Annotated in this window: 109 protein-coding genes, 2 tRNA genes and 2 pseudogenes (2 of these 113 only partly in view); 45 read left to right on the top strand and 68 right to left on the bottom strand. The window is 58.1% G+C overall.

From position 1 onward, the window contains the following. The 4 genes from ACR0IY_RS14150 to coxB all read right to left on the bottom strand — a co-directional run. Positions 1 to 231, bottom strand: the beginning of a protein-coding gene (locus ACR0IY_RS14150; protein ID WP_480674339.1) for a cytochrome c oxidase assembly protein. Its footprint begins 345 nt before the window's first position; the window shows 231 of its 576 coding nt (coding positions 1-231); the start codon lies at positions 229 to 231; its stop codon lies off the left edge, out of view. Then, a complete protein-coding gene (locus tag ACR0IY_RS14145) occupies positions 231 to 392 on the bottom strand; it encodes a hypothetical protein (protein ID WP_170744440.1) in 162 nt (53 codons plus the stop codon). Before ACR0IY_RS14145 ends, ACR0IY_RS14150 begins: the two co-directional genes overlap by 1 nt. After that, positions 389 to 1,345, bottom strand: a complete 957-nt coding sequence (gene cyoE, locus ACR0IY_RS14140) for a heme o synthase (RefSeq protein WP_480674337.1) — start codon at positions 1,343 to 1,345, stop codon at positions 389 to 391. The genes ACR0IY_RS14145 and cyoE overlap by 4 nt, the downstream gene beginning before the upstream one ends. An 83-nt stretch (positions 1,346 to 1,428) precedes the next feature. Beyond that, entirely contained in the window at positions 1,429 to 2,340 is a 912-nt protein-coding gene (gene coxB, locus ACR0IY_RS14135; RefSeq protein ID WP_480674335.1) for a cytochrome c oxidase subunit II, read from the bottom strand. A gap of 176 nt (positions 2,341 to 2,516) precedes the next feature. On the opposite strand from coxB, the gene tldD reads away from it, so the two are divergent. The 5 genes from tldD to ACR0IY_RS14110 all read left to right on the top strand — a co-directional run bounded on the left by tldD (position 2,517) and on the right by ACR0IY_RS14110 (position 9,513). Next, positions 2,517 to 3,938 carry a metalloprotease TldD gene (gene tldD, locus ACR0IY_RS14130; RefSeq protein WP_480674333.1) on the top strand — a complete coding sequence of 474 codons (1,422 nt, stop codon included), beginning with the start codon at positions 2,517 to 2,519 and terminating at the stop codon, positions 3,936 to 3,938. Positions 3,939 to 4,177: 239 nt separating this feature from the next. Further along, a complete protein-coding gene (gene dprA, locus ACR0IY_RS14125) occupies positions 4,178 to 5,308 on the top strand; it encodes a DNA-processing protein DprA (RefSeq protein ID WP_480674331.1) in 1,131 nt (376 codons plus the stop codon). Between the two features lie 153 nt (positions 5,309 to 5,461). Then, positions 5,462 to 8,080, top strand: coding sequence for a type I DNA topoisomerase (gene topA / locus ACR0IY_RS14120; protein WP_480674329.1), 2,619 nt, complete (start codon positions 5,462 to 5,464; stop codon positions 8,078 to 8,080). Between the two features lie 102 nt (positions 8,081 to 8,182). Next, the gene (locus tag ACR0IY_RS14115) at positions 8,183 to 8,887 is read left to right on the top strand and encodes a CoA transferase subunit A (protein WP_480674327.1); all 705 of its coding nucleotides are present in this window, start codon (positions 8,183 to 8,185) and stop codon (positions 8,885 to 8,887) included. After that, on the top strand, positions 8,887 to 9,513 hold the full coding sequence (locus ACR0IY_RS14110) for a CoA transferase subunit B (protein ID WP_480674325.1): 627 nt from the start codon (positions 8,887 to 8,889) through the stop codon (positions 9,511 to 9,513). Before ACR0IY_RS14115 ends, ACR0IY_RS14110 begins: the two co-directional genes overlap by 1 nt. 42 nt (positions 9,514 to 9,555) lie before the next feature. Here ACR0IY_RS14110 and ACR0IY_RS14105 read toward each other — a convergent pair whose 3' ends face one another. After that, on the bottom strand, positions 9,556 to 10,422 hold the full coding sequence (locus ACR0IY_RS14105; RefSeq protein WP_480674323.1) for a lytic transglycosylase domain-containing protein: 867 nt from the start codon (positions 10,420 to 10,422) through the stop codon (positions 9,556 to 9,558). Positions 10,423 to 10,773: 351 nt separating this feature from the next. On the opposite strand from ACR0IY_RS14105, the gene ACR0IY_RS14100 reads away from it, so the two are divergent. From ACR0IY_RS14100 to pdeM, 15 genes are all read left to right on the top strand, one after another. Continuing rightward, complete coding sequence (locus tag ACR0IY_RS14100) at positions 10,774 to 10,977, top strand: Flp family type IVb pilin (RefSeq protein ID WP_480674321.1); 204 nt, start codon at positions 10,774 to 10,776, stop codon at positions 10,975 to 10,977. A gap of 82 nt (positions 10,978 to 11,059) precedes the next feature. Further along, positions 11,060 to 11,263, top strand: a complete 204-nt coding sequence (locus ACR0IY_RS14095) for a hypothetical protein (protein WP_480674319.1) — start codon at positions 11,060 to 11,062, stop codon at positions 11,261 to 11,263. 151 nt (positions 11,264 to 11,414) lie between these two features. After that, positions 11,415 to 12,290, top strand: a complete 876-nt coding sequence (cpaB, locus tag ACR0IY_RS14090; RefSeq protein WP_480674317.1) for a Flp pilus assembly protein CpaB — start codon at positions 11,415 to 11,417, stop codon at positions 12,288 to 12,290. 191 nt (positions 12,291 to 12,481) lie between these two features. Further along, a complete protein-coding gene (locus tag ACR0IY_RS14085; RefSeq protein ID WP_480674315.1) occupies positions 12,482 to 13,888 on the top strand; it encodes a type II and III secretion system protein family protein in 1,407 nt (468 codons plus the stop codon). Between the two features lie 17 nt (positions 13,889 to 13,905). Next, entirely contained in the window at positions 13,906 to 14,529 is a 624-nt protein-coding gene (locus tag ACR0IY_RS14080) for an OmpA family protein (RefSeq protein WP_480674313.1), read from the top strand. Positions 14,530 to 14,726: 197 nt separating this feature from the next. After that, positions 14,727 to 15,959 carry a CpaE/TadZ family protein gene (locus ACR0IY_RS14075; RefSeq protein ID WP_480674311.1) on the top strand — a complete coding sequence of 411 codons (1,233 nt, stop codon included), beginning with the start codon at positions 14,727 to 14,729 and terminating at the stop codon, positions 15,957 to 15,959. Positions 15,960 to 15,986: 27 nt separating this feature from the next. Further along, positions 15,987 to 17,429 carry a TadA family conjugal transfer-associated ATPase gene (locus ACR0IY_RS14070; RefSeq protein WP_480674309.1) on the top strand — a complete coding sequence of 481 codons (1,443 nt, stop codon included), beginning with the start codon at positions 15,987 to 15,989 and terminating at the stop codon, positions 17,427 to 17,429. A gap of 11 nt (positions 17,430 to 17,440) precedes the next feature. After that, positions 17,441 to 18,409 (top strand): type II secretion system F family protein, encoded by a 969-nt coding sequence (locus tag ACR0IY_RS14065; RefSeq protein ID WP_480674307.1) that lies wholly within the window; start codon positions 17,441 to 17,443, stop codon positions 18,407 to 18,409. Positions 18,410 to 18,419: 10 nt separating this feature from the next. Continuing rightward, positions 18,420 to 19,400 carry a type II secretion system F family protein gene (locus tag ACR0IY_RS14060; protein ID WP_480674305.1) on the top strand — a complete coding sequence of 327 codons (981 nt, stop codon included), beginning with the start codon at positions 18,420 to 18,422 and terminating at the stop codon, positions 19,398 to 19,400. 65 nt (positions 19,401 to 19,465) lie between these two features. After that, positions 19,466 to 19,990 carry a tetratricopeptide repeat protein gene (locus ACR0IY_RS14055; protein WP_480674303.1) on the top strand — a complete coding sequence of 175 codons (525 nt, stop codon included), beginning with the start codon at positions 19,466 to 19,468 and terminating at the stop codon, positions 19,988 to 19,990. Positions 19,991 to 20,020: 30 nt separating this feature from the next. Beyond that, positions 20,021 to 20,872 (top strand): tetratricopeptide repeat protein, encoded by an 852-nt coding sequence (locus ACR0IY_RS14050; protein WP_480674302.1) that lies wholly within the window; start codon positions 20,021 to 20,023, stop codon positions 20,870 to 20,872. Between the two features lie 3 nt (positions 20,873 to 20,875). Further along, the gene (locus tag ACR0IY_RS14045; RefSeq protein WP_480674300.1) at positions 20,876 to 21,421 is read left to right on the top strand and encodes a prepilin peptidase; all 546 of its coding nucleotides are present in this window, start codon (positions 20,876 to 20,878) and stop codon (positions 21,419 to 21,421) included. A gap of 118 nt (positions 21,422 to 21,539) precedes the next feature. Beyond that, positions 21,540 to 22,847: a P-loop NTPase family protein gene (locus tag ACR0IY_RS14040; protein ID WP_480674298.1), complete on the top strand. Its 1,308-nt coding sequence runs from the start codon at positions 21,540 to 21,542 to the stop codon at positions 22,845 to 22,847. Between the two features lie 40 nt (positions 22,848 to 22,887). Continuing rightward, entirely contained in the window at positions 22,888 to 25,302 is a 2,415-nt protein-coding gene (locus ACR0IY_RS14035; RefSeq protein ID WP_480674296.1) for a ligase-associated DNA damage response DEXH box helicase, read from the top strand. Between the two features lie 38 nt (positions 25,303 to 25,340). Further along, positions 25,341 to 26,003 carry a ligase-associated DNA damage response endonuclease PdeM gene (pdeM, locus tag ACR0IY_RS14030; protein WP_480674294.1) on the top strand — a complete coding sequence of 221 codons (663 nt, stop codon included), beginning with the start codon at positions 25,341 to 25,343 and terminating at the stop codon, positions 26,001 to 26,003. 6 nt (positions 26,004 to 26,009) lie between these two features. Here the strand turns inward: pdeM and ACR0IY_RS14025 are convergent, their stop codons facing one another. From ACR0IY_RS14025 to ybgC, 15 genes are all read right to left on the bottom strand, one after another. Continuing rightward, positions 26,010 to 26,756 carry a LytTR family DNA-binding domain-containing protein gene (locus ACR0IY_RS14025; protein WP_480674292.1) on the bottom strand — a complete coding sequence of 249 codons (747 nt, stop codon included), beginning with the start codon at positions 26,754 to 26,756 and terminating at the stop codon, positions 26,010 to 26,012. A gap of 206 nt (positions 26,757 to 26,962) precedes the next feature. Further along, entirely contained in the window at positions 26,963 to 27,853 is an 891-nt protein-coding gene (gene folD / locus ACR0IY_RS14020) for a bifunctional methylenetetrahydrofolate dehydrogenase/methenyltetrahydrofolate cyclohydrolase FolD (protein ID WP_480674291.1), read from the bottom strand. 52 nt (positions 27,854 to 27,905) lie between these two features. Beyond that, positions 27,906 to 28,211, bottom strand: a complete 306-nt coding sequence (locus tag ACR0IY_RS14015) for a chorismate mutase (RefSeq protein ID WP_480674289.1) — start codon at positions 28,209 to 28,211, stop codon at positions 27,906 to 27,908. A 58-nt stretch (positions 28,212 to 28,269) separates the two neighbouring features. Beyond that, on the bottom strand, positions 28,270 to 29,946 hold the full coding sequence (locus ACR0IY_RS14010) for a formate--tetrahydrofolate ligase (RefSeq protein WP_480674287.1): 1,677 nt from the start codon (positions 29,944 to 29,946) through the stop codon (positions 28,270 to 28,272). A gap of 144 nt (positions 29,947 to 30,090) precedes the next feature. Further along, the gene (locus ACR0IY_RS14005) at positions 30,091 to 30,687 is read right to left on the bottom strand and encodes an MOSC domain-containing protein (RefSeq protein WP_480674286.1); all 597 of its coding nucleotides are present in this window, start codon (positions 30,685 to 30,687) and stop codon (positions 30,091 to 30,093) included. Between the two features lie 71 nt (positions 30,688 to 30,758). Continuing rightward, entirely contained in the window at positions 30,759 to 31,430 is a 672-nt protein-coding gene (locus tag ACR0IY_RS14000) for a hypothetical protein (RefSeq protein ID WP_480674284.1), read from the bottom strand. A 140-nt stretch (positions 31,431 to 31,570) separates the two neighbouring features. After that, positions 31,571 to 33,487, bottom strand: a complete 1,917-nt coding sequence (ftsH, locus tag ACR0IY_RS13995) for an ATP-dependent zinc metalloprotease FtsH (protein ID WP_480674282.1) — start codon at positions 33,485 to 33,487, stop codon at positions 31,571 to 31,573. 76 nt (positions 33,488 to 33,563) lie between these two features. Continuing rightward, positions 33,564 to 34,823, bottom strand: a complete 1,260-nt coding sequence (tilS, locus tag ACR0IY_RS13990; RefSeq protein ID WP_480674280.1) for a tRNA lysidine(34) synthetase TilS — start codon at positions 34,821 to 34,823, stop codon at positions 33,564 to 33,566. Further along, positions 34,814 to 35,638 (bottom strand): tol-pal system protein YbgF, encoded by an 825-nt coding sequence (gene ybgF, locus ACR0IY_RS13985; protein ID WP_480674278.1) that lies wholly within the window; start codon positions 35,636 to 35,638, stop codon positions 34,814 to 34,816. The genes tilS and ybgF overlap by 10 nt, the downstream gene beginning before the upstream one ends. 4 nt (positions 35,639 to 35,642) lie before the next feature. After that, positions 35,643 to 36,152, bottom strand: a complete 510-nt coding sequence (gene pal / locus ACR0IY_RS13980; protein WP_480674276.1) for a peptidoglycan-associated lipoprotein Pal — start codon at positions 36,150 to 36,152, stop codon at positions 35,643 to 35,645. Positions 36,153 to 36,240: 88 nt separating this feature from the next. Beyond that, a complete protein-coding gene (gene tolB, locus ACR0IY_RS13975) occupies positions 36,241 to 37,560 on the bottom strand; it encodes a Tol-Pal system beta propeller repeat protein TolB (RefSeq protein WP_480674274.1) in 1,320 nt (439 codons plus the stop codon). Continuing rightward, positions 37,557 to 38,651 (bottom strand): energy transducer TonB, encoded by a 1,095-nt coding sequence (locus ACR0IY_RS13970; protein WP_480674272.1) that lies wholly within the window; start codon positions 38,649 to 38,651, stop codon positions 37,557 to 37,559. The genes tolB and ACR0IY_RS13970 overlap by 4 nt, the downstream gene beginning before the upstream one ends. Positions 38,652 to 38,660: 9 nt before the next feature. Next, complete coding sequence (gene tolR, locus ACR0IY_RS13965; RefSeq protein WP_480674271.1) at positions 38,661 to 39,137, bottom strand: protein TolR; 477 nt, start codon at positions 39,135 to 39,137, stop codon at positions 38,661 to 38,663. A 1-nt stretch (position 39,138) separates the two neighbouring features. Continuing rightward, positions 39,139 to 39,834, bottom strand: a complete 696-nt coding sequence (gene tolQ / locus ACR0IY_RS13960) for a protein TolQ (RefSeq protein WP_480674269.1) — start codon at positions 39,832 to 39,834, stop codon at positions 39,139 to 39,141. Between the two features lie 110 nt (positions 39,835 to 39,944). Next, complete coding sequence (gene ybgC / locus ACR0IY_RS13955) at positions 39,945 to 40,352, bottom strand: tol-pal system-associated acyl-CoA thioesterase (RefSeq protein WP_480674267.1); 408 nt, start codon at positions 40,350 to 40,352, stop codon at positions 39,945 to 39,947. Positions 40,353 to 40,539: 187 nt separating this feature from the next. Here ybgC and ACR0IY_RS13950 point away from each other — a divergent pair, with 187 nt between their 5' ends. Then, positions 40,540 to 42,246, top strand: coding sequence for a SulP family inorganic anion transporter (locus tag ACR0IY_RS13950; RefSeq protein ID WP_480674265.1), 1,707 nt, complete (start codon positions 40,540 to 40,542; stop codon positions 42,244 to 42,246). 3 nt (positions 42,247 to 42,249) lie between these two features. Here ACR0IY_RS13950 and ACR0IY_RS13945 read toward each other — a convergent pair whose 3' ends face one another. The 4 genes from ACR0IY_RS13945 to ruvC form a co-directional block, all read right to left on the bottom strand. Beyond that, positions 42,250 to 42,873: a hypothetical protein gene (locus ACR0IY_RS13945; protein WP_480674263.1), complete on the bottom strand. Its 624-nt coding sequence runs from the start codon at positions 42,871 to 42,873 to the stop codon at positions 42,250 to 42,252. 63 nt (positions 42,874 to 42,936) lie between these two features. Further along, positions 42,937 to 43,956, bottom strand: a complete 1,020-nt coding sequence (gene ruvB / locus ACR0IY_RS13940) for a Holliday junction branch migration DNA helicase RuvB (protein ID WP_480674261.1) — start codon at positions 43,954 to 43,956, stop codon at positions 42,937 to 42,939. A gap of 4 nt (positions 43,957 to 43,960) precedes the next feature. Continuing rightward, positions 43,961 to 44,638 carry a Holliday junction branch migration protein RuvA gene (gene ruvA / locus ACR0IY_RS13935; protein WP_480674259.1) on the bottom strand — a complete coding sequence of 226 codons (678 nt, stop codon included), beginning with the start codon at positions 44,636 to 44,638 and terminating at the stop codon, positions 43,961 to 43,963. Beyond that, entirely contained in the window at positions 44,635 to 45,132 is a 498-nt protein-coding gene (gene ruvC / locus ACR0IY_RS13930) for a crossover junction endodeoxyribonuclease RuvC (protein WP_480674257.1), read from the bottom strand. The genes ruvA and ruvC overlap by 4 nt, the downstream gene beginning before the upstream one ends. Positions 45,133 to 45,466: 334 nt before the next feature. Here ruvC and ACR0IY_RS13925 point away from each other — a divergent pair, with 334 nt between their 5' ends. Then, positions 45,467 to 45,679, top strand: a complete 213-nt coding sequence (locus ACR0IY_RS13925) for a DUF1127 domain-containing protein (RefSeq protein ID WP_480674255.1) — start codon at positions 45,467 to 45,469, stop codon at positions 45,677 to 45,679. 86 nt (positions 45,680 to 45,765) lie between these two features. On the opposite strand, the gene ACR0IY_RS13920 is transcribed toward ACR0IY_RS13925, so the two are convergent. The 4 genes from ACR0IY_RS13920 to ACR0IY_RS13905 all read right to left on the bottom strand — a co-directional run bounded on the left by ACR0IY_RS13920 (position 45,766) and on the right by ACR0IY_RS13905 (position 50,676). Beyond that, positions 45,766 to 46,125, bottom strand: coding sequence for a hypothetical protein (locus tag ACR0IY_RS13920; protein ID WP_480674253.1), 360 nt, complete (start codon positions 46,123 to 46,125; stop codon positions 45,766 to 45,768). A gap of 104 nt (positions 46,126 to 46,229) precedes the next feature. Next, a complete protein-coding gene (locus ACR0IY_RS13915) occupies positions 46,230 to 47,102 on the bottom strand; it encodes a 50S ribosomal protein L11 methyltransferase (protein WP_480674251.1) in 873 nt (290 codons plus the stop codon). Positions 47,103 to 47,168: 66 nt separating this feature from the next. Continuing rightward, positions 47,169 to 48,401 (bottom strand): MFS transporter, encoded by a 1,233-nt coding sequence (locus ACR0IY_RS13910; RefSeq protein WP_480674249.1) that lies wholly within the window; start codon positions 48,399 to 48,401, stop codon positions 47,169 to 47,171. A 79-nt stretch (positions 48,402 to 48,480) separates the two neighbouring features. After that, the gene (locus tag ACR0IY_RS13905; RefSeq protein ID WP_480674247.1) at positions 48,481 to 50,676 is read right to left on the bottom strand and encodes a primosomal protein N'; all 2,196 of its coding nucleotides are present in this window, start codon (positions 50,674 to 50,676) and stop codon (positions 48,481 to 48,483) included. A gap of 88 nt (positions 50,677 to 50,764) precedes the next feature. On the opposite strand from ACR0IY_RS13905, the gene fsa reads away from it, so the two are divergent. The 4 genes from fsa to ACR0IY_RS13885 all read left to right on the top strand — a co-directional run bounded on the left by fsa (position 50,765) and on the right by ACR0IY_RS13885 (position 54,022). Then, positions 50,765 to 51,418 carry a fructose-6-phosphate aldolase gene (gene fsa, locus ACR0IY_RS13900; protein ID WP_480674245.1) on the top strand — a complete coding sequence of 218 codons (654 nt, stop codon included), beginning with the start codon at positions 50,765 to 50,767 and terminating at the stop codon, positions 51,416 to 51,418. A 197-nt stretch (positions 51,419 to 51,615) separates the two neighbouring features. Beyond that, a complete protein-coding gene (locus ACR0IY_RS13895; RefSeq protein WP_480674243.1) occupies positions 51,616 to 52,323 on the top strand; it encodes a DUF484 family protein in 708 nt (235 codons plus the stop codon). Beyond that, a complete protein-coding gene (locus tag ACR0IY_RS13890; RefSeq protein WP_480674241.1) occupies positions 52,320 to 53,240 on the top strand; it encodes a tyrosine recombinase XerC in 921 nt (306 codons plus the stop codon). Before ACR0IY_RS13895 ends, ACR0IY_RS13890 begins: the two co-directional genes overlap by 4 nt. Positions 53,241 to 53,326: 86 nt before the next feature. Further along, complete coding sequence (locus ACR0IY_RS13885) at positions 53,327 to 54,022, top strand: CDP-alcohol phosphatidyltransferase family protein (protein ID WP_480674239.1); 696 nt, start codon at positions 53,327 to 53,329, stop codon at positions 54,020 to 54,022. A gap of 3 nt (positions 54,023 to 54,025) precedes the next feature. On the opposite strand, the gene ACR0IY_RS13880 is transcribed toward ACR0IY_RS13885, so the two are convergent. From ACR0IY_RS13880 to ACR0IY_RS13835, 10 genes are all read right to left on the bottom strand, one after another. Next, complete coding sequence (locus tag ACR0IY_RS13880; protein WP_480674237.1) at positions 54,026 to 54,493, bottom strand: hypothetical protein; 468 nt, start codon at positions 54,491 to 54,493, stop codon at positions 54,026 to 54,028. 76 nt (positions 54,494 to 54,569) lie between these two features. Further along, positions 54,570 to 55,025 carry a methylated-DNA--[protein]-cysteine S-methyltransferase gene (locus tag ACR0IY_RS13875; RefSeq protein ID WP_480674235.1) on the bottom strand — a complete coding sequence of 152 codons (456 nt, stop codon included), beginning with the start codon at positions 55,023 to 55,025 and terminating at the stop codon, positions 54,570 to 54,572. An 81-nt stretch (positions 55,026 to 55,106) separates the two neighbouring features. Continuing rightward, positions 55,107 to 58,019: an isoleucine--tRNA ligase gene (gene ileS, locus ACR0IY_RS13870; RefSeq protein ID WP_480674233.1), complete on the bottom strand. Its 2,913-nt coding sequence runs from the start codon at positions 58,017 to 58,019 to the stop codon at positions 55,107 to 55,109. A 165-nt stretch (positions 58,020 to 58,184) separates the two neighbouring features. After that, positions 58,185 to 60,908 carry a DUF2339 domain-containing protein gene (locus ACR0IY_RS13865; protein ID WP_480674232.1) on the bottom strand — a complete coding sequence of 908 codons (2,724 nt, stop codon included), beginning with the start codon at positions 60,906 to 60,908 and terminating at the stop codon, positions 58,185 to 58,187. Between the two features lie 101 nt (positions 60,909 to 61,009). After that, on the bottom strand, positions 61,010 to 61,483 hold the full coding sequence (locus ACR0IY_RS13860) for a DUF2269 family protein (protein ID WP_480674231.1): 474 nt from the start codon (positions 61,481 to 61,483) through the stop codon (positions 61,010 to 61,012). Continuing rightward, positions 61,483 to 62,805, bottom strand: coding sequence for an SDR family oxidoreductase (locus tag ACR0IY_RS13855; RefSeq protein ID WP_480674229.1), 1,323 nt, complete (start codon positions 62,803 to 62,805; stop codon positions 61,483 to 61,485). The genes ACR0IY_RS13860 and ACR0IY_RS13855 overlap by 1 nt, the downstream gene beginning before the upstream one ends. Positions 62,806 to 62,882: 77 nt before the next feature. Continuing rightward, positions 62,883 to 63,593, bottom strand: a complete 711-nt coding sequence (locus ACR0IY_RS13850) for a VIT1/CCC1 transporter family protein (RefSeq protein ID WP_480674227.1) — start codon at positions 63,591 to 63,593, stop codon at positions 62,883 to 62,885. A gap of 54 nt (positions 63,594 to 63,647) precedes the next feature. Further along, entirely contained in the window at positions 63,648 to 64,637 is a 990-nt protein-coding gene (locus ACR0IY_RS13845) for a YcjF family protein (RefSeq protein ID WP_480674226.1), read from the bottom strand. After that, complete coding sequence (locus ACR0IY_RS13840; protein WP_480674224.1) at positions 64,630 to 65,085, bottom strand: N-acetyltransferase family protein; 456 nt, start codon at positions 65,083 to 65,085, stop codon at positions 64,630 to 64,632. Before ACR0IY_RS13840 ends, ACR0IY_RS13845 begins: the two co-directional genes overlap by 8 nt. Then, positions 65,082 to 66,494, bottom strand: coding sequence for a YcjX family GTP-binding protein (locus ACR0IY_RS13835; RefSeq protein ID WP_480674223.1), 1,413 nt, complete (start codon positions 66,492 to 66,494; stop codon positions 65,082 to 65,084). The genes ACR0IY_RS13840 and ACR0IY_RS13835 overlap by 4 nt, the downstream gene beginning before the upstream one ends. Before the next feature lie 107 nt (positions 66,495 to 66,601). Here ACR0IY_RS13835 and truA point away from each other — a divergent pair, with 107 nt between their 5' ends. Next, positions 66,602 to 67,369 carry a tRNA pseudouridine(38-40) synthase TruA gene (gene truA / locus ACR0IY_RS13830; protein ID WP_480674221.1) on the top strand — a complete coding sequence of 256 codons (768 nt, stop codon included), beginning with the start codon at positions 66,602 to 66,604 and terminating at the stop codon, positions 67,367 to 67,369. Here the strand turns inward: truA and ACR0IY_RS13825 are convergent. The 3 genes from ACR0IY_RS13825 to ACR0IY_RS13815 all read right to left on the bottom strand — a co-directional run bounded on the left by ACR0IY_RS13825 (position 67,366) and on the right by ACR0IY_RS13815 (position 69,804). Further along, entirely contained in the window at positions 67,366 to 68,292 is a 927-nt protein-coding gene (locus ACR0IY_RS13825) for a nickel/cobalt transporter (protein ID WP_480674219.1), read from the bottom strand. The two genes, truA and ACR0IY_RS13825, sit on opposite strands and share 4 nt — an antisense overlap. Beyond that, positions 68,277 to 68,912 carry a DUF1007 family protein gene (locus tag ACR0IY_RS13820; RefSeq protein WP_480674217.1) on the bottom strand — a complete coding sequence of 212 codons (636 nt, stop codon included), beginning with the start codon at positions 68,910 to 68,912 and terminating at the stop codon, positions 68,277 to 68,279. Before ACR0IY_RS13820 ends, ACR0IY_RS13825 begins: the two co-directional genes overlap by 16 nt. An 85-nt stretch (positions 68,913 to 68,997) precedes the next feature. Then, positions 68,998 to 69,804 (bottom strand): thioesterase family protein, encoded by an 807-nt coding sequence (locus ACR0IY_RS13815; protein WP_480674215.1) that lies wholly within the window; start codon positions 69,802 to 69,804, stop codon positions 68,998 to 69,000. Positions 69,805 to 69,941: 137 nt separating this feature from the next. Here ACR0IY_RS13815 and ACR0IY_RS13810 point away from each other — a divergent pair, with 137 nt between their 5' ends. Beyond that, the gene (locus ACR0IY_RS13810) at positions 69,942 to 70,877 is read left to right on the top strand and encodes a 2-hydroxyacid dehydrogenase (RefSeq protein WP_480674213.1); all 936 of its coding nucleotides are present in this window, start codon (positions 69,942 to 69,944) and stop codon (positions 70,875 to 70,877) included. 5 nt (positions 70,878 to 70,882) lie between these two features. Here the strand turns inward: ACR0IY_RS13810 and ACR0IY_RS13805 are convergent, their stop codons facing one another. Further along, entirely contained in the window at positions 70,883 to 71,239 is a 357-nt protein-coding gene (locus ACR0IY_RS13805; protein ID WP_480674211.1) for a hypothetical protein, read from the bottom strand. Positions 71,240 to 71,414: 175 nt separating this feature from the next. Here ACR0IY_RS13805 and ACR0IY_RS13800 point away from each other — a divergent pair, with 175 nt between their 5' ends. The 3 genes from ACR0IY_RS13800 (at position 71,415) to ACR0IY_RS13790 (ending at position 73,702) form a co-directional block, all read left to right on the top strand. Beyond that, the gene (locus ACR0IY_RS13800) at positions 71,415 to 72,248 is read left to right on the top strand and encodes a bifunctional allantoicase/(S)-ureidoglycine aminohydrolase (protein WP_480674209.1); all 834 of its coding nucleotides are present in this window, start codon (positions 71,415 to 71,417) and stop codon (positions 72,246 to 72,248) included. A gap of 89 nt (positions 72,249 to 72,337) precedes the next feature. Beyond that, positions 72,338 to 72,661: a hypothetical protein gene (locus ACR0IY_RS13795; protein WP_480674207.1), complete on the top strand. Its 324-nt coding sequence runs from the start codon at positions 72,338 to 72,340 to the stop codon at positions 72,659 to 72,661. 54 nt (positions 72,662 to 72,715) lie between these two features. Beyond that, positions 72,716 to 73,702 carry a type I glyceraldehyde-3-phosphate dehydrogenase gene (locus ACR0IY_RS13790; protein WP_480674205.1) on the top strand — a complete coding sequence of 329 codons (987 nt, stop codon included), beginning with the start codon at positions 72,716 to 72,718 and terminating at the stop codon, positions 73,700 to 73,702. A 35-nt stretch (positions 73,703 to 73,737) separates the two neighbouring features. Here the strand turns inward: ACR0IY_RS13790 and ACR0IY_RS13785 are convergent, their stop codons facing one another. Together ACR0IY_RS13785 and puuE are read right to left on the bottom strand one after the other, a co-directional pair. After that, complete coding sequence (locus ACR0IY_RS13785) at positions 73,738 to 74,226, bottom strand: ureidoglycolate lyase (protein WP_480674203.1); 489 nt, start codon at positions 74,224 to 74,226, stop codon at positions 73,738 to 73,740. After that, positions 74,223 to 75,641: an allantoinase PuuE gene (puuE, locus tag ACR0IY_RS13780; RefSeq protein ID WP_480674202.1), complete on the bottom strand. Its 1,419-nt coding sequence runs from the start codon at positions 75,639 to 75,641 to the stop codon at positions 74,223 to 74,225. Before puuE ends, ACR0IY_RS13785 begins: the two co-directional genes overlap by 4 nt. A gap of 161 nt (positions 75,642 to 75,802) precedes the next feature. On the opposite strand from puuE, the gene uraH reads away from it, so the two are divergent. Further along, the gene (gene uraH, locus ACR0IY_RS13775; protein ID WP_480674200.1) at positions 75,803 to 76,159 is read left to right on the top strand and encodes a hydroxyisourate hydrolase; all 357 of its coding nucleotides are present in this window, start codon (positions 75,803 to 75,805) and stop codon (positions 76,157 to 76,159) included. Positions 76,160 to 76,267: 108 nt separating this feature from the next. Here uraH and ACR0IY_RS13770 read toward each other — a convergent pair. Further along, a pseudogene (locus ACR0IY_RS13770) lies at positions 76,268 to 76,510 on the bottom strand (LysR substrate-binding domain-containing protein); the annotation flags it as partial. 1 nt (position 76,511) lies between these two features. Between ACR0IY_RS13770 and ACR0IY_RS13765 the strand changes: the two are divergent. The 3 genes and pseudogenes from ACR0IY_RS13765 to ACR0IY_RS13755 all read left to right on the top strand — a co-directional run. Continuing rightward, positions 76,512 to 76,679: pseudogene (locus tag ACR0IY_RS13765) on the top strand (urate hydroxylase PuuD); the annotation flags it as partial. A gap of 145 nt (positions 76,680 to 76,824) precedes the next feature. Further along, a complete protein-coding gene (locus ACR0IY_RS13760; RefSeq protein ID WP_480674198.1) occupies positions 76,825 to 78,630 on the top strand; it encodes an autotransporter assembly complex protein TamA in 1,806 nt (601 codons plus the stop codon). Next, on the top strand, positions 78,627 to 82,709 hold the full coding sequence (locus tag ACR0IY_RS13755) for a translocation/assembly module TamB domain-containing protein (protein WP_480674196.1): 4,083 nt from the start codon (positions 78,627 to 78,629) through the stop codon (positions 82,707 to 82,709). Before ACR0IY_RS13760 ends, ACR0IY_RS13755 begins: the two co-directional genes overlap by 4 nt. Before the next feature lie 5 nt (positions 82,710 to 82,714). On the opposite strand, the gene ACR0IY_RS13750 is transcribed toward ACR0IY_RS13755, so the two are convergent. The 7 genes from ACR0IY_RS13750 to ychF all read right to left on the bottom strand — a co-directional run bounded on the left by ACR0IY_RS13750 (position 82,715) and on the right by ychF (position 91,568). Then, on the bottom strand, positions 82,715 to 83,224 hold the full coding sequence (locus tag ACR0IY_RS13750; RefSeq protein ID WP_480674195.1) for a thioesterase family protein: 510 nt from the start codon (positions 83,222 to 83,224) through the stop codon (positions 82,715 to 82,717). Further along, positions 83,217 to 84,014: a cyclase family protein gene (locus tag ACR0IY_RS13745; RefSeq protein WP_480674193.1), complete on the bottom strand. Its 798-nt coding sequence runs from the start codon at positions 84,012 to 84,014 to the stop codon at positions 83,217 to 83,219. The genes ACR0IY_RS13750 and ACR0IY_RS13745 overlap by 8 nt, the downstream gene beginning before the upstream one ends. A 111-nt stretch (positions 84,015 to 84,125) precedes the next feature. Beyond that, positions 84,126 to 86,909, bottom strand: a complete 2,784-nt coding sequence (gene fdhF / locus ACR0IY_RS13740) for a formate dehydrogenase subunit alpha (RefSeq protein WP_480674192.1) — start codon at positions 86,907 to 86,909, stop codon at positions 84,126 to 84,128. Positions 86,910 to 86,922: 13 nt separating this feature from the next. Next, on the bottom strand, positions 86,923 to 88,626 hold the full coding sequence (locus ACR0IY_RS13735) for an NAD(P)H-dependent oxidoreductase subunit E (RefSeq protein ID WP_480674190.1): 1,704 nt from the start codon (positions 88,624 to 88,626) through the stop codon (positions 86,923 to 86,925). 85 nt (positions 88,627 to 88,711) lie between these two features. Continuing rightward, positions 88,712 to 89,593, bottom strand: coding sequence for a LysR family transcriptional regulator (locus tag ACR0IY_RS13730; protein ID WP_480674188.1), 882 nt, complete (start codon positions 89,591 to 89,593; stop codon positions 88,712 to 88,714). Positions 89,594 to 89,717: 124 nt separating this feature from the next. Further along, positions 89,718 to 90,458 carry a phytanoyl-CoA dioxygenase family protein gene (locus ACR0IY_RS13725; RefSeq protein WP_480674186.1) on the bottom strand — a complete coding sequence of 247 codons (741 nt, stop codon included), beginning with the start codon at positions 90,456 to 90,458 and terminating at the stop codon, positions 89,718 to 89,720. Between the two features lie 12 nt (positions 90,459 to 90,470). Beyond that, entirely contained in the window at positions 90,471 to 91,568 is a 1,098-nt protein-coding gene (ychF, locus tag ACR0IY_RS13720) for a redox-regulated ATPase YchF (RefSeq protein ID WP_480674184.1), read from the bottom strand. A 199-nt stretch (positions 91,569 to 91,767) separates the two neighbouring features. Between ychF and ACR0IY_RS13715 the strand changes: the two genes are divergently transcribed. The 7 genes from ACR0IY_RS13715 to ACR0IY_RS13685 all read left to right on the top strand — a co-directional run bounded on the left by ACR0IY_RS13715 (position 91,768) and on the right by ACR0IY_RS13685 (position 97,775). Further along, on the top strand, positions 91,768 to 92,256 hold the full coding sequence (locus ACR0IY_RS13715) for an acyloxyacyl hydrolase (protein ID WP_480674182.1): 489 nt from the start codon (positions 91,768 to 91,770) through the stop codon (positions 92,254 to 92,256). 79 nt (positions 92,257 to 92,335) lie between these two features. Beyond that, positions 92,336 to 93,127, top strand: a complete 792-nt coding sequence (gene trpA, locus ACR0IY_RS13710) for a tryptophan synthase subunit alpha (RefSeq protein WP_480674180.1) — start codon at positions 92,336 to 92,338, stop codon at positions 93,125 to 93,127. 134 nt (positions 93,128 to 93,261) lie between these two features. After that, a complete protein-coding gene (locus tag ACR0IY_RS13705; protein ID WP_480674178.1) occupies positions 93,262 to 94,428 on the top strand; it encodes an alpha-hydroxy acid oxidase in 1,167 nt (388 codons plus the stop codon). A 247-nt stretch (positions 94,429 to 94,675) separates the two neighbouring features. Then, positions 94,676 to 95,329 carry a 50S ribosomal protein L25/general stress protein Ctc gene (locus ACR0IY_RS13700; RefSeq protein WP_480674176.1) on the top strand — a complete coding sequence of 218 codons (654 nt, stop codon included), beginning with the start codon at positions 94,676 to 94,678 and terminating at the stop codon, positions 95,327 to 95,329. A gap of 135 nt (positions 95,330 to 95,464) precedes the next feature. Further along, a complete protein-coding gene (gene pth, locus ACR0IY_RS13695) occupies positions 95,465 to 96,145 on the top strand; it encodes an aminoacyl-tRNA hydrolase (RefSeq protein ID WP_480674174.1) in 681 nt (226 codons plus the stop codon). A gap of 82 nt (positions 96,146 to 96,227) precedes the next feature. Further along, the gene (locus tag ACR0IY_RS13690; protein ID WP_480674172.1) at positions 96,228 to 97,391 is read left to right on the top strand and encodes a serine hydrolase domain-containing protein; all 1,164 of its coding nucleotides are present in this window, start codon (positions 96,228 to 96,230) and stop codon (positions 97,389 to 97,391) included. Positions 97,392 to 97,400: 9 nt separating this feature from the next. Further along, positions 97,401 to 97,775, top strand: coding sequence for a DUF2237 family protein (locus ACR0IY_RS13685; RefSeq protein WP_480674171.1), 375 nt, complete (start codon positions 97,401 to 97,403; stop codon positions 97,773 to 97,775). A gap of 42 nt (positions 97,776 to 97,817) precedes the next feature. On the opposite strand, the gene ACR0IY_RS13680 is transcribed toward ACR0IY_RS13685, so the two are convergent. From ACR0IY_RS13680 to ACR0IY_RS13625, 12 genes are all read right to left on the bottom strand, one after another. After that, a complete protein-coding gene (locus ACR0IY_RS13680; protein ID WP_480674169.1) occupies positions 97,818 to 98,963 on the bottom strand; it encodes a slipin family protein in 1,146 nt (381 codons plus the stop codon). 398 nt (positions 98,964 to 99,361) lie between these two features. Beyond that, positions 99,362 to 99,435, bottom strand: a tRNA-Lys gene (locus ACR0IY_RS13675). Continuing rightward, positions 99,435 to 99,507: transfer RNA gene (locus ACR0IY_RS13670), tRNA-Gly, on the bottom strand. The genes ACR0IY_RS13675 and ACR0IY_RS13670 overlap by 1 nt, the downstream gene beginning before the upstream one ends. A 294-nt stretch (positions 99,508 to 99,801) precedes the next feature. Beyond that, complete coding sequence (gene trpB, locus ACR0IY_RS13665; RefSeq protein WP_480674167.1) at positions 99,802 to 101,049, bottom strand: tryptophan synthase subunit beta; 1,248 nt, start codon at positions 101,047 to 101,049, stop codon at positions 99,802 to 99,804. A 67-nt stretch (positions 101,050 to 101,116) separates the two neighbouring features. Then, positions 101,117 to 101,452 carry a hypothetical protein gene (locus tag ACR0IY_RS13660; RefSeq protein WP_480674165.1) on the bottom strand — a complete coding sequence of 112 codons (336 nt, stop codon included), beginning with the start codon at positions 101,450 to 101,452 and terminating at the stop codon, positions 101,117 to 101,119. A 47-nt stretch (positions 101,453 to 101,499) separates the two neighbouring features. Next, a complete protein-coding gene (locus tag ACR0IY_RS13655) occupies positions 101,500 to 102,144 on the bottom strand; it encodes a phosphoribosylanthranilate isomerase (RefSeq protein ID WP_480674163.1) in 645 nt (214 codons plus the stop codon). Between the two features lie 9 nt (positions 102,145 to 102,153). After that, positions 102,154 to 102,504, bottom strand: coding sequence for a lipopolysaccharide assembly protein LapA domain-containing protein (locus ACR0IY_RS13650; protein WP_480674555.1), 351 nt, complete (start codon positions 102,502 to 102,504; stop codon positions 102,154 to 102,156). 6 nt (positions 102,505 to 102,510) lie between these two features. Then, positions 102,511 to 102,795, bottom strand: a complete 285-nt coding sequence (gene ihfB, locus ACR0IY_RS13645; protein ID WP_037310872.1) for an integration host factor subunit beta — start codon at positions 102,793 to 102,795, stop codon at positions 102,511 to 102,513. A 271-nt stretch (positions 102,796 to 103,066) separates the two neighbouring features. Then, a complete protein-coding gene (rpsA, locus tag ACR0IY_RS13640) occupies positions 103,067 to 104,743 on the bottom strand; it encodes a 30S ribosomal protein S1 (RefSeq protein WP_480674161.1) in 1,677 nt (558 codons plus the stop codon). A 263-nt stretch (positions 104,744 to 105,006) separates the two neighbouring features. After that, a complete protein-coding gene (locus ACR0IY_RS13635) occupies positions 105,007 to 105,261 on the bottom strand; it encodes a DUF6525 family protein (protein ID WP_480674160.1) in 255 nt (84 codons plus the stop codon). Between the two features lie 200 nt (positions 105,262 to 105,461). Next, positions 105,462 to 107,147, bottom strand: coding sequence for a tryptophan halogenase family protein (locus ACR0IY_RS13630; protein ID WP_480674158.1), 1,686 nt, complete (start codon positions 107,145 to 107,147; stop codon positions 105,462 to 105,464). Positions 107,148 to 107,380: 233 nt separating this feature from the next. After that, positions 107,381 to 107,905: a type III secretion system chaperone gene (locus tag ACR0IY_RS13625; protein WP_480674156.1), complete on the bottom strand. Its 525-nt coding sequence runs from the start codon at positions 107,903 to 107,905 to the stop codon at positions 107,381 to 107,383. Between the two features lie 217 nt (positions 107,906 to 108,122). Between ACR0IY_RS13625 and ACR0IY_RS13620 the strand changes: the two genes are divergently transcribed. After that, positions 108,123 to 108,602 carry a YHS domain-containing (seleno)protein gene (locus tag ACR0IY_RS13620; protein WP_480674154.1) on the top strand — a complete coding sequence of 160 codons (480 nt, stop codon included), beginning with the start codon at positions 108,123 to 108,125 and terminating at the stop codon, positions 108,600 to 108,602. A 17-nt stretch (positions 108,603 to 108,619) separates the two neighbouring features. Here ACR0IY_RS13620 and cmk read toward each other — a convergent pair whose 3' ends face one another. Continuing rightward, positions 108,620 to 109,237, bottom strand: a complete 618-nt coding sequence (gene cmk / locus ACR0IY_RS13615; RefSeq protein ID WP_480674153.1) for a (d)CMP kinase — start codon at positions 109,235 to 109,237, stop codon at positions 108,620 to 108,622. A gap of 65 nt (positions 109,238 to 109,302) precedes the next feature. Here cmk and bchE point away from each other — a divergent pair, with 65 nt between their 5' ends. After that, complete coding sequence (gene bchE, locus ACR0IY_RS13610; protein ID WP_480674151.1) at positions 109,303 to 110,793, top strand: magnesium-protoporphyrin IX monomethyl ester anaerobic oxidative cyclase; 1,491 nt, start codon at positions 109,303 to 109,305, stop codon at positions 110,791 to 110,793. 14 nt (positions 110,794 to 110,807) lie between these two features. Here the strand turns inward: bchE and aroA are convergent, their stop codons facing one another. Next, positions 110,808 to 112,154, bottom strand: coding sequence for a 3-phosphoshikimate 1-carboxyvinyltransferase (gene aroA, locus ACR0IY_RS13605; RefSeq protein ID WP_480674149.1), 1,347 nt, complete (start codon positions 112,152 to 112,154; stop codon positions 110,808 to 110,810). 181 nt (positions 112,155 to 112,335) lie between these two features. Between aroA and ACR0IY_RS13600 the strand changes: the two genes are divergently transcribed. Then, a complete protein-coding gene (locus ACR0IY_RS13600) occupies positions 112,336 to 113,145 on the top strand; it encodes a hypothetical protein (protein ID WP_480674147.1) in 810 nt (269 codons plus the stop codon). 3 nt (positions 113,146 to 113,148) lie between these two features. Here ACR0IY_RS13600 and trmB read toward each other — a convergent pair whose 3' ends face one another. Together trmB and metK are read right to left on the bottom strand one after the other, a co-directional pair. Further along, entirely contained in the window at positions 113,149 to 113,856 is a 708-nt protein-coding gene (trmB, locus tag ACR0IY_RS13595) for a tRNA (guanine(46)-N(7))-methyltransferase TrmB (RefSeq protein WP_480674145.1), read from the bottom strand. 92 nt (positions 113,857 to 113,948) lie between these two features. After that, positions 113,949 to 114,181, bottom strand: partial view of a methionine adenosyltransferase gene (metK, locus tag ACR0IY_RS13590; RefSeq protein ID WP_480674143.1) — the 3' portion only. The gene runs 949 nt beyond the window's last position; only the last 233 of its 1,182 coding nucleotides appear in the window; its start codon lies beyond the right edge, outside the window — the gene reads right to left on this strand; it ends in the stop codon at positions 113,949 to 113,951.

Below are 114,181 nucleotides of genomic sequence, written 5' to 3'. Positions count from 1 at the left end.
GGGTTTGAATTCCCATGCCATGTCCTTGGCTTTGGAGGCGTCAAAACGGACGGTGACCGTACGATCAAGAATGTCCTCAGGCGCTTGTGCGGCCACACCAGTCGTACCGCCGAATCCAGTGACGCGACAGAACCAGTCGTAAAACGGAACAGCGGCCCACGCGAGGCTGCCCATCAGGACAACCACACCTACCGTCTGAGCGACGGTCTTCTGAGGGCCCGACAGCGCCATTAGTTCTGCACCTCTTGAGTCGCCATTCCGAAGTCCGTGCCCGAGACCTTAACGATCGTCAGACCAAAAATGATCACGATAAAGGCAGCCAGTGTCAGGCCCACCCCCAAATTGCGGCTGAACCGCCGCTGATGCAATTCGTGGCTTTTACGCAGGCTCATGACCAGCCTCCCAGCCCATAGGGTTTCAGCAGTGCCTCTGCCAGTATCGCGCCGAAGTGCAGGAAAAGGTAGAGCAATGACAGCTTGAAGAAAGAGCGCTCGACCTTGAAATTGTCGGCCTCTGCGTCGTCTTCAGTCCGGCGGGAAATCTGCCAGGCTCCGCGCAGGAACAACGCATTCATTACCACAGCAACGGTCAGGTAAACCGGGCCACCTATGTCCGAGAAAGCTGTTCCAACAGCCAGAATGGCCAGCAGTGCGGTGTAGACCAGAATATGCCAGCGCGTCGCGCGGCGACCGTGGGTAACGGTCAGCATCGGCACGCCCGCATCGTCGTAGTCCGAGCGCATGAACAGCGCCAGCGCCCAGAAATGCGGCGGCGTCCACATGAAGGTCAGGGCAAACATCAGCCACGGCTCAATAGACATCGAACCCGTTGCAGCCACCCATCCGATGACCGGAGGGAACGCTCCCGCTGCACCACCGATAACGATGTTCTGCGGCGTCGAGCGTTTCAGCCACATCGTGTAGATGACGACATAGAAAAAGATCGTGAAGGCCAGAAAGGCACCAGCGAACCAGTTCGTCGCCAGCCCCAGCATGATCACCGACATCCCGGACAGGGCCAGCCCAATGGCCAAGGCCTCGCCCTCTTCGACCTTGCCGGACGGAATCGGGCGGCCTTTGGTGCGCTTCATCACCTTGTCGATATCCGCGTCCCACCACATGTTGAGCGCACCGGACGCACCGCCGCCGATGGCGATGAATAGGATGGCACAAAAGCCGACAAACGGGTGCACCGGAACCGGGGCGGCCAGCAAACCGACCAGAGCGGTAAACACCACCAGCGACATCACGCGCGGCTTCAGCAAGGCGAAATAATCGCCAAAGCTGGCCTCGTCCGCGCGGGTCTGCGCGGCTACGGTGCTGGCATTGATGCTTGCGTCGCTCATGTTTGGTCCTTCAGGGGCGAAAGCTGCGCGGTGACCGCGCAGCCTGTCTTATTCAAAGCGCGGGATGGATCCCGCGTAGCGCATCAGTTCGAAGCAACCTGATAGGCGGCGGGCTGACCTGCATACTCGTCTAGAGCACCTTGCAGCCACTGCTCATAGGCCTCTTCGCTGACCACTTTAACCGTGATCGGCATGTAGGCGTGATCCTTGCCGCACAGCTCGGAACACTGGCCGAAATAGATGCCTTCCTTCTCGGCGCGGAACCACAGCTCGGCCAGACGACCGGGAACACCGTCCTGCTTTACGCCAAAGGACGGAATGGTCCACGAGTGGATCACGTCCGACGCGGTCACCTGCATCACAACGATTTTGCCAACTGGCACGACAACCGCCGTGTCCGTCGCCAGCAGCCATTCGTCCTCGCTGTAACCGGCGTCAGCCAGCTTGGCGCGCATCGCGTCGTCTAGCACAAACGGGGTCACATCTGCGTCCGCAGGGCGGGACCCTTCATCCAGCGTCGCTGGGTGACCCAGCAGATAGCTGTCGAATGCAAAGTCATGGTCAACGTATTCGTAGGTCCAGTACCACTGGTTGCCGACCACTTTGATCACTACATCACCCTCGGGAATTTCCTGCTGCTTGAACAGAACCGGCAGCGAGAAGGCCCCGATAAAGACCAGAATCAGGATCGGGCCCAGGGTCCAGGCGATCTCAACCGGTGTGTAATGCGAGAATCGCGCCGGGGTCGGGTTGACGCGCTTGTTGTAGCGCACGATGCAGTAAACCAGCAGGCCCGCGACCAGCAGACAGATCGCTGTGATGATGACCAGAATCATCCCGTCCAGCCGTTGAATTCCGTCCGCCAGGCTGGTGGCTGAAGGCTGGAAGCCCACGCCGCCGGCAACCGGCTTGCCAATAATTTCAAGCTCCTGAGCCATGGCGGGAAGGCTGGAGAGGGCTGTCATAAGCCCCGAAAGCATCAAAGCATTCTTCATTTTCTGTCCTGATCGTTTGATCTTTACGTCCCTGGCGAAAAGGCGTGAATCGGTCACACCTCACCCGTTGTCTTTGGCCGCGTTAAAAACCATATTCCTGCGGGTAGATAAAGCAAAATGCTTGCGTCAAACAGACGCTATTTTTGATCTGGATCAAACTCGAAAGGTCCCAACCGATGTCAAACGACCCGTTTCGCCCATTTGAACGCGCTCTTCCGCAGGACGAAGCACTTGCGGTTTTGCAGTCTGCCACGTTCGGGGCCGAAGACGGAGAACTGTTTGTCGAGCGTCGTAAATCCGAGTCATTGGTCTTTGATGACGGGCGGTTGAAGACGGCCTCGTATGATGCATCCGAGGGGTTCGGGTTACGCGCGGTACAAGGCGAAGTCGCCGGGTATGCGCATTCCACCGACGTTTCGATTCCCGCTTTGAAGCGCGCTGCTGAAACGGCGCGGTTAGCCGTTGGCGACGGCGGGGGAACTTTGGCGGATGCGCCGCGGGCTACCAATAAACGCCTGTACACGGATGAAGATCCGATCGAATCCGCCAGCTTTCCTGTGAAAATCGAAACCCTGCGCGAGATAGACGCTTTTGCCCGTGATTTGGACCCGCGTGTCGTACAGGTCAGCGCCACCATTGCCGCCGCCGTGCAGGAGGTCGAAATTCTGCGCCCCGACGGTGTGCACGTGCGTGACGTACGCCCGATGACCCGGCTGAACATCTCGGTCATCGTCGAACAGAACGGCCGCCGCGAGAGCGGTTCGGCTGGCGGTGGTGGCCGTGTCGGGCTCGACGGGTTGATCGACCCGGCTGACTGGAAGGACAAGGCGCGAGAGGCGCTGCGGATTGCTCTGGTCAACCTGGATGCGATCCCTGCCCCCGCCGGTGTGATGGAGGTCGCTCTGGGCCCCGGCTGGCCCGGTATTCTTCTGCACGAGGCCATCGGGCACGGGCTGGAGGGCGATTTTAACCGCAAAGGCAGCTCGGCCTTTGCCGGGCTGATGGGCCAGCAGATCGCGTCGAAGGGTGTGACTGTTGTGGATGACGGCACCATCGTAGACCGGCGGGGTTCGATTTCAGTGGATGATGAAGGCACGCCCAGTTCGCGCACCGTGCTGATCGAGGATGGCATCCTCACCGGCTATATGCAGGACCGCCAGAACGCACGTCTGATGGGTGTTGCCCCCACCGGCAACGGGCGGCGGCAGAGTTATGCACATAAGCCCATGCCGCGTATGACCAATACCGTCATGTTAAGCGGCGATGCCGATCCTGCTGCGTTGGTGGCTGACATCAAGGACGGCATCTGGGCCGTGGGCTTCGGCGGTGGTCAGGTAGACATCACCAACGGCAAGTTCGTGTTTTCCTGCACCGAAGCCTACCGCGTTGAAAACGGCAAGATCGGTGCTCCGGTCAAAGGCGCCACCTTGATCGGTGACGGACCTTCAGCACTTAAGCGTATTCGCGGGTTAGGGAACGACATGGAGCTGGATCCGGGCATGGGCACCTGCGGCAAGGATGGGCAATGGGTGCCGGTAGGGGTTGGTCAGCCCACGGTTCTGATGGATGGCCTGACCGTCGGAGGTTCAGCTGCCTAGGTGAGAATCAAACTCTTTCGTCGAAGCACAGAGTTAACGCCGGACTTTGACGAAAGAGTGTTTTCTGCCTCATCCCGTTTTTTTGGAAATCGCTTGATATGGTTTTTTGTTTTTTATTTTCAATTGTCTACAAGACTCCCAGATAACGAACCGCGAAATAATCCGAAAAATTTGTTGCGATTCAGAAGCTGTTAACCCCCGCAGTCGTAAACCAGTTCTGCAATCAGGCGGAGCATCGGATGACCGAAGAGCAGCTTTCTTCCAATCACCCCACACTCCCACCCACCACGGAAGAGGACCGGTTTTCCTGGCTTCGTCTGTTGCGCTCTCGCAAGGTGGGCCCGGCGACATTTCGTCGGTTGCTGCGGGAACATGGCTCGGCGCAGAACGCGCTGGCCGCGCTGCCGGAAATGGCACGCGCTGCCGGAATCGAAGGGTATGAAATTTGCCCGACCGGCGTGATTGAGGCGGAACTCAGGGCCGCAAAAGCGGCAAACGCGCGGCTTTTGTGCCTTGGGACCTCCGATTTCCCTGACGCTTTGAACGACCTTAACGATGCACCGCCGATGCTGTGGGCGATTGGCGACGTGACCCTGTTAAAACGCCGGTCGGTCGCGATGGTTGGCGCGCGCAACTGTTCCTCGCTTGGCGCACGAATGGCCAGAGGGTTGGCCACCGAACTTGGAAAACAGGGGTACGTTGTGGTTTCGGGGTTGGCGCGTGGTATCGACACGTCCGCCCATATGGCGGCGTTGGAAACTGGCACCGTTGCTGTGATGGCTGGCGGTGTTGACGTCATTTATCCAGCGGAAAATACCGATCTGGCACACGATATCGCCACATCTGGCCTCCGCCTGTCAGAACAACCTATGGGAATAACTCCGCAAGCGCGGCATTTCCCGCGCCGCAACCGGATCATCTCGGGGCTGGCACAAGCGGTGGTGGTGGTTGAGGCCGCTGCGAAGTCCGGCAGCCTGATTACAGCGCGGGACGCGCTGGATCAAGGGCGCGAGGTTCTGGCCGTGCCCGGTCACCCGTTTGATGCACGTGCCGCCGGGTGCAACATGTTAATCCGGGACGGAGCCACACTGGTGCGGTCCGTCGACGACGTGATCGAGGCGCTACCGCAGCAGCAAACAAATTTGATTGAGGCTGAGCCCCAGCCTGACGTGGCGCCAACCGCCTATCCAATGGGAGCCACGCTACATAATGAAATCCTGTCCCGGCTAGGGCCTTCGCCTATTGCCGAAGACCAGTTGATCAGGGATATTTCGGGCACTGCGGGTGAAATCGGCCCGGCGCTGATTGAACTTGAACTCGACGGGCGTATCCAACGCCAGCCCGGTGGTTTGCTGTCACTGACGGCCTGATCGGCAAGGCTCGACGAAAATTTGACGTTTATGGCGCTGAAATCACGGCCAATTATCGGGAATCAAAGGAACGCATTGACAATTCGCTCTTGCCCTCCCCATTTTGCACGATCATAGAAGGCGCCTAATCCGTCGAGCGAGGTTTCCCCTTAAATGCCTGTAGTTGTTGTAGAATCCCCGGCCAAAGCCAAAACAATCAACAAATATCTCGGCCCCGACTACACGGTTCTGGCGTCTTATGGCCATGTGCGCGATCTGCCCCCGAAGGATGGATCGGTTGATCCCGAGCACGAATTCTCAATGAAATGGGAGGTCGGCAACGACAGCCGCAAACATGTTAAGGCCATCGCCGACGCGCTGAAAGAGGACAACGCCCTGATCCTCGCGACCGACCCTGACCGCGAGGGCGAGGCGATCAGCTGGCACCTGCAGGAGGCGCTGACCAAACGACGCTCGATCAAGAAGGACACGCCGGTCAGCCGCGTCACCTTCAACGCGATTACGAAGGACGCGGTAACCGAAGCGATGCAGAACCCGCGTCAGGTCGACATGCCGCTGGTCGAGGCCTATCTGGCCCGCCGCGCGCTGGATTATCTGGTGGGTTTCAACCTGTCCCCGGTTTTGTGGCGTAAATTGCCCGGTGCCCGATCAGCAGGCCGGGTGCAATCAGTCTGCCTGCGCCTCATCGTCGAACGTGAGATGGAAATCGAGGCCTTCAAACCGGTAGAATACTGGTCGGTCAAGGCCGTATTCGAAACACCGCGCGGCCAGACCTATGAGGCGCGTCTGGTCACTTTGGCCGGCAAGAAACTGGACAAGCACGATCTGGCGAACGCAACGCAGGCAGAATTGGCGGTTCAGGCGATCACCAGCCGTGCGCTTAGCGTTATCTCAGTCGAAGCCAAGCCAGCTGCCCGTAACCCCAGCGCGCCGTTCATGACCTCGACCCTGCAGCAGGAGGCCAGCCGCAAGTTTGGTATGGGCGCGCGCCATGCGATGCAGGTAGCGCAGCGGCTGTATGAGGCTGGCTACATTACTTATATGCGGACAGACGGCATCGACATGGCCCCCGAAGCCGTGGCCGCCACACGGGACGCCATCGCGGATCGTTATGGCGCAGACTACGTGCCAGAAAGCCCGCGAATGTACAAGAACAAGGCCAAGAACGCGCAGGAAGCTCACGAGTGTATCCGCCCGACGGATATGTCACGCGACGCCAAAGCACTGAAAGTCACGGATGAGGATCAGCGCAAGCTGTATGACCTGATCTGGAAACGCACAATCGCTTGTCAGATGGCCGCCGCCCGGCTGGAGCGCACCGCGGTTGAAGTCGGCAGCGACGATGGTCAGGTCGGCCTGCGCGCCACGGGTCAGGTGGTTTTGTTCGACGGCTTCATGCGCGTTTACGAAGAAGGCCGCGATGACGTCGCTGATGAGGATGACAAGCGCCTGCCGCAGATTACGCAGGGCGATCCTGCCCCGTTTGCCAAAACCTCGCTGAAGGAACAGGTCACCAAAACGGACGACAAGGCCGCGATCCTGTCCGACAACGAAGCCGTTCTGGCCCTGCAACACCACACTCAACCGCCGCCGCGCTATACCGAGGCCACGCTGGTCAAGCGGATGGAGGAGCTGGGTATCGGTCGACCATCGACCTATGCCTCGATCGTGACCACGATTCAGGATCGGGAATATGTGCGCAAGGACAAGAACCGACTGATTCCCGAAGAAAAAGGCCGGATCGTTACTATCTTCCTGCTGAACTTCTTCCGGCAATATGTGGGGTACGAATTCACCGCCAACCTGGAAGAAGAGCTGGACGATGTCAGTGCCGGTGATCGAGACTATAAGGACCTGCTGGGCAAATTCTGGCGCGATTTCTCGGCCGCGATTGGAGAAACCTCCGAGCTGCGGATTTCCGAGGTTCTGGACAAGTTGGACGAAGCCCTTGCACCGCAGCTGTATCCCCCGCGCGAGGATGGGTCCGATCCGCGGATCTGTCCGAAATGCGGGACCGGCCAGTTGCACCTTAAGACTTCGCGCACGGGCGGTTTCGTCGGGTGCGGCAATTACCCGGAATGCACCTATACTCGTCCCATCGCCGGCGAAGGGGCCGAAGGCGAAGAACGTCTGCTGGGTGAGGATGCTGGCGATGAAATCTGGCTGAAATCCGGTCGGTTTGGGCCTTACGTCCAGCGCGGCGAAGCCACGCCCGAGAACAAGAAGCCCCCGCGCGCTTCGCTGCCTCGCGGCTGGAGCAAGGATGACATGGATCTGGACAAGGCGCTGACCCTGCTGTCTCTGCCCCGCCAGATCGGTGAGCACCCCGAGGGCGGCATGATCAGCTCGAATTTCGGGCGGTTTGGACCCTACCTGATGCATCAGTTGCCGGATGAGGCCAAACCGGTTTACGCCAATCTCAAGGACCCCAACGATGTGTTCGAGATCGGCATGAACCGGGCAGTCGAACTGCTGGCCGAAAAGCGCGCCAACCCTGGACGTGGCAGAAGGGCAGCAGCCAAGCCGTTGAAGGAATTGGGTGAACATCCCGATGGCGGCGCTATTCAGGTTCTGGATGGGCGGTACGGTCCTTATGTGAAGTGGGAAAAGGTCAACGCGACGCTGCCCAAGGACATCAAGCCCGAAGACGTGACGCTGGAAATGGCGGTGGAACTGGCCAACGAAAAGGCGTCCAAGAAGGGCACCAAAAAGAAAGCCGCGCCGAAAAAGAAGGCGGCTGCGAAGAAGACCACCAAGAAAGCGGCCACGTAAAAGGGGTTAGGTAGAAATACCACCCCCTGCCCGGTTTCATTGACTTCCCCGTGACGTGGCGGCACAACCTGCCCAACACCATGTCATTGGGGGAGTTTTTTTATGAAGAAAATCTATGCCAATGCCGCCGAAGCGCTCGATGGGGTGCTGACGGATGGCATGATGATAGCCGCAGGTGGCTTTGGCCTGTGCGGTATTCCCGAACTGCTGTTGGAGGCGATCAAGGACGCGGGTGCCCAGGACCTGACTTTTGCATCCAACAACGCAGGTGTGGACGATTTCGGCATCGGCATCCTGCTGCAGACCAAGCAGGTCAAAAAGATGATCAGCTCGTATGTCGGCGAAAATGCCGAGTTCATGCGCCAGTACCTGGCCGGTGAGTTGGAGCTGGAATTTAACCCTCAGGGTACTCTGGCCGAGCGGATGCGCGCCGGTGGCGCAGGTATCCCCGGTTTCTACACCAAAACCGGCGTCGGCACGGTGATCGCCGAGGGTAAGGAGCACAAAGACTTCAACGGTGAGACCTACATTCTGGAAGAAGGTATCTTTGCCGACCTCGCCATCGTCAAGGCCTGGAAGGCCGATGACACCGGCAACCTGATCTTCCGCAAGACCGCGCGCAACTTCAACGTGCCCGCCGCGACCTGCGGCAAAATCTGTATTGCTGAAGTTGAAGAGATCGTCCCACGCGGTTCCCTGGACCCGGATGCGATTCACCTGCCCGGCATTTATGTGCATCGCATCATTCAGGGCAGCCACGAAAAGCGCATCGAACAGCGCACCACCCGCAAGAAGGAGGACGCATAATGCCCTGGGATCGCAATCAGATGGCCGCCCGCGCGGCACAAGAGCTGGAAGACGGCATGTATGTGAACCTCGGCATCGGGATTCCGACGCTGGTGGCGAACTACGTGGGTGACAAGGACATCACCCTGCAATCCGAAAACGGCATGCTGGGTATGGGCCCTTTCCCGTTCGAAGGCGAAGAAGACCCCGACCTGATCAACGCAGGCAAACAGACGATCACCGAACTGTCCCGCACAGCCTATTTCGACAGCGCGACCTCGTTCGCCATGATCCGTGGCGGCAAAATCGCCGCTGCCGTTCTGGGCGCGATGGAAGTTGATGAAGAGGGCGATCTGGCCAACTGGATGATCCCCGGGGTGCTGGTTAAAGGCATGGGCGGTGCGATGGATCTGGTCGCTGGCGTGGGCCGCGTGATCGTGGTGATGGATCACACCAACAAGCATGGCAAATCCAAGCTGCTGAAGAAATGCACTCTGCCGCTGACCGGCAAGAAAGTTGTAAACCGCATCATCACCAATCTGGGCGTGCTGGATGTGGTCGAAGGCGGCCTTAAGATTATCGAGATCGCGGGAGGCGTGACCGAAGACGAAATTCGCGCTGCCACCGAAGCCAACATCGTTAACTAAGCCAGAAATAATGATAGGCCCACCAAAGCAGGTGGGCCTTTCCTAGTTCAGTGTCTGGAACACACATCCGTCAGTGATCAACTCGGGCGGCGTCGAGCATAAGGCCCGGGCGATCTGAAACGCCGCAAGAACTTTGGGTACGTAGTCCCGTGTTTCCGCATAGGGCGGTACGCCCTCATGTTTGCGCACCGCGCCCTCGCCCGCATTATACCCGGCCAGCACCAGAATCGGGTCGTTGCCGAACTCTTCCATCAACCAGTTCAAGTATTTCACACCGCCCGAGATATTCTGGGCCGGCTGAAAGCTGTCCTGAACCCCAAATCGTTTCGCAGTCGCGGGCATCAGTTGCATTAACCCTTGGGCACCGGCAGAACTGACCGCATCCGCACGACCTGCCGATTCCACCGAAATCACGGCCAGCACCAACGCGGGAGAGACATTTGTTCCCACGGTCGAACGTAGAATCTCGATCCCTTGCTGCTGCGCTATGTTCTGAAGGGTTTGTAGCCGCGGAGAAGCCACGTTGATCGCAGCCAAGGCTTTTATAGCGTCATTCAAACGCCCGGCTCGCGCCTCGGCCATCGCAGGTGAGATCGTGTCCCAAAATGCCTTGTATGATCCTACGGGTTTCTTCTGAGGCCCTGTCCCCGACACACTGGGTGGCACAACTTTGGTTCGCGCAATTATGTCCGGTATAACGATCTCGGCACCGGTACTGGGCGCAAACGGAGCCGCTGCATGTTCTTCAGGAGTAATCTGAACAGTAATCTTTGGACGTGCGCCTGGCTTTGGTGGCTTCACTCTCTTATAGACGCCCCTCGGCTCGATCTCGGTCGCGACCACGGGAGCAGCCCCAGACACCATCAACGCCAATACACAGACGCAAGTCATTGCATCCCGGAGATTCATTTTGCCCGCCTCATCTTTTTCTTTTGTTGGATTTGAACCCCGAATTCGACGGCAAAGCCAGAAAAACACGGTGAAATGGGGCAATTTCGCCTCATTTGGCGCAATTTTGCATCGACCGCATGAGTGACCACAAGTTAGATCAACTTTTTATCATTTTATTTTCAGGTACTTACGAGAAAAACTATCAAAAAGTTAAACGACAGCGCAAAAAAACTGTGTTTGGCCCAATTCCTGCCACGCCTACCCGTCAAACATAATGCCATACCGAGACGGTCGGGAGCGGACTGAGAGACGAAGCTCTGAAAGACGCCGAGGTTTAGATTACTTTTGATCCTTTAGGAGGGACGTAACATGATCAAGTTCATCAAGAACTTCCGTAAAGACGAAGACGGCGCCGTAACAGTAGACTGGGTCGTTCTGACCGCAGCCGTTGTGGGCCTGGCAGCAGTAGCATGGACACAAGTTAGCAGCGGTGTTGATGATCTGGCTGGCGACATCGACAGCGCCCTGACCGGCGTCGTTGTAACTGCACCGAACTCGGGCCCGACCCCGTAAGTTTGGTTAGAGTTTCGTAAGGGGGCTGCGCTCGAAAGAACGCGCCCCCTTTTTTTGTACCTTATTCTTAAGGATTCCCATGATGAGAGATTTTAAGAAGTTCATATCACGGGAAGATGGTGCGGTTACCGTCGACTGGGTTGTGTTGACTGCCGTCATCGTTGGCTTTGGCGCCATCATTTTGCTGAATTTGATCGATCCGATCAGACATGTTGACACCCAAACCGGTAACGCATTGTCCGCAATTGATGTCGTGGATCTGAATTTTGAATCTGGCGGCGATTAGACAGAGAACCCATTGGGCTGTCCGGAAAAGCACGGATGCCAAAAAATTCTCGGATTGTCCCCCATTTCGACACAATTCGCTTTTACGTACATAGCAATCGATGCTGCATGTCATGCGGCAGAAGTACTGAAATAAATAAGAGGGGGCGCGAATGCGTGCAGTATTTGGACTTGTCCTGATTGTCGGAGTAGCTTTGGCTGGCGGAGCCGTCTATTTGGCGCGCGACTACATCGTTCAGCATCAGGCTCAACTCGCCCGCGAACGCCAAGCCACGCAAGACGCTTTGGCCAACGTTAAGTCTGTCCCAACCGTTGGGGTCATCGTTTCGAATCGCTCTCTGAAATACGGAGAGCGCCTACTTGCCGAAGACGTTCGAATCGTAAACTGGCCCGAAGATGCTATTCCAGAAGGAACATTTCTGGATATGGCCGTACTGTTTCCTGAAAACGCCAAAGGTGACCGATTCGTTCTTCGCGCTATGGAAAAGGACGAGGCTCTGCTCGCCGTCAAAGTCACCAAACCTGGGGAGTCAGCTGGCCTGACGTCTCGCATTGAAAAAGGTAAACGTGCCTTTGCTATCAGCGTTGACGTCGCATCCGGCGTGTCAGGCTTCTTGCGCCCAGGCGATAGTGTGGATGTGTATTGGACAGGCAAAGTAACAGGTGGCTTTGAAGGCCGGGGCAACGAAATCACCCAGCTGATTCAAACCAATATCGAACTTATCGCCGTCGACCAGACTGCAGGGAGCGACCTGACAGGCGCGACAATTGCCAGAACGGTCACGGTCGCGGCTACACCGGAACAAATTGCTGCGCTGGCGCAGGCTCAAAACACCGGACGACTGTCCCTGGCTTTGGTTGGCGTTCAAGATGATACGGTGGCAACTGCAATCGAGATTGACCAGCAAAAACTACTCGGCCTCAAAGAGACCGCGCCCGCTCCGGTCAAAGTCGAAGAGAAAGTCTGCACCGTGAATACGCGACGTGGCGGAGAGATCGTAAAAACGGAAATACCCTGCACAAATTGACGTTAAATCAGGGATTTACCTATACAAGCCGCGCCCAGTGCGCGGCTTGTTTCGTTTGGGATGTTGCGCATTCCCCACATAAGGAAACTTCCAGAAACCCTTGATTATTGCAATAAATTCGTAATTCGCGCAGGGTAATTCATCATAGGGCACTAGACCCCAAACGAGGCGTGATCGGAGAGGCAGGTCACATGAAAATACGTTCCTGGATTAGCGCAACCCTACTTGGGTTGGCGCTTGTAACTGGTCCGGTCGGCACGACCGCCTGGGCTGAAACACTTCGCGTGGTCAAGAATGGAACAGCGGAAACGCTGGACGTTCCGATGAACCGCGCAATAGTTGTTGAGAGTGAAGAACCGTTCGCGGAACTCAGCATTGCAAATGCTGGCATCGCTGACATCTCCTCGCTTTCTGATCGCACTATTTATGTACTTGGTAAGGCTCCGGGCCTGACCACGCTGACCCTGTTTGACGGTGCTGGCAATCTGCTTGCGAACGTCCGGGTTCGCGTTTCGCCGGATGTCTCCGAGTTCAAAGAACGGTTGCGGCAGATTCTGCCGGCCGAACCCATCGAAGTGCGCACGGCAAATGATGGCATTGTACTTTCGGGTACAATTTCAAGCTCGGCCAAGCTGGCGCGGGCTCTGGAGCTGGCCGAACGCTACGCGCCAGAGCGTGTCTCGAATCTGATGTCAGTCGGTGGCGTACAGCAGGTTATGCTGAAAGTCCGGTTCGCCGAGATGAACCGGTCGGTTGCCAAAAGCCTGACCGCATCGCTTGGCTTCGGAGGCAGCGATGTGACCGGTGGTTTCAACACCTTGAACACGCAAGGTGCTCTGAACAACGCTTTGAACAACAATATCCCGCTTCAGCAGACCAACACGGGCGCGATCCTGTTTGGTTTTGGCGCCGGATCGACACAGGTTCGCCTGCTGTTAGAAGCGCTTGAGGCCAAAGGTCTTGCACGCAGTCTGGCAGAACCCAATCTGTCAGCCCTTTCGGGTCAGGAAGCTGAGTTCCTTGCCGGTGGCGAAGTTCCCATCCCCGTCCCCGCGGATGACGGCAATATTGCCATTGAATACAGGGCCTTCGGTGTACAGATGCTGTTCACCCCGCGCGTTGTAGACGGTGACCTTATCAACCTTGAAATGGGAACATCCGTATCGACCATCGACAACAGCTCGGATTTCACCATTGCCGGTAACAACGTGCCGACCTTCATCACTCGCCTGACCAAGACGACTGTTGAATTGCGAGATGGTGAAAGCTTTGCGATCGCAGGATTGATTCAGGATAACTTTGCTGACCTGAACAACCAGATTCCATGGCTGGGCGACGTTCCGGTGCTTGGGTCTCTTTTCCGCAGCGCGCAGTACCAACGCGAACAGACTGAGCTGGTCGTCATCGTAACGGCACATCTCGTGTCCCCGACACGTGGCGAAGCACTTGCACTGCCGACCGACCGGGTCAAACCGCCCAGCGAATTCGATCTGTTCATCAACGGCAAAACTGCACGCACCGTTCGCGCAGGCACCGGTGGAGCAGCGGAAGTCGCCAAGCAGGATTTCGGTAGCTCATACGGCTACGTCCTAGAATGATTAGGAGGATAGGACCAATGCAAAAGTGGATGCTAGCACTGGGTATTTCGGTCGCTGTCACCGCGTGTACGCGTGAGGCCGGATACGAAGTCGACCAAGGCGCCTTCGGCAATGCGACCCTGAACAACGTACAGGTCATGAACGGAGAATTGACCTATGCCCAAATCCTCGGCCAAAGATTCGCGGCCGAAGTACCGGTACAGATCAACTTTGCCTTTAACAGCTCTCAGTTGGATGAGTCCGCACGCAGAATTCTTCTGCGCCAGGCTGACTGGATCAAACAATTCCCAGAAGCGCGGTTCCGTGTTTACGGGCATACCGATGCAGTTGGCTCAACCGCGTACAACAAAGCTCTGGGTCAGCGGCGTGCAAATGCTGCCGTCGCCTTCCTGACGCAGCAGGGCATCTCGCGTTCCCGTCTGGAAGCGGTTGTTTCCTTCGGTAAATCACGGCCTCTCATCGATACTCCGAACAGAGATCGCCGTAACCGTCGTACGGTAACTGAGGTGTCAGGCTTTGTGGATCGCAAAGGTCAACTTCTGGACGGCAAGTACGCCGAAGTGATCTATCGCGAGTACGTCGAGAGTGCGACACGAGAAAGCTATATCGAGTCCACAGCTACGGGCGACGAAAGTGAATAATAACCAGAAATGGGCGACATCGTCGCCCATTTCCCAACAATTGGTTCTTTTGCGCCAAAATCTTGCCTAAGTTCCAAGCCACATTTTCAACAATTAGGTGACTAGCGGCCGAGTTTGGCCGTACCGGGGCAAGATCAAACCTAGCAGAGCTTTCGAGTTCGGTAGGTTGATCGGCCCTCACGATAAGGATTGTGTGAATGACGAGCGCATCGCCTGAAGACAATAATACTGCCATCCTGGCCTGTACCATCAGTCGTGATGTGCAGAATTTTGATTTGCTGATCGAAGATATGGAAGCCGCGTTAGGCGAACGCTGGGGCGATCTGGGCTTTGCAGAAGCGCTTGCTTTTTTCAGCCAACCGGACGCCGATTCTCTGGAATTCGTTGCACTGGCGATTGATGGAGAAGATGAAGACAACCTGTCTCTGATGGGTGAGATCATCACACGCGCCAAGGAAAAGAATATCAAGGTCGTTCTGATTGCCGAAGACGTCACACCGGCGTCTCTGCATCAGTTGCTGCGCAAGGGTGCGGATGAGTTCGTTCCCTACCCTCTTCCCGAAGGAGAGTTGCAGGAAGCCATTGATCGGATGAACAAACCTGACCCGGTCGCAGTTCAACAAACCGCAGTCCCGCTGACGCAGGGCGAATCGAAAGAAGGTGCACTTTTTGTTGTGCATGGTCTTGCCGGAGGTGTGGGTTCAACCACTTTGGCGGTAAATCTGGCATGGGAACTGGCGACCGTTTCCAGCAAAGAGGCACCCTCTGTTTGTCTGCTAGATCTGGACCTGCAGTTCGGCACCGTTTCGACCTATCTGGATCTTCCGCGCCGAGAGACCGTCTTTGAGATGCTGTCAGACACGGCATCGATGGATGACGAAGTGTTCTCGCAGGCTTTGCAGACTTATGAAGACAAAATGCAGGTTTTGACTGCACCGTCGGATATGGTCCCGCTGGACCTGATTACCCCGGAAGATATTGAACGTGTCGTAGACACAGCCCGCCGTCATTTCGACTATGTGATCGTGGACATGCCTTCGACGCTGGTTCAGTGGTCCGAAAATATCCTTCAGGCCGCACATGTTTATTTCGCGCTGATCGAACTCGACATGCGTTCGGCCCAGAACGCACTGCGTCTTAAGCGTGCTCTGCAAGCCGAAGAGCTGCCGTTCAACAAATTGCGCTTTGCACTGAACCGTGCGCCTAAATTTACGGACCTGAACGGAAAGAGCCGGGTTAAGCGGATGGGTGAAAGCCTGGGCATTTCGATTGACCTGCAACTGCCGGATGGTGGGAAGCCCGTTATGCAAAGCGGTGATCATGGTCTGCCGCTGGCAAATTCCGCAGCCAAGAACCCGCTGCGGCGGGAAATCGCAAAACTCGCGAAATCGCTTCACAGCTTGGGAAGCAGCGACGCAGAAGCCGCGTAATACGTTCCAAAAAGGGAGGGAGCCGCCGTGTTTTCTAGATACAAGAAACAGCCCGAAGCGCAGCCGGTTCAACCCCCGGCACAGGCCCAGGCAGAAGCGCCTAAGCCTGCTGAACAATCCGCGACGGCCAATGCCGTCGCCCGGCGACCAATTAAGAAGAAGGCCGCTGAACCAGTCGGATCTGACCGCGAACGCAAACGCAAAGAGCGCCTCAGCGAAATCAAGGTCGAGTTACACCGAGAGTTGCTAGAAAACCTGAACCTCGCAGCGCTCGAAAATGCTGGTGAAGCCGAATTGCGCGCTGAAATCAGCGCAATTTCCAGTGAGATATTGGAATCTCGCAATATCGTTCTGAATCGCGAAGATCGTTCTCAGCTGAACAAAGAACTGTATGATGAAGTGACCGGCCTTGGTCCGCTTGAGACGTTGCTACAGGACGATTCGGTCAACGATATTCTGGTCAACGGCCCACAACAGATTTTCGTGGAACGTCACGGCAAGCTGGAAATCAGCGACATCACATTCAAGGACGAAAAGCACCTGATGCGGATCATCGACAAGATCGTTTCCGCCGTGGGTCGTCGTGTTGATGAATCCAATCCCTATGTTGACGCGCGTCTGGCCGATGGATCCCGTTTCAACGCGATGGTTCCACCGATCGCCGTCGATGGCTCGCTGGTTTCAATTCGTAAATTTAAAAAAGACAAGCTGGGAATCGATGACCTGGTGAATTTCGGTGCCTTCACCGAAGAAATGGCCGCCTATCTACAAGCAGCCGTGTCCACCCGGCTGAATATTATCGTATCCGGCGGTACCGGTTCGGGTAAAACTACCACTCTGAACGCCCTGTCCAGCTTTATCGACGACGCCGAGCGCATCCTGACCATCGAGGATACAGCCGAACTTCAACTGCAGCAGACTCATGTTGGCCGGATGGAAAGCCGTCCGCCAAACGTGGAAGGCAAAGGTGAAGTCAGCCCGCGTGACTGTCTGAAGAACGCCCTGCGTATGCGCCCTGACCGCATTATCGTGGGCGAGACTCGCGGCGCCGAAGTGATCGACATGCTGCAGGCCATGAACACCGGCCACGATGGTTCGATGACCACGATCCACGCCAACTCGGCCCGTGACGGGATTTCCCGACTTGAGAACATGATCGCGATGGCAGGTATCGAGATGCCGATCAAGGCCGTCCGAAGCCAGATTTCAAGCGCTGTAAACCTGATCGTACAGGCCAGCCGTTTGCAAGACGGGTCGCGGCGCATGACCTCGATCACCGAGATTACCGGCATGGAAGGTGACGTGATCTCCATGCAAGAAATCTTTCGTTTTCAACGTGTTGGACTGACTCCCGACAACAAGATCATCGGTCATTTCACCGCCACTGGCGTGCGCAGCCACTATTCCGAGCGCTTCCGCCTGTGGGGCTTTGACTTGCCCGCGTCGATCTACGAACCAACGACAATGTAGGAGATCTGATCATGCAACTGCCTGTTGAGGCACTCATATATGTCGTGATCTTCGTCGCGGTGTTCTTTCTGGTCGAGGGCATCTACCTGGTGGCGTTCGGCAAGTCTATCAGCCTGAACAGCCGGGTGAATCGTCGTCTCGACATGCTCGATAAAGGGGTCGGGCGTGAACAGGTTCTTGAGCAGCTGCGCAAGGAAATGCAGCAGCACATGAAATCGCAGAGCATACCGCTCTATTCGCTGCTGGCTGACAAGGCGCAAAAGGCGGCAATCGCGTTCAGCCCCCGGCAATTGATCATGATCATGGTCCTGGTGTCAGCCTTTGCTTTTGCAGGCCTTAGTATCGGCACCGCAACCGAAGTAGTCCTTCGGGTGGCGCTGTCGGTGGCGATCGGGGTCGGTGGCGTTTACACTTGGGTAAGCCGCAAAGCGAATAAACGCATGGCCCTTCTGGAAGAACAACTGCCTGACGCGGTTGAACTTATGGTCCGGTCCCTGCGCGTTGGTAACCCCTTTGTCTCGTCTATCCAGATAGTTGCGGATGAAGTGCAAGACCCGCTGGCTACTGAATTCGGCGTAATCGCTGATGAATGCGCTTATGGTCGCGACGTGAGCGAAGCCATGAAAGATCTGGCAGAACGACTGGATATGCAGGACCTGCGGTTTTTGTCCGTCGCCGTTGGTATCCAACAGCAATCAGGCGGTAACCTTGCCGAGATCCTGGCCGGTCTTGCTCAGGTAATCCGTGCCCGATTCCGCTTGTTCCGCAGGGTCAAGGCTATCACCGCCGAGGCACAATGGTCGGGCAAATTTTTGTCAGGTTTCCCGCTGTTCTGCCTGGTCTTCATTCTGGTCTCAGACCCCGGATATTATGACGAAGTGCTAGATCATCCCTGGTTCATTCCGGCGTGTTTCTTTGTCGGAATCATGCTGACGCTGAACATCATCGTCATGAAAATTCTGACCAACATCAAGGTTTGAGGACACCGCTATGGAAATCATGACCCAAGTCAATGAAATGCTGAAACAGCACCTGGGCGAGTTCGGGCCGGTTATTGTCCTTGGTGTGCTGGGATTATTCATGATCCTGGTGACAATTCCCATAATGATGAACCAGCGTGAGGATCCGCTGAAGAAACTGCAACGGTCGAATTCCGCGCCGAAGCAAAACAAAAAAGACAAAAAGGATAAGCTGCGTAATTCCAGCCGCAACGAGCAGCTTGAAAAGTTTGCAACATTTCTGGAACCCCAGAACGAAGAAGAGCTGTCCGCCATGCAGCTCAAGCTGCGTCAAGCCGGGTATCACTCGAAGGATTCGGTGCGCTTCTTCCACTTTGCTCAATTTGCACTGGGAATCGTTGGCATCTTGATCGGCGTTTTGTTGGTGACTGTGCTTGCTGGCGACCAGGAGTTTACCAGCACGCAGATGGGGGTCCGGGTTCTGATACCAGCAGCAGCGGGGTACTACCTGCCACGCTATTGGATCACGCGCCGTGTAGAAGAACGCAAAGAGGCAATCACTGCCGGTTTCCCTGATACGCTGGACCTCATGCTGGTTTGCGTCGAGGCCGGTCAATCTCTGGATCAGGCAATTGTACGGGTGGCAGCTGAGATGAAAGCCTCCTACCCGGAAATTGCGCAGGAGTTCGAAGTCGTCGCTTATGAATTGAAAGCCGGCAAAGAAAAAGACACTGTCCTGCGTGATTTCGGAACGCGTTGCGGCGTGCAAGACGTTAGTGCATTTGTGACCGTCATGATCCAATCGGCAACATTTGGTACATCAATCGCTGAAGCGTTGCGGGTTTACGCCGGTGAGATGCGCGACAAACGCGTAATGCGCGCGGAAGAGGCCGCGAATAAGTTGCCAACTAAAATGACACTTGCCACAATGATGCTTACGGTACCGCCGTTGCTGGTCATTCTGGTCGGGCCTTCGGCAAACAACCTCGCAAAATTTTCAGGCGGTGGCTAAAAAACTAAATGTTCTTGATTGTCAGGCGCGTCCGATCCGGGATACCCCAAGCATTTAAGGCCGCCATGGTTTTCGCCATGGTGGCCTCTTGCACTGATACGGGGTTGTCAGGCGATCTCGATGCTCCGGGAATCGATCCGAAAGGTCAGAGCGTCGACGAAATCACGGTCGGAAATCGGCTGATGGCGGCCGGAGAGTACGAACTGGCATTGGATTCATTTAGCCGCGCCGCGCTGGACCAGGGAATGACGACAGAGATTCTGACTTCAATGGGCACAGCAAACCTTGGTCTCAGGCGCCTTGGGCAGGCCGAAGATTTGCTGCGTCGCGCTGTTGATAACAACCCTGACTGGCCTGCCCCATGGAACAATCTTGGTGTCCTGCTGGTCGAAAAAGGCGAATACCCCGAAGCGGCAAATGTATTCCAACGTGCGTATGCGTTGGACAATGGCGAAAGTGACGCAATCCGGGACAATCTGCGCTTAGCGCTCGCAAAAATGGAAAATCCTGTTAATACTGTCGAAGAAGAACAAGAATATACGCTGGAGCAGCTAGGCGACGGACAATTCAGGCTTCGCAAGCTCCCGTAATATAGGCAAGAGCAGTATAGGGACGCGAAAATGCGCCAACATTTCTTGATTCCGTCTATCGTGATGTGCGGGCTGGTTCTTTCGGCCTGCGAAAAAGAGACCGAAGAAGAAAAGGTCGAACGCACGTTTCAGGAAATAAACGTCATCGATGAAACCAACCTGAACGAGGTTCTGCTGACCGCCGCTGATCCAAACGAGGCGGTGACTTACTTCCAAGGTGCAACTTCCAAGAACCCAGATCGGATTGACCTGCAGCGGGGTCTGGCGATTTCTCTGGCGCGCGCAAAACGAACAACCGAGGCGGCCTCAGCTTGGAAAAAAGTGACCTCGATGAAAGGCGTCACAAACACAGACAGGGTCGAATACGCGGACGCCTTGGTTCGCTCCGGGAACTGGAGCCAGGCCAAGTCAGTTCTGGATTCAATTCCGCCGACATTCGAAACCTTCAAAAGATACCGGCTTGAGGCCGTGGTGGCCGATTCCAGAAAGGATTGGAAGCGCGCGGATCATTTCTATGAAACCGCGGTGGGTCTGACCACGCGGCCCGGCAGCGTCATGAACAACTGGGGTTATTCCAAACTGACTCGCGGCCAATATGCCGAAGCTGAACGTCTGTTTACCGATGCAATCCGTCAGGACAATTCCCTGTTCACCGCCAAGAACAATCTGGTGCTGGCCCGGGCTGCCCAGGGCAACTACAGCATGCCGGTTGTTCCCATGTCCCAGATTGAACGGGCCATGTTGCTGAACACGATGGCGATCTCTGCGGTTAAGCAGGGCGATGTCGCTACGGCTAAAAACCTCTTCCGCGAAGCGATTGCCACGCATCCTCAGCATTATGACGAAGCCGTCCGTTCGCTGCGCGCCCTTGAGGAAGCCTGATCGATGAACATCCCCGCGCTTGCTGCGTTGTGGTTCCTTCCGTTCGTTCTGCCCATCTGTTTTTATGTGGCATATACGGATCTAAAGGACATGCTGATCAAGAACCACGCCGTTGTCGCGTTGTTTCTGGTCTTTGTCGTTCTCGGCTTGTTTGTTTTACCCCCGTGGTCGACCGAATGGACCCAGGGCGGGATTGGTCCGCTACAGGTTTCGCTGCCCCCGTATATCTGGCAGTTGCTGCATGTGTTGATTGTCCTGATATTGGGCATTCTGTTCAACGCAGCGGGCATAATGGGGGCCGGCGATGCTAAGTTTCTGGCCGCGGCTGCACCCTTTGTATGGCCCGGTGATTACACGTTGATGATGTTCATTCTCGCGTCAACCACCGTTGCGGCCTTTGTCACTCATAGACTGGCCCGAAACACACCGCTGCGCAGCATCGCGCCGAATTGGGAAAGCTGGAACCGGACCAAACAATTTCCAATGGGTTTCTCGTTAGGCGGCAGCCTGGCTATCTATCTGATCATGGGCACTGTTTACGGCTCGTAAACTATCATTAACCCGCCTTGTCCCTGCCTTGGTGCTGACACAAATCACCGCCAAATTTTTCCGTAACCAGCCCTTTTCGGGGCTCTTTGCGTGATTACTGGATAGGCGGGCAACGCTCATGAATATGCAGACAACCTCGGTAATGGCCCCCCCTGCCCCCAAGGGTTTGGGCGAAATGAAATTGCCCATCATCATGATGCGCGACATCATGTTGAAAACAATCTTCCGCAAGAACGTGGACACCGTGAGCGAGATCGCTCAGGCCATCTGTCTACCCGGTTCCGTCACGCAGGAGCTGATTGACATGGCCCGCGAGCAAAAGCTGCTCGAAGCCACCGGTACGCTCAACGCCAACAGCGGCAATGAGATGGGCTACCAGCTGACCGATGCCGGAAAGGCGCGCGCTTTGGATGCGCTGAGCCAATCAGAGTATTTCGGAGCCATGCCCGTACCACTGGATGTTTACCGCGAACAGGTCAAACGCCAATCGATCCGCAACATTCAGGTTACCCGCGACCAACTTGTCGGAGCGATGGGCCATCTTGTTCTCCCCGACAGCCTGCTGGACCATCTGGGCCCGGCGGTCAGTGCCGGTCGGTCAATCCTGATGTATGGCCCTCCGGGCAACGGTAAGTCGTCGATTTCGAACGGAATCAGGGACGCGCTGGGGGACAATGTCTATGTGCCCTATGCTATAGAATATGCCGGTCAGGTGATTACCGTATATGACCCAATCGTTCACACCGCGATCGAACAGGCACCCGATGATCCAAATAGCCTGCGCCGCCGCAAGCGGTTCGACTCGCGCTATGTTCAGTGCGAGCGGCCAACGGTTGTGACGGGTGGTGAATTGTCACTCAGCATGCTGGATCTGGTCTACAACCCTACAGCGCGGACGTATCAGGCCCCCTTGCAGCTGAAATCAACCGGCGGCATCTTCATTGTGGATGACCTTGGACGTCAGCAGGAACCGCCGCAAGCTCTGATCAACCGCTGGATTGTTCCGCTGGAAGAAAGCAAGGACATCCTCGGTCTGCAATCGGGTGAGAAATTCGAAGTGCCGTTCGACACGCTGGTTATCTTCTCGACCAACTTCCACCCAAATGAGATTTTCGACCAAGCGGCCCTGCGCCGGATCTTCTTCAAGATCAAGATCGACGGCCCGAACCAAGAGAATTTCCTTAAAATCTTCGCAATGGTGGCCCGCAAACGCGGCATGCCACTGGACGAAGCCGCACTGGTACACCTGTTAAAGGTCAAATACCCAACCATCAGCAATACCTATGCGAACTATCAGCCGATCTTCCTGATCGATCAGATGATCTCGATCTGCGAATTCGAAGGCATCCCCTATCAGATGAGCCCCGACCTGATCGACCGCGCATGGTCCAACATGTTTGTAAAAGACGAGAAAATCGTCAAATAACGCCGTGCCAATTTCCTGACGGGCCGGGTAATCTGCGCACATGACGCAGATTCCCGCCCGCATTACAGATTGGTTTGCCGCCAAGGGCTGGTCCATCCACCCCCATCAGCAAGACATGTTCGACCGGGCCTCGGACCCCGCGACATTGCTGATCGCTCCGACCGGGGGTGGCAAGACAATGGCTGGGTTCCTGCCCACTCTGGCCGAGCTGTCACAACACGACCACACAGGCCTGCACACCATTTACGTTTCGCCATTAAAGGCACTGGCCGCCGACATTCGCCGCAACCTGCGCGGCCCGGCGGACGAGATCGGCCTGCCCATCCGCATCGAGGACCGCACCGGTGACACCTCGGCCACGCAGAAAAAGCGTCAGCGGGTGGACCCACCGCATATTCTGCTGACCACACCCGAAAGCCTTGCCCTGCTGACATCGTATGAGGACGCACCACGTATGTTTGCCGGTGTCCGACGGGTGATCGTTGACGAAATCCACGCGTTGGCTGAAAGCAAGCGTGGGGATCAGTTGATGCTGGCACTCGCTCGGCTGCAATCCCTGTGCCCTGATCTGCGCCGGGTCGGGCTTTCGGCCACGGTCGAGGACCCCGAAGCCATCGCACGTTTTCTGGCCCGGCACCCCGATCCCTGCCAGATCGTAAAGGCCGACCCCGGCCCTGACCCGGATATCCGCATGCTGGAAACACAGGAGATTCCCCCATGGTCAGGTGGGGGTGCGGCTTACGCGATCCCAGCGGTGCTAGACCAGATCAAGCAGCACAAGACCACGGTGATCTTTCACAACACACGCGCCCAGGCCGAAATTTTCTTTCACAACCTTTGGCTCGCCAACGAGGACGGTCTGCCCATTGGTATCCACCACGGCAGTCTTGACCGTCAGCAGCGCGAACGGGTCGAGGCTGCCATGGTACGCGGAGACCTGCGTGCCATTGTCTGCACCGGCAGTCTGGATCTGGGCATTGACTGGGGGGACGTTGATCTGGTGATCCAGATTGGTGCCCCCAAAAACGTCAAACGTCTGGTTCAACGGATCGGTCGGGCAAACCACCGCTACAACGCGCCCTCCAAGGCCCTGCTGGTGCCCGCTAACAGGTTTGAGGTCGTGGAGTGCGTCGCTGCGCTTGAGGCCGCCAAGGCCCATGAATTGGACGGTGAGCCGCGCGGCCCCGGCCCCCGCGACGTGTTGTGTCAGCATATCCTGATTGCAGCCGCAGCAGGCCCGTTCGACGCAAACGTTTTGTTTACGGAAATGACCGCGGCCGGGCCTTACGCTCAGCTAAGCCGGATGGAATTCGATGCCTGCCTGGAGTTCTGCGCAACCGGCGGCTACGCCCTGCGCGCCTATGACCGCTGGCAGCGGTTGCAGCAGCGCCCGGATGGACGGTGGCAATTGCGTGACCCCCGTGCAGCCCAGCGTATCCGCATGAATCTGGGCACCATTCAGGACACGGACACATTGAAAGTTCGCCTTAAACGCAATCGTGGTGGCAAACCGTTGGGCGAGGTCGAAGAAGGTTTTGCGGCCTCTCTCACCCCCGGAGACACTTTTTTGATCGGTGGCCAGATCGTGCGCTATGAGGGGCTGCGCGAAATGGTCGTTGAGGTCAGCCGCCGCGCGGATCGCAAGCCCAAGGTCGCTGTGTTCTCAGGTACGAAATTCGCCACCTCGACGCAGCTCAGCGACCGTATCCTGCGGATGTTTGCGCAGCCCGATTGGCCACAACTGCCTGAACATACGGCCGACTGGCTTGCGCTTCAACGCGACATGTCCCGCCTGCCCCAACGCGACCGGCTGTTGATCGAAAGCTTTCCCAATGACGGGCGTGAGCATCTGTGTGTCTACGGTTTCGCCGGACGGAACGCGCAGCAAACGCTGGGGTTGCTGTTGACCAAGCGGATGGAGGAAACCGGGCTCGCCCCGCTGGGTTTCGTGGCCACTGACTATGCAACACTGATCTGGGGGCTGGACGCGGTAACGGACCCGCGCCCGCTGTTTCAGCTGGGAGCCTTGCGCGACGGGCTCGAGACGTGGCTGGCTGGCAACGCGGTAATGAAGCGGACATTCCGCGCCTCGGCCACGATTGCCGGGCTGATCGAACGCAACACCGGGGGTCAACGCAAGAGCGGGCGGCAGGCGACATTCTCTTCGGATATCCTTTATGACACGCTACTGAAGTATGACCGTGACCACCTGCTGATGCAGATCACACGCGAAGAGGCCATGCGCGGTCTGGTCGATTTTGGGCGGATCGAGGCGATGATTGCCCGTATCGGAGACCGCATTGATCTGCTGAGGCTGGATCGTGTCTCGCCCCTTGCTGCGCCGCTGTTTCTTGAGGTCGGCAAGGTTCCGGTCAAAGGCGCCGCCGAGGAACGTCTTTTGGCCGAAGAAAGCGCACGTTTGTTGCAGGCCGCAGGGTTGCAACCCCACCAATAGCGCTTGCACCCTGAACTAAAACGCGCAAAGAACGTATCATGAACGAAGTGACGTTTTCATTTGCCGGACAATCTTTGTCTGCTCTGGGATCAGGGGCATTGTGGTGGCCCGAGCAAAACCTGCTCTGCGTGTCCGACCTGCATCTGGGCAAGTCCGAACGCATCGCACGCCGGGGCGGTCCAACCCTGCCACCTTACGACAGTCAGGATACCCTGACACGCCTTGCCGCTGATATCGACCGAACCAATCCCGGTACTGTAATCTGCCTTGGTGACAGTTTTGACGACCTGGACGCATCAATGGCGATGGATTCATCAGAGAAGCAGGCTATCACGACCCTGCAAGCCGGCAGGCGATGGATCTGGATTGAGGGTAACCATGATCCCGGCCCGATTGATCTGGGTGGCACGCATCTGTCCGAATGCAAATTTGGCCCCCTGAACTTTCGACATATCGCTCAACCTGAAGCCCAATCCGAGGTCTCAGGCCACTATCATCCGAAAGCCCGATTTAAAGCCCGCGGTCGCGCAATCACAAGGCCTGCATTTCTGGTGGATCAAGCGCGGCTGATCCTGCCAGCCTATGGTACGTATACCGGTGGGCTCCGCAGCTCTGATCACGTTTTGAACGGCTTGATGAGCGATCGGGCTATCGCCATTCTAACTGGTCTACAGCCCCAGATCATTCCGATGCCAAGGTAACCTCGGTTAGACTATCCCATCGCGCTCTAGCATGGGTTTGTACTTTCGGCTGACAGGCACCAGATCGTCGTTCTTCAGACGCAGAAAGACCCTCCCTCCCGTCCTTTGGACCCCGACTATCGCATCATCAGCGACCCAATGAGACCGGTGCGTGCAATGACCCGGCATTGGCTCCATTTCTGCGATCGCGTCTGTAAATCGTGATCGGATGGTGAATGTGCCTTCGGAGGTTACAACGTCAACAAAGTGATCCCGGACGATCAGGCGGTAGACCTCTCCGCCGAATGTTGGCGGCAACCGCTTTGCGAGGCGTGGCAATATCGCAACCACCTCATCCTTCGTTGGCTCTGCCTGATCATGGCCTCGCACCAAAAGCAACCCGGTTGCGAACAGCGCACCATATGGTGCCACCGACAACAGGTTCGGGGCTTGTTGCCCTCCGACAGTGCACATGAGGTAGGACATTAGCCAAACCGAAGGAACAAATAGCGCAAGAATGAATGCAGCCAATGCCAGATCGCGCCAGGATATATGCGAATCTGCTAAAACTGTCCGGGCCATTTTTCTGGCAATCCACGTCACGCACAACGCCAAGCCCACAACACCGAGCCAAAACACCAGGCGCTGAGAAAATGTCAGATAGAGGGCCGGAAAGGGTTGGAAGGCACAAGCCAACAATGGTGGAAAGGTAAGCCCTGCAATCGCTCTGCGCAGTGTGATTTCGGCCAGGATTGGGCGAAGGTCGAATTTCATACCAACTCAAAAACGGTCTGCGGAGCCCAGCCTCAACCTCCGACGACCGATTAATGCACTTCGTAACCGGCTGGAATTATTTGTTTATCATCGAAGGCACGCGCATTCCAACCCCATCCCGGCAAACTTAATGCGAGATTAATGAAACAAAAGGGCCGAAGAGTTTCTACCCTTCGGCCCACAATACAAGTGCTTTTCAGCGGTAATCAGGCTGTCAGTCCTTCGGGTTCCGGCAGGCCGTTTGCGCGGCAGCAAGCCGTCAAAGTGTTGGCCAGCAAGCATGCGATGGTCATCGGCCCGACCCCACCCGGCACCGGGGTGATCGCTCCGGCGCGTTCGGCAGCGCTGGCATAGTCCACATCACCTACCAGCTTGTTCTTGCCGTCACGCTCGATCCGGTTGATGCCCACGTCGATGACGGTTGCGCCTTCCTTGATCCAGTCGCCCGGCACCATCTCGGGCCGGCCTACGGCAGCCACAACGATATCGGCGCGTCGCACAACGTCCGGCAGGTCCTTGGTGCGGCTATGCGCGATAGTCACGGTGCAGCTATCGCCCAACAGCAATTGTGCCATCGGTTTTCCCACGATATTCGACCGGCCAATCACAACCGCATCCATACCCGACAGCGAACCATGATGATCACGCAGCATCATCAGGCAGCCCAGCGGAGTGCAAGGCACCATCGACTTCTGACCAGTCCCCAACAGACCCACGTTCGAGATGTGAAAGCCATCAACATCCTTGGCCGGATCGATCGAGTTGATCACCAGATCCTCATTCAGATGTTTGGGCAACGGTAGCTGGACCAGAATGCCATGCACGGCGGGATCATTGTTCAACTTATCGATCAGCGCCAGCAGGTCTTTTTCCGAAGTGTCGGCATCCAGCTTGTGCTCGTACGAGTTCATGCCGACTTCGACAGTCATCTTACCTTTCGAGCGGACATAGACCTGGCTTGCAGGGTCTTCACCCACCAGAACCACCGCAAGACCGGGGGTGATGCCGTTTTCCTCTTTCAGCTTTGCAACCTGATCGGCAACCTGCCCGCGCACCTTGGCGGCAAAGGCCTTCCCATCGATAACCTGCGCTACCATCTTTTGATCCCTTCTATCAAAAACGGATCGGGCGCATGGGGCGCCCGGTCATTCAGTCTGGGCCGAGTACACGCTCTTCGCGGGCAATCGACCAGTCAATCAAAATGCGCCACAACTGTTCGGCAAGTTCGGGGTCCATTCCCAGTTCGGCAGAACTTGCACGCACGCGCTGCACCACTTCTTCGACACGGTCCGGGATTCGAGCAGGTAAGCCCTCGCCCGGCTTCAGCTCAGACGCGCGGTCTATGTAGCTTACCCGCGTTACCAACAATTCGATCAGTTGGCGGTCCAGCTTGTCGATCTGAGGCCGCAGTTCCTGCATCGAATGGCAGTCTTGCGGCGGTGTCAGAGTGGGCATCGTGATCTCCTCATGGCCCGGGGGATTCCCCGGACCACGAGATGTCCTATTCGGCGGCTTAGAACAAGCCCTCGATCTCACCTGCGTCATTGAGGCAGATGGTTTCCGCAGCCGGTTTGCGCGGCAGACCCGGCATGGTCATGATCTCACCGCAGACAACCACGATGAAGCCGGCACCTGCAGACAGGCGAACTTCGCGTACCGGAACCGAGTGGCCGGTCGGCGCGCCACGCAGGGTCGGATCGGTCGAGAACGAGTACTGGGTTTTCGCCATGCAAACCGGCAGATTGCCGTAGCCGGCCTCTTCCCATTCGCGCAGCTGGTTGCGGATCTTGTTGTCGGCCAGCACTTCATCGGCGCGGTAGATACGCTTGGCGATGGTTTCGATTTTCTCGAACAGCGGCATTTCGTCGGGATAGATCGGCGCGAAGTTCGCCGCACCGTTCTCGACGATTTCCACAACTTTCTCAGCCAGAGGCGCAGAGCCGTCCGAACCCAGTTCCCAGTGACGCGACAGGATCGCTTCGACGCCATGCTCTGAGCAATAGTCTTTCACGGCCTGCACTTCGTCATCCGTATCGGTGACAAAGTGGTTGATGGCGACCACAACCGGCACACCAAAAGACTTCACGTTTTCGATGTGGCGACCAAGGTTGGCACAGCCAGATTTCACCGCGTCAACGTTTTCAGCACCCAGATCAGCCTTGGCAACGCCGCCGTTCATCTTCATCGCGCGCACTGTGGCAACCAGAACCACAGCCGAAGGCGCGATCCCCGCCTTGCGGCACTTGATGTTCATGAATTTCTCTGCACCAAGATCGGCACCAAAGCCAGCCTCGGTGACGACGTAGTCAGCCACTTTCAGGGCGGTCTTGGTCGCGATGACCGAGTTACAGCCGTGCGCGATGTTGGCGAACGGGCCGCCGTGGACAAATGCCGGGTTGTTTTCCAGCGTCTGCACCAGGTTCGGCTGCATGGCATCTTTCAGCAGAACAGTCATCGCGCCTTCGGCCTTGATGTCGCGGCAGTAGACCGGAGTTTTATCACGGCGGTAGGCAACGATGATATCACCCAGACGCTTCTCGAGGTCTTTCAGGTCGTTGGCCAGGCACAGGATCGCCATAACTTCTGATGCCACGGTGATGTCAAAACCAGCTTCGCGCGGGAAACCGTTCGAAACGCCGCCCAGCGAGGCAGTGATCTGACGCAGAGCGCGGTCGTTCATGTCGACCACACGACGCCATGCAACGCGACGGATGTCGATGTCGCATTCGTTGCCCCAGTAGATGTGGTTGTCGATCATCGCCGACAGAAGCGAGTGGGCCGAAGTGATTGCGTGGAAGTCGCCGGTGAAGTGCAGGTTCATCTCCTCCATCGGAACAACCTGCGCGTAACCGCCACCCGCTGCGCCGCCCTTCATACCAAAGTTCGGGCCAAGCGAGGCTTCGCGGATACAAATCATCGCGTTTTTACCGATACGGTTCAGACCATCGCCCAGACCCACGGTGGTGGTGGTTTTACCTTCGCCCGCTGGGGTCGGGTTGATCGCGGTGACAAGGATCAGCTTGCCATCTTCGCGATCCTGAACCGAGTTGATGAAATCCTGGCTGACCTTCGCCTTGTCGTGACCGTAGGGCAGCAGATCGTCGCTGGAGATACCCAGCTTGGCACCGATTTCCTGAATCGGTTTCTTGTTCGCTTCGCGGGCGATTTCGATGTCGGATTTGTAGCTCATTGGCCAGAGTCCTTGGTTGAATTCCGTGCAAAACCGACGCCGCGCGCCGGTGCTGCGCAACACATACCGTTGTGCACAAAACGAATGGCTATGAATTCCGACATAATTGTGCCTTGAAACGTCGTTGCGTCACTTCGGCCGTTTCTAATCGGAAACGGTTGTCCTTTTTGGTACCCAGTGCCGTTGATCCGGCACAAACAGAGCCATCTGATCGCCCAACCGCAGCGTACCGGGACGCTCCACCCAAGCCGTTACACCCCGCCGGCCCTTGGCCGCAGGTTTGAAGGATGCACCGTGGCCCGGCAGGTCGGCTTCGATCTCACGGCCCGGCAGGACACAGGGGCGGTTCTCCATATCCACAGTAACTGTGAGGCCATCGGACACCTGCAACCGCGATGATGGAGGGATGTGGGTGAAGTCGGGTATGCCTCGCACCACAATGCTGGCCCCCAGATACGAGGGATCGAGGTAATCCAGACCCATCTCCTTGGCGATGGCATCCACTTCCTCGGCAGACAGAATGGTGAGCTGCCGTACATTTCGGATCTCGGTGCCTTCGGGGTAGACATTGCCTACTCGCACACAGGATTCGCGATTGCTTCCTTCGTGACGGGCGCCCCTGTCGCCTGCAAAACCAAGATCCAGTGCATCAACGGAATGGGCCTTTAGAGACTCACCAGCAGGCACATGTCCCAGCCAGACGACATTCCCCGCGTATTCTGTTTTCTTTAAAACCGGCATGTCTATGACACCCTTGCCTTGCGGATATGCTACGACACCGTCAAAGCAGATACGGATCACCAATGCTAGATTTAAGTTGCGGCAATCGCTGTGTTGCGGCGTTCGTACAAGCACACGGCCAAGATTGCCACGACGACAAATCCAAGTTCCATGACTTCTTCCGTCACCGACAAACCGAAATCCACCGATGGTGGGAGCTCGATTCCAAATGGAGCAAGTTTGCGACCTGCACCATCAATCATCTTTGACGTGCCAGCTAACCCCACGGCCAGAACGGTCGCCCAGGCCCAGGCGACACCTTGCCGCAATCCCGATAATACATCGCGCCAATTGCGTCTGACCAGTCGAACAACCACAACCAGGATCAATATGATAACGGCCAGGCCAATCAGCTTTTCCTCAATCGGGGCATCCCCGCTGTAGAGCCGCGCTTTCAGGATTCCCTGACTGAGGAATCTCTTGTCGAAATCAAGCTCTCGTGCGCTGAACAGCAAAAAGAGCACCGGCACGTGCCACCTGTGCATCAAGGATTGCACTGGTGCCAGCCAAACAAAGGTGATGGCGGCAAAAACCCACAAAACAGCAGACGCGATTTCCACCGCACCACTTTCTGTTTTCAGTTCGTTCAGATCCTCAGCAAACAACAATGTGTAAATTACACTGATCACCGCGACGAGTGCCGCAATCCAGAACGGGACAAAGTCAAACCCGGTTGATCTGCCTGCTAGTCGAGTTTCGCTCACCTGCTCTACCTATCTCATGTATCTTTGGCGGTTTCGTAACAGCAGTTGGAATACAAGCCAACTCAATTCAAGCCCATAACATGTGGCAAGGCCGGGGTATTCCCCCGGCCCTGCTTTATGTCCAAATCTTTAGAACAACGTTAGCCTGTTGGCTCAGGCTCCATCCCACCTTCGGGCGGAGACTTCTTGACCTTGGTCTTCGGAATGGCCGTCACGCTGGGTGCGTTGCCTTCATCTGGCTTGTCACCTTCGTCGTCACCTTCGCTGGGCGAGTCGCCATTCATCACGCGCTTGATCTCGTCCCCGGTTAGGGTTTCATATTCCAGAAGTCCCTGCGCCAGACGCTCCCATTCCTCGTTCTGATCTGTCAGAATCTGATGCGCGCGCTCATAGCCTTGCTGAATCAGGCGCTTGACCTCTTCCTCGATCAGTTCCTTCGTGTGGGCCGAAACCGAGAAGCCTGCGGTGTTACCCTGATAGCCTTCGTGCGCTTCAGCATAGTCGATATTGCCGACCTTGTCGGACATGCCCCAGCGCATCACCATGGCACGCGCCAACTGGCTGGCCTGCATGATGTCACCGGCCGGACCGTTCGACACATGATCTTCACCGTATTTGATGACTTCAGCCGCCTTGCCCGCCATTGTCATGGCCAGCTTTTGCTCGCACTCATCGCGGTGATAGTTCAGCTGGTCCATCTCAGGCAGGCTGACAACCATACCCAGCGCACCACCGCGTGGAATAATCGTGGCCTTGTAGACAGGATCGCACAGCGGCAACGTCATGCCGACAACCGCATGGCCGGCCTCGTGATAGGCGGTCTTTTCCTTCTGGTCCTGCGTCAGCACCATCGAGCGCCGCTCAGCCCCCATCATCACCTTGTCCTTGGCGTTCTCAAAGTCCTCCATGGTGACAAAGCGACGGCCTACACGTGCCGCCATCAGCGCGGCTTCGTTCACAAGGTTCGCCAGATCAGCACCCGAAAAGCCCGGCGTACCACGCGCAATGATGCGCAGATCGACGTCAGGGCCCAAAGGTGTCTTGCGTGCGTGCACGCCCAGAATCTTCTCACGGCCTTTGATGTCAGGGTTGCCGACAGTCACGTTGCGGTCAAACCGGCCCGGACGGAGCAGTGCAGGGTCCAAAACGTCTTTCCGGTTGGTCGCAGCCAGAATGATCACACCTTCGTTGGCCTCAAACCCGTCCATCTCAACCAGCAACTGGTTGAGCGTCTGTTCACGTTCGTCATTACCGCCGCCGTAACCGGCACCACGATGGCGGCCCACGGCATCGATCTCGTCGATGAAGACGATACACGGCGCGTTTTTCTTGGCCTGCTCGAACATGTCACGAACACGAGATGCACCGACACCCACGAACATCTCAACGAAGTCCGAACCCGAGATAGTGAAGAACGGCACGCCCGCCTCACCCGCAATCGCGCGGGCCAGCAGCGTCTTACCAGTGCCCGGAGGGCCAACCAAAAGCGCGCCTTTCGGAATCTTGCCGCCCAAACGGCTGAATTTCTGCGGGTTGCGCAGGAATTCCACGATCTCTTCCAGCTCTTCCTTGGCTTCGTCGATGCCCGCGACGTCGTCAAATGTCACGCGACCGTGCTTTTCGGTCAGCATCTTGGCCTTGGACTTGCCAAAGCCCATCGCGCCGCCTTTACCGCCGCCCTGCATCCGGTTCATGAAATAGACCCAGACGCCGATCAGCAGCAGGAACGGCAGCAAGGTGATCAGGAACGACTGGAACCCGGATTGCTGCTGCTTCACCGCCTGAACGGGGATGTTTTCATCAATCAGCAGTTTGGTGACCTCGGCATCGCCGGGCTTGATGGTCACAAGGTTTGCCCCGCTTTGCGTGGTATAGCGAATCTGCTCACCATCCAGCGTGACATTCTTGACCTCACCGCTTTCCACGGCGCTGACAAAATCGGAATAGGTTCTTTCGTTGTTCTGAAGCGTTCCACCCTGTCCACTGAAGAAGTTGAACAGTGCAAGGATCAGCAAAAACAGAACGACCCAGAAGGCGATGTTACGAGCGTTGCCCAAGAAAAATCTCCCAAAAGATTTCGGCAGATGGGGGTCTGCCGGGTTGTCCTATAAAATAGAGATGATTCAAGCAGGTTCAATGCGATAAAAACGAAGAGTGAAACTCGGGGCATTGCGGGGCAAAATCAGCCACCCACCCATTGGAATAATCAACGAGTGGTGCAGAACACAGGTGATCCCCGACCCAAACCGCAGGCGAAGACAACAATGCCTGACGCGGTTTTCCCAATGCGCGCCAATCCGGGACCTGCGGCAAGCCGACCTCTCCCAACGCGCGCACCTCGGCACCCGGAGTTTCGGGCCCTGACAAAATCCAGCGGTTATCCCAAACCTTTTGCGGCGTGGCGGTTTCCGATGCCACTGCGTTTAGTTCCCTGCAAAACCACGTTTTATCGCCATTTGGGATCATCTGACAACCAGCCAGGGTCAGGCTGCGGCTTTCCTGGATGGCCGTCACGGCCTGATCCACCGCAGGCCCGCGCGGCGGATATCCCTGCCCGGCAATCCAGGCAATAACCCCGACAACCAGACGCCTTTTGATTTCTGTTGGAAGCAGTTCAAATCCGCTGCGGTTGATGCAGACATCCCCACGGTCAACAGCCGCTACTTTACGCGCGGATTCTTGCGTGAAACAAGCCAGCGCCTCACGCGCTTGTGCAAGATTTTCAGCCACTCGGGCCAGAGATTGTGCAGAAATCCCCAGTATATCGAGACCGGTAAGCGCCTCGCGTGCCTTGATACGGTCAAATCGGGTGTCCTGATTCGACGGATCCTCGACCCAGCTTTCGCCGATTTCTGACAGATATTCCCGCAGGGTATTCCGGGTGATCCCTAACATCGGGCGCATCAATGTCACTCCGTTGCGATCCCGCGCGTATGGCATGCCAGACAAGCCGGTTACCCCTGCCGACCGGCCCAGCCGCATCAACAGGGTTTCGGCCTGATCATCCGCTGTATGGCCCAGTGCAATCGCCGAAATACCATTGCGCCGCGCCCAGTCGGTCAACAGGCGATACCGCGCCTGACGGGCCTGATCCTGAAGGTTTCCCGAACCGTCCCAGCCCTGCCACACCAGAGTTTCATGCGGAATACCCAGAGCCATAGCCTGCTCCGCCACGCGGGCGGCCTCAGCTTCGGCTTCGGGGCGCAAACCGTGGTTTACGGTTGCCGCGTACAATTCGATTTGTTCAGCCTGCGCGATGACATGCAGCAGATACATCAGCGCGATGGAATCCCCGCCCCCTGAGACAGCAATCCCAAGACGCGGCGGCAACTTTTCAGGCAACCGCGCGCGTAGTTCTGACCGAAGTGTTCCGTTGGTCGGGGTCAAGAACACCCCAAAGATGCCATTTCCTGTGTGGCCGCAGACACAGTATCCGAGGCAGGAAAACGTACTCCGACCTCGGACAAGGTGATGCAAGCCTGATCGGTCTGCCCCAGACGTCCAAGTGCCGCACCCAGTTCAAATAAGGCCTCCGGCGCAAATGCACCTTCGGAATCGCCTGTGAAGCTGGCCAGAAATGCCCGGGCGGCTTCACGCGTGTCGCCCAACCCTTCCAGCGCCTGACCGCGTTTCAGATTGGCCTCGGGCGCAAGGGGGCTGCCGGGATAGGATGTGTCGAACTGCGCGAACTGATCAGCGGCGGCCTGGAAATTGCCTTCTGCCAGAGCCTGTGCGGCGGCATCAAAATCGGCCCTCTCTCCGACCGCCAATTCACCCTGTTCAGATGTGGAAGGAGCGTTTGTCGTTGAGGGGGCCGCTGCAGCAATCTCTGAATCGCCCCCCAATGTCGAGGTTTCACCCAACGTGCTTAGATCACCGCCTTCCAGTTCGACGAGGCGGAACTCGAGGTCTCCGATACGATTGGTGCCGTCGGTTACGATATTTTGTACGCGCTGATTCAACTGTTCGGTCTGACGTGTCAGGCGCTGCAACTCGGCCTCAATGGCATCTACGCGCTCCTGGACCGAGCTGCCGGACAGATTCGGCGCCGGAGAACCAGTTGTTGAAAACTCACGCTTAAGGCGCTGAATTTCCACATGCAGCACGGTCAGCTCCTGCCGGATATCCGCCAGAGTCTGCTGATCCTGCGCTTGCGCCACACCAGCAGTCGCAATGACCGCGGCCAGAAGCCATCCTGCAATTCTCATTGTCTTACCCCAAGGTTGAACCGGTCAGCACCGTCACCGCCCGACGGTTCTTGGAATAGCATTCCTCGGTGCTGCAAATCTCGATCGGGCGTTCTTTGCCGTAGCTGACAGTCGTCAGGCGGTTCCCGGCGACACCACGGGAAATCAGGTACTCACGCGCAGCATTCGCCCGCTTGGCACCCAGCCCGAGGTTATATTCGCGCGTGCCCTGCTCATCCGCGTGACCTTCGATGGTGGCGACGTAATCCGGGTTCGCCAGCAACCACTCGGCCTGGCCCTGCAGAATTGACTGCGCTTGCGGCGTCAGTGTTGCCTGATCGACAGAGAACAGCACGCGATCCCCGATGGTCTGCTGGAAATATGCTGGTGAGCGTGGATCGCTGGGCGACCCCGGCGCGATAGCACCGTTTGCGCCACTGCCAAACCCGCCGCCCAGAGCCGACGGATCATTGCTGGTACAGGCGGCCATAACACTCAGCGCGCCCAAAGCTATCACTTTGCCCAATACGTTCATTTCAAGTGCCTCATGGTTTTATCGGTTTATTGCCGTCTCTGTAGCACAGTGCAGGTTTTTTGTGAACTTTTCCAACCCTCTGCCCCGATCAATTCTGCAAGGGGCCCCAGGATGGGTCACTGCCACCATCCGGTGTCCGGACCGGACGCAGGTTGCGGCCCGAGATATCCACCGAATAGAGCGAGGCCCGGCCACTTGCGCCCTGCGTTTCACGAGTAAACATAATCACCCGCCCATTGGGCGACCATGTCGGGCCTTCGTCCAGAAAGGACGAGGTCAGCAGGCGTTCCTCGCTGCCATCTGTGCGCATGACACCGATGTGAAACCGGCCTTTGTTCTGTTTGGTAAATGCGATCAAATCACCGCGCGGAGACCAGACCGGCGTGCCATATCGGCCCTGACCAAAGCTGATACGCGTCGCCTCGCCCCCATTCGCGGGCATGATGTACAACTGCGGCGTACCCGAGCGGTCGCTTTCGAACACAATCTGCGATCCGTCCGGGGAATAGCTGGGTGCAGTTTCAATCGCGGGCGTGTTGGTCAGCCGAACGCTTTGCCCCGAGGCCAGATCCATCTTCCACAGATCCGTATTACCGCCCTGAATCAGCGAATACACGATTGACCGCCCGTCCGGTGAGAAGCGCGGCGAAAAGCTCATGGTGCCGCCTTGGGTGTTCAATTCGGTACGTTTTACGCGGTCGACGTCTAGAACATAGATACGCGGCTGGCCGGTTTCATAGCTGGTATACAACAACCGGTCACCGGTCGGCGAAAAACGCGGGGCCAGAACGATTGCCGCACTGTCGGTCAGATACTGCACGTTCGCGCCATCATAATCCATAATCGCCAAACGCTTCAGCCGCTGATCCTTGGGGCCGCTTTCCGAGACAAAGGCAACGCGGCTGTCAAAATAGGCGCCTTCGCCGGTGATCCGGCTGTAGACCTGATCAGCCACCTTATGCGCCATTCGCCGCCAACCGTCGGTGGTGCCCGCAAATTGCAGACCATTGCCCAATTCCTGACCAGAGAATACATCCCACACCCGGAACCGGACCGTCAGACGATTGCCTGAAACATTCACGGCCCCGGTGACAAGCGCCTCGGCATTGATGGCCTTCCAGTCCGCGAACTGCACCGGAGCGTCGAAACTGCTGACCCGGCTGATGAACGCGTCCGACGAGATTTCGCGGAAAAGCCCCGTACCCGTCAGGTCCGCCGCAACGACCCGAGAGATATCGTTGGCATACTGCGTTGCCGCCGGCCCATCGGGGACGAAATTCGGCACCGCGAAGGGCAAGGGTTCGATGATGCCCTGATCCAGTTCCAGACGCAGCGGTCCGCTCTGGGCATAAACTGGCGCGGCCAAAATCGTCAAGCCAAGCAACAGACTGGTCAGAAATCTCATCATTTGATCCGCATCCTCTCGGGATTGAATGTAATTTCAATATCCTGCCACTGAGCATATTTGTCAGCAGGCAGGTCGTATCCTTTGGCACCACAGCGTAAAATTGCCCGTCTTGCAGCCTCATAGGCTTGTTTTGCGGCACTTGCAGATCCGCCGGAGCTGTCAATCATGCGCAGACTACCCCCAACAACCTTACCGTCTGGAGTCAGCGAGAATCCCACGACCACAACAGTTTGCAGCGCATCCGTGGACAACGACCCAACATTCCAACATTGCGACACGGCCAGACGCATTGCATCTTTTTCACCGCTCGTCAGTGGCGGGCCGGACGGTTCACTGCTTTCACGCAAGGCTTCTGCCAAGGCGTCCTCAACCGCACTTTCATCGACTTGGTTCAACGGCGTTGATTCCTCAGTCTCAGCCACCTCGGGCTGCGCAGGTGGCGTAGGTCGGTTTGGCCGAACTTGAGGCCGCGGCGATGTGCGCGGTGCGTTTTCTTTTGTTTCTTCAGCTTCGGTCACGATCTCATCCGTGGCCTCTTCCGGAGCCGTCTGATCCTGCTGATCCTGCTGCACCTCGGACCCTTCATCCAGCGAAACGGCCGGGGACTCCACCTCATCCGGCTTGGCCTCTGGTGGAGGAGGCGCGATCGGTTCCGGTGCGACCTTATCGGCCGGGCGCGGTTGTGCCTCGGGGCCCGGAGGGACCGGCAGCACTTCGGTCACCGGTTCGGGTTGATCCAGCGTCGGGGGTTCTTCGACAACCTCGGGTTCAGGCGGGGCTTCGACTGGTTCCGGTATAAGATCAGGTTCAGGTTCCGATGGCGTAACAATTTCGGGCGGGGTAATTTCTTCTTCGAGTGTTTCGGGCGGAGCCACTTCCTCTTCCGGTGCGTCGGGTTGCTGCAACGCGGTGGGGGTCGGCACCTCGGGGGCATCACGCTGCGCGGTCATCGCTGCAAACTGTTCAGCCGACACCACCGACACCTCCTGCACGGCCATAGGCAGAGGTTCGGACCGGAAGGTTCCGCCGAAAAAGGCCCATCCAATCAAAGTGACGTGGGCAATCGCCGAGATCTTGGTGCCGGTATCCACCGCGCGGCCTCACTCTCCACCTTCATCCAGCGTCGGCCCGCCGCTGTCAGTCACAAGGCCTACATTGGAAAATCCACCCGCGTTCAACGCGCCCATCACCTGCATAACTTGCGCATAGGGAATCGCACCATCAGCGCGCAAGAACACCCGGTCACTGCTGCGTTCCGCCGCGATCGCACGCAACTTGCCAATCAACTCTTCGCGCAGAACATCAGTGGTCTGGATCTGCACACGGCCATCGGCAGTCAGGGTCACGGTCAGGGGTTCTTCATTGTCGCCGGGCAAGGCACTCGCCGCCGTCTTGGGCAGGTCTACCGGCACTCCTACGGTCAACAAAGGGGCCGCCACCATGAAAATGATCAAGAGCACCAGCATGACGTCCACGAACGGCGTCACATTGATCTCGGCCATCGGTTGCGCGCGACCGCGACGCCGCCCGCGCCTGCGTCCATTGTCGTTTGACGATTGCTGTACCGCCGCGCCCATATCAGCCGTCCAACTGCCGCGACAGGATGGTGGCGAATTCGTCGGCAAAAGCCTCGTACCCACCCACGATCCGATCGCTGTCGGCGCTGAGTTTGTTGTAGAAAATCACCGCCGGGATCGCGGCCAACAGGCCTAGACCGGTAGCCAACAGCGCCTCGGCGATACCTGGGGCCACAACGGCGAGGTTGGTGTTCTGCTGCTCCGCAATCTCAATAAAGGCGTTCATGATGCCCCAGACGGTGCCGAACAGTCCGATAAACGGCGCGGTCGATCCCACCGTTGCCAGAATGGGCAGACCCTTTTGCAGCGTCTCGGCCTCTTTCGCGATGGCCACATCCATCGACCGGTCAATCCGCGCCGTTGCCCCGGCGATCAATCCGCCGTCGGTGCGATGCGAGCGTCGCCATTCAATCATGCCCGAAGCAAAAATCTTTTCCGAACTGCCATCGGGCTGCGTTCCGATCTGTTCGAACAACTCATCCAGAGGATTCCCCGACCAGAAACTTTCATCGAACACCTGCGCCTCACGCCGCGCGGCACGGTAATTGATCAGTTTCTGAATGATGATCGCCCACGACCAGATCGATGCGCCAACCAGCATCAGCATCACAAGTTTGACGATAAAAGTTGCACGGGCGTAAAGCCCCCACATGGAGAAGTCGATCTCCTGCGCCAGCGCCAGCGTTTCAGCTTCCATGAACCTGCTCTTTGTTTTTGCCTGACGGCCGTTCGATTGGCCTTGTTTTGCCAAACGCTAACTCAGTTGGCCCTGAAAAGCCAACAGAACCACCCCTGCGCCGCATTTTGTTACAGCAATGCGCGAATCTCTGCCGGAAGGCGTACTGGCTTGCCCTGTGCATTCATGCAGACCGCAGTGACCGTGGCGCGGAAAACCTCGGTCTCACCCCGCTTGACCAACTGCCCCATGGTCAACCTGACACCCGAGCGCGACAGGAACTGGGTTTCAATGGTCAGCTCGTCCTCGAACTTCGCCGGTGCCAGATAATCCGCTTCGATACGCCGTATGACCCAGACAATACCGTCATCGCGCATCGCATTCTGATCATTGCCCAGACGACGCACATAGTCGGACCGGGCACGTTCGATAAATTTCAGGTAATTCGCGTGATAGACCACTCCGCCCATGTCAGTGTCTTCGTAATAGACCCGCACCGAATAGGTGTGCGTTTGTTGCTCGGCTTTCTGTTCGGTCATCAGCAGTAGTCCAATCAATACCGGCGAATTCTTTTAGCGTGGCGCAGGTTATGCCTTTCACAGTTGCAGGTATGCACGCAATCCCCGAACGACCACAAAATTCGTACAACCGGAAACCCGATATCGAAATTCACCAAATTGCCGACTAGTCTTCTTGAATAGAGGATTGAATTCAAAGGATGATCGAATGGCCCCGCCTGACCATCAAAAGGGCAAATTCACGTTCCCCGTCCTGCAGGGCATCCTGCCGATCAACCGCTCGGCGCTGCCAACTGAAATCGTCGCCGGTTTGACTTTTGCCTGCCTCGCGATCCCCGAGGTCATGGGCTACACCAAAATCGCCGGTACGCCGGTAATCACCGGGCTATACACAATACTCATCCCCATGGCGCTGTTCGCCCTATTCGGGTCATCCCGCCATCTTGTGGTCGGGGCAGATTCGGCGACGGCAGCGATTACGGCCTCGGCACTGGCAGGCATGACCGTGTCAGGGTCGTCCGAATACATGGCGCTGGCCTCGCTACTGGCGCTGATGGCCGCGATCCTTCTGATCGCTGCGCGTCTGATCGGCCTTGGTTTCTTGGCGGATTTCCTGTCTCGGACAGTGCTGGTCGGATTTTTGACCGGCGTCGGCATACAAGTGGCCACAGGTGAAATTCCCGGCATGCTTGGGATTGATGCCTCTGGTCACGGCACCATTGCCAAATTGCAGGACGTTGCACAGCATGTCGGTCAGGCGCACTGGCCGACAATTACCGTATCTCTGGCAGTATTGGCGGTCGTCATCGGATGCGCACGGCTGTCGCGCAAAATACCGGGCCCTCTAATCGCCATTCTCGGGGTCATCTATTGCAGCTGGGCCTTTCAACTCAGTTCATCCGGCATTGCTGTTTTAGGGGAAGTTCCCGGCGGCTTACCTGCTTTGTCCATTCCAAGCGTGGACTGGAGCTGGCCCCTGTTCAAGCAGTTGCTTCCCACCGCTTTGTCGATCTTTGTCGTAATCCTTGCACAGAGCGCGGCAACGTCGCGGGCCTATGCAGCCAGATATGAAGACAGGTTCAGCGAGAACACAGATCTTGTGGGTTTAGGTCTGGCCAATCTGGGAGCCGCATTCTCAGGAACGTTCGTGGTCAACGGCAGCCCGACCAAGACGGAAATGGTCGCCAGCGCCGGAGGTCGCAGCCAGATCGCGCAGCTGACAACGGTTGCAATTGTTCTGGCCGTCATCCTGTTCCTGACCCGCCCCCTAGCCTATTTGCCGAACGCAGCGCTTTCGGCAGTGGTATTTCTGATCGGAGTGAAGCTGATCGACCTGAAAGGTCTGACGGCCATCTACCGACAGGCCCGCTCGGAATTCTGGATCGCCGTCTCTACTGCCGCCGTGGTCGTTTTGGTCGGTGTCGAGCAGGGGATCATATTTGCCATGATCCTTTCTCTGATCGACCACACACGCAGGGGATATCGCCCCAAAAACGCTGTGATCGTCAAAAACATCGAAGGCGGTTGGCAAACCAGTCCCGCAAACTCTTCGGACCAATTCATTCCCGGCCTGGTGATCTATCGCTTTTCCCACAGCCTCTACTATGCCAACGCTCAGCGCCTGTCTGACGAAGTCTCAGCGATCATCGCAGACTCCGATCCAAAGCCGCGCTGGTTCTGTATCGAAACCTCTGCGATCGACGACGTAGACTTCACCGCCGGCTATACGCTTCGCAATATCCACGAGCTGCTGCATTCAAAGAACATTCGTTTGGTCTTTCTGCTGACAGACCCGAGGGTCCGTGCGGAGCTGGATCGATACGGGGTCACTAATCTGGTGGGGCCCGACGCCTATTTTGAGACCGGTCATGAGTTGATCAAAGCATTTCAGGGCCGGGGTGAGCCGGCCCATTGAGCCTTATTGCAGCGGCTGTAATCGGGCGAACAAACGAAGCGCATGCGACGCGTCCTGCGTCGCGCCGGGCAGAACCGGATCGTAGGCGGCGCGGATCAGGTCGGCGATGTCGGGCCGCAAGATCGTTGTGTCGCCCGCCACAGCCAACGGCGATTGTGTTCGAAATGCAGTGTCGGACCAAAGCAATACAGTCTGTACCACTTGGCTGAGCGCCAATGTCTCAGCCGGAACCTTCGAAAGTTCCTTATCCATTTTCAGAAAGACAAAAGCCGCCTGAATCGTGCCGTCTTTTTCGAACCGAAAAATCCGGTACTGGTTGGCATCCGCTTTGACCAGACGCTCCACCAGCGGCGGCAAGTCAGGTAACAACCGATCCAGATCGGGCACCTCCAGCAGCTCTTGCCATTCGCGGAAAAAGAAGACCATGCAGTTTGCACCAAGCTCAGGGTCTGTCTCGGCCATTTTGTGACCTGCTAATGTCACGACGGCCTCGAACGCGCCCTTAACCGTGGCCAGCGTCTCGTCCTCTACGCCAAACACGATCGGAACAATAGGTCGCCCCCAGCGGGCAAACAGGAATTCCCCACTTTCGCGTGTAAACAGCGCCTCGATGTCTTCCGGTGTCACGCCCAGCCCTTCATCTTTTAAAAATTTCTCGCGTCGACGGCATAAAATCAAAGATACCCGGCTTCAACCGAACAAATCGTTCTGCCCCCGGGGCGCGGCCATTCCCAGGTGCGTCCACGCCTTTTGGGCCAGCATCCGGCCGCGCGGCGTCCGTTGGATCAAACCCTGCTGCAGCAAATAAGGCTCAATCACTTCTTCCAGTGAATCCCGACTTTCAGACAAAGCGGCGGATAAGGTCTCGATCCCTACAGGTCCACCGGCGTAATTCTCGGCGATCAGTTTCAGATACCGCCGATCCGCGCCATCCAACCCAAGGTTATCCACCCCCAACCGCGTCAGCGCACCATCAGCCAGATCGCGGGTAATCCGTCCGTCACCCTCGACAATAGCAAAATCCACCACCCGCCGCAGCAGCCGCCCAGCGATCCGCGGTGTTCCGCGGGACCGTCGCGCAATCTCTCGCGCGCCCTCATCATCCGCAGGCGCACCCAGCTTGCGCGCGTTACGGGTGACGATCTCGTGCAACTCATCCACCGTGTAGAATTGCAGCCGAGTTGGGATGCCAAACCGGTCACGCAAAGGCGTGGTCAGCAACCCCATCCGCGTGGTCGCTCCAACCAGAGTGAAGGGCTGCAATTCGATCCGAACAGTACGCGCGGCGGGGCCTTCGCCGATCACCAGATCCAGCTCAAAATCCTCCATCGCGGGGTACAGCACCTCTTCGACCGCGGGATTCAAACGGTGGATTTCGTCGATAAACAGAACGTCCCGCGATTCCAGATTGGTCAGGATCGCCGCCAGATCACCCGCCTTGGCCAACACCGGGCCGGATGTCATGCGGAAATTCACCCCCAACTCACGCGCCATGATCTGCGCCAGCGTTGTCTTTCCCAACCCCGGTGGGCCGTGGAACAGCGTGTGATCCATCGCCTCACCCCGTTGGCGGGCAGATTGGATGAAGATGCGCAGATTGGCCCGCGCCTCGGCCTGGCCGATGAATTCATCCAGCCCCTGCGGTCGCAAGGCTCGATCATTGTCCTCTGGCAACGGCTCAGGGCGCACAGTGGGATCAGCGTCTACCATTCACTCACCCTTTCGGAGCCAGCAGTTTCAGGGCAGCCCGGATCAGGTCGGCTTCACCTGCGTCAGGCAGGCTGGCCGCCGCTTCGGCCACGGCAGATGCCGCCTCGGACGGTCCATAACCCAGATTGGACAGGGCTGACAGCGCCCCGGCAGAGGCCGCCGCCGATCCCGAAGCGGGTTTGAGCGCGCGTTTGGGTGCAGGCGTGGGTTCGGCCAGTTCGACAACGTCCAACGCCGGGCCATCCATCGCCTCAGTCACGGTGCCGCCCATCGCCATCACGCCCGGTGCCTTGTCCTTGAGGTCTAGCACGATCCGTTGCGCTGTCTTTGGCCCCACCCCCTTGGCCGCCTTGACCGACGCCCAGTCGCCCAGCGCAATCGCGCGGCTAACGCCATCCGGCCCCAGTGCAGACAGGATGGCAAGCGAGACTTTGGCCCCGACGCCCTGCACAGAACACAGCAACCGGTGCCATTCCTTTTCGACCAGCGACAGGAAACCATAAAGCTGCATCAGGTCTTCGCGCACCACCATATCGGTGTAGATCGAGACCCCCTCACCCACACCTGGCAGTGCTGCCATGGTCCGGTCCGAGCAATAGACGATATAGCCGACCCCGCGCACGTCGATCAGCACGTGATCTGCCGCACGATAATCCAACCGACCAGTTAGCTTGCCGATCATGCCCGCACCTCTTTCATTCGCGCCTGTGGCGCTGTGCCGTAATAGGAATGACAGATGGCAATGGCCAGCGCGTCCGCCGCGTCCGCCCCTTTGGGCTGACAGCCGGGTAGTTGCAGTTTGACCATATGCAGGACCTGCTCTTTTTCGGCATGCCCCACGCCCACGACTGTCTTCTTGACCCTGTTGGGTGCATATTCCCCGACCGGAAGCCCGGCCTGCGCCAATGTCAGCAGAGCCACCCCCCGCGCCTGGCCCAGCTTCAACGTCCCGGCTCCGTCCTTGTTCACAAAAGTCTGTTCGATGGCGGCCTGATCGGGGCGATGCTCGGCGATGACTTCGACAATCTGGTTATGCAGGGACAATAGGCGCTCACCCAGATCATCCCCATCGGATTTGCACAATCCGTTCGCAACGTGGCTAAGGCGGCTGCCATGCGATTCGATGACGCCCCATCCCAGGGTCCTGAGCCCCGGATCAATGCCCAAAATCCGCATGTATTGCCTCGGCCTGCTCGGGTTTTTGTGATCTTTCTTACCGATTAGCACGAAGCGTGAACATTTTCCAAGCGAATTGACCCACCGCCTGAAAACGACAGACCTGTTCCCGTGGCGACAGAAAGGACTGTTTGCGACAGCGGGAAGTCTGAAATCGACGCGCATCATGACCGTTTAATGGCCAGTAAATTAAGGATTTTTTACGAAATACCGGCCTTGCAAAAATTGCATAGGACACATGCAAATTACGCACTTGTGCAGCCAATTCGACATCACTAGATGCCGCTCAGATCGAAAGATCAAAACCTTAACTCAAACCAGAAGGAAACAGGATATGGCTGCACTGGACACTACCCGCACCACCACTGGCTCGTTCGGCCTCGTTGGCCGTATCGGCGCACATTTTGCATCGGTTGTGAACGCCGTTGTTGAATGGAATGACGCCCGCGTAACCCGCAACGTGCTGAGCGATCTGACAGATCGCGAACTGGAAGATATCGGACTGTGCCGTGGCGATATTGACGTCGTGGCTGAAGGTCGTCGTTAAGATTTAACGCACCCAGCACTCACTCAACATTTTGCCCAAGGGCAGAGCAGAACGCCGTGCATCGACAGATGTGCGGCGTTTTTTGGTCAGAGCTGGCTGATCCAGGGTAGATAGGCGGTGATCTGAGTCGAAAGGAACTCTGACACCGGATCAATCTGCATGACCCAAGCACCGGCTTTTTCCACCGACGTTCCCTCGGCCAGACTGTCAACGCGATACTGATAGGCAGACGCACCCAGGCTGGTCAGTAAAAACGTCTTGAACACAAACAAACCGGCAAGACAGATCAGGAGCATCTTTGCCGGCACTGCGGATTTGATCCGCTGCGGTTTCATGACCACAAGGCCATCCTTGCGCATGGTCGCGCGATAGCCTCGGCTGAGCTTAGCGTGTTTCTTGTTCAGGCGATGTACGCGCTGACTAAATTCCAGTTGTTTTACTGTCATGGCAGCCTCCGAAAAACCGCCCCCGTATCCTCGATATGACGGTAGTAAGAGAATGCGACAAAAAAGAGGCAGGAATCCACGAAACTCCTGCAAATGGTCAGAATTTAGCCCTGTTTACTTAAGATTAGCGTCGTCCACTCACCAATCTCATCCCTTTTGATAACATTGAACCCGTTTTGAGAATAAACCGAGACTACATCATCCGCCTGTTCATTGAGGATTCCTGACAGAATCGCTTGACCTCCGGCCCGTAGATTCGCAGCGATTTCGGGTGCCAGAGCAACCAGCGGACCTTTCAGGATATTCGCAAAAATCAGGTCATACGGCGCATGGGATTCCAAATTCGGGTGGTCGAAACCCGCCGCCTCAACGCAGTGGACCTGACCAGACATTCCGTTAGCCTTCAGGTTGGCCTCGGCCACATCCACAGCGACCTGATCAATATCGCTGGCGATGATATCCCCATCCCAGACACGGGCTGCGGCCATCGCCAGAACAGCGGTGCCGCACCCAATATCGGCAACTCGGCTCGCGACAAAACCCTCATCCAGCAAGTAGTCCAACGCCTTCAGGCAGCCCAGCGTTGTACCGTGGTGCCCTGTCCCAAAGGCCATCGCCGCCTCGATCAACAGCGGAATACTGTGTTCAGGTAGCTTGTCGGCGTCGTGACTGCCGTAGACGAAGAACCGTCCGGCCTCGACCGGGGCAAGTTCACGACGGACATGAGCCACCCAGTCGGTTTCGGGCAGTTCAGAGACCACGAACGGTTTGGCCTCAAACGCCGCGGACAGAACCGCCAGCGCGGTCTCGTCCGGGGTTTCGGTGAAGTACCCACCAACTTCCCACAGACCCGAGCCGTCTTCGACCTCAAACACACCAACGCCGGTGGGTTCGGGATCCAAACGCTCCATCGCTTCGCCCAGACCTTCGGCGGCCTTCTTGCCAGTCAGAGTGGTAAGCGCGGTAAATGTGGGCATGGGGGCCTCCTGTCTCAGTTGAAACAGCGCCTAGGGTGCAGACCCGCCAAGGTCAAGCATTAGCGCCTATTCAGCGGGGGCCGGAGCGTATTTCGACAGGATAGTTTCATTGCCCGGTTCAGGGTGGCGTGGGATCAGCAACGACAGACCCAACGACACCAGCGCCATTGCGGCGGCCAGCCCGAAAACCGCGCCGGGTGAAATGACCCAGAGCAAGCCCAGCAGCGCCGGCAGGAACACCGCCGCGATGTGGTTAATGGTAAAGGCCACTGCCGCCGTGGGCGCAATATCGGCGGGGTCTGCGATTTTCTGGAAATAGGTCTTCAGCGCCAGTGCCAGCGCGAACAACACGTGATCGATCACATAGAGGATCGCTGCCAGCAGGACACCCCACCCGAACCAGTAGATGCCGCCATAGGCCGCAAAGACAATGGCCAAACCGGTGTATTCGAAGATTAGGGTGCGACGTTCACCGAACATCGACACAGCCTTACCCAGCATCGGAGCGGCGGCCATGTTGATCACCAGGTTGATCAGATAGAGGCTGGTCAATTCATGCACTTCGAACCCAAACTTCTCGACCATCATGAAGCCTGCAAAAACGACAAAGATCTGCCGCCGCGCGCCCGCCATGAATTGCAGCGCGTAGTACAGCCAATAGCGTTTGCGCAGCACCAGTTTCTTGGTCTGCGGTGTCGGCGCATCGAATTGCGGGTATGCGAACAGGCAGAACATGGCCAGCAAGGCCGTCACCCCGCCCGCAGCCATAAAAACAAAGTTATAAGACAGATCGAACCTGTCCCAGGTCAGCACGATCAAACCGTAGACAACCGCCGTGGCTGCCGACCCCATCGCCACCAGCCAGCCCAGCACCTGTGGCGCGCGATCCTTGGGCAACCATTGCAGCTGCAGCGACTGGTTGACCGTCTCGTAATAGTGAAAACCGATCGAACTGAACAGCGTCACGAACAGCAACCCGCCGAGGCTGGGAAACCACGCCGTCACAGCCGTTGCCACACCCAGCATCATCAGCGAAATCATCGCCAGCACCTGTTCACGGACGAAGATGATCACCGCGATGACGCCAACGGCCAAAAACCCGGGAATTTCGCGAACCGTATGCAGCAGACCGATATCAGCACCATCAAAATTCGCCACTTCGATGACGAAATTGTTCAGCAGCGCGCTCCACGCGTTGAACGCGATGGGCATGGTCAATGCCATCACGAACAAGAGCGTCACAGGGCGGCGCCAGAACGGAAGGCTCTGCGCCTCGGATAGAGGCATGGGTTTAAGCATGAGACCCCTGTACGCCCAATTTTACGATTTGGCGAGCGCAAAGGTCACGACGCACACTGCCTATGCATTGGTGCAGAGGTCAGTAGAAGCTCTGCGGGTCGATATCTACAGTCAGACGGATGTCGCCTTTCAGGCGCAATGGGGCGATCCAGCGAGCGATGGCATCCTGGATTGGTGCGCCTTTTGGGGCCTTGACCAGCAGGCGCACGCGGTGCCGACCCCGGATACGCGCGATGGGGGCTGGGGCCGGGCCAAAAACCTGAGCACCAATATCCCGCAAAGGCCCGTCATTGCGCGCCATGGTGTTGCCAATGTCGAATACCGGCCCGACCTCTGGCCCCGACAGCACGATCCCGGCCATGCGACCGTAAGGGGGGACTCCAGCGGCCTGCCGACCAGCAGCCTCGGCGGTCCAGAACCCTTCCTCGTCTCCGGACAGAATGGCCCGGATCACCGGATGTTCCGGCTGAAAGGTCTGTAGCAGTGCTTGCCCGGGTTTATCCGCCCGGCCTGCTCGGCCTGCAACCTGCCGCATCAACTGGAACGTCCGCTCTGCAGCCCGCAGATCGGCCCCGTGCAAGCTGAGGTCGGCGTCGATGACTCCAACCAATGTCAGTTTGGGAAAGTTATGTCCTTTGGCCACCAACTGTGTGCCGATGATGATATCCGCGTCGCCTTCGGCAATCTCTTCAATCTTGGCCTTCAAGGCCCGCGCCGATCCGAACAAGTCGGAACTGAGCATCGCGATCTTGGCCTCAGGGAAGGTCACTTCGGCCTCTTCCGCCAGCCGTTCGATACCCGGCCCAACTGGCGCCAGTTTCCCTTCGACCCCACACGATGGACAGACCTCCGGCATCGGTTTGCTCTCACCGCACTGGTGACACATCAGACGTTTCAGAAACCTGTGCTCGACCATCCGCGCATCGCAGTGGTCGCAGGCGATCTGTTCGCCACAGGCCCTGCACAGCGTCACCGGAGCATAACCCCGGCGGTTGATGAACAGCAGCGATTGCTCGCCCCGTTCAATCCGTTGCCGTACCGCCTGCCGCAGGGATGGTGAAATCCACGTGCCGGGCTGCATTTGCTCGGCCCGCATGTCGATCGGCTTCATCTCGGGTAGCACTGCCGCGCCAAAGCGCGAGGTCAGATCCAGGCGTTCATACTTGCCCGCTTCGGCATTGGCCCAGCTTTCAAGCGACGGTGTGGCGCTGGCCAATACAACACGCGCACCGCAGATCGCTGACCGCAGCACAGCCATGTCGCGGGCACTGTAATGCACACCATCCTCTTGTTTGTAGGACGTGTCATGTTCCTCATCGACCACCACCAGCCCCAGATTGCGGAACGGCAGAAACAGCGCCGAACGCGCACCGACCACCAGTTGCGCATCGCCCTGACCAACCATGCGCCAGACCCGGCGGCGTTCGGTCATCGTCGCCCCCGAATGCCACTCGGCCGGGCGCGCACCGAACCGCGCCTCAACCCGGGTCAGGAATTCGGCGGTCAGTGCAATCTCGGGCAGCAGCACCAATGCCTGCCTCCCCATGCGCAAGGCTTCGGCCACGGCTTCCAGATAGACCTCGGTCTTGCCCGAGCCGGTCACACCCTTCAACAGCGTGGTCCCGTAGTCACCTGTCCGCAACCCGGCTTGCAACTTTTCCACCGCCGCCGCCTGATCCTCAGTCAGCGCCTTGCCCGGCAAATCCGGTTCCAGATGCGGATAAGGCAAATCACGGGGGCTGTCTTCTTCACGCACCGCGCCCTGCTTGACCAACCCCTTGACGACCGATGAGGTCACGCCTGCCTGTTCTGCCAGTTCCTTCAGCGTGAAGGCCAGCCCACCATAGTCGCGCAGCACCTCCAACACGCGGGTCCGCGCATCGGTCATCCGATCGGGCTCACCCTCGCCCAAGCGATAGATCTTGCGCATCGACGGCGGATCTCCCAGCCCCGGAGCCCGCGTTGCCAGCCGCAACATCGAAGGCATCGGTGTCAGCGTGTAATCGGCGGCCTTGCCCAGAAACACCCGCATCTCTTCGCGCATCGGCGCGACTTCGAGCACGCGAATGACTGACCGCGCCTTGGCAAGGTCAAAGCCACCCTGCCCCGGCCCCCAGACCACACCCAGCACCTTGCGGGGGCCCAGCGGCACTTCGACAAACGCGCCCAAAAAGCACCCACCTTCGGGCGCCTTGTAATCCAGCGTCCGGTCCAGCGGCTGAGCGGTCAGAACAGCCACCAGCTCACCTTGGTCGAAATACTCCTGAGCGCTCAACGCATATCCTTTGCAGGGGGTTTCAGCATGGGTCTCTTTGAGGTAAAGGCATCCGCGACCAAGGCCAACCCATCAAAGGACTGCCCTCATGAAATTCTTCGTAGATACCGCCGAGATCGACGCCATTGCCGAACTGAACGATCTGGGCATGGTTGACGGTGTAACCACCAACCCGTCGCTGATCCTGAAATCAGGTCGCGACATTCTGGAAGTGACCAAGGAAATCTGTGATCTGGTCGATGGACCGGTTTCCGCCGAAGTGGTTGCCACCAAAGCCGAAGACATGATCGCCGAAGGCCGCAAGCTGGCCAAGATCGCTCCGAACATCGCCGTCAAAGTGCCGCTGACTTGGGACGGTCTGAAAACCTGCAAAACGCTTTCGGACGAAGGCCAGATGGTTAATGTGACCCTGTGCTTCTCGACCAATCAGGCGATTCTGGCAGCCAAGGCAGGCGCAACCTTCATCTCGCCCTTCATCGGCCGTCTGGACGACATCAACCTCGACGGCATGGACCTGATCGCCGATATTCGTCAGGTCTATGACAATTACGGGTTCGAGACCGAAATCCTTGCCGCGTCGATCCGCACAGTGAACCACGTAACCGACAGCGCCCGCATCGGCGCCGACGTGATCACCGCGCCGCCTGCCGTGATCAAGAAACTGGCTGATCACCCGCTGACCGACAAAGGGCTTGAGACCTTCCTGTCCGACTGGGCCAAGACCGGTCAGAAAATCCTCTGATCTCATGCACAACCGCGCGGTGCCGACAGGCGCCGCGCCCGGCCCAACTGCAAAACCTGATCTCTTGATCAGGATGTTGCGGGCGGGAGCCACTCGGGCACTTACACGCATGAAATCCACTTCTGCGTGCATTTTTTCCAAGGCAAGTGCTGCAACCCATGTTATAACCCGGACAACAAAAAAAGACCGGACAGGACATGAGCAGCAACACCAAACTCAAGGACAATCTCCGCGCCGCGATTCTGGCCGAGCCAGACGCCGTGCTGGACGATAAGGATCTGATGCAGGCGCTGGTCGCCGCAAATGAACAAGCCCGCGGCGACAATGTCGTCGATCTGCGCGGAATCGCCATGCAGCGGCTCGAGGCGCGACTCGACAGGTTGGAAGACACGCATCGCTCCGTCATCGCTGCGGCCTATGAAAACCTCGCAGGCACCAATCAGGTTCACCGCGCCATCCTGCGCCTGCTGGAGCCGATGGAATTCGAGGACTTCCTGCGCACGCTTGGACAGGATGTGGCTGAGATTCTGCGGGTGGATCACATCACGCTGGTTCTGGAAACTACAGCGGTGCGGGACGACCCGGCCATCGAAAAGGTGGGGGGTGTGCTTACCGTCGTCGAACCCGGCGCAATCGATGCCTATCTCAGCCAGGATCGCGGCGGCCCGGCCCGTGATGTTGTGCTGCGACAGATTACCCGCCCGAACCCTCGGATACTCGGCCCGATCGCTGGTGAGCTTCGCTCAGAAGCCTGCCTTAAGCTCAATCTGGGCGAAGGCCGCCTGCCTGGAATGATTGTCATGGGCGCAAGGGACCCCAATCATTTCTCACCTCAATTGGGGACTGATTTGCTTTCCTTTTTCAACGGCGTGTTCGAACGCTCGATGCGCCACTGGCTGTCGTGAGCCTGATATCCCCAGCCTGCCGCGATGCTTTGCAGCATTGGCTGGACAGTCTGGGGGCACTGGCCGGGCGGTCTGAAAACACACAGATTGCCTATCGCGGCGACGTTACCGAATTCCTTTCGTTCATGACGCTACATCACAGCGAACGACAGGGGCTGACGGCGCTGGCACGGATTACCGTTTCGGATATGCGTGCCTGGATGGCGGATCAGCGCGGATCGGGCGTGGGCGCGCGTTCCCTGGCCCGTAAGCTTTCGGCCGTCAAAAGTTTTTATCGCTGGCTATCCGAACGCGAAGGGTTCGAACCCACTGCCGTTCTTTCCACACGCGCTCCGAAATTCACCAAAAAGCTGCCCCGCCCGCTGGCCGAAGACGCCGCACGCGCAATGATTGAGACGGTCGAGTTGCAATCGACCTCGGACTGGGTGGCCTCCCGGGACGTTGCCGTTGTCACCTTGTTATACGGCTGCGGCCTGCGCATTTCCGAGGCCCTGTCCCTGACCGGTTCGGATGCCCCCTTGCCACTCACCCTGCGCATTCTGGGCAAGGGTGACAAGGAACGAGAGGTTCCGGTTCTACCCGCTGCCCGCGCGGCGGTGGATCGCTACCTGCAACTTTGTCCGCACCCGCAATTCGCTGACAAGGCTCTGTTCCGCGGCGTGCGCGGTGGCCCGCTGAACCCGCGGGCCATACAGGGCGTAATGGCCAAAGCCCGGATGCAACTGGGCCTGCCGGCGACGGCAACACCGCATGCCATGCGGCACAGCTTTGCCACCCATCTTCTATCTGCCGGGGGAGATCTGCGGGCCATTCAGGAATTGCTGGGCCATGCTTCGCTGTCCACAACCCAGACCTATACCGCCGTAGATACAGCTCGGTTGATGGAGGTCTACAACCGCGCGCATCCTAAGGCGTGACACACCAACACATCGCGGTGTCCGCCAAATCACGGGTTGCTGGCTTTTGGTTTGCATCTGGCGCACGCATCGTACATGACACCAGAATGACACTCAGATTCAAAGCACTGTCCGTTCATCTGTTCACCGCCACGGGTGCCGTTTTTGCTATGCTGGCCATGTTGGCCGCAGTCGATGAAAAATGGAGCCTGATGTTTCTGTGGCTGGTGGTCTCGTTCATCGTGGACGGTATCGATGGCCCTCTGGCGCGGCACTACCACGTGAAAAAGAACGCGCCAGAGTTTGACGGCGTACTGCTGGATTTGATCATCGACTACCTGACTTATGTGTTCATTCCCGCCTTTGCCCTGTTTAAATCGGGATTGATGGACGGGTGGACCGGCTGGTTCGCCATCATTGTCATCACCTTTGCCAGCGCGATGTATTTTGCGGACACGCGCATGAAAACAAAGGACAATTCCTTTTCGGGCTTTCCAGGCTGCTGGAACATGTTTGTCATCGTGGTTTTTGCCCTGGAACCCAATTTCTGGGTCATTCTGGCGCTGGTCTCTATGCTGTCGCTGGCAATGTTTGTGCCGCTGAAATTCATCCACCCCGTCCGCACCGAGCGCTGGCGCAACCTGTCGCTGCCGATGGCATTGGCCTGGACGTTTTTCGCAGGCTGGGCGGCGTGGGTCGATTTTCACCCCGAAAGCTGGGCCAGCTGGGGGTTGGTCATCACCAGCCTGTACCTGCTGTTCGCAGGGATCGCGCAGCAGGTGATCCCGCCGCGCAAGGCATAAGGGTTACAGGATTTCCTGAACCTCAAACTCTGTTCCGTTATGGGTGAACACGTCGCCTTCTTGCAGGCCAACCATGGCCAGATAAATCGGACTTTGGGTCGAGATGCCCATGTAGGTCTTGCCCTCTACCTCGAACCGCGTGGTTGAAACACAGACCACAAACCGCCGGTTGTTGAATTTGACCACAGCACCGGGCTGTACTGTATCCGTGACACTAAAGTCGGTGTTTTCAATCACGTCGATCTTGGCGTGGTGGGCATGCACCGGCGCATCAAAGGCTGCTGCCAGATCCGCGTTCTCGCGCGAGGCTGCTAAATCGTCCTTGTCGTGCCCTTCCCGGTCATCCAATTGGGAATCCTTCAGGAAAGCGTCATAGTGGGCCTGCGCGGTTGCCAGTTCCTGCTCTTCCAACGACATCAGACGGTCGATGATGGCCTTTTTGCGGGCGGCCGGGTCTGTATGGGCGGTCATGCAATGTGGTCCTTTGAATTCTCTGATTGATACAAGTTGATCCTCAACCGGCGGGATTGCAACAGAATTCCGCCTTTCAGATCAGCAGGCCCGCTGCTCGTTCATGACGCAGCAAGGCCACTTTGGTCTCAATCCCACCGTCACCGGAAAAGCCCCCCAGACCGTTGGCAGCCAGCACGCGATGACAGGGAATGATCACCGGAATGGGGTTGGCGCCACAGGCCTGGCCAACCGGCTGCGGTGGCTGGCCCAGCTCCCTTGCAATATCGCCATAGGTGCGGGTATCGCCCAGAGGAATTGCGAACATCAAGTCACAGACCCGGCGTTGAAAATCGGACCCGGCCACTTGGTACGGCAGGTCGAACCGCTCCAACCGGCCCTGATCATAAGCAGTCAGTTGCGCGGCGGCCTCTTGCAGCAAGGGCGTATCCGGTGCGTCATCACGGCCATTCCAGATAAGGCGCGTTATGGCTCCGTCGGTTTCTTCGACCCCAAGGCGACCAAATTGAGTATCAACAGCAATCATCGGCATAGGGTCAGCGTTTCAGATAGCAATTGCCAGCGCAAGCCGAGAACGAAAAACCCCCGGCGTGTTGGCCGGGGGTTCTCAGGGTTAATTCAGTGCCTCATCGCAGCGCCCGCAGACGCCTTCGTGTGCGTGGCGGCCCACATCGGGCAGGATTTTCCAGCACCGCTGGCACTTGTTTCCTTCGGCCTTTTCGAACAAAACCGCAACGCCTTCAATTTCAGGCACACGGAATGCTTCGGCCGGGGCCGGGTCGCCGGTGACGGTCAATCCGGACGTGATGCACATGTCGTCCACGTCAAACGTGGCCAGCAGGTCGCGTGTTTCGCCATCCTCCACATGAACGATCGGCGCAGCTTCAAGGCTGGAACCGATCACCTTGTCCTGACGCTGAACTTCAAGCGCAGCGGTCACGGCGCGGCGTACGCGACGGATTTTGGCCATGCCGGCTTCAAGCTCGGCATTGCGCCAATTGGCTGGCGTATCCGGGAAATCCGCAAGGTGGACCGAGCTGTTGTCGCCCGGGAAGCGCTCCAGCCAGACCTCTTCCATGGTGAAGACCAGAACCGGGGCAAGCCAAGTGGTCAGGCGGTGGAACAGGATGTCCAGCACGGTGCGGGCGGCGCGGCGGCGCAAGCTGTCTCCATCGCAGTACAGCGCGTCTTTGCGCACATCGAAATAGAACGACGACAGGTCCACCGTGGCAAAAGTGAACACGGCGCTGAATACACCCTGGAAATCAAACGCAGCGTAGCCCTTGCGGACCTGCTCATCCAGATCGGCCAGACGGCTGAGGACCCAGCGTTCCAGACGTGGCATATCCTCGGGTGCGACACGGTCGGCTTCGGTGAAGTCGGCCAGCGACCCCAGCATGAACCGCATGGTGTTGCGCAGGCGGCGATAGCTGTCGGCGGTGCCTTTCAGGATTTCCGGCCCAATCCGCTGGTCGGCGGTGTAGTCGGTTTGAGCCACCCACAGGCGCAGGATATCCGCGCCATACTGCTTGACGACCTCTTCCGGCACGATGGTGTTGCCTAGCGATTTGGACATCTTGTTGCCCTTGGCATCCAGCGTAAAGCCGTGGGTCACCACGTTGCGATATGGTGCACGGCCCTTGGTGCCGCAGGCTTGCAGCATCGAGGAATGGAACCACCCGCGGTGCTGGTCGGTACCTTCCATGTAGACATCGGCGATACCGTCTTCGGTACCATCCTCACGGTCGCGCAGTACGAAAGCGTGGGTCGAGCCGGAGTCGAACCAAACGTCCAGCACGTCAAAAACCTGATCGTAGTCGTCGGGATTGGCGATGCCGTCGAGGATCTTCTCTTTGAACCCATCGGTGTACCAGACGTCCGCTCCGTCCTTCTCGAACGCCGCCTTGATGCGCGCGTTGAGTTCCTCGTTGCGCAGCAGGTAATCCGTGTCGGTGGGCAAAGCACCTTTCTTGGTAAAGCAGGTCAGCGGCACGCCCCAGGCGCGCTGGCGCGACAGAACCCAGTCCGGGCGCGCTTCGATCATCGAATACAGGCGGTTACGACCTGTCTGCGGCGTCCACATCACCAGCTCATCGATGGACCGCAAGGCACGTTCGCGGATGGTATCCCCCATCTCGCCCATACCATCGTTCAGCTTACGGTCGACGGATGCAAACCACTGCGGCGTGTTGCGATAGATGATCGGCGCCTTAGAGCGCCACGAATGCGGATAGCTGTGCTTGATCTTGCCACGCGCCAGCAGCCCGCCAACTTCGACCAGCTTGTCGATGACGGCTTTGTTGGCGTCACCCTCACCGCCCTTGCGGGACAGAATGAACTTGCCGCCAAAGAACGGCAGATCAGCACGGAACGAGCCATCGTCCATCACGTTGTAGGTGATGACCTGCTCCAGCATGCCCAGATCGCGGTACAGCTCGAATTCCTCCATCCCGTGCGAGGGCGCACAGTGTACAAAGCCTGTGCCTTCGGTATCGGTCACGAAATCAGCAGCGCGGAAGTCGCGGAAGTCGTCCCATTCGCCATTGCCACCCTCGGCCCCGGCCAGCGGGTGGGTCAGTTGCACGCCTGCCAGTTCATCCGTGGTTACGTCGCGGACGCGAGTCCACTGGTCGTCATTCAAACGGGCGCGGCCCAGCACATCGGCGGCCAGATTGTCGGCCAGCAGGAACTTGTCGCCCACAGCGGCCCAGCATTCATCCGGTGCACCGGTGACTTCATAGAGGCCGTACGAGATATCCTTGCCGTAAACGACTGCCTTGTTCGACGGCATCGTCCATGGGGTCGTCGTCCAGATCACAACAAACGCGTCATCCAGATCACCCGCACTCTCGACCTTGAACTTCACCCAGATGGTGAAGCTTTCCTTGTCGTGGTACTCGACCTCGGCCTCGGCCAAGGCGGTTTTCTCGATGGGCGACCACATCACGGGCTTAGAGCCCTGATAGAGCGTGCCGTTCATCAGGAACTTCATGAACTCGTCGGCGATCACGGCCTCGGCGTGGTAGTCCATGGTGATGTAGGGATCGGCCCAGTTGCCAGTGATGCCCAGACGCTTGAACTCTTCGCGCTGGATGTCAATCCAGCCTTCGGCGAACTTGCGGCATTCCTGCCGGAAGTCGACGACGTTCACCTCATCCTTGTTCTTGCCCTTCTTGCGGTACTGCTCCTCGATCTTCCATTCGATCGGCAGGCCGTGGCAGTCCCAGCCGGGCACATAGCGCGCGTCGAAACCCATCATCTGATGCGACCGCACGATCATGTCCTTGATGGTCTTGTTCAGCGCGTGGCCGATATGCAGGTGGCCGTTGGCGTACGGAGGGCCATCGTGCAGCGTAAAGGGCGTGCGGCCCTCTTTTTCACGCAGGCGGTCATAGACGCCGATAGTCTCCCACCGCTCCAGCCATGCAGGTTCGCGTTTGGGCAAGCCGGCGCGCATGGGGAAATCGGTCTTGGGCAGGTTCAGCGTGTCTTTGTAATCAGGTGTCTGGATCGTGTCGGCGCACATTGGGGGCGTCCTTTGGATGATCTGGTCGTCGTGTGGATCGAAGCGGTCGGTGCGAATTCTCAAACACCTTTGCCCGGCGTCTCAGAGGGGTCAGAGCGCCGGGGATATAATTCGAATAATGATGGCCAAACGGTCATGCATGGCGGGCTTATAGGACGCCCAAGCCTAATGGTCCAGAGGTTCCGCCCCCTGCGGCGAATGGCGCAGCTTGGCCCACCGGTTGAGCCACGCCAGACCGGCCAACGCCAGCCCCAGGGCCAGTAGAGAGAACACCCGGATCAACCCGCCTAAGCCCGCGATGTCGATCAGGAAAACCTTGGCCACGGCCAGGCCGATCACCGCCAGCCCCGCCTTGCGCATCAGATCGGACCGGCGTGCGAGCGACTGGTAGAACAGCGCCGCACCAATGACCAGCAAGGTCATGGTATAAGTGTAAAGCTCGGGTTGAGTGACACCGTTGCCCTCGTACATACCCGAAGCCCCTTGCCAAAGGTGGCGGATCGCCAGCCCCAGCCAGACCGCCGCAAGGGCGCTGGCCAGTCCAAAGCTGGCGCGTTTCAGCCAGATCGGAGTCGCGTGAATTCGCCAGACCGAAAACCCGATAGTCAGCGCAGGCAGCAGATAGGCCACCGCAAGCGTATTCAGCACGGGCAGCCCCAGAACAGGCTCGGCCCCCGCGCTGATAACCGGGTTTGCGTCAAACAACGCCTGCGCCAACCGCCACAGGCCATGACCGGCAAAGAACGCAGCCAGCAGATAGCGCACATAGTTCAGTTTTCCGCCCAGCTCAAAGCGCTGAACCTGTGCGTAGGCCAAAAACAACCAGATGATCGCCAGCAGCCCCAACCCCCAATGGCTGTTGGTCGCGTTGCCTTCACCAAAGCTTTGCAGCCAACGCTCCAGCAGCAACGACAGCAAAATCCCACCAGTCGCCCAAGTGGCGCTCTCTAGCAACAGCGCCGCAACGGGGCGGTGCAGCGGCCTGAGCAACAACCACCCGATCAGAAACCCCGCAGTAGCAGCGCCATAGACCAGAGCCATCTCAATCACTGGCGCAAAGCTGGCCCAGATCAGGCCGGGATTGAGCACAAGACGAACGGTGACCGTGAATACGCCAACCCAGATGAACCAGCTCATCGGCGGCAGCGTGAACTTACGATCCAGCGCGGCGGCTACGACGACCACCGCGACCAAAGCGATGGTCAGGGCAGCCGAACTTAGAACGATGACGCAGGCGAAGGTCAGGCAGGACAAAGCAGACAGCGTGACAAGCGAAGGACGCATCCTGTTCTGGCCATCTACGCGCGCGAAACGCTCTGCGAACATGACCATCAGTATGCCCAAGGCAATGCCGTGCAACGCCCACGGGTAAGCTCCGATCACGTTGGCCGGACGCCAGCCAACCTCTAGCGCAATGGCCATCGCGGGTGCAAACACAGCGGCTGCCCCGGCCCAGACCGCCGCGTGATCCGGTGTGCGCATCGACCGCCAAAACGCAGCTGCCGAGATCACCGCCCCCAGAACCGTAAGGATTGTGACCACCCACGGATAATCTGCCTCGGGCGTCTCAGCATAGGCCTCAGCGAACTGGTGCAAAACGATGCCATGATCCCAGCCGTGCACGCCAACAAACCAGACAAGGCCCAAGGCGGGTAATGCGGTCACGTCCTGCAAGGCCACCGCCTTTTCGCCCCAAAGCATTAACCCAAGGGTCAGAACCGCAAGCAAAAAGACGGCCAGCCAGAACTCACCCGGGTTATCCGCCCAATGCACCGACAGGATTGCCGAGGTTACAGCCACCGCGCCAAAACCCAGCCGGGTCGGGAATTCCGGCCAGGCGTCGCCTTTCTTTCGCTGGATGATCTGGATGATCATCGACCCGCTGTGATCCGGCCAGATCCGCCGCACAGGGATCGCTATGGCGATCACCGCTAAGGCGGTCACACAGATCAGGTACTCCGGTTCGGTCAGGGGGGATGACAGCACCAGCAGCAGGCTGGCGGAATATGCGCCAAACAGCGTCAATACCGAAACCCACGCCCAGCGCCGTACGGTGTCCACAGCCAATCCCAGAACAGAAATGACAAAGAAATACCCGTACAACCAACCCGGATTCTCGGACGTGCCGCCGACCGCGAATGGGGCTGCAAAGGCACCGATCAATCCGATTGCGGCCAACAAGGGACCATGAAACCAGCCCAGAACAAGGCCCATCAATGCGACGGCCACCAGTGCAGCCAGCGCCGCCTCTGGTCCAATCAAATCATAGAGCTGACGCGCTGCCAGAATACCCCCGAACAGCGTGACCAGACCCGCACCGGAAAAGACCGAAGGCAAATAAGCCGTCGCTGCGTCCTCATCGTCACCATACCGACGCCGGATGGCTTCACCCGCGCAGATCAACGTTGCACCGAAGACCAACGCAGCAATCACACGGGCGGCGGGTGGCAGCAGCCCGTTTTCGACGCCGTATTGAACAAGGAAAATCCCCGCCAGAGCCAGCGACAGGGCGGAAACGACATAAAACCAATTTTCACGCATCCACGCGGTCAGGGCGGCAAGCCGATCCTCGCGGAACACAACGGCCGCAGGCGGTGTCTCTGGCTGTTTTGGTTCAGAAGGCGCTTCGGTACGCTCATCGGCGGATTGCGTTTTAGCGGCAGACCACGGTGCGGGTTTCGGCGTTGTATCGGGACGCTCGGCAGGCCTCCGAGGTTTTTTCGGTGGAGGCAACGCCTGCCCTTCCGGCATGTCACTGCCAAGCGACCGGATTTGCCGTTCAAGCAGGTCAATCCGCTTACGCAAGCGCGCCTGACCAACAAGCAACACAATAATGGTCACTGGAATGGCCAGCACAATTATTCCAATGAGAACAAGCAGGGATTCCAAAGCGCGCTCCGGGTGGTTTCCAATTCAGGCTATCCGACGTGCACGATCTGTAACAGTCAGAAATCCCACCAGTTTCACAGGCAGTGGACCTTGGGTTACAGTTACCCAATCGTCGGGCGCGCAATCATCAACCAAATGATGATCAGAACCGAGGCAAAGGCGGGAAAGCCGCAAGCAAACCAGATGCGAAACAGCCCGTGATACGCCCGAGGCAGAGGCACTCCGCCATCGGCGGCCGTTTGTGCCAGATCACGCATTCGAACCTGAATCCAAACGACCGGCAACCAGAAAACTCCGGCCACTGCATACAGAGCCAGCGAGGCCAGAACCCACCCCTCGGTGAAAGACCAGCCCAACCTCCAAGCCAGCAATACACCCGTGACAGGTTGCAACAGGACAGCCGTCGTCGTGAACACCAAATCGGCCAGAACCACGGTTCCTGCGGTTTGCGCGATGAATCGCGGGTCGCCGGTGCGATGCGCGATCAACATGAAAAAGGCGATCCCGGCACCGGTCCCCAACAGGACGCAGGCACCAATGATGTGTAACCAGCGCAGGATCAGATCAGGGTCCATCAGCGGCTCTGCAACATGGGCCACGCGACAAGCGACAATGTCATCGCCGGCAGGATTTTCGTTAAAGGTCCGAGCGGGTCCAGCCACAAGATCGGCACAGTGAAACTTGCCGCCACCAAATAGATCAAGGCGACCGCGCATTGGGCCAGACAGGCGCGCGCGGTCCAGGGTCTCCACAGGATTACAAGCCCCAGCGCGATATCGACGACAGACCAAAACACGACGCTGGCCATCGCCGCCCCAGTGCCCCACCCTGCGCCTGTCAAAACCGCTGCGGCCCGGGACAGGCCAACAAGTCCGAACAGGCCAGACAGCAGCCAGAACAAACTCAGCACCGCGATCACCAGTGGCATCAGCAGGGAGATTCGGGCCGTCAGCCGGTGTTCGCGCGCGGATGCCAGCCCCGCATATATCTGCGGCAAGCTTGCCAACGAATGCCCCGTTGCGGATCGGTAGGGCTCTGGATCGCCGACCACCCCTTCGGCCATGACACGTATCGCATTGCTGCGCAGAGGAGAGCGCCACCCTAATTTCCCCAAGGCATCCGCGCCGCGCGCGGTCAACCGCGCGGCCCAGGCTGGTACAGGCATAATGATCCGGGCACGCGCGAACCCCATCCAACGGCGCGTTTCGGACAGCACCTTGGCCAAGGGTTCGGGCCTGTCTTCGACCAGATCGTATGTGCCTTGCGGGAGCTTTTGCGACACGGCCTCAATGACCGCCCGGCACAGATCCGGCATACCCACGCATTGTACCCGTGATTGGGCGTAGGCGATGGGTTGTACCAGCGGCACCGCCGCCAGCATCCGCAACAATGCCGTTCCGCCATAGTCGGATTGGCCGATGACCAAACCGGGTCTGAGTATCCACAAGGGAGCTCGACTGGCCTTCAACGCCGCATCGCCTGCAGCCTTGGTTCGCATGAATTCCGTTTCCGCGTCCAGGCTGACGCCTATGGCCGATATCTGGACCACCGCGATGCCCTTTTGCGCGCAAGCCTGCCCCAATGCCGAAATGGCACCGTGATGAACAGCTTCAAGGTCATCTGCCGGACCGTCCTGCAAGGCCCCCGCGCAGTTTACGACGCAATTAACATTGGTCAGATATTGCGCCCAATCCTCCGGTCGCAGACAGGACCGCAGGTCGCCCTGAACCAGAGCGACGTCAGGCAAAACCTGCGCCCCGGTTTTTGCGCTGCGTACAAAGGCCGAAACACGCGCCCCTTCGCCGCAAAGCGACCGTGTCACGGCGGCACCGATAAAGCCATAAGCCCCTAAAACAAGGATGTTTTTATCCGAAATCTGCAAAGACCGCACAATCACTGAATTTGTTTCAGCCAGCCTAACCGATGGCTGACCCTTGGCCAGTCATTTGCGGTGATCTGCGACAATCTTGACCGTCAGGGATGAAACAATGAGCCGACGAAATACGCAATCGACGCGGCAACCCCGCCAAGGAAAAAGGTCTCGAACCCCGAACGCCACCAAGGCGACAGGGACCAGCGGCTTTTGAAGGCTCCGATGGCGAAGAAAACACCCATGGTCATGCAGGCGGAAACGGCAAAGGCCTGGTCAACCGAAAGCAGGAACGGCAGCAACGGCACCATCCCTGCGATAAGAAAGGCAAGAAACGTCGCGGCAGCGGCTTTGAACGGATGAGGGTCAACACTGCCTAGACCGTATTCTCCCTCGATCATCAGGTTGATCCAGTTGTCGTGATTGGCGGTAATCGCATCTGTCGCCTCTTCCAGAACACGTCCCGAAAGCCCCTTTTGCGCCAGAATCTCGCGCACTTCGCGGCGCTCACCATCTGGGTAAAGGCTTATATGGCGCGCTTCGATGGCACGGATGCGACGGATATTGTCCAGCTCGGCCTTAGTGCCCGAATAATTCCCCGCCGCCATCGAAAACCCGTCGGCCAGTACATTGGCCAGACCCAGCGCTACAATGACAAAGGGCGACAACCCGGCCCCTGCCACCCCGGCCACAATGGCAAAGGTCGTGACCGACCCGTCAATGCCGCCATAAACAACATCGCGCAACACCCCCCGCCCCGGAGGTGCGTTGATCCGCGCGGCAACTTCCTGCTGGCTGTGTCCGTGATCGGTCATGGCTGGCTCCATCCCCGTTATGGGCGCCAACAGACAGGAAGACTTTGCGTCAGGTCAAGTTTTCGAAAACAAACCGCTCAGCGCCCGCTTAATCATCCCGCGTGTGGACGGCTTATGCCGGTCGGAAAATGGCAACGGACGACAGACCTCCATCGCCGCCACACCGACACGCGCACTGAGAGCACCGTTTACCAGCCCTTCACCAAACCGACGGGACAGTTTGCTGAGGACCGACCCACCCAGAATGGGTTCCAGTAGATCGTCGCCGACGGCCACGGCGCCGGTGGCAACCAGATGCACAAACACCGCGCGGGTCAGGCGCCAACTGCCCAAGAACCCGGCGCGCCCTCCATAAATCTCAGCCACTCGCCGGATCATCCGCAATGAAGCCGCAAGCGCGGTCACCACGTCTGCCAGTGCCAATGGCACCAAGGCAGTCACGGTGGCGACCTGCCGGGCGGCGGCCTCAACTTCGCGGCTGGCGGCCTGATCCAAAGGGGCCAGCAATTCATCTTCGGCCAAGGCCAGCAGGCCTGAGGCGTCGAACTGTTCGCCCATCCGCTCGGTCAGTCGATCGCGGCCCCAGCGGGTTTCCTCGCGCCCTTTGTAGAACGCGATCAGGCGGTTGGTAACGGTGCGGGCCTGTGCCAGATCGGCCTCGGCCAGCGCGAGGTCCGCTGCTCGGCGCATCCCATCGACGCGGGACAACCGCCCGATGGCGGCAAGCTCTCGCACGGCAATGATCAGCGCAACAAGGACCAAAGCTGCAAACAGGCCGGTCACAACCCACCCAAGGATTGGTGCCCGCAGCAGTAGCGAATTGACGAAATCCCACGCGGCCACGGACACGACGGCGCCAACCACGGCCAGCGCCAAACCCCAGAACCACCGCGACAGGGCCGAGGGTTGGCGCGCCGCTAATCGGGCCGCCGTCTGCATCGCCTGCCCCTGTGGCGGCGCAACGTCAGGCACAGGCGGGGCCTGGGCCACGTCCGTTGCCGGTTCTTCGCCGTCGAGATCAATCAGAACCGGACCCTTAGCCATTCTCAGCCCCTTCCCGCCGCCAGAGATATCTGATGTCTGGCAGTTTTTCATCGTTGTCCGCTCCGTCGCTGCGGGCAACCTCGGCAAAGCCGTTGCGTTCGTAGAACTTGCACGCCCCGTGGTTGGCCTGAAACGCGAACAACGACAGTTGCGTCTGTCGCGACTTGGCGTGATTTAAAAGGCGTTGCCCGGTCCCCTGTCCGCAGGCGGACGGCGTCAGATACAGCGAATGAATTTCATCCTCGTTGCGCGCCATAAACCCCACTACTCCGGCACCGGTTTCCGCCACGGTGACCCAGCCCTGATCAATCATCCAACCGCAAAAGGCGATGGTCTCAGCACAGGAGTGCAGCTTAGGCATCCAGTCATTGTCACGAGCGAAACCGTGCAAAATCTCTCCGGTTGTACCGGCATCCGTGCTGCGGGCTGGGCGGAGTGTTACGGTCACAGGCGGTCTCCGATCAGGAACTGCGCGGCACGGTCCAGCCGGATATGCGGCGGACCATCGCCCGGACGCAGCGTCAGGTGGGCGGGGGCAAAGGCCATAAAGCCAAAATCATCGCCTAGCCAACTTTCAGCCCCGTTGCGTGCCGGGCCCAGCAGGTGGGCCGGGTCTTCGGGCAGGTCACCGGGATAGAAGGCCGCCTGTTTTCCGTCCAGCAAGGTACCGCGGACACAGGGCAACTCGGCCCCGTTATAGGTGCGGATTTCCTCGGTCGTTGCACGCAACGCGGCCAGAGACAGCGCCGCCGTTTCTGCCCCGGCAAAGCTGGCGCGGTCACGGGCATCGCGGGTCAGCGCCTCCATGATATGGGTCAGGCGGGGGTGTTGCAGGTGATGCAGGTGGTCAGCCTTGGTCGCGGCAAACAGGATGCGTTCGACCCGTTTGCCCAGCAGCAACTGGCTGAGCCACGCGTTACGCCCCGGACGGAAAGCCGACAGGATATCGGCCATCGCGCGGCGCATATCCTCGACCGCTTGCGGCCCCTTGTGTATCGCGCCCAGCGCGTCAACCAAAACAACCTGCCGGTCGATCCGGGCAAAATGGTCGCGAAAGAACGGTTTCACCACTTGCGATTTATAGGCCTCATACCGCCGCTCCATTTCCCGGTGCAGGCTGCGCCGTGGCGCATGGCCATCTACTGGTAAGGGCGCGAAGGTCAATACCGGTGAGCCCGCCAGATCGCCCGGCAGCAGAAATCGTCCCGGTGTACAGTCGTAAAACCCGGCGTTCCGCGCCGCATTCAAATAGGACGCAAACTCTTTGGCCAACGCCTGCGCTTTTGGCTCATCATGGAGTTCCGAAGGCTCGGCCGCTTTGACCAGTTCCAGAAACGCCGCTGCCTCAGCACGTACGGAAACACGATCCAGTGTTTCTTTCGACCAGACCTCGTAGGACTTATCGAGCAAGGCCAAGTCCAGCAGCCATTCCCCCGGATAGTCCACAATATCCAGATGGATGGTCCGTGGCCCTTGAAGCCCTGACAACAACCCCGAGGGCCTAGCCTTAAAAGACAGGCGCAGTTCCGACACGGCGCGGGTGCTGTCCGGCCAGTGCGGCTCGGGCCCGGTCAGCGCGGTCAGGTGGTTTTCATAGTCAAACCGGGGTACCGTGTCATCGGGCTGCGGTTGCAGGTAGGCCGCATTGATCCGCCCTTCCTGCTGCGCCACAAGGCCTGGCATCCGCCCCCGATCCAGCAGATTGGCAACCAAAGACGTGATGAACACCGTCTTGCCCGACCGCGCCAGACCCGTGACACCCAGACGTATGACCGGCTCGAACAGGGTCTCGGACACGCGGTCGCCAACGGATTCGACGCCGCGCACAAGACTGTCTGCCAGGGAAGAGATGACCAAACCGTCGCCCCACTTTTATCGTTTCGCTCAAGATAGGTAGAGGTCGCAGGACATACCAGCGCTTTCCCGCTCTTGCCCGTCCTTGCGCGGCGCGTTACCAGCATCCCATGCCTAGATACGCGCTGAAAGTCGAATACCACGGGGAACCGTTTGCCGGATGGCAGCGGCAAAAGAAATTGCCATCTGTACAGGGGGCAATCGAACAGGCCCTGTCGCGCATTCAGCCCGGAGATCACACCATCGCCGCCGCAGGCCGGACCGATGCAGGAGTGCATGCTCTCGGTCAAGTCGCTCATTGCGATCTGGTAAAAGAGTGGGACCCGTTCCGTCTGTCCGAGGCGCTGAACTATCACCTCAAACCGCAGCCGGTTGCCATTGTCGCCGCTGCACGCGTGGATGACGACTGGCACGCACGTTTCTCAGCGCTCGAACGGCAATATCTGTTCCGCATCCTGATGCGCCGCGCCCCTGCTACCCATGACGCTGGGCAGGTCTGGCAGATCAATCATCGGCTGGATCTGGGCGCAATGCAGGCCGGGGCGGATATGCTGATCGGGCGGCACGATTTCACCACCTTCCGGTCGTCCATCTGTCAGGCCGCGAGCCCGGTTAAAACTCTGGATGAGCTGCGGGTTGAGGAGGTCGCAGGCTTCTCTGGCCCTGAAGTGCATTTTCACGTCCGCGCCCGGTCGTTCCTTCACAATCAAGTGCGCAGCTTTGTCGGAACGTTGGAGCGTGTCGGCGCCGGAGCCTGGTCACCCGAGGACGTCCGTGACGCGTTGGAGGCCACCAACCGCGCCGCCTGCGGACCGGTATGCCCGCCGCAGGGCTTGTATCTGGCGCGGGTCGGATACCCCGAGCCGGTCTTCGACTAGATCGCACGCATCAACAGGCCACCGGCGATAACTGCGATCAGCAGGCCCGCCACCAATTCGATTGTTGGTGCCAGCACGGATGCAAAACGTGTGGCCGAAGCCGATGCCAACAACCCGCCGCGTAAGCCGAACGACGTCCAACCGACCAGCGTGGTCACGGTCGCAGTGCCCAGTGCCATTGCGAAAGCCCCGGCAATACCGACTGCGGCGATGCCCATTTGCCAGGTCAGGATCAGCACGAACAATGCTCCGGTGCAGGGTCGCGCCGCGATCCCCGCGATCAACAAAGCTGCCTCACGCAGGCTGCCGACTTGTGCCACTTCTTCCGCGGTCGGCCCGTGCCGGTGACCGCAGTCTGAACATACTTCGTGTTCATGGCCGTGGTGATGGTGATCGTGATTGTGATTGTGATGTGCGGTTTCATTACGATGGCGGCGCGCAAAACTGCGGATTGCCCGAAACACCAGCCACAGTCCAATCGCAGCGATGGCACCATAGCTGACAGGGGCCATAATTTGCTCGGTCGCCCCTACGAGGCTTTCGCGCGACATCTGAAACACCAAAACTCCGGCATAGACCAGCACAACGGCCGTCACCGCCTGCCCAAGGCTGGACAGAACGCTGATCGCGGACAGACGCCAAAAGGCAACCCGGCGACCCAGCCCATAGCCTCCGATCAGCACCTTGCCGTGACCCGGACCAATGGCGTGGAAGAACCCATAGGCGAAACAGACCGTCAGCAGGGTTGCGACGGCTTCGGGTTGCTCGGCCCGCGCGGCGCGCAAGGATCGCGCGATCTGGTTCTGAAACTCGCGCTGCTCACCCGCAGCCCAAGCAGCCAGGCTGTCAAACCCACCACTTCCCCAAAACCACAGCAGCAAAGCAATGGCGGCCGCAACCGGAACAATCAGGTATTTGGACATGAAACGAAAATCTCGGTCGCAAAGTTTTCCCCGACCAGCGGGATATCATTTTCTTCAAGGTCGTAATTGGCGTCCAGTGTCAAAAGGAACGCCTGCATCTGCGCCAGCTGCTCGTCAATATCCGGCTCAACCCGGGTGATCTCACAGGATGCTGGTCCCGATACGGTCACAGGGCGGGTTAGGTCATAGGCCGTATAATATGTCTCGTCATAGGCTTTCGCGGTCAATGCGGTCGCAGGCACCGGCCCGCCTTCAACGGCGCGTAGATGAGTTGTCACGATGCGCCCGTCTTCGGTGGTCGCGTGCGGCTCCAGCGGGCCGGACAGAGATACCTGAGCGCCATCTGCGAACACCGCCAGGTCACCGTTATACCCTTCGACCCATTGCGCATCGAACCCGGCCAGAAACTGTTTTTCCTCTTCGGTCAAAAGGCCATCGGCATCCTGATCAAGCCTCATATCCTCAAGAACCAGCAACGAGTAGAACTCATCATACGCCCAAGTCACGCGGACATGGGTCAGTTGACCTTCTTCATCCACAATGAACTCCAACCCTGTGTCGATGAAGACATGGGGGTGCGCCATGGCCGGGATCGGCAGGCAGCAGGTCAGAAGGGTCACAAACCAACGCATGAGCAAAAGATAGGGTGTCCGCCCACGCGCGGCAATGCGTTTCCCGCCTGACGTGCAGGAACTGGCCAATGGTTCAGCCCGGTGAAAATAGAACAAGAGTTTGCAACGCAGTCCCGACAGGCCCTTCGGTATCGTAAAGCACGGATTGCGACATCCCGATTCCCGAGGATTGCCAATGGCTAATCGAATCCGAAGCCAGCCAGTCCGACACCGGCTCGCGGTGAATCTGAACAGTCAGATCGGTGTTCATGAACCCCATCTCGGTGGTCGGCGCGTTCCACGATATTCCGTTGCCGCAATCGGCCAGCGGACAAAGCGACTGAATCGGTGATGGCACCTCACCGTCCAACAGGGCCGGGGTGCGCATCCAGACCATTTTGGGCCCAGCTCCTTGATTTCCGCCTTTGGGATACAGCACCTCAGAGTTATTTGCGAAACCCGGCAGCGCGTGGCGCAGCTCTCCGATCGGGAACGGACCGGTCACCGTGTCGTCCAGGAGGGGCGGTTGCAGCGTCACATTTGGTACAGGCCCCAGATCCCGGCGCGCCAGGTGCATGGTCGTGGCGGTGGCGCACAACGTGTCGTCCAGATCGTGCACCGTGACCCGCGTTGTCGCCAAAGTCTTGGTGTGGCGCGTGGTTTCCGCTGCCACCCGCAACCCCGCTAGAGGCTGCGGCCGCAGCAGATCGACCGTCAGCCGAGTCAGCATCTTCTCTGGCCCGACCTCGGTTTCCGCTGCCCGAACGATCAGTCCGCTGACTGGGCCAGCGTGACAGTGATCGGCCGACCATGGCCCGCGCGCGGGATCGTTGCCGACAAAGGCCCCGTCCGACCGCAAGTGAAAATAAGCCTGCTGGCTCAGGTTTTGTGTTCCGCTCATAGGCTGTCCTGAAATGTTCTCTGCTCTCACGGTTCGACGACCGGGCTTTACCTTCTGCCACAGAATGACTTAGCTGCCGTCACGATGTCCTGTTCGATGAGGGGACGTCAATACACTCAAATACGAGGGGGCATGAAATGGCTTTGTTGATCGAAACCGGGCTATCCGACTGGATTAATGACAGTGATATAGCCCGCGACATTCGGCAGCTATACCCGGATGCGGATGTGCGAACGCTGGAAACCCTTGGCGATCCAGCCGACATTACCATGGCCGCCGTGGTTGTCTTGAAAGATGATCACCCCCAACACCTGCCCAATCTGCAGCTTGTCCAGAAACTGGGTGCCGGGGTCGAAACCATTGTCGGCAACCCCAATCTGCCCGCGCATGTCCGCGTGACCCGATTGAAACCGGACGCCCCGGCTCAGGGAATCGCGGAATGGTTCGTCGCTTATATTCTGCGCCACCAGCGGCATATGGCGTTCCACGAAGCAGGTCAGAGCCGCGCGGAATGGACCCCAAAAGCACCGATCTATTCACCGGACACGGTGGTTGGCGTTCTGGGCTTGGGACATATCGGCACGCGTAGTGCGAAAATGCTGCGTGCGGTCGGTTTTCAAGTCATGGGTTGGAGCCGCTCACCCAAGCAGATTGAAGGCGTCACCTGTCTGCACGGCGATGCGGCCCTACCAGAATTGTTGGGCCAATGTGATCATGTCTGTGCGATTTTGCCTTCGACCCCGCAAACCGTCGGGCTGTTTGGTGCCGAATTGCTGGCCGCCATGAAACCGGGCAGCCAGCTTTTGAACGCCGGTCGCGGGGATCTGATCAATGAGACGGCCTTGATCACCGCCCTGGACAACGGCAGGCCAGGCCACGCAGTGCTGGATGTGACCTCAACTGAACCGCTTCCATCGGACAGCCCGCTTTGGTCCCATCCCGGCGTAACGATTACCCCGCATGTCTCGGGCTGGCATCTGGGCGAAGCCTTGTCTGACGTCGCCGAGAATTTCCGGCGGTTGACCGCAGGCGAACCCCTGCTGCACGAAGTCGACCGGACGCGCGGTTACTGATTAGGTCAGGGCGTCAGAATCCAGTTGCCATTGGCATCGCGGCACCTGCGGGTTCTGACCTCACGGCTTTGTTCCGCGCCAGCGGGTTGAATGAAGTGTTGCAGATGTACGCAATTGTCCCTGACATCCCGCACGCGGATGGTACCTTTTGAACCAGAGTCCTCATTCTCCCAGGTGCTTTCCTCGCCGACTTGCGGCGTTGCTCCTGCCAGCATCGCGGCCGAGGTTTCATTCACCACCTCAAAATCCGCAGGCGTCAGGCCCATTTCCGCAATGATTCGGGAAATCGACTTGGCCTCAACGGTTGCAGTCGTAGCGAAAACGGCAATTGCCGCCAAAGTTGAAGAAATCCAGGCTTTCATGACCGCCTCATTTTGCTGAAATAGATTTGCATTCAACATTATACCGGCAGCGAACACGGGCCAAGCCCTGTTGGCCGACCTTCAAATTATCCCGAATAAACCTTTTGCGACTCGGGCACTAGGACCTGCGGGTTAACCCGCCCATAGTGCCGAAACCACCAGACAGAGGCACCTTATGGCAAAACCAACCTATTACGCGCCCAAAGGCGGGCATCCCGGTCAAGATCAGCTTTTGACCGACCGCGCCATGTTCACCGAGGCCTATGCGGTAATCCCCAAAGGTACGATGCGCGATATCGTCACCAGCTCTCTGCCATTCTGGGAAAAAACCCGGCTTTGGGTGCTGTCACGTCCTCTCAGCGGGTTTACCGAAACCTTCTCGCAGTACATCATGGAGGTGCAGCCAGGCGGCGGCAGCGATCAGCCCGAAACGGACCCGGCGGCGCAGGGTGTTCTGTTTGTGGTCGAAGGCAACGTGACATTAACGTTGGATGGGGGCGTTCACGACCTGGACACAGGCGGATATGCCTATATCCCGCCTGGCTCCAACTGGACCCTGCACAACAACAGCGAAGAAACTGCCCGTTTCCATTGGGTTCGCAAGGCTTACGAGGCCGTTACCGGTCTGCCCGCCCCCGATGCGATCATCACTAACGAACGCGATATCACTCCGATCGAGATGCCCGGAACCGAAGGGCGTTGGTCCACGACCCGCTTTGCAGACCCGCAGGATCTGCGCCACGACATGCATGTCAATATCGTCAATTTTGAACCCGGCGGCGTGATACCCTTTTGCGAAACGCATGTGATGGAACACGGGCTGTATGTGCTCGAGGGCAAGGCGGTTTACCGTCTCAATCAGGACTGGGTCGAGGTCGAAGCTGGCGATTACATGTGGCTACGCGCCTTTTGTCCGCAGGCCTGTTACGCGGGTGGTCCAGGCCGATTCCGCTATCTCCTTTACAAGGATGTGAACCGCCACATGCCTTTGTCGCTGGCTAAACGCTGACGCCATTTCGATTTTTTCCTGCGCAGGGGTTCACAGAAGGGGTTGAATCTGGTGAAATAATACTGGTTTTTAGCACTGGAGATTGTTCAATGTTACTGCGCGGATCAATGCTGGCTGTGGCGGCCATAGCTGGCTTTATGGCCTTTGAGGCAACTCCTGTTGTCGCTAAAGAGGAAACCAAGTCGGTGTTTGTGATGAGCCGCACGTGGGCCGTGACACAAGTCTCTGACGCTCCGGTCGTTTATCGTGCAACCCGCGATAACAACAACCTGAACCCCTTCGGCCCGCCGCCCCGTCTGCGTACGATCCAGGCCATCGCAGCCATCCAGGCGGCTACAGGTTGCAAGCCAATCGTGGGCAGCATGTATCAGAACATCTCGGGCCAGTTCTTTTCTCAAGTCAGCTGTAACTGATCTTGCTGCAAAACGGGCATTGAGGTCAGACCGGACCGCTGCCATAGCTTGCGCATGAGACTTGCGATCAATGGATTCGGCCGCATCGGCCGCACGATCCTGCGGCAGCTTCTGGCGTTGCCGGAGGGTTCGGATATTGAGTTGGTGCTGATCAACGATATCGCACCGCTGGACACTTGCGCCTATCTGTTCAAGTACGACAGCACCTTTGGCCCCTACCCCGGTACGGTTGATACCAGTGACGAAACCATCGTGGTGAACGGTCAGGCTATTCCTGTGACCCACAGCGCGGATCTGTCACGCGTGGACCTGTCCGGCGTCGATGTGCTGATGGATTGCACCGGTGTCGCGCGCACCTCGGATGTGGCCAGTCAGGGCCTGACGGCCGGGGCGGGCAAGGTTCTGATCTCGGGCCCATCGCCCGCAACCGAAGTCACTATCGTTCTGGGCGCAAATGAGGATCAGTTGGGCAATGCCCGGATCGTGTCGAACGCCTCGTGCACGACCAACGGGCTGGCGCCTCTGGTCAAGGTTTTGGATGGTATAGCGGGCATTGCCTCGGCGCATATGACAACAATCCACTGCTACACCAACAGCCAACCCATGGTCGACGCCCCGCGTGGCGATCTGGCCCGGTCCCGCGCCGGAGCGCTGTCCATGGTTCCTACCACCACCAGCGCCACCCACCTGATCGACGAGGTCCTGCCGCACCTCGCGGGCCGCATCTCGGGCGCAGCGGTACGTGTCCCCACCGCCAGCGTGTCTGCCGTTGATCTGGTCGCGACGCTGGAACGCGGCATGTCCGCCAGCGCGTTTGAGGCTGAACTGCGAACGGCTGTCGCCGGATCCGCTGTTTTAGGTTGGACTGACCACCCGCTGGTATCCTCGGACCTGCGTACCCGCCCGGAGTCCCTTGTGATCGCAGGCCCCGAAACACGAGTGGTCGGCGACAATCAGGTCCGTGTCTTTGGCTGGTATGACAACGAATGGGGTTTTTCGGCTCGCATGTTGGACGTTGCCCGCTTGATGGCACAGCCCTGATATTTTCGTTGACGCAGCGCGCGGGAGAGCGTGCTTCAGCCTGCTACCACCTCATAGGGCGCGTCGAACCAGACCTCTTCCAGATTGGCCCCTTCTCCGATCCGATCAACGACCGCGAACAACCCCGGAGCGTGCAGCGGCGTTAACACCCCATGCCACGTGCCCCGACGATAATTTACTGCCTGTCCGGGTGACGTGATGAAAGCCAATGGTTCCCCGGGTCGGGCATCAACATCGAGCGCGACAACTACCAAAAAGGGCTGATGGGTCATGGGAATGAACGTCTGACTGCCGTCTGGATGCCGCTCGACCATGTCCAGTTGATACGGTAAAGCCCGCGGGTTGGCGTTAACCAGGCTAACCCCCGCACGCCCATCCGAGAAATCCAGCCCGGCGCGATCATGATATCGCCCACACTGGCCCTGGTTGATGATCTCGTCCGGTTCTCCCGCGATCTCGATCACGTCACCAAACGGCGCAAACGCTTCTTCGGTCAGGGGCACGGCGACAATTCGGCGGCTCATGAGGGCAACAGATCCCGCAGACGGAACTCGGCAATCCGCTCGACCTGACGGCAGGCCTCTGCGAACTCGGTTTCGCGGTCCTGTTCGATCCTTCGCTGGAAGGACTGCAAAATCGAGGCTTTGTCATGATCCCGCACCGCAATGATGAAAGGGAATCCGAATTTATCGGAATATTGCTGGTTTAGATCGGTGAAGGCCGCGCGTTCTTCATCGGTCAGAGCATCTAACCCGGCCGAGGCCTGCTCGGATGTGCTTTCCTGCGTCAGTCGTTTCGCCTGCGCGAGCCTACCCGCAAGATCAGGGTGCGCCGTCAGCACGCCCAAACGCTCTTTGTCCGAGGCCGATCGGAACACGCGGGACAGAGCATTGTGTAATCCACCCGCCGTGTCATGCACCGGTCCAAGCTCCAGATCAAATGCACGCTCCGCGATCCAGGGCGAATACTCAAAGATACCACCATAGGCCGCGACAAACGCCGCCCTATCCATCTGCGAAGGGCGCGTGCGGGGTACCGGCGGGTGCTGTGCTGCCCAGTGTTCCGCAATTTGCAGTCGCGTTGCGAACCAGACGTCCGAATGCCCGCGCGCATAGTCCAGGAACCGTCTCAATGCCATCACCCGCCCCGGACGTCCGGCCAGACGGCAGTGCAGTCCAATAGACAGCATCTTTGGTGTTCCTGCCTCCCCTTCGGCATAGAGCGCATCGAAACTGTCCTTGAGATAACAGAAGAACTGATCACCCGCATTGAACCCCTGCGGTGTCGCAAAACGCATGTCGTTGCAATCCAGTGTGTAGGGAACAATCAACTGATCACGACCACCGGTGGTTACCCAATAGGGCAGATCATCAGCGTAGGAATCCGCGACATAGTCAAATCCACCGTCTTCGGCCACCAGCCGTACCGTATTCTCGGAACAGCGCCCCGTGTACCAGCCGCGCGGACGCTCTCCTACAACCTCTGAATGCAGGCGAATGGCTTCGTTGATCTGGGCGCGCTCTTCGTCCTCTGGCATGTCCTTGTGTTCGATCCACTTGAGACCATGACTGGCAATTTCCCAGCCCGCACCTTTCATTGCAGCCACCTGATCGGGCGAGCGGGCCAGCGCGGTCGCCACTCCATAAACGGTGATTGGAGTATCTATTAACAGACGATGCAGCCGCCAGAACCCTGCGCGCGACCCGTATTCATAGATCGACTCCATGTTCCAATGACGCTGACCCGGCCACGGAGCCACGCCGACAACTTCGGACAGAAACGCCTCGGATGCCGCGTCACCATGCAACACGCAGTTCTCTCCACCCTCTTCGTAGTTCAGCACGATCTGTACGGCCAGCTTGGCACCTCCGGGCCAACGAGCGTCGGGGGGATTGGCACCGTATCCGATCAGGTCGCGAGGGTATCTTGGCGGCTGCATAGTCTCTTCCGTAATTGGGTGCTTCATCAGCCTTAGCCCAAAAACGCGCTTGGTATTATCGATCTAATCCGAACACTGTTTCCGGTTCTTTCGGCATTTCCACTATTTTGAACTTTGCGTCAGACTATGGCAAAGCAAAAAGCAAATCATAGGAGACCCCCGTGACTGGCTATTTGACAACTCATGTACTGGACACGGCACGCGGCTGTCCGGCCGAAGGTTTGAAAATCACCCTGTATGAAATCTCGGGCGAAACACGGCGCATATTGGCGGAAATGGAAACCAACTCCGACGGTCGTACTAACAGCCCGATCCTGCCGCAGGACACTTTCCAAACCGGAACGTATGAACTGATCTTCTTTGCCGGAGATTACCTGCGCGCAACCGGTCAGGACGGGGACGGTCCGTTGTTCCTGGATCAAGTACCAATCCGATTTGGCATATCGGACGCAGACGCGCACTACCACGTTCCGCTGCTATTATCGCCCCACGGCTATTCCACCTATCGGGGCAGCTGAGGCAGTACGGAACCACTCCCGCCAGTCAGCCGCCCCTGACGGGACGCTCCTGTTGGGCCGGGCGCCACGCCTTGCAGGCGTGGCGCGCTCGCATTTTGTTGTACGCTTTCATATCAATTTGCCAACCCGCACAATCATGAAATCCATGAACAGGCGCGCTTTTGGGTCTTGTTGGCGGCGATGGGTGTAAAGGCACGCCATCTGGACCGGAACCGGTGGTGTATCCACGGCGACTGGCACAAGACGCCCTGCGCTCAAATGCTCGGCCACTTCGAACACCGGCTTCTTCGCAATACCCTGCCCGGGCAAACTCCAGGCGGTCAGAACATCCCCGTCATCACATTCGAAATGTGCCCCTAATGGCGTTTCGCTGGAATCCGAAGGGGATATCGCCCGCAATGCACAGCAAATCTTTTTGCAAACTGGCGTTAGCTACGCCATGCCGCCCGCCAATGTGACCTACATGGAACCCGAAGATCGCGAGGCGATCATTCGCTGGTTCCGCAATGCCGGGTCCTGACCACCACATAACCTGATAATTCAGCGATTCCATCGATAAGTTCTTTCCCTGCGTGGAAACTGATGCTCTAACATGAATGTAACGAGCCGTTGCTTTGCATAAGACGGCAAAATTTATTTCGACTTGGGGCAGTTGGAGCCATTCGATGCAGAGGAGCAGGCCACGGGCTTTCGTGAATTATTGCCTTGTTGGTGCAATTTCTACTGTCTTTCCTACGTCTCTGGCCGCTTTGGAAACAACCCTGAACGCACCGGGTGCGCCAAAGGCCCTTGTCGAGCGGATCGAAGAAACGTCCTCGGTCGCTACGGCTGAGGATCGAGGGTTGGACACCCCGCTGGAAATCCTTTCGGCCGCCCTGTCGGATTACCGGACCATCGTTCAAATTCTGTATGATGAAGGCTACTTCAGCCCCGTTGTTAGCATCAAACTGGATGGTCAGGAAGCTGCCGAGATGAGCTCGCTGACCGTGCCTAATGCAATCAATCGTGCCGTCATCACGGTCGACACTGGCCCGACCTTCACCTTCGGATCGGCCATAGTTGCACCCGTTGCACCAGACACCGAACTGCCAGAGGGGTTCGCCCTCGGAAAACTGGCAACAACCGGCGCGATCCAACAGGCGACCTCGGCCGGGGTTCAGGGCTGGCGGGATGTTGGTCACGCTAAGGCCGCAGTCGAAGGCCAGAAGGTCACCGCCCGACACGCGCAGAGAAAACTGGATGCCGAGATCGATCTGGAACCGGGGCCGCGCCTGACATTTGGCAAGATGTTCATCAAGGGTGATACCGATGTGCGGCACAGGTCCATAGAAAAGATCGCCGGGTTCCCTGAAGGCGAGGTGTTTTCACCCGCGAAAATTCAGAAGGTCGGCACTCGGCTGCGCCGTACCGGCACATTCAACGTGGTTGCGATCGAAGAGCATGAAACACCAAACCCCGACGGCACACTGGACTTCGACGCCACGTTCGAAGACCTGCCGAAACGGCGCCTGACCTTCGGGGTGGAACTGGCTTCGCGCGACGGGGTGGATGTCACTGCGACCTGGACTCACCGCAACGTCTTCCGGCGGGCCGAGCGGCTGCGCTTTGAAGCAGCGCTGCGCAACATCGGAGGGGCTGAAAACCTCGACGGTCGCCTTGGCCTGCGCCTGGATCAGCCGGATCGGCTGGGCCCGGATGACAACACATTCTGGAGCGCCCTGCTGGAGCGGCGGGATACCGATAATTACAACGTCTCGGTGGCCTCGTTAGCCTATGGTGCGCGCCGCACATTCTCGGACCGCCTGTATGCCGAAGCGTCTGCAGGTTTTCAGTGGTCGGACGCCGATGACGCCTATGGCAGCGGTCGTAAGTTCCGCTACTTCATCGTTCCGTTTCGGTCCGAATGGGATGAGCGCGACAGCAAGGTCAGCGCCACACGCGGCTATTATCTTGATTCTCAGGCCATGCCTTTTCTCGGCATTTCAGAAACGGAAACCGGTCTGCGGCTGTTCTTTGACGGACGGGCCTATACCAGCCTGAACACGGGTGGACGGCTTGTTCTGGCTGGACGGGTACAGTTGGGGTCGGTGCTCGGTCCGTCACCGGATGCCGTGACACCGGACTTCCTGTTCTTCTCGGGCGGTGCCGGAACCGTGCGTGGACAGCCGTTTGAAAGCCTCGGGATACCTGTTGGAACCGGCGTTGCGGGCGGTAAATCATTCCTTGGGCTATCTGGTGAGGTCCGTGGCAAGATCACCGACACGATATCGCTTGTCGGGTTCTATGATTACGGTACGGTGGACACGTCGTCATTCATCGGCAGCGGTGCAGAGTACCATTCTGGCGCTGGCCTCGGGGTACGGTACGATCTGGGCGGGTTCGGCCCGCTGCGCCTTGATCTGGCCGTACCGGTTCAGGGCAGCACCGGCGACGGATTGCAGTTCTATATCGGGATCGGGCAGGCATTTTGATACGGCGTTACTCATATCCTGTTCTGACAACGGTGCTGATCCTGACGGCATCCCCCGTTATCGCCCAGGAAGATGAGAGCGGCGGTAGCATGATCGAGCGATTCCTGCAGGATACGCTGTCGGGCGATGATCAAAATGTCACCGTCAAGGGCCTGCAAGGCGCGCTGAGCGCACGCGCCACGATTGAAGAGATCACCGTTTCGGACGACGAAGGCGTCTGGCTGACCATCAAGGAAGCCGTGCTGGACTGGAACAGGCTGGCCTTGATCCGAGGACGATTTTCAGTCAACGCACTGACTGCGCAGGAAATTGATATTGCCCGAGCACCCGGTACAACCACCAAAGATGAACCGGCACCCTCGGCCGAAACGCAGCCCTTCCAGCTGCCCGAACTGCCCGTGTCCATCGAGATCGGCGAGATCAAGATAGATGAAGTGTCACTGGGCGAACCCCTGATCGGGGTAGCCGCTGATTTGTCAGTGACCGGGAACTTGTCCTTGGCCGATGGCACGCTAGACACCAATTTGGACGTAACCCGGCTGGACCGGGCGGGCGACGAAATAACCCTGACCGCCGGGTTCCAGAATTCGTCGCGCGAGGTCAATCTTGACCTGCAGGTGACCGAAGCTTCGGGTGGCCTGATTTCAACAGCGCTGAAGATACCGGACAGCCCGCCGATAGGATTGTCCGCCAAAGGCGCAGGACCGTTGACCGATTTTACCGCGGATATCGCCCTGAGCAGCGACAATCAACAAAGAGTGACCGGGCAGGTTCAACTGCGGACGGCCGAAAGCGGTGCCGCGGACGGGATCGCCTTCACCGCCGATCTGGGCGGCGACCTGACACCATTCATGGCCGAAGATCTGGACCCGTTCTTCGGGCCGAAAACACGCCTGTTCGTGGATGGTCAGACTCAACCCGAAGGCGCTTTGGACATCTCAGATCTGGAGCTCACCACTCAGGCCCTAAACCTGAAGGGCGAGTTGCAACTGGCCGAAGGTGGCACCCTGCAACTGGCGGCGCTGCAAGGCCGGATCACTCCGCCCGACGGGAACGTCGTCGTGCTGCCTGTTGCAGGCGGGGAAACCTCGATCGAAGCCGCACAGATTTCCGCTCTGTTCGATCAGAAAAACGGCAACCTTTGGGATCTGAGCCTGACAGCAAATGCGTTTGCATCGCCGCAAGCGAAACTGGACAGCGCGAGAATTACGGCTCAGGGCACCTTAGAACAGGGAGATGTTTTCGGCGTTGAAGGCGACCTTCAGGCTACGGTGACCGGAATTGACCTGAGCGACCCGGCCCTAAACACAGCTTTGGGCGACCGTGTCACTTTGGATGGGCTGTTCGATTATGGCAGTGACCAGTCCCTGAACCTGTCGGGGTTCGAACTGGTGGGATCAGACTACAATCTTGCGCTGGATGCGTTGATCAACGGGTTGAACAGCGGCCTAACCGTCGACGGTTCTGCTGAACTCGAGGCGTCCGACCTGTCACGGTTCTCGGAACTGGCACAGATGGACCTTGGCGGGACGGCGTCAGCCCGGGTCGAGGGCAAAGGTTCACCGCTGGAAGGCAGCTTTGACGGCAAAATAATGGTCGAAGGCCGCAATCTGGTCACCGGGCGCGACGATATCGACCCAGTGATCAAGGGCGAGACCACGATCACTCTGGACGGCAGCCGCGGCAACGACGGCATCACCATCCGTGAGTTCGACCTGAACAGCGAAGCCGCACAGGCACGCGCAAGCGGCGACGTCACCACGCCGAACGGCAACCTAACCATTGATGGACAAGCCAGTGTCAACGCGCCCGACCTTTCGGTCTTTTCGGGGTTGGCAAAACGCGATCTGGGTGGGTCACTGCAGGCCGAACTGAACGGCAAAGGCACGGTGCAAACACTGGAATTCGACGGCACCGCCAGCGCCATCGGGCAAGACATCAAAACAGGTATGTCCGATATTGATCCCCTGTTGACTGGCAAAACCACGATCACATGGGACGGCGCCCGCACAGCCGACCAAATTGAGATCCGCAAAGCAACCGTTAATGGCACTGCGCTGACCGCACAGGTCGCGGCAACGATTGACGACCCGTCCGGAAATCTGGCGGTGGACGGCAACGCCCGCGTGAACGCCCCCGACCTTTCACTTTTCTCGGGTCTGGCCAAGCGCGATCTCGGCGGATCGATCTCGGCGAATGTTCAGGGCAACGGGGGTTTATCCAGCCGCACTTTCGATATTCAAGGTGACGTTGAGGCCGACAACATTCAGAGCGGTATCGAGCTGGTCGACAATCTGATTCAAGGCCGCACAACCCTGAAAGTCGATGCCGAAAACGGCGAGGAAGGGTTGGACATTCGTACCTTCCGCCTGAATGGAACCGCACTTACGGCCAATGCGTCTGGCAAACTGGATCGCGATGCGGGCGGGCTGGACTTCTCGGCCAAGCTTGACGATTTGTCGCGAGTCATCAGTGCGCAGTCCGGGCCGCTAACACTGGAAGGGAATGTTGCACCAGCCGGATCGGGGCTGGAGGGTAAGGTAAGGTTGAAAGGGCCGGACAGTTCCTATGCGGCCCTGTCCGGCACAGTAAACACCGATGGTGCGGCAGACCTTGAATTTGACGCCAACCTGAACAAGATTGAGCGTTTCGTTCCTGATTTCCCAGGCACCATCGCCGCAAAAGGAACTGCCAAACGCAACAAAGGTGTCTGGACAATTGACAGTTCGGTCAATGGCCCGGCCGAAATCAACAGCTCCCTTGCTGGGACATTTGACGAAAACAGCGGCGAAGCCGACATTCAGGGGCAAGGCAGCGTCAATCTGGGCATCGCCAACATCTTTATCTCTCCCAACAAGATCGAAGGTACAGCCCGCCATAATTTGCAGCTGAAAGGGAAACCAGAGCTAAGCTCTCTCAGCGGGTCGATCACAACCTCGGGCACATCGTTGGCCATACCCGGGGCCGGGCAGACGATCACAGGGATCAGCGGTTCGGTCGATCTGGCGCAAAGCCGGGCGACGATTTCGCTGAACGGCGGCGTCCGCGCAGGAGGAGGTTTTACGGTCGCAGGACCGGTGGACCTGACACCGCCGTTCAATGCCAACATCACGACCCGGCTCGACAACCTCGTTCTGACGGATCAGCTATTGTACGAAACAACGCTGAACGGCGAAATCACCATGGCCGGTGCCTTGGCGGGAAACAGCTCTCTTTCCGGGCAAATCACCTTCGAAGAGACCAATATCAACTTGGCAGCCGCTGCTGGTGCCGTCGGGGCAGCTCCCATCCCCGAAATCACGCATGTCAACGAAAGTGCAGCCGGCTTCCTGACCCGTGAACGCGCCGGGTTGGTCGCAAAAGAGGGTTCGTCCAACAGCGATTCCCGCATCGCGCTGGACATCAGCCTAATTGCACCCAAAGCCGTATTCGTACGCGGACGGGGCGTAAACGCGGAACTTGGAGGTCGGCTGTTCATCGGCGGCACCACCACCTCGGTCATCCCATCCGGCCAAATCGAATTGATCCGGGGCAACTTTGACATTCTGGGCCGTAGGTTGGCCCTGACCAAGGGCATAGTCACCCTGCAAGGCGACCTGACGCCTTATATCGAGTTCGAGTCCTCCACCAGCACATCAGACGGGACCGCCACCATAGAGATCGCCGGTCCGCTGGACGCGCCTGAGGTCGACGTCTTTTCCGATCCCGAGCGCCCGGCGGAAGAGGCGCTGGCCATGTTGCTGTTTGGTAACCGGTTCTCGGAATTGTCGCCCTTTGTGATTGCACAAATGGCCGCGTCTCTGGCGCAGCTGAGTGGCGCGGGGGGCGACGCAACCAAGGGCCTGCGGGACTCGACCGGCGTTGACACGGTGGATATAGGAGCCAGCGCAGGAGGTGCGGGCCGTCTGGGCGCCGGGGCCTATCTGAGCGACAACCTCTACACCGATTTCACCGTCAACACAGAAGGCGACACCGAGGTAAACCTGAACCTTGATGTCACCGACAATTTCACAGTGCGCGGAACGGTCGATGGGCGCGGCGAAACTGGTCTCGGGCTGTTTTTCGAACGCGACTACTGAATGTGCTACTTGCGCCGGATGCCAATCGGCTGGCCGATCTGCGGTGCGGGTTCCAGCGCGGCATGATCGCGAACCATCCTCGCCAACCGTGCAGCGGCCCATTCGGGATAGGGAACTGATCGCCCGGTCGCGTGGCTGACATTCAAGAACAGCGCCTCTTGCGTGGCGCATACTGCACCGTGTTCGGACAGCATCTGCGTGAAGTAGTGTCCGCGTTTCTGATCAGAATCCAGCATGCGAAAGCGGAACCAGAAGGGTTCGTCCTGTTGCACCTCTTGCAAAAAACTCATGTGAGATTGCAGTACATATGGCCCCTGCCCCAACGCAGCGACTTGTACCTCACCCAAACCGAGGTGATCGACCATCACCTTTTCAAGCGCCATATCGAACGCAACACCATTAAACCCCACATTCATATGGCCGTTATAGTCAATCCATTCCGGCAAAACCGAAAAGCCGCGGATTTCGACCGGCGCATCGTAAGGGCCATCATGACCGCTGATAGGTTTAGTCATCACCAGCCTCATCCCCGTTTTCAAAGATCGCAACGGCGCGCACAAAACCCGCCGATGCACCTTTAATCTTGAACGGAAAACATGAGATTTCAAATCCCGTCGGCGGCAGATCTTCGAGATTGGTCAGTTTCTCGATATGGCAATAGCCAATCTCGATTGAGGCACGGTGTCCTTCCCAAATGATCGAGGGGTCGCGTGTTTCAGCATATTCCTGAGCCGTCAGTGGAAAGGGCGCATCCCAGCTCCAGGCGTCAGTGCCGGTCACACGCACGCCGCGTTCGGTCAGGTACAAGGTCGCCTCGCGACCCATACCGCAGCCCCTCATCAGGTAGTCGGGCTGCCCGTACTGCGTCCCGGCTGAGGTATTCACAACAACGATGTCCAACGGCTGCAATTTATGGCCAATGCGCTTCAACTCGGCCTCGACGTCAGCAGCCGTCACGACATACCCATCCTCGAAGTGGCGGAAATCCAGCTTCACGCCGGGGTTCATACACCATTCCAGGGGCACCTCGTCGATTGCGATTGCCCGTTCGCCGTTGTTCATGGTCGAATGGTGATGATAGGGCGCGTCCAGATGAGTGCCATTATGCGTGGCGATCTGAAGCCGTTCTATGGCCCATCCCTCTCCACCCGGCAGATCGTCTTTTTGCAGGCCGGGGAAAAAGGACATGACCTGTTCGGCAGTTTGATCATGTGTCAGGTATTCAATTTCCGGAAGCATGATCGGAGGATCGGAAACGATCCCGGTTTCCAGCGGGACGGACAGATCTACAAAACGGCGGGCCATGTACACCTCCTGGGTCAAAGACCGTGACAAGGTTGGCTGCGAGTAAGCCGCTGTCAAGGAAAGAAAAAGGCGACCCGATGGGCCGCCTTCCAAGTTTGGTGAGAGCTGGATTTATTCCGCCGCAACGGCGTTTTCTATTTTCTCAACGCGGATCGCCGAGAACTTGAACTCGGGGATTTTGCCATAGGGATCGATGGCCGAGTTGGTCAGGATATTCGCCGCCGCCTCAACATAGGCAAATGGGATGAAGACCATATCCTCGGCTATGGCCCGGTCCGCCCGCACCATGATCTTGATGGAGCCTCGGCGGGTTGTCAGACGGATCATTTCACCCGGCTCGATTCCCATCAGTTTCAGCGTCCGCGGGTTCATCGAACAGTTTGCCTCAGGCTCGACCGTATCCAGCACAGTTGAGCGGCGGGTCATCGACCCGGTATGCCAATGCTCCAGCTGGCGGCCAGTTGTGGCAATCATCGGGTATTCGTCATCCGGTGCCTCATCTGGTGGGATGACGCTGGCCGGAGTGAACCGGGCACGGCCATCCGCGCGCGGGAAACCATCACCAAACACAATTGCTTGCCCCGGGTCAGTCTCGGATAGCGAAGGATAAGTGATCGTCTCGGTCTCCAGACGCTCCCAGGTGATGTTGTTGAGCGAGTTCATCGTCAACTTCATCTCAGCAAAGACCTGCGACACATCAGTGTAATCCCAGTTCAATCCGATCCGCTGCGCAAGTTCGACGGTAATAGTCCAATCCTCACGCGCCTCACCCGGGGGTGTCACAGCGGGACGTACACGTTGAACCTGTCGGTTGGTGTTCGATACCGTACCGTTCTTTTCGTACAGCGCCGAGGCCGGCAGGATGATGTCGGCATAGTTCGCCGTCTCGGTCAGGAAGATATCCTGCACGATCATCAGCTCCAGTTTGGCGAGCGCATCACGGGCGTGGTTCACATCCGGGTCAGACATGGCCGGGTTTTCACCCATGATGTACATGCCCTTGATGTTGCCCTGATACGCTTGGTCGATGATCTCGGTTACGGTCAATCCCTTCTCGTTCGAGAAGTCGCCCGAATTCCAGACCTCGTTGAACTTGGCGCGAATGCCATCGTCGGTCACGGTCTGGTAATCCGGCAGGAACATCGGGATCAGGCCCGCATCGGACGCACCCTGCACGTTGTTCTGACCCCGTAGCGGGTGCAGACCCGCGCCGGGTTTACCGACATTACCGGTCATCAGTGCCAGCGAGATCAGGCAACGCGAGTTATCGGTGCCGTGGATGTGTTGGCTGACGCCCATGCCCCAGAAGATCAGACCGGCCTTGGCTTGCGCAAAGGTGCGCGCGACGCGGCGCAGCTGGTCCGGTTCAATACCGCAGATCGGTGCCATTGCTTCGGGCGTGAAGGCGCGCAGGTGTTCCTTCTCGGCTTCCCAGTTCTCGGTCCAGCGGTGGATGTACTGGCTGTCATACAGCTCTTCCTCGACGATCACGTTCATGATCGCGTTGAGCATTGAGACATCAGCCCCCGGTCGGAACTGCAGCATTTCGTCTGCGAACTTGCGCATCCCGACGCCGCGCGGATCCATCACGATAAGCTTCCCGCCGCGCTTGGCGAACTGCTTGAAATAGGTCGCCGCGACGGGATGGTTCTCGATCGGGTTCGAGCCGATGATAATCGCCACATCCGCGTTTTCGATCTCGTTAAAGGTCGCGGTCACAGCACCGGAACCCACGTTTTCAATCAACGCCGCCACGGATGAGGCGTGGCACAGACGGGTGCAGTGGTCGACGTTGTTGTGGCGGAATCCCTGACGGATGAACTTCTGGAAGAGGTACGCTTCTTCGTTGGTACATTTGGCCGAGCCAAAGCCTGCAACGCTACGCGGATCTTCGTCCCGCAGCGCCATCAGCTTGGTCGCGGCCAGATCCATCGCCTCTTCCCAGGTCGCTTCGCGGAAATGGGTGTCCAGATTGCCCGGGTCGACGTTCAGACCTTTGGCCGGGGCGTCCTCGCGACGGATCAGCGGCTTGGTCAGGCGGTGCGGGTGGTGGATGTAATCGAACCCAAAGCGGCCTTTGACGCATAGACGGCTTTCGTTAGCGGGGCCGTTGATGCCTTCGACATATTTGACCTTGCCGTCCTTGACCTTCAGCGAGACCTTGCAGCCCACTCCGCAGAACGGGCAGACGCTTTCAGTCTCGGAATCGTAATCCTTGCTGTCGCCCTTTTGCTGGTCATCCAGCACAGTGGCGGGCATCAGGGCACCGGTCGGGCACGCCTGAACGCATTCGCCGCAGGCAACACATGTCGAATCGCCCATCGGGTCGTTCTGGTCGAAAACCACCTGCGCAGTATGCCCGCGACCAGCCATGCCGATCACGTCGTTGACCTGTACTTCGCGGCAGGCACGGACGCAGAGGTTGCAGTTGATACAGGCGTCTAGATTGACGCGCATCGCAACGTGACTGTCATCCAGCAGCGGAATCTTCTCGGCCTCTTTCGCCGGGAAGCGGCTGTCGCTGACATCGTTCATCTTGGCCATGTCCCAGAAATGGCTGGATGTGTCGTGCGCTTCCTCGGGCTGGTCGGCGACCAAAAGCTCCATCACCATAGCGCGGGATTTCTCGGCACGGTCCGAGTCGGTCTTGACGACCATCCCGTCTGCTGCGGGACGGATGCACGAGGCGACCAGAGTGCGCTCCCCCTCTACCTCGACCATACAGGCCCGGCAGTTGCCGTCCGGGCGATAACCCGGCTGCGGCTTGTGGCACAGGTGCGGGATAGTGAACCCCTGCCCCTTGGCGGCTTCCCAAATGGTCCAGCCTTCGGGAACGGTGACGTCTTCGCCGTTCAGGTTGAAGGTGACGGTCTTGTTTGGGCTTGCATCAAGCATGGCTCTGTCTCCCTCAGATTTCGTCAGCGAAATGTTTCATAACCAGGCGGATCGGGTTCGGGGCCGCTTGCCCCAGACCGCAGATCGAGGCATCGCCCATGACCTGACACAGATCTTCCAGCAGATCCTGATCCCATTTGTCAGCTTGCATCAGCTTCACCGCCTTTTCGCAGCCTGCCCGGCATGGCGTACACTGACCGCAGCTTTCATCCTCGAAGAACCGCAGCATGTTCAGCGCCGCATCGCGGGCGGTGTCCTGATCGGACAGAACCACAACGGCGGCGGAGCCAATGAAGGTGCCATGCGGTTGCAGCGTGTCGAAATCCAGCGGGATATCGTCCATCGACGCAGGCAATAGACCTGACGAAGGACCTCCGGGCTGATAGGCTTTGAAGGTCTGACCTTCGGCCATACCGCCAGCGGCCTCGATCACATCCTGAATGGTCGACCCTGCGGGCAGCAAATAAACGCCCGGCTGCGCCACCCGCCCCGAGACCGAATAGCTGCGCAGGCCCTTGCGGCCGTTCTTTTCGGTGCTGTTGAGGCATTCCGGCCCCTCGCGGCACACTTTGGTGACCCAATAGAGCGTCTCGACATTGTGAACCAAGGTCGGACGGTTGAACACGCCGACCTGCGCCACGAACGGAGGACGGTGGCGCGGCAGGCCCTTCTTGCCCTCGATCGACTCGATCATCGCGGATTCTTCACCGCAGATATAGGCACCTGCACCACGGCGCAGGTCGATGTAACCCGGCTCAACAATGCCCGCCTGTTCCAGCGCGGCAATCTCACGGCGCAGAATTTCCAGAGCCGCAGGATATTCGTCGCGCATGTAGATGAAGCAGGTCTCGGCCTCGACGGCCCATGCGGCGATCAGCATCCCTTCAAGGAAGACATGCGGCGTGCGCTCCAGATAGTAGCGGTCCTTGAACGTACCGGGTTCGCCTTCGTCCCCGTTCACGGCCAGATAGCGCGGGCCTTCGTTCATGCGAACAAAGCCCCATTTTTTGCCCGACGGGAAGCCTGCGCCGCCCAGACCACGCAGGCCCGAGGACAGGACGTCTTCCTGCACCTTCTCCCAATCGCCGCCTTCGCGCAGCTCTTTCAGCTTGGCGTAACCACCATTCGCCTCGTAGGTCGCGTAGGTTTCGTAGTCGGGCAGATGCGCGTGGGTGTCGCCCCCAGCGATGGCCGCCTGCACCTTTTCAGGGGTCGCGTGGTCGATGTGGTTGTGACCGATCTCAAGCACCGGGGCGGTGTCGCAGCGACCCATACAAGGCGCGCGGACAACGCGGACTTCGGCAGGGTCCAAGCCATCTTCCAGCGCCTTTTGCAGCTGCTGGGCACCCGCCATCTCGCAGGACAGAGAATCACAGACACGGATGGTCAACGCCGGAGGAGGCGTTTCGTCCTCTTTCACCACATCAAAATGGGCATAAAAGGTTGCGGTTTCATAGATTTCGGCCTGACCAATCCGCATCTCTACTGCCAGTGCGGCAATGTGATCGGCGCTTATATGGCCGTGTGCGTCCTGAATCAGGTGCAGGAATTCGATCAACAGGTCGCGGCGGCGGGGGCGGTCCCCCAACAGGCGTGCAATCTCGGCCTGTGCCTCATCCGTAAATTGACGGCCTTTGGGCGTGTGCCGCCCCTTGCCTTTACCTGACTTCCAGACGCCCTTGGGTGCGCCTGATGGCTTGGTATCTAATGGTGCCATGATGTCCTCCGATTGAGGCCCCGTTTCTCATCAGAATATCATATCGTCAAATCGCATATCGCAATCGCACGATAACGACAGATTATCACCGTAAAGACGTCACCACGACACGCAATGCCTCGACCGTTGGCAATTCCGGGTCTCGCGCCAGTGTTGCCATGCAGATCGGTTTGCTGACCACCGGGTCGACCAGAGGCAACACCCGCGTTCCCTTAAGATCGCCCAGTGCCCGCACTAATACGCGAGGCACCACAGTCGCCGCCAGCCCCTCGCGCGCCATGACCATTGACGCCGTGAACCCGCTGGTTTCCGCCACTACATGCGGGTGCAGGCCCTGTTCGGCAAATATCAGGTCCAGAATTCGTCGGTTCTGCATCTGCGGCTGCAACAGACTGATCGGGAACTCGGCCACCCTGGCCCAAGAAACTGGACCGGTTTCATCTGTCATGTGTGACGGGACCAGCAGCACATAGGTTTCTTCGTACAGCGGTTGCACCCGGCGCAGATCAGTTCCGATACTGTCGCCATAAGTGATGCCCGCATCCAAAGTGCCTTCGTCCAGACGGTGCTGGATTGCCGTGGCCGACATTGTTTCAATCCGCGTCAGGATGCGGGGATGAGCCTGCTGCAGCCGTTTCACCAAACGCCCGGTGAAGGCGATAGCCGTGGGAATCACCCCCAAAATCAGCGTGCCCGTGATCTCGCCCCGTGTGGCCAGAACCTGCTGTTCCAACGCCTTGGCGTCGTCGAGGATACGCCGGGCCCGGCGGACGATCATCTCACCCTCTTCGGTCAACCCCTGAAACCGGTTGGCCCGGCGGACGATCGAGACGCCCAGCCGATCCTCAAGATTACGGATACGCATCGAGAAAGCAGGCTGCGAAATCCCGCATTCCTCGGCCGCTTTGGCAAAGTGGCGGTGCCGCGCCAAGGCGCTGAGCAGTTGGAGGTCGCGGATTTCGATCATCGATTGGGCTTACTGACTGAGGTACAAACCCACACTAGCGAGATCTGTATCGAAATTGAAAGCTGGCGCAGCGCTGGCAACAATTAATCATTTTATCAAACTCCGTTGCTTCACTCAGCGGAATTCACGCTTTTTCCGCAGTGAGCCAAGCCAAAGGTTCAGGCAATTGAAATGATGAAAAATCAACCCTGAAAACCCGACGCCCCGTTTTGACTTCCGCAGGCTTTGAGGAATGCAGCGTCAACATCTTCAGCACCAGGACATCTCCTCGCTTTGCAACACAGGTCTCAATGGGAAAATTCTCGGCTTCACGTTCAGCATCACAAGCCGGGATGATCCCCCGTGCGTGACTGCCGACGGCAATTTTCATTGCACCATTTAGATGATCAGAGTCATCCAAATGCACCCGAACAAACAACATTTGGTCCAGAACGACTTGCGGCGGCTCGCAATGCCACACACCTGATTTTTTGGTCCAATTTCGGTATCCGGGAACATTCCCCCGATCAGTTACGGCAATTACTCTGTCCTGATGCCATGGGACGCCCCAATTGGCGCTTTCAGATTTATCGAACGAGACTACCCGAACGGGATTTGCCTCCGCATCCAAGGCGCTGATAGCGCCCACCAGCGAACGATCGCTTGACAAGGCGTGCGCTAATACCCCGGCTTGATCGAGTCTTTGTCCGGCTTTGGTTGCGCCCGCCATAACTTCGTCCATAAGAACGAGATCTTCTTCGGAAACAGCGTTTCTCAACCAAACTCGGCCTGTAGCCTCAAACTGTTCTTTGAGATCGTGATCGCGTTTCATGGCTGCCAATGTGTGAAGAATTTTCCCACCGCCTTCAAGAGGCGGTGCGGCCAATCTGACTTGCAATCACGTATTAAACAAGAAATGCATCACATCGCCATCTTTGACGACGTAGCCCTTGCCCTCAGCCCGCATCTTACCGGCCTCTTTCGCCCCCTGCTCGCCATTGGCGGCGATGTAATCAGCATAGGCGATGGTCTCGGCGCGGATGAAGCCCTTTTCGAAATCGCCGTGGATCACACCCGCCGCTTGCGGCGCTGCGGTGCCGGTGCGGATGGTCCAGGCGCGTGCCTCTTTCGGGCCGACCGTGAAATAGGTTTCCAGTTTCAACAGGTCGTAACCGGCGCGGATCAGACGGTCGAGGCCGGGTTCTTCCAATCCCATCTCTTCCAGGAACATCTGCGCCTCATCGTCCTCCAACAGACTGATCTCTTCTTCGATTTTGGCGCTGATGATGACGTGTGAATTGCCCTGTGCAGCCGCCATTTCAGCGACCTTGGCCGAATATTCATTCCCATCCGCGGCCTCTTCCTCGGACACGTTGCAGACATAGAGTACGGGCTTGGTTGTCAGCAGTTGCAGCATCTTCCAAGCTTTGGCATCTTCGTCAGATACTTCAACCAAACGCGCGGGCTTGCCGTTTTCCAGCATCTCTTGCGCGGTGGCCAGCAGGCGATCCTGTTGCTGCGCTTCTTTGTCATTGCCTTTCAGCTTGCGCACCAGATTGGCACGGCGCTTTTCGATGCTTTCCAGATCGGCCAGCATCAGTTCGGTCTCGATAGTGTCGGCATCGGCCACCGGATCGACGCGACCATCGACGTGGGTTACATCGCCATCTTCAAAACACCGCAGCACATGGGCAATGGCGTCAGTTTCGCGAATATTGGCCAAAAACTGGTTGCCCAGACCTTCACCCTTGGAGGCCCCCTTCACCAGACCAGCAATGTCCACAAAGGTCATACGCGTCGGGATAATCTGTTTCGAGCTTGCAATGGCCGCCAGCCTGTCCAGCCGGTCATCGGGAACGGCCACGTCGCCCACATTGGGTTCGATGGTGCAAAACGGGAAGTTCGCCGCCTGAGCGGCCGCGGTCTTGGTCAGTGCATTGAACAAGGTCGATTTGCCCACATTCGGCAGACCCACGATTCCCATTTTAAAGCCCATAGTGGCCTCCTGATACCATTCGCGGCTGCTTCTAGGCAGGTCCGGAACAATGCGCAAGCGATAGGTCACCCCCAACCGGACAGAGTCCAAATAGCCACATCACTAAAACGTTGGAAAACGTGTACTTGCGCAAACTGAAAAAAGCCCCTTACGCTAATTACTTAGCGAACGACGACAAACAAACTTCTGACTGGCTGACATGAAAAAGATTATACTCGCGTCCGCATTGACGGTCGCCGCTGCAACTGCGGCTCATGCCCAATCTGTAGTATTCGGTGCGGGATATTCTGATTTCTCCGACTCCAACTCCGATGACGAAGCCGTATTCTCGCTGGAATACCAGCACAGTCCATTTCATGAAGCCGAGAGATTTTCGGCCACGTGGGGCAGCGCTTTGACCGTAGACACAGCGGGTGACGTCCATATCGGCATTGGCCTCATCGGGTTCTACAGCTTTGCGGACCGCTGGTTTGTCGAAGGCAGCGTCATGCCGGGGTATTTCTCTGAAGGCGACCATCTCAATGATCTTGGTGGCGAGTTCCAAATTCGCAGCCTTTTGGGGCTGGGGTATACGCTGAACAACGGCAACAGTGTCGCTATGGCAATCACCCACAAATCCAATGCCAGCACTCAGGACGACAATCCCGGTGTCAACTCGGTTCTGCTGAGGTATCACTACGCGTTCTGAAGCAATGCGGCAGGACCGGGATTGATTTTCACGCAAAGTTTCTGCACATCAGGTCGAAACCTGAATGCAAGGACTGCAGATGACCCGTATCGACGCCAAGTTCGCCGCCCTGAAAGCCGACGAAAAAAAGGCCTTCGTTGCCTACATCATGGCGGGAGACCCCGATTTTGACACCTCGCTTGAGGTTGTGAAGGGGCTGCCCAGTGCCGGGGTTGACGTGATCGAGCTTGGCTTACCCTTCACCGACCCGATGGCAGACGGTCCAACCATTCAAGCCGCAGGCCAACGTGCGCTGGACGGGGGCATGACCCTGCAGCGCACCCTGGACCTGGCCCGGGCTTTTCGCGAAACGGACGATACGACACCGATTGTGCTGATGGGGTACTACAACCCCATCTACAGCCGAGGTGTCGATACCTTTCTGACCGACGCCAAGGCTGCGGGCATTGACGGCCTGATCGTGGTCGACCTTCCCCCCGAAGAAGATGAGGAGCTGTGCCTGCCCGCTCAGGCTGCCGGTCTGAACTTCATTCGCCTCGCCACACCGACCACGGATGACAAACGCCTGCCGCGCGTTCTGCAAAACACATCGGGCTTTGTATATTACGTCTCGATCACCGGCATCACCGGTGCTGCCGAAGCACAGGCCACGAATGTCGGGCCAGAAGTGGCCCGTATAAAATCCGCGACTGACCTGCCGGTGATTGTGGGCTTTGGCATCAACACCCCAGAAAAATCGCGTGCTATTGCGAGTGTGGCCGATGGTGCGGTCGTGGGCTCTGCAATCGTCAGTCAGATCGCCGCCGGCAAACCAGTCGCCGAAGTTTTGGACTTTGTGAAAACCCTGTCAGACGGCGCCCATTCGGTCTGATCCTGGCATTTTTTGCTTTTCAAAATAAACGCAGCGCCATCGGCCAGCTGCGGTCTTTTCATGTGCACAACCGATTGCGCCACTCAGTATGCGTCAGTAGAACCATTTAACCCATTCACCAAAGGCGCTGACCCATGCCAGTGATCACCACTATCGAAGACTTACGGCGGATCTATGAACGTCGCGTGCCGCGAATGTTTTACGACTATGCGGAAAGCGGCAGCTGGACCGAGCAAACCTTTCGCGACAACAGTGCAGACTTTTCGGAAATCCGCCTGCGGCAACGGGTTGCTGTAGACATGGCCGGTCGGTCAACCAATTCGCAGATGATTGGTCAGGACGTTTCGATGCCGGTCGCGTTGGCACCGGTCGGTCTGACCGGTATGCAGCACGCGGACGGAGAGATGAAGGCCGCCAAAGCCGCCGAAGAATTCGGAGTGCCGTTTACCCTCTCCACAATGTCGATCAACTCGATCGAGGACGTCGCCGAGCACACAGCAAAACCATTCTGGTTCCAGCTTTATACAATGAAGGATCAGGATTATGTCAGCCGCCTGATTCAGCGCGCCAAAGACGCGAAATGCTCGGCGCTGGTGATTACCTTGGACCTGCAAATTCTGGGCCAACGGCACAAGGATCTGAAAAACGGCCTGTCTGCACCACCGAAACTAACAGCGAAAACCATCGCAAACATGATGACCAAATGGTCCTGGGGTTTAGGAATGCTGGGTGCCAAGCGTCGCGAGTTCGGGAATATCGTCGGGCACGTAGAAGGCATTTCGGACGCCTCCTCGCTGGGTGCGTGGACGGCCGAACAGTTCGATCCCAGCCTAGACTGGGCCAAAGTTGAAAAGCTGATGGAACAATGGGGCGGCAAGGTCATCCTCAAAGGCATTCTGGACGCTGAAGACGCGAAAATGGCAGCAAAACTGGGTGCCGATGCCATCATTGTATCAAACCACGGGGGCCGCCAACTGGACGGGGCGCTTAGCTCCATTCGGATGTTGCCCGAAATCATGGACGCAGTCGGTGATGACATCGAGGTTCATCTGGACAGCGGCATCAGATCCGGCCAGGACGTTCTCAAGGCGCTGGCATTGGGTGCAAAGGGAACCCATATCGGTCGTGCCTTTGTCTATGGCCTGGGCGCGATGGGTCAAAGTGGTGTTACGACTGCGCTGGAAGTAATCCAAAAAGAGCTGGACACAACCATGGCGCTGTGTGGCGAACGGAAGGTGAGCGACCTAGGGCGACACAATTTGCTTGTCCCTGAAAATTTTGGCGGGCGCTGGCAATCCTGAAAATGAGCGAAATGGGGTCTCTGCACCCACTGTCTTTAGGACCCCAACCCCAAAGAATTTTTGTCCAGATGAAACTAGGGATCCTTCATTCCTCCTGCCTCAAATTTCCCGAAGCGCGAGGCAGAGCCTTGTAGACAGGCAAATTGTCAAAAACCCCTTTCCAATTCAGATGAATCAAGCTAAGGACGCGGCTTCACGCGGGCATACAGCCTTGGAGGATGCCCGCCCTAACTTTGGAGATTATATCATGGCTGGAGAGATTCCTGATCTCGTAGCTCTGGAACGGACGGGGACAGGCAAGGGCGCCGCTCGTCAAGCACGCCGCGACGGCATGGTTCCGGGCATTGTGTTTGGTGGCGACGTTGATCCGCTGCCGATTCAGATCCCGTTCAATGAACTGTTCAAGCGTCTGAAAGCGGGCCGGTTCAAGTCGACTCTGTGGAACCTGAAGGTTGAAGGCCACGATGATGTCCGCGTCATCTGCCGCGACGTTCAGCGTGACGTCGTCAAAGACCTGCCGACCCACCTGGACCTGATGCGCCTGCGTCGGACTACCAAGATCGCTCTGTACATCCCGGTCGAGTTCGTCAACGAAGAAGCAGCGCCCGGCATCAAGAAGGGCGGCGTTCTGACTGTTGTTCGTCCGGAAGTCGAACTGATGTGCACCGCTGGTGACATTCCTGAAAAGATCACCGTTGATCTGACAGGTCTGAACATCAACGACGTTGTGACCATTTCTTCGGTTGATCTGCCATCGGGCACCAAGCCAACCATCGACCGCGACTTCGTGATCGCCAACATCTCGGCACCGACTGGCCTGTCGACCGACGATGAGGAAGAAGGCGAAGAAGTGGCTGCTGACGAAGTTGAAGTCGTCGGCCAGGAAGAAGCAGAAGAATAAGTCCGGACGCAACTATTCGGATTTGGAAGCGGGGCTCAAATCGGGCCCCGTTTTCTTTTGTCGCAGAGGCTGGAATCGGATGGCATTCCGTGCCATCAACCACCTGCTCGTGTCGCACTACACAAGGACGGGACAATGAAACTGTTCGTCGGATTGGGGAACCCAGGGACAAAATACGCCCGGAACCGGCATAATATTGGTTTCATGGCCGTTGACCGGATCGCTGAAGATCACGGTTTCGGCCCCTGGAAGTCCAAGTTTCAGGCGGAAATCTCAGAAGGTCGGTTGGGCGGCGAAAAGGTGCTGCTGATCAAACCGCAGACTTTCATGAACCGCTCTGGCCAGTCCGTGGGCGAGGCGATGCGGTTTTACAAGCTCGACTCGACCGATGTGACCATCTTTCACGACGAGCTCGACCTCGCCCCCGGCAAGGTACGCGCCAAGGCGGGCGGCGGACATGCCGGGCACAATGGGCTGCGTTCGATCCACGAACATATCAGCCCGGCCTATGATAGGGTGCGGCTTGGGATCGGCCATCCGGGCCGGAAGGAAATGGTCTCTCCTTATGTTCTGAGTGATTTTGCCAAAGCTGATGCCGATTGGCTGGACGACGTACTGCGCGGTGTCTCAGATGGTGCGAAATACCTTGCTGACGGAGAAGGTGGCAAGTTCATGAACGCTGTCGCTTTGCGCACGGCGCCACCTCGGTCATCGAAGTCACCAGTCGAGGCATCCAAACCCACCGCGAAACCTGCGCCGCAACCCGAAGCGGATGATCGCTCGGCCATGCAAAAGCTGCTGGACAAGTTCAAATAGAGCAGGTCACCTTGCCGTGACGTCCTGATTGCAGAACCGCATCCCACGCGGTCCAATGCGGCAAGGTTAGGGGAGGCAAAATATGAGAGCTGTGTTGAAGTGGATGCTGCGCGTCCTGCTGATGCTGGTGCTTGCAGCGGTTGTAATAGGGTTTTGGAAACGCGAAGAGATTCAGCGCCTGATGGCTGTGAACTCATTGTTTTCCGAGGAAAAGATCGTTCACAACTTCTCTCATATGAACGAAGCGTTCCTGACGGTTGAATTGCCGCGCGGCAATGGACCGACATGGGAGTTGCCTTACGGCCCCGGCTTTGACCTGCCCGAGGGCACCGATGCATGGATAGAGGATCGCGCAGTCACTTCTTTGTTGGTGATGCAGGACGGCCAAATCCGGTTCGAGGAATACTACCTGGGCACCACACCCGAGGATCGCCGGATTTCGTGGTCGGTTGCCAAAAGCTATCTGTCCGCCCTATTCGGCATCCTTTTGGCCGAAGGTGCAATCGACTCGCTGGACGATCCAGTGGTTAAATACGCGCCGCAGCTGGATGGTACCGCCTATGATGGCGCATCGGTCCGCAACGTGTTGAACATGGCCAGCGGCGTCACCTTCAATGAGGATTATTTCGACCCCAATTCAGATATCAACCGAATGGGGCGTGTCATCGCCTTGGGAGGAGAGTTGGACGATTTCGCAGCCTCGCTGCAGGACAGTTTCGCCACGCCGGGCGAGACCTGGCAATACGTTTCGATTGATACCCATGTCCTCGGGATGGTGATCCGCGGCGCCACAGGGCGCAGCGTGACAGATTTGCTGGTGGAAAAGATCATTCAACCTTTGGGTCTGGAACGCGACGGCTATTACGTGACTGACGGTGCCGGGGTCGCGTTTGTTCTAGGCGGTTTGAACTTTACCACGCGCGATTTTGCGCGCTTTGGTCAGATGATCCTTCAGAACGGCTTGCATGACGGGCAGCAGCTTGTGCCTGCGGACTGGATCGCTGAATCCGTCCTTCCCAGCGCCCCGACAGCGCCCGGCAAGATCGGCTATGGATATCAATGGTGGATTCCCCTTGGCGCGCACGAAGGAGAGTTTCTGGCCCGTGGCGTGTATGGTCAGTACATCTATTTCGACCAGCCGCGCGGAGTGTTGATTGTCACCACCGGCGCAGATCGTAAGTTTCGCGATCCTGGCATCAACGAGGCAAACATAGAAATGTTCCGCAAGATCGCCCAAAGCCTGTAAAGTGGTCCCATGCAAAAACAAGACAGTATCAACATTTTGGGCGGCGTGCTCAGCCCCTGTTCCCGTGATCCGCTGACCGGGTTCTTTCGGGACGGGGCCTGCAACACCTGCCCCGAGGATCAGGGTAGCCACACAGTTTGCGCGGTGATGACGGCCGAATTTCTGGCCTTTTCAAAATATGTCGGCAACGACCTGAGCACACCACGCCCCGAGTTCAACTTTCCGGGCCTGAACCCCGGTGACAGCTGGTGCCTTTGCGCCGCGCGCTTTTTGCAGGCCCATGACGAAGGCTGCGCCCCGAAGGTGCATCTGGAGGCAACCCATCAGCGAGCGCTTGAGATCGTGCCGCTGCGCCTCCTGAAAGAACACGCCGCTTCAGAATAAGCAGACCGGCCCGGGATCACCCGGACCAGCCCTTATTCGGGATCACTCCCGCAGTTTCACAAGGTCGGACATCAGTCCTTCGGTCCCGTTGTGAACCGTCAGCCGCTCGACCTTCCCGGCGATGGTTTCCAGAGCCTCAAGCTCTTTCAACCGCAACATCACAGGGTTTTCCGCCATCACCTTCGCGGTGTTCAGCAGAGACCGCGTGGCGTTGGTTTCTTCCCTCCGCCGGATGACGTTTGCCTCGGCCTGTTTCTCGGCTGCGACCACCGCGGTCAGAATCTCCCGCATCTCACCGGGCAGGATGACGTCTTTCAACGCGATCTCACCCACTTCGATACCGATGCCGGCCATTTGTGCCCGCACCCGGTCGGCGGCCTCGGTGTCGACGTTCACTTTTTCGGCCAGAAGCCGGTCCAGTGTCAGCGCCCCCAAGGTCTTCCGGAACGCCAGTTGCAGCGCCCGGTGCAAGGCCTGATCAAAATCCTTCACCGCCCCGACCGCCTTGACCGGATCAACGACCCGGAAATCGGCGGATAGGTTGACCCGGATGGTTACCCGGTCCTTGGTCAGGATTTCCTGCCCTGCCACCTCATGGGTCCGATGCCGCAGGTCGATTTGCTTGACTGCGACGTTCCGCCCAACTTTCCAGAAGGCGTGTGCCCCCGGGTTCAGTTGATCAACCAGCACACCGTCAACCGTCAGCAACCCGGTATGCCCTTCGGCAACCTCAACCTGCGTCAGGATATACCGCAGACCAGCCCGCGCCAGCCGCTGCGCAACTGCTTTGGAGACCGTCAGGGTCTCGGTCAGCGTGTGCCGTTCGGTCTTCCACGGACCAACATCGCTCCAGACAATCGTCCGCGTTTCGGGCGTTAATGCCGCGACAGGCACCCCGTCCCGCAACAGAACCAGAACTTCGTCAGGCCCGGCCCGAAACTCGGTCAGATGCTCGGCGGCCAGTTCAGGCCGGTTTTGCATCAGAGCCCGCTCATAGGGCGACACGAAATAGAAAGACTCCAGATCGTGCAGCTCTGTCAGAACATCCTTGCGGGGCAGCCGGTGTTTCCCGGGGCCGAGGATTGTGTCGATCACCCCTTTGCACAGAACCAGCATCCGTTGGGTCTCGGTCAGGGTCAGCCGTTGATGACCGGTCAGCCGGTCGATCAGATCTTGGAACAAAATCATATCATCTCTCCTTTTCGTCTCGCTCTATCGTCGTCGCAAAAGCGAACTCCTTTTCATGTTTTCAGTGGGTTGCACCCGGAATGGGTGACAGGTGTGAAGCCTTCGGATGAAGGCGGGAAAAGTCCGGACATTTCCCGCGCCATGCCCCTGCGCGGGAAGGTCAGAGAGAGGGGCGCGGGACCGATGCGCCGTTCGGCCCGAAGGCCAAGCGGGGCACCGATCCGGCGACACCGTCATCTGCCCTCCGGCCCAAGGCCAGAGCAGCGAAGACCCCTGCCCCGCCCGGCCAAAGCCTGACGTAGCACGGTGCCACCCCTGCTGGGGAACACCCGGACCCATATGATTTTGGACCGTTTTCACGGGCCGGCGTTGAAGGCCGGTGCTGACTGAACAGCTTTGTCAAATGGCGGGACTCGAACCCGCTACCCATCGATTAAACGTCGATTGCTCTACCAGAATGAGCTACATTTGGTGCCTTGGAAGGAATTGAACCTTCGCCTACAGATGGGAAACCTGCCGCTCTATCCAATTGAGCTACAAAGCATACCAATCCCCGGTTTCGGCCCTGGCATACGGGTTCGACAGCGCCGTCCGCACCGGGAGAGTGATCACATCTGCCCGCTAGGGTCCGGCCCGTTGTGACCGGTAACGGCGGGTTTAGGCGAAGGGTCTGGATTCGCTCAATAATTTTTTGAAGGCCAAATTCGCACCTGTGGCGGTCGCGCAACAAAATTACCCGACCGCGCAACATTCGAAAAGTCAAACACCCAAAAAACAAAGCGGCGCGCCTGTTAAAGGCGCGCCGCTCTAGTCGAAAATTTCAAATTTTACCGCTTGGTCAATCGGCGGCGCGGCCTTCGGTATCCGACATGTCGAAGTTCAGATATTTGGCCACGGTCTGCACGTCCTTGTCACCGCGTCCGCACATGTTCATGCAAATCAGGTGATCCTTTGGCAGCTCGGGCGCGATTTTCATCACATGCGCGAGCGCATGGCACGGCTCGAGCGCGGGAATGATACCCTCGGTCGCGCAGCACAGCTGGAACGCCTCCAGCGCTTCTTTGTCGGTGATCGAGACATAGTTGGCGCGACCGATGTCGTGCAGCCAGGAATGTTCCGGCCCGATGCCCGGATAATCCAGACCGGCCGAGATCGAATACCCTTCGAGGATCTGCCCGTCGTCATCCTGCAACAGATACGTGCGGTTGCCATGTAGCACGCCCGGGCGACCGCCAGTCAGAGAGGCACAATGCTCCATCTTTTCGTTCACGCCTTTGCCACCGGCCTCAACGCCGATGATGTTGACGGATTTGTCGTCGAGGAATGGGTAGAACAGACCCATCGCGTTCGACCCACCGCCAATCGCTGCGATGATCGTGTCGGGCAGGCGACCCTCGGCCTTGTGCATCTGTTCCTTGGCTTCCTTGCCGATGATCGACTGGAAGTCGCGCACCATGGCAGGGTACGGGTGTGGCCCGGCGACGGTGCCGATGCAATAGAACGTGTCGCGCACATTGGTCACCCAGTCGCGCAACGCGTCGTTCATCGCGTCTTTCAGCGTGCCGCGGCCCGAAGTCACCGGAATAACTTCAGCGCCCAGCAGGCGCATACGGAACACGTTCGGGGCTTGGCGCTGCACGTCATGTGCACCCATGTAGACTACACATTTCAGGCCGAACTTGGCACAGACCGTGGCGGTGGCTACGCCATGCTGCCCTGCCCCGGTTTCCGCAATAATCCGGGTCTTACCCATACGCCGCGCCAGGATGATCTGACCCAGAACGTTGTTGATCTTGTGCGCGCCGGTATGATTCAGCTCGTCGCGCTTCAGGTAGATCTTTGCACCGCCCAAATGCTCGGTCAGGCGTTCCGCATAATACAGCGGCGAGGGGCGGCCCACATAATTGGCCCACAGATCATCCATCTCGGCCCAGAAGGTGGGATCGTCCTTGGCCTTTTCATATTCCTCTTCCAGCGACAGGATCAGGGGCATCAGCGTTTCGCTGACAAAGCGCCCTCCGAAAATGCCGAAACGGCCCTGCTCGTCGGGGCCGGACATGAAGGAATTGAAAAGATCGTTGGCCATGGGTATCTCCATCGTCGTACCCGTCGTTCATAGGTGGTGGCGACGGGATTTGCCATGCCAAAACGTATCAATCCGCCGCTTGAACATGCTGAGACCAAACCTTCAACGCCTGATCCCGGCTTGGGACTGCGATACAGGGGAATAGGTGAAAATCATTCACAACTGCCAGGCGTGATGCCGCCTGCACAACCTTCCGATGAGGGCCGGAATACGCGAATGTCAGCATCGCCTCGGCATCGTGCCAAACACTAAGCGAAAAATAGATCCCCTGATGAGGGAAGACCTCAGCGTGCAGGCACAGCGGATCGCCGCTGGCCTGTAGAAAGGCCTGTCGGGCGCGCCAGTAGAACTCCGGCCCATAGTACCATCGCTTCAATGAAACCCCACCAATCGCCGCAAGCATAGTTTCGTCCTCCTCTATCGGAGATACGAGCCCACCGGACGATCAGATCACCGCGTTGCGTCAATAAACGCCTGGATCAGGGATGCGTCTTTTACGCCCGGTGCGCTTTCCACGCCCGACGAAACATCAACCTGCCGGGCACCTGTCATTCGGACAGCTTCGGCGACGTTTTCGGAGGTCAAACCACCAGCCAGCATCCATGGGCGCTGCCAGTATTTGCGCCCCGCCAGCAAACGCCAGTCAAAGCTCAGGCCGTTGCCACCAGGCAAATCGGAATGGCGCGGAGGTTTGGCGTCGATTAACAGTTGGTCGGCAACCTCAGAGTACAGATCAATCGCGGTTAGGTCTTCAGCTTCAGCCACGCCAATCGCCTTCATCACCGGTAACCCGAACCGGTCACGTATGGCTGCCACCCTGTCCGGACTTTCCTTGCCGTGCAGTTGCAACATGTCGAGCGGAACCTGAGACACGATCCGATCCAGATCCTCGTCCGAAGCATTTACCGTCAACGCCACCTTGGCTACACCAACAGGTACCAAATGCGCCAATTCCGCCGCAGCCGCGACTTCCAGATGCCGGGGAGACTTGGGAAAGAATACAAACCCGACATAGCGTGCGCCAGCTTCTGCCGCCGCGCGCACATGCTCAGGGGCGGTTAAACCGCATATTTTAACATTCACATCGTGGGGCATCGGGGTGCCTCAGCTGGCCTCGTCAAGCAGAGCCAGAACTTCGTCCTGACCTTCGTTCTGCTTTTTCTTGAGCTTCTTGACCTCACGCTCAAGCTTGCGCACCTCGCCCTGCTTCACAGAGGCATCGCGACGGTGCTTATGCTCGCGCAGCCATTCCCACAAGAACCCGATGATCAGGCCAGCGACGACGCCGCCCAGAACTACCACGAACAGCGGCAGAGTGGTGCTGTAGTTAAGGCCCACTAGCTCGGCAAAGGCTTCGGGCATCAGCGTCAGCTCAACAGCCTCGCGATTGGCAAGCGAAATGGAAATAAGCGCGATCCCGAGGATCGCCAGAAAAGCATATCGAAGGTAGCGCATCATAGCCTAGGCTTTACCGTTCAAACGATCCCTTAGCAACTTGCCAGTCTTGAAAAACGGAACACATTTTTCTTCGACCTGAACGGTTTCGCCAGTGCGGGGATTGCGACCAACCCGCGCGTCGCGTTGTTTTACAGAAAACGCACCAAAGCCGCGCAGTTCCACGCGGTCGCCACGCGCCATGGCATCCGTTACTTCTTCGAACACGGTATTCACGATCCGCTCGACGTCACGCTGATAAAGATGCGGGTTTTCATCGGCGATTTTCTGAATCAGTTCTGAACGGATCATGAGCGTTACCCTCCCAGGCGACCGGTTAACCATCTCTATTGTTCTGGACAGTATAGGAAAAAACCGTGATCGGGGGAATGTAAACTCTGTGTGCAAAGCCTTCATTTTGCAGCTAAGTTACGTGATTTTTTGCTTGTTCCAGCAAATTACGCGTCAAAAGCATGAACGACAGATAAATAAAGCCCAAAAATCGGAACATATTGATTCGCAACAAAAACGGCCCCGTGCGGTTGCACGGGGCCGAAATTTTGGCTTGGACTGAAGTCCAGACTTAGTCGCCGGATTTCAGCGCTGCACCTAGGATATCGCCCAGCGATGCGCCCGAGTCGGAGGAACCGTACTGTTCGACGGCTTCTTTCTCTTCGGCAATTTCGCGTGCCTTGATCGACAGGCCAAGACGGCGGGTCTTGCTGTCGACGTTGGTGACGCGGACGTCGACCTTGTCACCGACCGAGAAACGCTCGGGGCGCTGTTCGGCACGGTCACGCGACAGGTCCGAACGACGGATGAACGACTTCATGCCTTCGTATTCGACCTCGATGCCGCCGTCTTCGATTGCGGTGACTTCCACGGTGATGACCGAGCCACGCTTCACGCCGCCCACGGCTTCGGCGAACTTGTCACCGCCCAGGGCTTTGATCGACAGCGAGATACGCTCTTTCTCGACGTCCACTTCCGAAACAACGGCCGAAACCATGTCGCCTTTGCGGTAGTTCTGGATCGCATCCTCGCCACGCTCGTCCCAGGACAGGTCCGACAGGTGAACCATACCGTCGATGTCGCCTTCGAGGCCAATGAACAGACCGAATTCGGTGATGTTCTTGACTTCGCCTTCGACCTCGGTGCCCTCGGGGTGTGTTTCTGCGAACACTTCCCATGGGTTGCGCTGAGTCTGCTTCAGGCCCAGAGACACGCGACGCTTGGCGCCGTCGATTTCCAGAACCATGACATCGACTTCCTGGCTGGTCGAAACGATCTTGCCGGGGTGGACGTTTTTCTTGGTCCAGGACATCTCGGAGACGTGCACCAGACCTTCGACACCGGCTTCCAGCTCGACGAACGCACCGTAGTCGGTGATGTTGGTGACGCGACCCTGATGGACCGAGCCCAGCGGGTATTTAGCAGCAACCAGATCCCACGGATCTTCCTGCAGCTGCTTCATGCCCAGGCTGATGCGGTGGGTCTCTTTGTTGATCTTGATGACCTGAACCTTGATGGTTTCGCCGATCGTCAGGATCTCGGACGGGTGGTTTACACGGCGCCATGCCATGTCGGTGACGTGCAGCAGACCGTCAACGCCGCCCAGGTCAACAAATGCACCGTATTCTGTGATGTTCTTGACAACACCCTCGACGGTCTGACCTTCGGACAGGTTGCCGATAACTTCGGCACGCTGTTCGGCACGCGATTCTTCCAGGATGGCGCGACGCGACACAACGATGTTGCCACGGCGGCGGTCCATTTTCAGAATCTGGAACGGCTGCTTCAGACCCATCAGCGGGCCAGCATCGCGCACGGGGCGAACGTCAACTTGCGAGCCGGGCAGGAACGCAACTGCGCCACCCAGATCGACGGTGAAGCCACCTTTGACGCGACCAAAGATTGCACCTTCGACGCGCTGGTCGTCGGCATATGCTTTTTCCAGACGGTCCCATGCCTCTTCACGGCGGGCCATCTCGCGCGAGATGACGGCTTCGCCACGGGCGTTTTCTGCGGCGCGCAGGTAAACTTCGACCTCGTCACCAACAGCGATTTCAGGAGCTTCGCCTGGATTTGCGAATTCTTTCAGATCAACGCGGCCTTCCATTTTGTAGCCTACGTCGATGATGGCTTGGCCGGCCTCGATTGCCAGAACCTTACCTTTGACAACAGAACCCTCTTCGGGTGTGTCCATTTCGAAGCTTTCGTTCAGGAGGGCTTCGAATTCCTCCATGGTTGTATCAGCCATCTGGCGTTGTTTTCCTTTACATACGTTTTTACTGGCCGTGCGGTTGTCTCCGCCGGTCTTGTTTCATGATGTCTTCAGGCGTGACCCGGAACGCATCTGACTACACAAACACAAAGGGCCGAGGTAACCCGGCCCTGCTCAGATACGTCACCCGGACGTTGACCGCCCTTGTTCAGACAGCGCGCGTATAGGCGGATTCCGTGTTAGGTGCAAGAGCAAAGCCCATGTTTTCATGGTTCGGCAGGTATTTGAACGTACCGGCTTTAACTTTTGACGCCCCAAACCCCGGCATCGCGTCGCAGCATGGCCTGTTCGATGTTGTCCAGCCGCACCAATGCAGCAGACGGGTCGCGCGCACCACCGGCACGGTACCAGATCCTCAGAGCGGAAACAGGGCTCCATGGCAAACTCGCCGAGGCCAACCATTGCCGCAACCTAGGAGGAAGAGAGTCAAAAACCTGCATCGGTGACTCATGACGCCGACGACGCTTCAGGCCGCTCTGCAGATTCCGCCGCACCTTTCGACCCTGTCCAAACTGTTCCTGCAATGCGCTCAATCTCCGCTCAATTTTGCTATGTTATTACATTACAATTTTTTAGTGCACAAGAATGGGTATTGCCGGAAAGAACGTCACAGGTCGTTTTCTGTATGGGCGGGGATTTGAGCCCCGCCACTCGTCCTTCTCAAAATACGCTTCGCACAGAGCGACTGGCTTTTCTAGAACAGTTGCAAATCCTTCTTGCCACTTTGGATTTCCGCAAAATTCGGCATGTTCTCGATCACCACTGGGGCCGGTGCTGTGCCCGGCATCGCGACCGTCGGTTTCATTGCAGCCGCCATGCCAAAAGCGGGTTTCTCCAACTCGCCACGGATATCGCGCAGCAGCGTTTTGTGATCCGGCATCGATTTGATTATCTTTGCAAGGTCCGATTTTGCCGTTTTCATACCTTGGAACCAAATCGGTTTCTTCAGCGGCCGTATGCGATCACGGATGCCAGTGCCATAACCGGTATCATATGACTGTTTGCCCAAAAGGACGGTCTGATAAACGCGATGATCGAACAGAGTTGCAAACTCCACATCGTGCTGCATCGGCAGGCGGTGCTGCCACAATTCCAGGTTTTCGGCCAGACGATCTGGAATTTTCATCTCTGTACGCGCGTCAATCCAATATTGGTCATCGGTGCGGTTACCCAGTCGATAGTGCAAGCAGATGAACTCCAAAACTTCGTCATAGAGTTTATTCATCTGCCGATTGTACCTTGCCCTCAACGCAGGTTCGACGTCTCGCGTTGGCAAGTGTTCAGCAAACCAACGTATCGCATGGTCGATCATATGGATCGCTGTACTTTCAAGCGGCTCGATAAACCCGCCCGACAGTCCTATCGCTACACAATTCTTGACCCAAGCATTGCGAACACGTCCGATGCGCATCGGGATTATGCGCGGCGTCAAACCCTTGCCGCTATCCCCCAGCCATTCGAGGTATTCATCCGCCGCCTGATCATCCGTACGATGCGCGGATGAAAACACGTAGCCCGTGCCCACTCGGTTGTAGAGCGGCACTCGCCACGTCCACCCCGCACCCAGTGCAGTGGATCGCGTGACGCTTTCGATCTTCTCCGGATCGGGATGATCGATCTGCAATGCCATGGCGCGATCATTGGGCAGATAGTCCGAATAGTCCATAAACGGCTCACCAAGCGCCTGATTTATGATCAACCCGCGGAACCCGGTGCAATCAATCACCATTTCGATGTCATGGCGGCCTTTTTGCTCCAACATCAGATGGCTGACATTGCCCTGCTCATCCAACTCAACTGATTGAACTTCATCCTGAATATGCTCGACGCCGCGCTTGGTGCAGACCTTGGTGAGCATCCCCGCGAATTTCACAGCGTCCAGATGATAGGCATAACCAAATCTCTGCTCAAATTCGGGCTGCCCCAACTGCCGCGCACCTTTACACAGGCGGGCCAGATCATCGTGAGGCGAAATGGACTGCGTAAAATCCCGATCGCCATTACCAAAGCGTAAAAAGTACTCTGCGGCCTCCAACCCTTCCAACATCTGACCATGTGCAAAAGGATTAACATAGTCGATGCGATTACCTTTGGGGTCCTTGTTCCAATTGCAGAACTTCACACCCAATTTGAACGAAGCGTTGGTCTCGCGGAAAAAACTCCGCTCTGATATCCCTGCTTGGCGTAGTGTGACCGGCATACGCGGCACCGTGGCCTCACCTACTCCGACGGTTGAGATATTGGGGCTTTCGATCAGGCAGATTTGCGGTCGATCCTTTGGCCCCGACGTTCTGGAAAACACCATATCCAGGATCAGCGCGGTCATCCAACCAGCTGTACCACCACCTACGATGGTGATTTTACGCAAACGATTGTTCATATTTTTTTTAGTCCCTGTTGGCTTGGGGGATTTTTTAGCTGCTTTCCCTTTTTTTGATCTGAGGATTGTACAGCAGCATTCCCTCTTGGCGTGCCGGAGACTATAGCAGCATTCCCGCATCTAGCTAGGGCCGATGAAGTTCTGGATTAAATGCACTGTCGCCCTATGCCTTCAACATAGTGGCTTCACTCAGACAAGCTGGCTTCGCGGCGAGTGAAAATTTCTAACAAAGATCAGATTTCCTCACCTTTCTTAAGGAGTTCGTCGATCAAAGAGCGCTGCAGATCAAGGCTGTCACCCCCTCCGTACTCTGCCGCTCCACCAGAATACAGTGTGCCGTAGGTCCTGGCGACGTTCACTGTCTGCGCCAACCCCGAGATCAGTTGTTCCTTATCCAGCCGGGACAAAGGATGGATAAACGCAGCCCACAAGGTGTCGTTGGCGATCGCGTAGCGCGCGTCCAGCGTGCTATCAAAATTGGCTTGCATCATACGCTTCAGGTCTTCGGGAGATAAATCTGTGGCGCTGCCGATCGCCACCATCGCACGCATCCGGTCGGCGTTTGTATCTGTGATCACCAGAATGGGAACATCCGCCACTGTCAGCTGAAACCCCGCCCCGTTCGGCTGGGCTTCGGGATCAAGCGCAAAGATGATCTTGCCCAGACGTTCATAATCCATCGGCGGCTCGGACGCGGGGGCTTGCTGGGCCGCAAGGCCACCGGCCAGAAAAATCAGCATTAGGGCTAGTCGGATCATCGCATCTCTCCTGCAGGCTCTGCTTTGACCATAGGAACACTCGGTCAAACTGACCAAACAAAGCTTAGTGATGAGTGTTTCCGCGGCCATCGCATCTTTGAACGATCTGCAAGGTTTGCCGTCCTTGCTGCGATAGCTCGTTCAGAATCCCTCTCCTACCTTGGGTTCAGCGGTGGGCGCACCAGCCGACCCGTGCCTAAACAAGAAAGGAAACGCAATGAATTCTTTGATCCTGACCACCCTGATCGCCACCCTGCCCCTGATCGCGGCTCCGGCCTTTGCGGTGGATGAAATCAACGTCTCGAAGGGCATCTCGGCAGCGGGCGCTCCGCTGGCGGCCCATGGCGTCGATCTGGTGGCGCTGGTGAATGAAGGCAACCCGGTCGATGGGTTTGCGACCCACTCGGCCACATACGATGGGGCGTCCTATTATTTCACCAACGCCGCAAATCGCGAAGCATTTGAGGCCAACCCTGACGCGTATCTGCCGCAGCACGGCGGGTTCTGTTCTTTCGGTGTTTCGGTCGGCAAGAAATTCGACGGTGACCCGGATCAGTATCTGGTCGCGGATGGTAAACTGTACCTGTTTCTGAGCGCTGAAACCCGGGCTGCATTCCTGAAGGACGTGGCCGGGACAGCAGGCACAGCAGACGCTCAATGGGCGAATATCAAAAATATCGCCGTTGGCGAGTTGTGATTATCCGGCCTGCGTCGCTAGGGCGTCGCGGGCCGTTTTTGATTGATGACTTCAATCGCCCGCGCCAGCGCGACCTCAATGCTCAGATCAGACGTATCCAGCAACACGGCATCCTTGGCAGGTTTCATCGGTGCCGTGCTGCGCTCGGCGTCTCGCGCGTCGCGTTCGCGCACATCGGTCAACACCTGATCGAGGGTCACATCGGCCCCCTTGGCGCTAAGCTCAAGATAGCGGCGTTCCGCGCGGACCTCTGCGCTGGCGGTGACAAAAAGTTTCGCCTCGGCCTCGGGGCAAATCACTGTTCCAATGTCGCGCCCATCCAGCACGGCACCACCCGAGCGACGGGCAAAGCTGCGCTGAAAATCGACCAGCGCAGCACGAACATCAGGAATCACCGCAACTTTCGAGGCCGCCTGCGCGATCTCGGCCGTGCGCAAATCACCTTGCAACAGCTCTTCGGCAGTTAACGCTTGTGCAGCCTCGGCGGGATCGGCCCCTTCCAACGTCCGGCGACCAACTGCCCTGTACAACAGCCCCGTATCCAGATGAGCGAATCCGAAATGCGCCGCAACGCCTTTCGAGATCGTGCCCTTACCTGCCGCTGCCGGGCCATCAATGGCTACGGTAAATCTCATCATCTTCTCCGGAAATTCTGCACGGTTCAGGGCTTACCAACGCGGTAGTCAAAAAGGAACTTGAAATGCGACTTGTACTGCTGCACCCCCCACATACTGCGATCGGAAGCCGAATTCCGCAAGAACACCTGCCACCCTTTGGTTTGCTGTGTCTAGGAGGGCCGCTGATAGACGCCGGCCACCAAGTCTGGCTGGTCAATGCGGATCGCAAACCGATGGAAACCAGTGAAATCCTGTCAAACGTAATGGCCCACATGCCGGATGCGGTGTTGATCGGACATTCCGGATCCAGCTCGGCCCATCCAACCGTCGCGGATTTGACCCGCAAAATGCGCAAAGCGCACCCCGACCTGACAATCATCTACGGCGGCGTCTATCCCAGCTATCACTGGCAGGACGTCCTGCGCGACTGCCCCGCGATCGACGTCATCGTCCGGGGAGAGGGCGAGGCGACAACTCCTGTGCTGATTGACGCACTTAGGAACGGGCACGATCTGACAAGCGTTCCCGGTCTCGCGTTTCGGGATACCACCGGGCAGCCTTACGCAACTCGCCCCGCTGCCATCATCACCGATCTGGACAAATACCGGATCGGATGGGAGTTGATCGATTTCAACGACTATTCCTACTGGGGCGGCAAGAAATCCGTCATCCTGCAATTCTCGCGCGGTTGCCCCCATCTGTGCAGCTATTGCGGGCAACGAGGGTTCTGGACCAAATGGCGCCACCGCGATCCCGTTAAACTGGCGCGAGAAATCGGCTGGCTGGTGCGCGAACATGGCATCGAACTGGTCAATCTGGCCGACGAAAACCCCACGTCGTCCCGGCGGCGATGGAAAGCGTTTCTTGAGGCGCTGATTACCGAAAACGTCTCCGTGACCCTCATCGGATCAACTCGCGCCGACGATATCGTGCGCGATGCCGATCTGCTACCCCTGTACAAAAAAGCAGGCGTTCTGCGCTTTCTGCTCGGAATGGAAAGCACTGATGAGGCCACACTGCGCAAAATTCGCAAGGGCGGTGCGACAACCAAGGATCAGCAAGCTATCCGGTTGCTCCGCGCGCATGGCATGATCGGGCTGTGCACCTTTGCCGTTGGATTTGCCGACGAGACCGACCGCGATCTGTTCAAAATCCTCCGGCAGCTAATCCGCTATGATCCCGATCAGATCATGTCGATCTATGCCACCCCGCACCGCTGGACGCCCTTCTTCAACGAGATGCGCAATCGCAATGTCATCGAACCGGACCTGCGGCGCTGGGATTACAAACATCAGGTGATCGAAACGCCCTACATCCCGGTCTGGCGGGTATTTCTGTGGGTTAAGCTGATTGAAGTGCTCGTCACCACCCGCCCACGCAACATCTGGCGGCAGATCACGCAGCGTGATCCCGAACTGCGCCACGCGATGCGCTGGTACAGCCGCATGGGCAGCCGAGTAATCGTGCACGAGGTGCGGGAGTTCCTGTTCCGCTCGGCCCGGCACGGCGTTGGAACCGTGGCCGAGTTCTTTGGAGGCACAACACAGCTGCCGGAAAACACCATGTCCCGGTAGCGTGAATGAACGGGTCAACCGCGGCTCAATTTGGCCCCTAGCGCACCCATCAGCGGTTCGAAAATCGGGAAGGAGGTCGCAATCGGGCCACCATCATCGACAGAAACCGGCTTTTGCGCACCCATGCCCAAAATCATGAAGGACATGGCAATGCGGTGATCCAGAAAGCTCTCGCAGGTGCCGCCGCCGGGGACATTGCCGATGCCCAGCCCCTCGACCGACCACCAGTCCTCACCCTCGTCTACCGTTACACCATTGGCACGCAACCCACGCGCCATCGCGTCGATGCGGTCGCTTTCCTTGACGCGCAGCTCTTTCACGCCGCCCATCATCGTGGTTCCGGTCGCATTTGCGGCCACCACGGACAGCACCGGATATTCGTCGATCATCGAGGCCGCACGCTCTGGCGGGACATTGATCCCTTTCATTTTGGGCGAATAGCGCGCGCGCAGGTCAGCGACGGGTTCACCCCCTTCTTCGCGCTCGTTTTCATAAGTCAGGTCCGCGCCCATCTCGCGCAGCGTTGTGAACAATCCCGCACGGGTCGGGTTCAACCCAATCCCTGGCACCAGCACGTCGGAACCCGGCGTGATCAAGGCCGCGCAAACCGGGAAGGCCGCGCTGGAAGGATCGCGCGGCACGGCGATGACCTGCGGCTTCAACTCAGGCCGACCGGTCAGGGTTATCACCCGGCCTTCGTCGGTATCCTCAACTGTGATTTCGGCGCCAAACCCGGCGAGCATGCGTTCGGAATGATCACGGGTGGCCTCTTTCTCGATCACGACGGTCTTGCCAGGTGCGTTCAGGCCAGCCAACAGTACAGCGGACTTCACTTGCGCAGAAGGAACCGGCACTTCGTAGTGGACCGGAACCGGTTCGGCGGCGCCAACGATGGTCATCGGCAAACGCCCACCCGAGCGGCCCACCGATTGCGTGCCGAACAAGGCCAGAGGATCAGTGACCCGCGCCATCGGGCGTTTGTTCAGGCTGGCATCTCCGGTAAAGGTGGCCGTAATCGGACAGGTTGCCATAGCCCCCATGATCAGCCGAACACCAGTGCCCGAGTTTCCGCAATCGATCACCTGATCGGGTTCGGCAAAGCCACCGACTCCGACACCGTAAACCGTCCATTCGCCATTACCATGATCGGTAACCTCGGCCCCAAAGGCGCGCATGGCCTTGGCGGTGTCCAAAACATCCTCACCTTCCAGCAGGCCCGAGATCTTGGTCTCACCCACTGCCATTGCCCCCAGAATCAGAGACCGGTGCGAAATCGATTTGTCACCGGGTACCTCGGCCGTGCCGGTCAGCGGGCCGCAGGGATGCGAAGTCATCGGGATGGGCGTGCCGTGTCCGGACATGGGGGCTCCTTTTGCGCTATCAGTGCTCAAGCCGATTAGCGAATTGGGGCCGGTTGGTCCAGCGACAATACGACGGCCACAGCAAGCTAGGTTTGGGCGATCAGCAACTCCCAGGCTACAATGAGCGAATTCAGAGCGAGTTCATTTGTTTTCCGCAATTCACTGTCCGAGGTCATTTCTCATGTCGCAACTTCAATCCATGCTTTCCAGCGGAACAGAAAAGTACTTTCAACCCAAAGACCCGTTAAAGACTGACAGCGTTCTGCAGATGCGTCTGGCCTTTCTGGTTGGCCTCGTTGCTTTTGGCCTGCCTATCATTCTGGCCGGAGGTGCCATATTTGGTGGCAGCTGTTTTCGCGACAGCATCAGCCATTTTTACTATGCTCAATTTCTGGGGGCCATTTTCGTCGGATGCTTAATTTTTATCGGAGGCTTCCTGATCGCCTATACCGGAGACCATTGGCTTGAGGATCTTGGGTCCTTGATCGCCGGAATTGGTGCGTGTTTTGTCGCCGTTTTCCCTACAAGCGGATCTGGCTGCGAAGCGCCCGTCAGTTTCAAGTCACGGATATTTGCAGATGTGAACCAGACACCTCCGCCTGATCTGTCAGCCCCTGATCCAGATGCGTTCTTTACTCTGTTCTCCAGCGCCCCGCATCTGCACGCTTGGGCGGCCGGAATCTTGTTTGTCTATCTCGGCCTTTATTGCCTGTTCGTTTTGCGTCGCGTCGTTCCAGAGCGTCACATAACAGACGGGCAGTTGATTCCGACTAAAAGGCGCCGCAATACGCGGTATGCGTGGTGCGGGATCACGATTTTGACGTGCGTTTTGATTCTGGGTATCGTCGCCTTGTCCGGTGAAGGCAGCCAGACGGGGTGGAAGTCCTACAACCTTACTTTTTTTGTGGAAACCATCGCGCTTTGGGCGTTCGGGCTGGCCTGGTTTACCAAAGGCCGCGCCTTTCCCAGCCTGCGCGATCCCGCACCCTAGAAATCAGGTTTTGCGGAACGTCAGGTAATGTGGCGTGCGGCCTTCACGCAGGGCCTTCTGCTCGTAGCGGGTGGAAATCCAGTCTTCCCATGGCTCACGCCAGTCTGATGGACGTTCAGCCAGCCATTCAAACCCGGCGCGAGGTACCTCTTCTAGCGTTTGGCGCACGTAGTCCGGAATGTCGGTGGCCACCCGGAAAATCGACCCCGGTTTCAAGGCGCGGGCCAGCGGCTCCAGATGTTCAGGTGTCACGAAACGGCGGCGGTGGTGCCGGGTTTTGGGCCACGGGTCGGGGTACAACAGAAACGCGCGCGAGATACTGGCCTCGGGCAACACGTCGAACAAATCTCGTACGTCGCCGGGATGCACAGCCAGATTGTCCACGCCGGCCTGACGGATTTTGCCCAACAGCATGGCGACGCCGTTGATGTAAGGTTCAGCACCGATGATGCCGATACCGGGATTGCTGGCCGCTTGGTGCACAAGGTGCTCACCGCCGCCAAAGCCGACCTCAAGCCAGACGTCTTTGCCACCGAACAACGCCTTCAGGTCTAGCGGAGTGCGTTCGGGGTTGGTCTCCCAATCTACCGCACCAGGCGACAGGGCGTCGAGGTCTTCGTTCAGATACGTCTTTTGGCTGGGCTTCAGGGTCTTGCCCTTGAAGCGGCCATAGAAGTTTCTGCGCGGGCGTTGTGGTGTCTGGGTGCTCATGGCGGAGCCCATACTGCGCGGGTCGCACCGTTGCAACCCCAGCGCAGAAACGAAAAGCGCGCCGACTTCGGCGCGCTTGGTGTTGATTCGGATCAGACCGCCGCTTTCAAAGCGTCGACCAGATCGGTGCGCTCCCAGCTAAAGCCGCCATCCGCATCCGGCTCGCGACCGAAATGACCGTAGGCAGCAGTGCGCTGGTAGATCGGCTTGTTCATTTGCAGGTGCTCGCGGATGCCGCGCGGTGTCAGGTCCATGACCTGCCCAACGGCCTTTTCAATCGCAGCGTCGGCGACCTGCCCGGTGCCGTAGGTTTCGGCATAGATCG

It is taken from the genome of Ruegeria sp. BC1 (genome assembly GCF_056539305.1).
The sequence above is the reverse complement of the archived record's forward strand: the minus strand, read 5'-3'. Positions and strand labels throughout refer to the sequence as shown.

Excerpts from the sequence above, each read along its gene's own strand:
- ACR0IY_RS14145 (WP_170744440.1), bottom strand. The coding sequence starts at position 392 with ATGAGCCTGCGTAAAAGCCACGAATTGCATCAGCGGCGGTTCAGCCGC.
- cyoE (WP_480674337.1), bottom strand. The coding sequence starts at position 1,345 with ATGAGCGACGCAAGCATCAATGCCAGCACCGTAGCCGCGCAGACCCGC.
- coxB (WP_480674335.1), bottom strand. The coding sequence starts at position 2,340 with ATGAAGAATGCTTTGATGCTTTCGGGGCTTATGACAGCCCTCTCCAGC.
- tldD (WP_480674333.1), top strand. The coding sequence starts at position 2,517 with ATGTCAAACGACCCGTTTCGCCCATTTGAACGCGCTCTTCCGCAGGAC.
- dprA (WP_480674331.1), top strand. The coding sequence starts at position 4,178 with ATGACCGAAGAGCAGCTTTCTTCCAATCACCCCACACTCCCACCCACC.
- topA (WP_480674329.1), top strand. The coding sequence starts at position 5,462 with ATGCCTGTAGTTGTTGTAGAATCCCCGGCCAAAGCCAAAACAATCAAC.
- ACR0IY_RS14115 (WP_480674327.1), top strand. The coding sequence starts at position 8,183 with ATGAAGAAAATCTATGCCAATGCCGCCGAAGCGCTCGATGGGGTGCTG.
- ACR0IY_RS14110 (WP_480674325.1), top strand. The coding sequence starts at position 8,887 with ATGCCCTGGGATCGCAATCAGATGGCCGCCCGCGCGGCACAAGAGCTG.
- ACR0IY_RS14105 (WP_480674323.1), bottom strand. The coding sequence starts at position 10,422 with ATGAATCTCCGGGATGCAATGACTTGCGTCTGTGTATTGGCGTTGATG.
- ACR0IY_RS14100 (WP_480674321.1), top strand. The coding sequence starts at position 10,774 with ATGATCAAGTTCATCAAGAACTTCCGTAAAGACGAAGACGGCGCCGTA.
- ACR0IY_RS14095 (WP_480674319.1), top strand. The coding sequence starts at position 11,060 with ATGAGAGATTTTAAGAAGTTCATATCACGGGAAGATGGTGCGGTTACC.
- cpaB (WP_480674317.1), top strand. The coding sequence starts at position 11,415 with ATGCGTGCAGTATTTGGACTTGTCCTGATTGTCGGAGTAGCTTTGGCT.
- ACR0IY_RS14085 (WP_480674315.1), top strand. The coding sequence starts at position 12,482 with ATGAAAATACGTTCCTGGATTAGCGCAACCCTACTTGGGTTGGCGCTT.
- ACR0IY_RS14080 (WP_480674313.1), top strand. The coding sequence starts at position 13,906 with ATGCAAAAGTGGATGCTAGCACTGGGTATTTCGGTCGCTGTCACCGCG.
- ACR0IY_RS14075 (WP_480674311.1), top strand. The coding sequence starts at position 14,727 with ATGACGAGCGCATCGCCTGAAGACAATAATACTGCCATCCTGGCCTGT.
- ACR0IY_RS14065 (WP_480674307.1), top strand. The coding sequence starts at position 17,441 with ATGCAACTGCCTGTTGAGGCACTCATATATGTCGTGATCTTCGTCGCG.
- ACR0IY_RS14060 (WP_480674305.1), top strand. The coding sequence starts at position 18,420 with ATGGAAATCATGACCCAAGTCAATGAAATGCTGAAACAGCACCTGGGC.
- ACR0IY_RS14055 (WP_480674303.1), top strand. The coding sequence starts at position 19,466 with ATGGTTTTCGCCATGGTGGCCTCTTGCACTGATACGGGGTTGTCAGGC.
- ACR0IY_RS14050 (WP_480674302.1), top strand. The coding sequence starts at position 20,021 with ATGCGCCAACATTTCTTGATTCCGTCTATCGTGATGTGCGGGCTGGTT.
- ACR0IY_RS14045 (WP_480674300.1), top strand. The coding sequence starts at position 20,876 with ATGAACATCCCCGCGCTTGCTGCGTTGTGGTTCCTTCCGTTCGTTCTG.
- ACR0IY_RS14040 (WP_480674298.1), top strand. The coding sequence starts at position 21,540 with ATGAATATGCAGACAACCTCGGTAATGGCCCCCCCTGCCCCCAAGGGT.
- ACR0IY_RS14035 (WP_480674296.1), top strand. The coding sequence starts at position 22,888 with ATGACGCAGATTCCCGCCCGCATTACAGATTGGTTTGCCGCCAAGGGC.
- pdeM (WP_480674294.1), top strand. The coding sequence starts at position 25,341 with ATGAACGAAGTGACGTTTTCATTTGCCGGACAATCTTTGTCTGCTCTG.
- ACR0IY_RS14025 (WP_480674292.1), bottom strand. The coding sequence starts at position 26,756 with ATGAAATTCGACCTTCGCCCAATCCTGGCCGAAATCACACTGCGCAGA.
- folD (WP_480674291.1), bottom strand. The coding sequence starts at position 27,853 with ATGGTAGCGCAGGTTATCGATGGGAAGGCCTTTGCCGCCAAGGTGCGC.
- ACR0IY_RS14015 (WP_480674289.1), bottom strand. The coding sequence starts at position 28,211 with ATGCCCACTCTGACACCGCCGCAAGACTGCCATTCGATGCAGGAACTG.
- ACR0IY_RS14010 (WP_480674287.1), bottom strand. The coding sequence starts at position 29,946 with ATGAGCTACAAATCCGACATCGAAATCGCCCGCGAAGCGAACAAGAAA.
- ACR0IY_RS14005 (WP_480674286.1), bottom strand. The coding sequence starts at position 30,687 with ATGCCGGTTTTAAAGAAAACAGAATACGCGGGGAATGTCGTCTGGCTG.
- ybgF (WP_480674278.1), bottom strand. The coding sequence starts at position 35,638 with ATGAGAATTGCAGGATGGCTTCTGGCCGCGGTCATTGCGACTGCTGGT.
- pal (WP_480674276.1), bottom strand. The coding sequence starts at position 36,152 with ATGAACGTATTGGGCAAAGTGATAGCTTTGGGCGCGCTGAGTGTTATG.
- tolB (WP_480674274.1), bottom strand. The coding sequence starts at position 37,560 with ATGATGAGATTTCTGACCAGTCTGTTGCTTGGCTTGACGATTTTGGCC.
- tolR (WP_480674271.1), bottom strand. The coding sequence starts at position 39,137 with ATGGGCGCGGCGGTACAGCAATCGTCAAACGACAATGGACGCAGGCGC.
- tolQ (WP_480674269.1), bottom strand. The coding sequence starts at position 39,834 with ATGGAAGCTGAAACGCTGGCGCTGGCGCAGGAGATCGACTTCTCCATG.
- ybgC (WP_480674267.1), bottom strand. The coding sequence starts at position 40,352 with ATGACCGAACAGAAAGCCGAGCAACAAACGCACACCTATTCGGTGCGG.
- ACR0IY_RS13950 (WP_480674265.1), top strand. The coding sequence starts at position 40,540 with ATGGCCCCGCCTGACCATCAAAAGGGCAAATTCACGTTCCCCGTCCTG.
- ruvB (WP_480674261.1), bottom strand. The coding sequence starts at position 43,956 with ATGGTAGACGCTGATCCCACTGTGCGCCCTGAGCCGTTGCCAGAGGAC.
- ruvA (WP_480674259.1), bottom strand. The coding sequence starts at position 44,638 with ATGATCGGCAAGCTAACTGGTCGGTTGGATTATCGTGCGGCAGATCAC.
- ruvC (WP_480674257.1), bottom strand. The coding sequence starts at position 45,132 with ATGCGGATTTTGGGCATTGATCCGGGGCTCAGGACCCTGGGATGGGGC.
- ACR0IY_RS13925 (WP_480674255.1), top strand. The coding sequence starts at position 45,467 with ATGGCTGCACTGGACACTACCCGCACCACCACTGGCTCGTTCGGCCTC.
- ACR0IY_RS13920 (WP_480674253.1), bottom strand. The coding sequence starts at position 46,125 with ATGACAGTAAAACAACTGGAATTTAGTCAGCGCGTACATCGCCTGAAC.
- ACR0IY_RS13915 (WP_480674251.1), bottom strand. The coding sequence starts at position 47,102 with ATGCCCACATTTACCGCGCTTACCACTCTGACTGGCAAGAAGGCCGCC.
- ACR0IY_RS13910 (WP_480674249.1), bottom strand. The coding sequence starts at position 48,401 with ATGCTTAAACCCATGCCTCTATCCGAGGCGCAGAGCCTTCCGTTCTGG.
- fsa (WP_480674245.1), top strand. The coding sequence starts at position 50,765 with ATGAAATTCTTCGTAGATACCGCCGAGATCGACGCCATTGCCGAACTG.
- ACR0IY_RS13895 (WP_480674243.1), top strand. The coding sequence starts at position 51,616 with ATGAGCAGCAACACCAAACTCAAGGACAATCTCCGCGCCGCGATTCTG.
- ACR0IY_RS13885 (WP_480674239.1), top strand. The coding sequence starts at position 53,327 with ATGACACTCAGATTCAAAGCACTGTCCGTTCATCTGTTCACCGCCACG.
- ACR0IY_RS13880 (WP_480674237.1), bottom strand. The coding sequence starts at position 54,493 with ATGACCGCCCATACAGACCCGGCCGCCCGCAAAAAGGCCATCATCGAC.
- ACR0IY_RS13875 (WP_480674235.1), bottom strand. The coding sequence starts at position 55,025 with ATGCCGATGATTGCTGTTGATACTCAATTTGGTCGCCTTGGGGTCGAA.
- ileS (WP_480674233.1), bottom strand. The coding sequence starts at position 58,019 with ATGTGCGCCGACACGATCCAGACACCTGATTACAAAGACACGCTGAAC.
- ACR0IY_RS13860 (WP_480674231.1), bottom strand. The coding sequence starts at position 61,483 with ATGGACCCTGATCTGATCCTGCGCTGGTTACACATCATTGGTGCCTGC.
- ACR0IY_RS13850 (WP_480674227.1), bottom strand. The coding sequence starts at position 63,593 with ATGACCGATCACGGACACAGCCAGCAGGAAGTTGCCGCGCGGATCAAC.
- ACR0IY_RS13845 (WP_480674226.1), bottom strand. The coding sequence starts at position 64,637 with ATGGCTAAGGGTCCGGTTCTGATTGATCTCGACGGCGAAGAACCGGCA.
- truA (WP_480674221.1), top strand. The coding sequence starts at position 66,602 with ATGCCTAGATACGCGCTGAAAGTCGAATACCACGGGGAACCGTTTGCC.
- ACR0IY_RS13825 (WP_480674219.1), bottom strand. The coding sequence starts at position 68,292 with ATGTCCAAATACCTGATTGTTCCGGTTGCGGCCGCCATTGCTTTGCTG.
- ACR0IY_RS13815 (WP_480674215.1), bottom strand. The coding sequence starts at position 69,804 with ATGAGCGGAACACAAAACCTGAGCCAGCAGGCTTATTTTCACTTGCGG.
- ACR0IY_RS13810 (WP_480674213.1), top strand. The coding sequence starts at position 69,942 with ATGGCTTTGTTGATCGAAACCGGGCTATCCGACTGGATTAATGACAGT.
- ACR0IY_RS13805 (WP_480674211.1), bottom strand. The coding sequence starts at position 71,239 with ATGAAAGCCTGGATTTCTTCAACTTTGGCGGCAATTGCCGTTTTCGCT.
- ACR0IY_RS13800 (WP_480674209.1), top strand. The coding sequence starts at position 71,415 with ATGGCAAAACCAACCTATTACGCGCCCAAAGGCGGGCATCCCGGTCAA.
- ACR0IY_RS13795 (WP_480674207.1), top strand. The coding sequence starts at position 72,338 with ATGTTACTGCGCGGATCAATGCTGGCTGTGGCGGCCATAGCTGGCTTT.
- ACR0IY_RS13790 (WP_480674205.1), top strand. The coding sequence starts at position 72,716 with ATGAGACTTGCGATCAATGGATTCGGCCGCATCGGCCGCACGATCCTG.
- ACR0IY_RS13785 (WP_480674203.1), bottom strand. The coding sequence starts at position 74,226 with ATGAGCCGCCGAATTGTCGCCGTGCCCCTGACCGAAGAAGCGTTTGCG.
- puuE (WP_480674202.1), bottom strand. The coding sequence starts at position 75,641 with ATGCAGCCGCCAAGATACCCTCGCGACCTGATCGGATACGGTGCCAAT.
- ACR0IY_RS13760 (WP_480674198.1), top strand. The coding sequence starts at position 76,825 with ATGCAGAGGAGCAGGCCACGGGCTTTCGTGAATTATTGCCTTGTTGGT.
- ACR0IY_RS13750 (WP_480674195.1), bottom strand. The coding sequence starts at position 83,224 with ATGACTAAACCTATCAGCGGTCATGATGGCCCTTACGATGCGCCGGTC.
- ACR0IY_RS13745 (WP_480674193.1), bottom strand. The coding sequence starts at position 84,014 with ATGGCCCGCCGTTTTGTAGATCTGTCCGTCCCGCTGGAAACCGGGATC.
- fdhF (WP_480674192.1), bottom strand. The coding sequence starts at position 86,909 with ATGCTTGATGCAAGCCCAAACAAGACCGTCACCTTCAACCTGAACGGC.
- ACR0IY_RS13735 (WP_480674190.1), bottom strand. The coding sequence starts at position 88,626 with ATGGCACCATTAGATACCAAGCCATCAGGCGCACCCAAGGGCGTCTGG.
- ACR0IY_RS13730 (WP_480674188.1), bottom strand. The coding sequence starts at position 89,593 with ATGATCGAAATCCGCGACCTCCAACTGCTCAGCGCCTTGGCGCGGCAC.
- ychF (WP_480674184.1), bottom strand. The coding sequence starts at position 91,568 with ATGGGCTTTAAAATGGGAATCGTGGGTCTGCCGAATGTGGGCAAATCG.
- ACR0IY_RS13715 (WP_480674182.1), top strand. The coding sequence starts at position 91,768 with ATGAAAAAGATTATACTCGCGTCCGCATTGACGGTCGCCGCTGCAACT.
- trpA (WP_480674180.1), top strand. The coding sequence starts at position 92,336 with ATGACCCGTATCGACGCCAAGTTCGCCGCCCTGAAAGCCGACGAAAAA.
- ACR0IY_RS13705 (WP_480674178.1), top strand. The coding sequence starts at position 93,262 with ATGCCAGTGATCACCACTATCGAAGACTTACGGCGGATCTATGAACGT.
- ACR0IY_RS13700 (WP_480674176.1), top strand. The coding sequence starts at position 94,676 with ATGGCTGGAGAGATTCCTGATCTCGTAGCTCTGGAACGGACGGGGACA.
- pth (WP_480674174.1), top strand. The coding sequence starts at position 95,465 with ATGAAACTGTTCGTCGGATTGGGGAACCCAGGGACAAAATACGCCCGG.
- ACR0IY_RS13690 (WP_480674172.1), top strand. The coding sequence starts at position 96,228 with ATGAGAGCTGTGTTGAAGTGGATGCTGCGCGTCCTGCTGATGCTGGTG.
- ACR0IY_RS13685 (WP_480674171.1), top strand. The coding sequence starts at position 97,401 with ATGCAAAAACAAGACAGTATCAACATTTTGGGCGGCGTGCTCAGCCCC.
- ACR0IY_RS13680 (WP_480674169.1), bottom strand. The coding sequence starts at position 98,963 with ATGATTTTGTTCCAAGATCTGATCGACCGGCTGACCGGTCATCAACGG.
- trpB (WP_480674167.1), bottom strand. The coding sequence starts at position 101,049 with ATGGCCAACGATCTTTTCAATTCCTTCATGTCCGGCCCCGACGAGCAG.
- ACR0IY_RS13660 (WP_480674165.1), bottom strand. The coding sequence starts at position 101,452 with ATGCTTGCGGCGATTGGTGGGGTTTCATTGAAGCGATGGTACTATGGG.
- ACR0IY_RS13655 (WP_480674163.1), bottom strand. The coding sequence starts at position 102,144 with ATGCCCCACGATGTGAATGTTAAAATATGCGGTTTAACCGCCCCTGAG.
- ACR0IY_RS13650 (WP_480674555.1), bottom strand. The coding sequence starts at position 102,504 with ATGCGCTACCTTCGATATGCTTTTCTGGCGATCCTCGGGATCGCGCTT.
- ihfB (WP_037310872.1), bottom strand. The coding sequence starts at position 102,795 with ATGATCCGTTCAGAACTGATTCAGAAAATCGCCGATGAAAACCCGCAT.
- rpsA (WP_480674161.1), bottom strand. The coding sequence starts at position 104,743 with ATGGCTGATACAACCATGGAGGAATTCGAAGCCCTCCTGAACGAAAGC.
- ACR0IY_RS13630 (WP_480674158.1), bottom strand. The coding sequence starts at position 107,147 with ATGAACAATCGTTTGCGTAAAATCACCATCGTAGGTGGTGGTACAGCT.
- ACR0IY_RS13625 (WP_480674156.1), bottom strand. The coding sequence starts at position 107,905 with ATGATCCGACTAGCCCTAATGCTGATTTTTCTGGCCGGTGGCCTTGCG.
- ACR0IY_RS13620 (WP_480674154.1), top strand. The coding sequence starts at position 108,123 with ATGAATTCTTTGATCCTGACCACCCTGATCGCCACCCTGCCCCTGATC.
- cmk (WP_480674153.1), bottom strand. The coding sequence starts at position 109,237 with ATGAGATTTACCGTAGCCATTGATGGCCCGGCAGCGGCAGGTAAGGGC.
- bchE (WP_480674151.1), top strand. The coding sequence starts at position 109,303 with ATGCGACTTGTACTGCTGCACCCCCCACATACTGCGATCGGAAGCCGA.
- aroA (WP_480674149.1), bottom strand. The coding sequence starts at position 112,154 with ATGTCCGGACACGGCACGCCCATCCCGATGACTTCGCATCCCTGCGGC.
- ACR0IY_RS13600 (WP_480674147.1), top strand. The coding sequence starts at position 112,336 with ATGTCGCAACTTCAATCCATGCTTTCCAGCGGAACAGAAAAGTACTTT.
- trmB (WP_480674145.1), bottom strand. The coding sequence starts at position 113,856 with ATGAGCACCCAGACACCACAACGCCCGCGCAGAAACTTCTATGGCCGC.